At 70.8% G+C, this 115,343-nt stretch carries 83 protein-coding genes and 9 pseudogenes (1 of these 92 running past the window's edge); 40 read left to right on the top strand and 52 right to left on the bottom strand.

Annotated elements, in window-relative coordinates; genetic code table 11:
* From ACIRGB_RS31070 to ACIRGB_RS31050, 5 genes are all read left to right on the top strand, one after another.
* Positions 1-235, top strand: partial view of a sulfite oxidase-like oxidoreductase gene (locus tag ACIRGB_RS31070; RefSeq protein WP_403872000.1) — the 3' portion only. Its footprint begins 371 nt before the window's first position; the window shows 235 of its 606 coding nt (coding positions 372-606); the start codon falls outside the window, past its left edge; the stop codon is at positions 233-235.
* The gene (locus tag ACIRGB_RS31065) at positions 228-1,004 is read left to right on the top strand and encodes a ferredoxin reductase (protein WP_403871999.1); all 777 of its coding nucleotides are present in this window, start codon (positions 228-230) and stop codon (positions 1,002-1,004) included. The genes ACIRGB_RS31070 and ACIRGB_RS31065 overlap by 8 nt, the downstream gene beginning before the upstream one ends.
* 150 nt (positions 1,005-1,154) lie before the next feature.
* Entirely contained in the window at positions 1,155-1,739 is a 585-nt protein-coding gene (locus ACIRGB_RS31060) for a hypothetical protein (protein ID WP_403871997.1), read from the top strand.
* A gap of 118 nt (positions 1,740-1,857) precedes the next feature.
* Entirely contained in the window at positions 1,858-2,826 is a 969-nt protein-coding gene (locus ACIRGB_RS31055) for an acetylxylan esterase (protein WP_403871995.1), read from the top strand.
* A 125-nt stretch (positions 2,827-2,951) separates the two neighbouring features.
* On the top strand, positions 2,952-3,713 hold the full coding sequence (locus ACIRGB_RS31050; RefSeq protein WP_403871993.1) for a GntR family transcriptional regulator: 762 nt from the start codon (positions 2,952-2,954) through the stop codon (positions 3,711-3,713).
* Positions 3,714-3,722: 9 nt separating this feature from the next.
* Here ACIRGB_RS31050 and ACIRGB_RS31045 read toward each other — a convergent pair whose 3' ends face one another.
* Together ACIRGB_RS31045 and ACIRGB_RS31040 are read right to left on the bottom strand one after the other, a co-directional pair.
* Positions 3,723-4,448, bottom strand: coding sequence for a class I SAM-dependent methyltransferase (locus tag ACIRGB_RS31045; RefSeq protein WP_403871991.1), 726 nt, complete (start codon positions 4,446-4,448; stop codon positions 3,723-3,725).
* 4 nt (positions 4,449-4,452) lie between these two features.
* On the bottom strand, positions 4,453-5,040 hold the full coding sequence (locus ACIRGB_RS31040) for a PadR family transcriptional regulator (RefSeq protein ID WP_403871989.1): 588 nt from the start codon (positions 5,038-5,040) through the stop codon (positions 4,453-4,455).
* Positions 5,041-5,120: 80 nt separating this feature from the next.
* Here ACIRGB_RS31040 and ACIRGB_RS31035 point away from each other — a divergent pair, with 80 nt between their 5' ends.
* The 3 genes from ACIRGB_RS31035 (at position 5,121) to ACIRGB_RS31025 (ending at position 8,350) form a co-directional block, all read left to right on the top strand.
* Positions 5,121-5,531, top strand: coding sequence for a nuclear transport factor 2 family protein (locus ACIRGB_RS31035; RefSeq protein WP_403871987.1), 411 nt, complete (start codon positions 5,121-5,123; stop codon positions 5,529-5,531).
* A gap of 364 nt (positions 5,532-5,895) precedes the next feature.
* Positions 5,896-7,035, top strand: a complete 1,140-nt coding sequence (gene rho / locus ACIRGB_RS31030) for a transcription termination factor Rho (RefSeq protein ID WP_403871985.1) — start codon at positions 5,896-5,898, stop codon at positions 7,033-7,035.
* Positions 7,036-7,174: 139 nt separating this feature from the next.
* Complete coding sequence (locus ACIRGB_RS31025; protein WP_403871983.1) at positions 7,175-8,350, top strand: D-alanyl-D-alanine carboxypeptidase family protein; 1,176 nt, start codon at positions 7,175-7,177, stop codon at positions 8,348-8,350.
* A 12-nt stretch (positions 8,351-8,362) separates the two neighbouring features.
* On the opposite strand, the gene ACIRGB_RS31020 is transcribed toward ACIRGB_RS31025, so the two are convergent.
* Positions 8,363-9,295, bottom strand: coding sequence for a glutaminase (locus ACIRGB_RS31020; RefSeq protein WP_403871981.1), 933 nt, complete (start codon positions 9,293-9,295; stop codon positions 8,363-8,365).
* Between the two features lie 135 nt (positions 9,296-9,430).
* On the opposite strand from ACIRGB_RS31020, the gene ACIRGB_RS31015 reads away from it, so the two are divergent.
* Positions 9,431-10,489: a fatty acid desaturase family protein gene (locus ACIRGB_RS31015; RefSeq protein WP_403871980.1), complete on the top strand. Its 1,059-nt coding sequence runs from the start codon at positions 9,431-9,433 to the stop codon at positions 10,487-10,489.
* A gap of 18 nt (positions 10,490-10,507) precedes the next feature.
* Here the strand turns inward: ACIRGB_RS31015 and ACIRGB_RS31010 are convergent, their stop codons facing one another.
* The 5 genes from ACIRGB_RS31010 to ACIRGB_RS30990 all read right to left on the bottom strand — a co-directional run bounded on the left by ACIRGB_RS31010 (position 10,508) and on the right by ACIRGB_RS30990 (position 13,086).
* A complete protein-coding gene (locus ACIRGB_RS31010; RefSeq protein WP_403871978.1) occupies positions 10,508-11,344 on the bottom strand; it encodes an undecaprenyl-diphosphate phosphatase in 837 nt (278 codons plus the stop codon).
* 39 nt (positions 11,345-11,383) lie between these two features.
* Entirely contained in the window at positions 11,384-11,758 is a 375-nt protein-coding gene (crcB, locus tag ACIRGB_RS31005) for a fluoride efflux transporter CrcB (RefSeq protein WP_403871976.1), read from the bottom strand.
* Positions 11,755-12,099: a DUF190 domain-containing protein gene (locus tag ACIRGB_RS31000; RefSeq protein WP_403871974.1), complete on the bottom strand. Its 345-nt coding sequence runs from the start codon at positions 12,097-12,099 to the stop codon at positions 11,755-11,757. Before ACIRGB_RS31000 ends, crcB (ACIRGB_RS31005) begins: the two co-directional genes overlap by 4 nt.
* Positions 12,096-12,560 (bottom strand): fluoride efflux transporter CrcB, encoded by a 465-nt coding sequence (gene crcB, locus ACIRGB_RS30995; protein WP_403871972.1) that lies wholly within the window; start codon positions 12,558-12,560, stop codon positions 12,096-12,098. Before crcB (ACIRGB_RS30995) ends, ACIRGB_RS31000 begins: the two co-directional genes overlap by 4 nt.
* A 238-nt stretch (positions 12,561-12,798) precedes the next feature.
* A complete protein-coding gene (locus ACIRGB_RS30990; protein ID WP_403871970.1) occupies positions 12,799-13,086 on the bottom strand; it encodes an ArsR family transcriptional regulator in 288 nt (95 codons plus the stop codon).
* Between the two features lie 129 nt (positions 13,087-13,215).
* On the opposite strand from ACIRGB_RS30990, the gene ACIRGB_RS30985 reads away from it, so the two are divergent.
* On the top strand, positions 13,216-13,623 hold the full coding sequence (locus tag ACIRGB_RS30985) for a MarR family winged helix-turn-helix transcriptional regulator (RefSeq protein WP_403871968.1): 408 nt from the start codon (positions 13,216-13,218) through the stop codon (positions 13,621-13,623).
* A gap of 34 nt (positions 13,624-13,657) precedes the next feature.
* On the opposite strand, the gene ACIRGB_RS30980 is transcribed toward ACIRGB_RS30985, so the two are convergent.
* Positions 13,658-14,068, bottom strand: coding sequence for an SseB family protein (locus ACIRGB_RS30980; RefSeq protein WP_076973082.1), 411 nt, complete (start codon positions 14,066-14,068; stop codon positions 13,658-13,660).
* 214 nt (positions 14,069-14,282) lie between these two features.
* Between ACIRGB_RS30980 and ACIRGB_RS30975 the strand changes: the two genes are divergently transcribed.
* The 8 genes and pseudogenes from ACIRGB_RS30975 (at position 14,283) to ACIRGB_RS30940 (ending at position 26,360) form a co-directional block, all read left to right on the top strand.
* Positions 14,283-15,737: a glyceraldehyde-3-phosphate dehydrogenase gene (locus tag ACIRGB_RS30975; protein WP_403871966.1), complete on the top strand. Its 1,455-nt coding sequence runs from the start codon at positions 14,283-14,285 to the stop codon at positions 15,735-15,737.
* A gap of 115 nt (positions 15,738-15,852) precedes the next feature.
* A complete protein-coding gene (locus ACIRGB_RS30970) occupies positions 15,853-16,605 on the top strand; it encodes a TnsA-like heteromeric transposase endonuclease subunit (protein ID WP_403871965.1) in 753 nt (250 codons plus the stop codon).
* A complete protein-coding gene (locus tag ACIRGB_RS30965) occupies positions 16,602-18,779 on the top strand; it encodes a helix-turn-helix domain-containing protein (protein ID WP_403871963.1) in 2,178 nt (725 codons plus the stop codon). The genes ACIRGB_RS30970 and ACIRGB_RS30965 overlap by 4 nt, the downstream gene beginning before the upstream one ends.
* Positions 18,776-19,912 carry an ATP-binding protein gene (locus ACIRGB_RS30960; protein WP_403871961.1) on the top strand — a complete coding sequence of 379 codons (1,137 nt, stop codon included), beginning with the start codon at positions 18,776-18,778 and terminating at the stop codon, positions 19,910-19,912. Before ACIRGB_RS30965 ends, ACIRGB_RS30960 begins: the two co-directional genes overlap by 4 nt.
* Positions 19,909-20,328: pseudogene (locus tag ACIRGB_RS30955) on the top strand (TniQ family protein); the annotation flags it as partial. The gene ACIRGB_RS30960 and the pseudogene ACIRGB_RS30955, both read left to right, overlap by 4 nt.
* 180 nt (positions 20,329-20,508) lie before the next feature.
* Positions 20,509-22,470 (top strand): hypothetical protein, encoded by a 1,962-nt coding sequence (locus ACIRGB_RS30950; protein ID WP_403872263.1) that lies wholly within the window; start codon positions 20,509-20,511, stop codon positions 22,468-22,470.
* Between the two features lie 225 nt (positions 22,471-22,695).
* The gene (locus ACIRGB_RS30945; RefSeq protein ID WP_403871959.1) at positions 22,696-23,775 is read left to right on the top strand and encodes a DUF4037 domain-containing protein; all 1,080 of its coding nucleotides are present in this window, start codon (positions 22,696-22,698) and stop codon (positions 23,773-23,775) included.
* Between the two features lie 302 nt (positions 23,776-24,077).
* Positions 24,078-26,360 carry a hypothetical protein gene (locus ACIRGB_RS30940; protein ID WP_403871957.1) on the top strand — a complete coding sequence of 761 codons (2,283 nt, stop codon included), beginning with the start codon at positions 24,078-24,080 and terminating at the stop codon, positions 26,358-26,360.
* Positions 26,361-26,379: 19 nt separating this feature from the next.
* On the opposite strand, the gene ACIRGB_RS30935 is transcribed toward ACIRGB_RS30940, so the two are convergent.
* From ACIRGB_RS30935 to ACIRGB_RS30920, 4 genes are all read right to left on the bottom strand, one after another.
* The gene (locus ACIRGB_RS30935) at positions 26,380-29,775 is read right to left on the bottom strand and encodes a CARDB domain-containing protein (RefSeq protein ID WP_403871955.1); all 3,396 of its coding nucleotides are present in this window, start codon (positions 29,773-29,775) and stop codon (positions 26,380-26,382) included.
* 392 nt (positions 29,776-30,167) lie between these two features.
* The gene (gene argG / locus ACIRGB_RS30930) at positions 30,168-31,613 is read right to left on the bottom strand and encodes an argininosuccinate synthase (RefSeq protein WP_403871953.1); all 1,446 of its coding nucleotides are present in this window, start codon (positions 31,611-31,613) and stop codon (positions 30,168-30,170) included.
* A 58-nt stretch (positions 31,614-31,671) separates the two neighbouring features.
* Complete coding sequence (locus ACIRGB_RS30925; protein ID WP_403871951.1) at positions 31,672-33,111, bottom strand: NAD-dependent succinate-semialdehyde dehydrogenase; 1,440 nt, start codon at positions 33,109-33,111, stop codon at positions 31,672-31,674.
* Positions 33,112-33,217: 106 nt separating this feature from the next.
* Positions 33,218-34,483, bottom strand: coding sequence for an aspartate aminotransferase family protein (locus ACIRGB_RS30920; RefSeq protein WP_403871949.1), 1,266 nt, complete (start codon positions 34,481-34,483; stop codon positions 33,218-33,220).
* Positions 34,484-34,634: 151 nt separating this feature from the next.
* Here ACIRGB_RS30920 and ACIRGB_RS30915 point away from each other — a divergent pair, with 151 nt between their 5' ends.
* Both ACIRGB_RS30915 and ACIRGB_RS30910 read left to right on the top strand, forming a co-directional pair.
* Entirely contained in the window at positions 34,635-36,311 is a 1,677-nt protein-coding gene (locus ACIRGB_RS30915) for a PucR family transcriptional regulator (RefSeq protein WP_403871948.1), read from the top strand.
* Positions 36,312-36,350: 39 nt separating this feature from the next.
* Positions 36,351-36,923, top strand: a complete 573-nt coding sequence (locus tag ACIRGB_RS30910) for a dihydrofolate reductase family protein (protein WP_403871946.1) — start codon at positions 36,351-36,353, stop codon at positions 36,921-36,923.
* A 64-nt stretch (positions 36,924-36,987) separates the two neighbouring features.
* Here ACIRGB_RS30910 and ACIRGB_RS30905 read toward each other — a convergent pair whose 3' ends face one another.
* From ACIRGB_RS30905 to ACIRGB_RS30890, 4 genes are read right to left on the bottom strand one after another with little or no spacing between them, the layout of a single operon-like run.
* Positions 36,988-39,369: a beta-glucosidase gene (locus ACIRGB_RS30905; RefSeq protein ID WP_403871944.1), complete on the bottom strand. Its 2,382-nt coding sequence runs from the start codon at positions 39,367-39,369 to the stop codon at positions 36,988-36,990.
* Positions 39,366-40,184, bottom strand: coding sequence for a carbohydrate ABC transporter permease (locus tag ACIRGB_RS30900; protein WP_403871942.1), 819 nt, complete (start codon positions 40,182-40,184; stop codon positions 39,366-39,368). Before ACIRGB_RS30900 ends, ACIRGB_RS30905 begins: the two co-directional genes overlap by 4 nt.
* Positions 40,181-41,137 (bottom strand): carbohydrate ABC transporter permease, encoded by a 957-nt coding sequence (locus ACIRGB_RS30895; RefSeq protein WP_403871940.1) that lies wholly within the window; start codon positions 41,135-41,137, stop codon positions 40,181-40,183. The genes ACIRGB_RS30900 and ACIRGB_RS30895 overlap by 4 nt, the downstream gene beginning before the upstream one ends.
* A 10-nt stretch (positions 41,138-41,147) precedes the next feature.
* Positions 41,148-42,452 (bottom strand): ABC transporter substrate-binding protein, encoded by a 1,305-nt coding sequence (locus ACIRGB_RS30890; protein ID WP_403871938.1) that lies wholly within the window; start codon positions 42,450-42,452, stop codon positions 41,148-41,150.
* Positions 42,453-42,591: 139 nt separating this feature from the next.
* Between ACIRGB_RS30890 and ACIRGB_RS30885 the strand changes: the two genes are divergently transcribed.
* Positions 42,592-43,641, top strand: a complete 1,050-nt coding sequence (locus ACIRGB_RS30885) for a LacI family DNA-binding transcriptional regulator (protein WP_403871936.1) — start codon at positions 42,592-42,594, stop codon at positions 43,639-43,641.
* A gap of 20 nt (positions 43,642-43,661) precedes the next feature.
* Here ACIRGB_RS30885 and ACIRGB_RS30880 read toward each other — a convergent pair whose 3' ends face one another.
* Complete coding sequence (locus ACIRGB_RS30880) at positions 43,662-44,096, bottom strand: tautomerase family protein (protein ID WP_403871934.1); 435 nt, start codon at positions 44,094-44,096, stop codon at positions 43,662-43,664.
* Positions 44,097-44,167: 71 nt separating this feature from the next.
* Here ACIRGB_RS30880 and ACIRGB_RS30875 point away from each other — a divergent pair, with 71 nt between their 5' ends.
* Positions 44,168-45,139: a LysR family transcriptional regulator gene (locus ACIRGB_RS30875; RefSeq protein WP_403871933.1), complete on the top strand. Its 972-nt coding sequence runs from the start codon at positions 44,168-44,170 to the stop codon at positions 45,137-45,139.
* Here ACIRGB_RS30875 and ACIRGB_RS30870 read toward each other — a convergent pair.
* Complete coding sequence (locus ACIRGB_RS30870) at positions 45,112-45,711, bottom strand: CGNR zinc finger domain-containing protein (RefSeq protein ID WP_403871931.1); 600 nt, start codon at positions 45,709-45,711, stop codon at positions 45,112-45,114. The two genes, ACIRGB_RS30875 and ACIRGB_RS30870, sit on opposite strands and share 28 nt — an antisense overlap.
* 90 nt (positions 45,712-45,801) lie before the next feature.
* Between ACIRGB_RS30870 and ACIRGB_RS30865 the strand changes: the two genes are divergently transcribed.
* Entirely contained in the window at positions 45,802-47,232 is a 1,431-nt protein-coding gene (locus ACIRGB_RS30865) for an MFS transporter (protein ID WP_403871929.1), read from the top strand.
* A 34-nt stretch (positions 47,233-47,266) separates the two neighbouring features.
* Positions 47,267-48,388 carry an epoxide hydrolase family protein gene (locus ACIRGB_RS30860; RefSeq protein WP_403871927.1) on the top strand — a complete coding sequence of 374 codons (1,122 nt, stop codon included), beginning with the start codon at positions 47,267-47,269 and terminating at the stop codon, positions 48,386-48,388.
* A 299-nt stretch (positions 48,389-48,687) separates the two neighbouring features.
* On the opposite strand, the gene ACIRGB_RS30855 is transcribed toward ACIRGB_RS30860, so the two are convergent.
* Together ACIRGB_RS30855 and ACIRGB_RS30850 are read right to left on the bottom strand one after the other, a co-directional pair.
* The gene (locus ACIRGB_RS30855; RefSeq protein ID WP_403871925.1) at positions 48,688-51,345 is read right to left on the bottom strand and encodes an NACHT domain-containing protein; all 2,658 of its coding nucleotides are present in this window, start codon (positions 51,343-51,345) and stop codon (positions 48,688-48,690) included.
* A 266-nt stretch (positions 51,346-51,611) separates the two neighbouring features.
* Positions 51,612-52,118, bottom strand: coding sequence for a hypothetical protein (locus ACIRGB_RS30850; protein WP_403871923.1), 507 nt, complete (start codon positions 52,116-52,118; stop codon positions 51,612-51,614).
* A gap of 184 nt (positions 52,119-52,302) precedes the next feature.
* On the opposite strand from ACIRGB_RS30850, the pseudogene ACIRGB_RS30845 reads away from it, so the two are divergent.
* A pseudogene (locus ACIRGB_RS30845) lies at positions 52,303-52,410 on the top strand (IS5/IS1182 family transposase); the annotation flags it as partial.
* A gap of 11 nt (positions 52,411-52,421) precedes the next feature.
* Here ACIRGB_RS30845 and ACIRGB_RS30840 read toward each other — a convergent pair.
* A pseudogene (locus ACIRGB_RS30840) lies at positions 52,422-52,895 on the bottom strand (DUF5994 family protein); the annotation flags it as partial.
* 143 nt (positions 52,896-53,038) lie between these two features.
* Entirely contained in the window at positions 53,039-53,911 is an 873-nt protein-coding gene (locus tag ACIRGB_RS30835; protein ID WP_403871921.1) for a helix-turn-helix domain-containing protein, read from the bottom strand.
* 148 nt (positions 53,912-54,059) lie between these two features.
* On the opposite strand from ACIRGB_RS30835, the gene ACIRGB_RS30830 reads away from it, so the two are divergent.
* Entirely contained in the window at positions 54,060-54,947 is an 888-nt protein-coding gene (locus ACIRGB_RS30830; protein WP_403871919.1) for an alpha/beta hydrolase, read from the top strand.
* A gap of 80 nt (positions 54,948-55,027) precedes the next feature.
* Here the strand turns inward: ACIRGB_RS30830 and ACIRGB_RS30825 are convergent, their stop codons facing one another.
* Positions 55,028-55,285 (bottom strand): hypothetical protein, encoded by a 258-nt coding sequence (locus ACIRGB_RS30825; RefSeq protein WP_403871917.1) that lies wholly within the window; start codon positions 55,283-55,285, stop codon positions 55,028-55,030.
* Between the two features lie 151 nt (positions 55,286-55,436).
* Here ACIRGB_RS30825 and ACIRGB_RS30820 point away from each other — a divergent pair, with 151 nt between their 5' ends.
* Positions 55,437-55,922, top strand: a complete 486-nt coding sequence (locus tag ACIRGB_RS30820) for a DUF5994 family protein (RefSeq protein ID WP_403871915.1) — start codon at positions 55,437-55,439, stop codon at positions 55,920-55,922.
* Positions 55,923-55,934: 12 nt separating this feature from the next.
* On the opposite strand, the gene ACIRGB_RS30815 is transcribed toward ACIRGB_RS30820, so the two are convergent.
* Together ACIRGB_RS30815 and ACIRGB_RS30810 are read right to left on the bottom strand one after the other, a co-directional pair.
* Positions 55,935-57,113: a N(5)-(carboxyethyl)ornithine synthase gene (locus ACIRGB_RS30815; RefSeq protein ID WP_403871913.1), complete on the bottom strand. Its 1,179-nt coding sequence runs from the start codon at positions 57,111-57,113 to the stop codon at positions 55,935-55,937.
* Positions 57,114-57,234: 121 nt separating this feature from the next.
* Positions 57,235-57,861 carry a TetR family transcriptional regulator gene (locus ACIRGB_RS30810; RefSeq protein ID WP_403871911.1) on the bottom strand — a complete coding sequence of 209 codons (627 nt, stop codon included), beginning with the start codon at positions 57,859-57,861 and terminating at the stop codon, positions 57,235-57,237.
* A gap of 125 nt (positions 57,862-57,986) precedes the next feature.
* Here ACIRGB_RS30810 and ACIRGB_RS30805 point away from each other — a divergent pair, with 125 nt between their 5' ends.
* Together ACIRGB_RS30805 and ACIRGB_RS30800 are read left to right on the top strand one after the other, a co-directional pair.
* The gene (locus ACIRGB_RS30805) at positions 57,987-58,979 is read left to right on the top strand and encodes an aldo/keto reductase (RefSeq protein ID WP_403871909.1); all 993 of its coding nucleotides are present in this window, start codon (positions 57,987-57,989) and stop codon (positions 58,977-58,979) included.
* 39 nt (positions 58,980-59,018) lie between these two features.
* Positions 59,019-59,120 (top strand): annotated as a pseudogene (locus tag ACIRGB_RS30800) (transposase); the annotation flags it as partial.
* On the opposite strand, the gene ACIRGB_RS30795 reads toward ACIRGB_RS30800, so the two are convergent.
* The 4 genes and pseudogenes from ACIRGB_RS30795 to ACIRGB_RS30780 form a co-directional block, all read right to left on the bottom strand.
* A complete protein-coding gene (locus tag ACIRGB_RS30795; protein WP_403872245.1) occupies positions 59,085-59,870 on the bottom strand; it encodes a class I SAM-dependent methyltransferase in 786 nt (261 codons plus the stop codon). The pseudogene ACIRGB_RS30800 and the gene ACIRGB_RS30795 sit on opposite strands and share 36 nt — an antisense overlap.
* Positions 59,871-60,076: 206 nt before the next feature.
* A complete protein-coding gene (locus ACIRGB_RS30790; RefSeq protein ID WP_403871907.1) occupies positions 60,077-60,598 on the bottom strand; it encodes a hypothetical protein in 522 nt (173 codons plus the stop codon).
* Positions 60,599-60,809: 211 nt separating this feature from the next.
* Positions 60,810-61,031 (bottom strand): annotated as a pseudogene (locus ACIRGB_RS30785) (IS5/IS1182 family transposase); the annotation flags it as partial.
* Positions 61,032-61,645: 614 nt separating this feature from the next.
* On the bottom strand, positions 61,646-62,614 hold the full coding sequence (locus ACIRGB_RS30780) for a LysR family transcriptional regulator (RefSeq protein WP_403871905.1): 969 nt from the start codon (positions 62,612-62,614) through the stop codon (positions 61,646-61,648).
* A 92-nt stretch (positions 62,615-62,706) separates the two neighbouring features.
* Between ACIRGB_RS30780 and ACIRGB_RS30775 the strand changes: the two genes are divergently transcribed.
* Positions 62,707-63,552, top strand: a complete 846-nt coding sequence (locus ACIRGB_RS30775) for an alpha/beta fold hydrolase (RefSeq protein WP_403871903.1) — start codon at positions 62,707-62,709, stop codon at positions 63,550-63,552.
* The gene (locus ACIRGB_RS30770; protein WP_403871901.1) at positions 63,549-64,946 is read left to right on the top strand and encodes an MFS transporter; all 1,398 of its coding nucleotides are present in this window, start codon (positions 63,549-63,551) and stop codon (positions 64,944-64,946) included. The genes ACIRGB_RS30775 and ACIRGB_RS30770 overlap by 4 nt, the downstream gene beginning before the upstream one ends.
* 458 nt (positions 64,947-65,404) lie before the next feature.
* On the opposite strand, the gene ACIRGB_RS30765 is transcribed toward ACIRGB_RS30770, so the two are convergent.
* Positions 65,405-66,325 carry a LysR family transcriptional regulator gene (locus tag ACIRGB_RS30765; RefSeq protein ID WP_403871899.1) on the bottom strand — a complete coding sequence of 307 codons (921 nt, stop codon included), beginning with the start codon at positions 66,323-66,325 and terminating at the stop codon, positions 65,405-65,407.
* A 125-nt stretch (positions 66,326-66,450) separates the two neighbouring features.
* On the opposite strand from ACIRGB_RS30765, the gene ACIRGB_RS30760 reads away from it, so the two are divergent.
* The 3 genes from ACIRGB_RS30760 (at position 66,451) to ACIRGB_RS30750 (ending at position 68,919) form a co-directional block, all read left to right on the top strand.
* Positions 66,451-67,260 (top strand): inositol monophosphatase family protein, encoded by an 810-nt coding sequence (locus tag ACIRGB_RS30760; RefSeq protein WP_403871897.1) that lies wholly within the window; start codon positions 66,451-66,453, stop codon positions 67,258-67,260.
* A gap of 49 nt (positions 67,261-67,309) precedes the next feature.
* On the top strand, positions 67,310-67,954 hold the full coding sequence (locus ACIRGB_RS30755; protein ID WP_403871895.1) for an NADPH-dependent F420 reductase: 645 nt from the start codon (positions 67,310-67,312) through the stop codon (positions 67,952-67,954).
* A 125-nt stretch (positions 67,955-68,079) separates the two neighbouring features.
* The gene (locus ACIRGB_RS30750; RefSeq protein WP_403871893.1) at positions 68,080-68,919 is read left to right on the top strand and encodes a GNAT family N-acetyltransferase; all 840 of its coding nucleotides are present in this window, start codon (positions 68,080-68,082) and stop codon (positions 68,917-68,919) included.
* 69 nt (positions 68,920-68,988) lie between these two features.
* On the opposite strand, the gene ACIRGB_RS30745 is transcribed toward ACIRGB_RS30750, so the two are convergent.
* A complete protein-coding gene (locus tag ACIRGB_RS30745) occupies positions 68,989-69,861 on the bottom strand; it encodes an aldo/keto reductase family oxidoreductase (RefSeq protein ID WP_403871891.1) in 873 nt (290 codons plus the stop codon).
* Positions 69,862-69,995: 134 nt separating this feature from the next.
* Between ACIRGB_RS30745 and ACIRGB_RS30740 the strand changes: the two genes are divergently transcribed.
* Positions 69,996-70,442, top strand: coding sequence for a winged helix-turn-helix transcriptional regulator (locus ACIRGB_RS30740; protein ID WP_403871889.1), 447 nt, complete (start codon positions 69,996-69,998; stop codon positions 70,440-70,442).
* Between the two features lie 475 nt (positions 70,443-70,917).
* Here ACIRGB_RS30740 and ACIRGB_RS30735 read toward each other — a convergent pair.
* A pseudogene (locus tag ACIRGB_RS30735) lies at positions 70,918-71,829 on the bottom strand (IS5 family transposase).
* A gap of 36 nt (positions 71,830-71,865) precedes the next feature.
* Here ACIRGB_RS30735 and ACIRGB_RS30730 point away from each other — a divergent pair.
* Complete coding sequence (locus ACIRGB_RS30730; RefSeq protein ID WP_403871887.1) at positions 71,866-72,495, top strand: class I SAM-dependent methyltransferase; 630 nt, start codon at positions 71,866-71,868, stop codon at positions 72,493-72,495.
* A 41-nt stretch (positions 72,496-72,536) separates the two neighbouring features.
* On the top strand, positions 72,537-73,505 hold the full coding sequence (locus tag ACIRGB_RS30725; protein WP_403871885.1) for a PIN domain-containing protein: 969 nt from the start codon (positions 72,537-72,539) through the stop codon (positions 73,503-73,505).
* A gap of 572 nt (positions 73,506-74,077) precedes the next feature.
* On the opposite strand, the pseudogene ACIRGB_RS30720 reads toward ACIRGB_RS30725, so the two are convergent.
* From ACIRGB_RS30720 to ACIRGB_RS30705, 4 genes and pseudogenes are all read right to left on the bottom strand, one after another.
* A pseudogene (locus ACIRGB_RS30720) lies at positions 74,078-74,317 on the bottom strand (anti-sigma factor family protein); the annotation flags it as partial.
* Positions 74,314-74,634 carry a PadR family transcriptional regulator gene (locus ACIRGB_RS30715; protein WP_246534307.1) on the bottom strand — a complete coding sequence of 107 codons (321 nt, stop codon included), beginning with the start codon at positions 74,632-74,634 and terminating at the stop codon, positions 74,314-74,316. The gene ACIRGB_RS30715 and the pseudogene ACIRGB_RS30720, both read right to left, overlap by 4 nt.
* Before the next feature lie 70 nt (positions 74,635-74,704).
* The gene (locus ACIRGB_RS30710) at positions 74,705-75,028 is read right to left on the bottom strand and encodes a hypothetical protein (RefSeq protein ID WP_403871882.1); all 324 of its coding nucleotides are present in this window, start codon (positions 75,026-75,028) and stop codon (positions 74,705-74,707) included.
* Positions 74,913-75,185 (bottom strand): DUF6083 domain-containing protein, encoded by a 273-nt coding sequence (locus tag ACIRGB_RS30705; protein WP_403872243.1) that lies wholly within the window; start codon positions 75,183-75,185, stop codon positions 74,913-74,915. The genes ACIRGB_RS30710 and ACIRGB_RS30705 overlap by 116 nt, the downstream gene beginning before the upstream one ends.
* A gap of 364 nt (positions 75,186-75,549) precedes the next feature.
* Here ACIRGB_RS30705 and ACIRGB_RS30700 point away from each other — a divergent pair, with 364 nt between their 5' ends.
* The 3 genes and pseudogenes from ACIRGB_RS30700 to ACIRGB_RS30690 form a co-directional block, all read left to right on the top strand.
* Positions 75,550-76,398, top strand: a complete 849-nt coding sequence (locus ACIRGB_RS30700; RefSeq protein ID WP_403871880.1) for an endo alpha-1,4 polygalactosaminidase — start codon at positions 75,550-75,552, stop codon at positions 76,396-76,398.
* A 550-nt stretch (positions 76,399-76,948) separates the two neighbouring features.
* A pseudogene (locus tag ACIRGB_RS30695) lies at positions 76,949-77,368 on the top strand (ISAzo13 family transposase); the annotation flags it as partial.
* 42 nt (positions 77,369-77,410) lie between these two features.
* Positions 77,411-77,752 (top strand): annotated as a pseudogene (locus ACIRGB_RS30690) (hypothetical protein); the annotation flags it as partial.
* A 58-nt stretch (positions 77,753-77,810) separates the two neighbouring features.
* Here ACIRGB_RS30690 and ACIRGB_RS30685 read toward each other — a convergent pair.
* From ACIRGB_RS30685 to ACIRGB_RS30615, 15 genes are all read right to left on the bottom strand, one after another.
* Complete coding sequence (locus tag ACIRGB_RS30685; protein ID WP_403871878.1) at positions 77,811-80,588, bottom strand: AAA family ATPase; 2,778 nt, start codon at positions 80,586-80,588, stop codon at positions 77,811-77,813.
* 763 nt (positions 80,589-81,351) lie between these two features.
* A complete protein-coding gene (gene ccrA / locus ACIRGB_RS30680; RefSeq protein ID WP_403872241.1) occupies positions 81,352-82,692 on the bottom strand; it encodes a crotonyl-CoA carboxylase/reductase in 1,341 nt (446 codons plus the stop codon).
* A gap of 50 nt (positions 82,693-82,742) precedes the next feature.
* Positions 82,743-83,294: a hypothetical protein gene (locus tag ACIRGB_RS30675; RefSeq protein WP_403871876.1), complete on the bottom strand. Its 552-nt coding sequence runs from the start codon at positions 83,292-83,294 to the stop codon at positions 82,743-82,745.
* Between the two features lie 247 nt (positions 83,295-83,541).
* Complete coding sequence (locus tag ACIRGB_RS30670; protein ID WP_403871874.1) at positions 83,542-84,375, bottom strand: SDR family NAD(P)-dependent oxidoreductase; 834 nt, start codon at positions 84,373-84,375, stop codon at positions 83,542-83,544.
* A 238-nt stretch (positions 84,376-84,613) separates the two neighbouring features.
* Positions 84,614-85,795, bottom strand: a complete 1,182-nt coding sequence (locus ACIRGB_RS30665) for an LLM class flavin-dependent oxidoreductase (RefSeq protein ID WP_403871872.1) — start codon at positions 85,793-85,795, stop codon at positions 84,614-84,616.
* A 650-nt stretch (positions 85,796-86,445) separates the two neighbouring features.
* Positions 86,446-87,642: a cytochrome P450 gene (locus tag ACIRGB_RS30660; RefSeq protein ID WP_362024177.1), complete on the bottom strand. Its 1,197-nt coding sequence runs from the start codon at positions 87,640-87,642 to the stop codon at positions 86,446-86,448.
* A gap of 26 nt (positions 87,643-87,668) precedes the next feature.
* Positions 87,669-87,860, bottom strand: coding sequence for a hypothetical protein (locus ACIRGB_RS30655; protein WP_333748777.1), 192 nt, complete (start codon positions 87,858-87,860; stop codon positions 87,669-87,671).
* Positions 87,844-88,665 (bottom strand): thioesterase II family protein, encoded by an 822-nt coding sequence (locus ACIRGB_RS30650; protein ID WP_403871870.1) that lies wholly within the window; start codon positions 88,663-88,665, stop codon positions 87,844-87,846. Before ACIRGB_RS30650 ends, ACIRGB_RS30655 begins: the two co-directional genes overlap by 17 nt.
* Before the next feature lie 59 nt (positions 88,666-88,724).
* Positions 88,725-89,198: a nuclear transport factor 2 family protein gene (locus ACIRGB_RS30645; protein WP_403871868.1), complete on the bottom strand. Its 474-nt coding sequence runs from the start codon at positions 89,196-89,198 to the stop codon at positions 88,725-88,727.
* A gap of 92 nt (positions 89,199-89,290) precedes the next feature.
* The gene (locus tag ACIRGB_RS30640) at positions 89,291-90,133 is read right to left on the bottom strand and encodes a mycofactocin-coupled SDR family oxidoreductase (RefSeq protein ID WP_403871866.1); all 843 of its coding nucleotides are present in this window, start codon (positions 90,131-90,133) and stop codon (positions 89,291-89,293) included.
* 104 nt (positions 90,134-90,237) lie between these two features.
* Positions 90,238-90,660, bottom strand: coding sequence for an allene oxide cyclase barrel-like domain-containing protein (locus ACIRGB_RS30635; RefSeq protein ID WP_358747072.1), 423 nt, complete (start codon positions 90,658-90,660; stop codon positions 90,238-90,240).
* 28 nt (positions 90,661-90,688) lie between these two features.
* Positions 90,689-91,048 carry a nuclear transport factor 2 family protein gene (locus ACIRGB_RS30630; RefSeq protein ID WP_403871864.1) on the bottom strand — a complete coding sequence of 120 codons (360 nt, stop codon included), beginning with the start codon at positions 91,046-91,048 and terminating at the stop codon, positions 90,689-90,691.
* A gap of 38 nt (positions 91,049-91,086) precedes the next feature.
* Positions 91,087-92,337 carry a cytochrome P450 gene (locus ACIRGB_RS30625; protein ID WP_403871862.1) on the bottom strand — a complete coding sequence of 417 codons (1,251 nt, stop codon included), beginning with the start codon at positions 92,335-92,337 and terminating at the stop codon, positions 91,087-91,089.
* Between the two features lie 67 nt (positions 92,338-92,404).
* A complete protein-coding gene (locus ACIRGB_RS30620; RefSeq protein WP_403871860.1) occupies positions 92,405-110,782 on the bottom strand; it encodes a type I polyketide synthase in 18,378 nt (6,125 codons plus the stop codon).
* Positions 110,779-115,343 (bottom strand): type I polyketide synthase (locus tag ACIRGB_RS30615; protein WP_403871858.1); only part of this gene is annotated, 4,565 nt, incomplete at its 5' end. The genes ACIRGB_RS30620 and ACIRGB_RS30615, both read right to left, overlap by 4 nt.

Below are 115,343 nucleotides of genomic sequence, written 5' to 3'. Positions count from 1 at the left end.
CGCCGACCTCACCGGCGGCCGGGCCTGGATCGTGTGGGAGTACGACGGAGAGCCGCTCGCCCCCGAGCACGGCGGCCCGGCCCGGCTGGTGGTGCCGCACCTGTACTTCTGGAAGAGCGTGAAGTGGATCGCGGGGCTCGAACTCCTCGACCACGACGAGCCGGGTTTCTGGGAGGAGAACGGCTACCACGCGCGGGGCAATCCCTGGGAGGAGCAGCGGTACTCCGGTGACTGAGACAGCGACGCACACGGCAGGGGCCTTCACTCCCCCGGCGCGGTTCGCCGTGCCCGGGCGCATCGAGGTGAACGGCCGGGTGGCCGGGACGTGGCAGACGGCCACACTCACCGAGATCCGCCGCGAGACGCCCCGCGCGTCGACCTTCCGCCTCGCCGTGCCCGGCTGGGCGGGCCACCTGCCCGGCCAGCACCTGATGCTGCGGCTCACCGCCGAGGACGGCTACCGGGCCCAGCGGCACTACTCGCTGGCGTCCGCCCCGGACGAGTCCGGGCACATCGAGCTGACGCTCGACCGGGTGCCGGACGGGGAGGTGTCCGGCTGGTTCCACACGGTGGCGAGGCCCGGCGACCGGATCGAGGTGCGCGGCCCGCTCAGCGGCTTCTTCGCCTGGCCGGGCGACCGGCCCGCCCTGCTGCTCGGCGCCGGTTCCGGCGTCGTACCGCTGATGTCGATGGTGCGGTACCACCGGGCACGCGGCCTGACGGTGCCGCTGCGCCTCCTCGTGTCGGCGCGCGGCCCCGAGGAGCTGATCTACGCCCGTGAGTTCGGCGCGGAGACGACGCCCGTGTTCACCCGCACCGCGCCGGCCGGGACGCCCGTGGGCCGGCTGACCTCCGCGCACCTGGCGCCGCTCCTGTCCGAGCCGCCCGCCGGCGGCTGGGAGGCCTATGTGTGCGGGTCCAACGCGTTCGCGGAGCACGCCGCACGGCTGCTGGTGGCGGGCGGACAGCCGGTGGACAGAATTCGGATCGAACGCTTCGGCTGATCCCGCCCGGTTCGTGAGCGAGGCCCGCAGGACTGGGTACCAGACCAGTGCGGGCACTCGCACAGGTGGCGCGACACGAAGGCGCGGCGGCCCCCGCACGCGACGGCCGCCGCCCGCCCCTCCGGTCGCGGTGATCGCGGGGAGGTCGACATGCGAACCCGGGTACGCGGCTGGCGCTGGCGGCGCAATCCGCTGCGGCGCCGGTCGGACGTCGTCGAGGCGTGGACCACGGTGGTCGTCGCCCTCCTGCTGTTCGTGGCCGCGCCGCTGCTCGGTGCCGCCACCGCGTGGTGGGGCTACGGACAGGCCCGGGCGATCGTCGCCGAGCAGCGGGCCGAGCGGCACCACGTGCGGGCCACGGTGGAGGACCGGAACCCCGGCGCCCTGTCGACGGGACAGCTCGGCGGGCAGTACACCTACCGGGCGACCGTCCACTGGAAGGCGGCGGACGGGGCGGAGAAGAGCACCACGGCCCGGGTGCCGGCCGGCACCCGGCACGGTGACACCGTCGACGTGTGGCTGGACTCCCACGGGCAGAGCGTGCCCCCGCCGTCGGACGGTGCCGAGATCTGGCAGCACAGCGCCACCATCGGCTCGTTCACCACCATCGGGACGGCGCTCACGGTGCTGCTCGCGCACCGCGCCGTACGCGCGGTGGCGCTGCGCCGCCGCATGGCGGAGTGGGACCGCGACTGGGCCCTCACCGAGCCGCAGTGGACCCACCGCCGGGCCTGACCGCACCTCCGCCCGCGCGGTTCCCGGGCACGTCCGGACCTGGCGTTTCCCCGAACCGCTCACGTACCGTGTGATCATCCGTACGGTCTGACGCGCTTCCCCGCAAAGGCGGTTCCCGATGGCCCTGTTCGACCTTCCGCTCGACGAACTCCACGCCTACCGCAGCGCGTCGGCCGAGCCCGAGGACTTCGACGCGTTCTGGACGAAGACGCTCGCCGAGGCCCGTGAGCACGACCTGGACGCCCGCTTCGAGCCGGTCGACACGGGACTGTCCACGGTGCGGGTGTACGACGTGACGTTCGCCGGGTTCGGCGGCCACCCGGTGAAGGCCTGGCTGACCGTGCCGGCCGCGGCCTCCGAGCCGTTGCCGCTGGTCGTGGAGTTCCTCGGGTACGGCGGCGGGCGCGGGCTGCCGCACGAGCACCTGCTGTGGGCGTCCACCGGCCGGGCGCACTTCGTGATGGACACCCGCGGCCAGGGCAGCGCCTGGGGCGGCGGTGGTGGGACCCCCGACCCCGTCGGCGGCACGCCCGCGTACCCGGGCTTCATGACCCGCGGCCTGGACGCTCCGGAGAACTACTACTACCGCCGGGTCTTCACCGACGCCGTGCGCGCCGTCGAGGCGGCCCGCTCCCATCCGCTGACCGACCCGTCCCGCACGGTCGCGCTGGGCGCGAGCCAGGGCGGCGGCATATCGATCGCGGTGGGCGGACTCGTGCCGGACCTGGTCGCCGTCGCGCCGGACGTGCCGTTCCTGTGCGACTTCCCGCGCGCGACCACGCTCACCGACCGGCACCCCTACCGCGAGGTCGGCCTGTACCTGAAGACGCACCGCGGCCGGACCGGGGACGCGCTGCGGACACTGTCCTATTTCGACGGGGTGCACTTCGCGGCGCGGGGCCGGGCTCCGGCGCTGTTCTCGGCCGCCCTGGAGGACCAGACCTGCCCGCCGTCGACCGTTTTCGCCGCGTTCAACGCCTGGACGCACGAGGACAAGACGATCGAGGTGTACGACTTCAACGATCACGAGGGCGGCGGGCCGTACCAGGAGGCGGCCAGGCTGCGCTGGCTGAGCCGCTACGCCTGAGGGTCGGTGGGTGGTGTTTCGGCCGAACCGGCGGACCGCTCTTCCCTGCTGGTTTAGACCAATGGTAATCCTGGTGGCGCACCGAGCCCGCGCGGCTACCGTACGTCATCAACAGGAGGCGCGGCATGGCCCGCACCACCCCGCACGAACCGTCCCCCGCCGACCCGCCGACCGCCGACGCCCGGCCGCCCCTGTACCGGCGGGTGGCGGACCAACTGCTGGGCGAGTTGCGCGACGGCACCGTCCCACCGGGTGAACGGCTGCCCGGCGAGCGACGGCTGGCGGAGCACTTCGGAGTCAGCCGGGAGACCGTACGGCAGGCGCTGGACGTGCTGCGCAGGGACGGTCTGCTCACCACCGACCGGCGGGGCAGCCACGTCGCCCTGCCGGGGCCGCCCGCCGGGAGTCCGGCGCCCCTGGTCTTCCCGGTCGGCGCCCGGGCGGCGGAGCCGCGCACCGGGGACCGTGCCACGGTCGTCTGGGGGACGCCGCCGCCGGAACACGCCGCGGCGCTGGGGCTGGTGCCGGGCCGGCCGACCCTGATGCACCACTACACGTCGGCGGCGGCAGGAGGCAGCGGCAGGCGGACGGCCGTGACATCGTTTTCCGCGGTGGCGCTGGCCGAGGTCGAAGAACTGGCCCGCTACCGCGACCGGGCCGACGGGGTCGCCTGCGCGCAGCTGCGGCGGGCCTACGACTGGATGCGCCGGGCCGGTCTGACGCTGCATCACCGGGACACCATCACGCTCAAGCCCGACACCGCGTCGGTCCGGGTCGTGCGGCGGGTGCACGACCAGTACGCGCGACCGCTGGAGATCACCGACCTCCTGGTGGACACCCACCAGGACGCCCTGGTCTACGAGTTCACCCTGCCGGCGGCCGGCTGACCCGGCGCGCTACGGGAGCCGCCGGGCCACGACCAGCCGGACCCGCGGGCTGCCGTCGGGGCGGCGTCCGAACTCCGGCAGGGCGTGCAGGTCCGTCCGGAAGCCGGCCCGCGACAGCTCGCGGCCCACGTCCCCGAGCCGGAACGTCCGGTAGTACATGACGAACGGCGGCCGCCACAGCGCGTTGCGCACCCGCATCGCGGCGTCGAAGCCGAGCAGCGTCCAGTACCCCGGTGAGCCGGGGCGGGGCGGGGCGACGACGGGGAAGGCGAAGCAGCCGTCCGGCCGCAGCACGGAGCGCACCTGGCGGAACAGGCCCGGCAGTTCGCGGGGCAGGAAGTGCCCGAACGCCCCGAAGCTCACGACGAGGTCGAAGGCGGGGCCGAACGGCAGGGCGCGGGCGTCCGCGCGCACCCAGGAGACCGCCGGGCCCGGCGGCAGGGTGCGCCCGCGCGCGACGTCGAGCATCCCCGCGCTGAAGTCCACCCCGGTCACGCGCTGTCGGCACACCCGGGCCAGCACGTCCAGGCCCGCGCCGGTGCCGCAGCACAGGTCGAGTCCGGCGGCGAAGGGTCCCAGCGGCTCCAGCGCGCGGGCCACGGCGTGCAGCACCCGGTCGGGCGTCCGGTACGGGGTGTGGTCGAACTTCGGGGCGAGCAGGTCGTAGCCGCGCTCGACCGACGACAGTGCCTGGACGGCGAGTTCGCGCAGGGTGGGGCCCTCGGGGCTGAACATCCGGTCAGCCCACGTGCTGTCCGGCGGGCCCCGCGGGAGCGCGGCGCCCGTCGAGCACGGTGAGCGCGTACGCGCACCAGCGGGCGTTCTCCCGCTCGAACGCGATCCCGGCGGCCAGGGTGAGGTAGGGCCCGACGCGGTCGGCCTCCCGGAGGTGCTCCTCCTCGGTGCGGCCGTCCAGGAGGCGTTCCCGCACCCGCTCGTAGCGGGCGAGCTTGCCCAGCGCCCAGGCCCTGCGCTCCTCGACCAGCGCGCGGACCGCCGCCGGGTCGACGCCGTCCATGGCCTGCATCTTGATCAGGAACTCGTCGCGGATGGCGGTGGGCCGCCGGGTCGGCTCGGCCGCGAAGACGCCCAGCTGCTCCCGGCCCGCTTCGGTGAGCGAGAACAGCCGCTTGGTGGGCCTGCGTTCCTGCGGCACGGTCCGGGCCTCGATGAGTCCGTCGCCCGCGAGGCGCTCCAGTTCCCGGTAGAGCTGCTGCGGCGTGGCGGGCCAGAAGTTGGCGAGCGACACGTCGAACACCTTGGACAGCTCGTAGCCCGAGGCCTCGCCCTCCAGCAGGGCGGCCAGGACGGCGTACTTGAGAGACATGTCGACACGCTAGCAAGCGCGGGCCACGACGACTACTCTACTCCACACCTATTCAAATAGTTCAGTATGAAGGAGTGGCGATGCGGGCATTCCGCGCGGCGGTCGAGGCACACGACATCGACGCCGTCGAAGCACTGCTGGCCGACGACGTGGTGTTCTCCAGCCCCGTCGTGTTCAAGCCCTACCGCGGCAAGGCGATCACGGCGGCGATCCTGCGCGCGGTCGCGCGCGTCTTCGAGGACTTTCGCTACGAACGCGTCATCGGTGAGGCGGACGGCCGCGACCACGCGCTGCTCTTCGCGGCGCGGGTGGGCGACCGGGAGATCAGCGGCTGCGACTTCCTGCACCTCGACGCGTCCGGCCGCATCGACGAACTGACGGTGATGGTGCGTCCGCTCTCGGGCGCGCAGGCCCTTCAGACGGCCATGGCCGCGCAGTTCGAGCGGATCGCGCAGGAGGCTCAGGAGGCTCAGGCGAGTCCGGCCGGCTGAGCCGGGCGCGGCACATCGCGGAAGACGGAACAGCGGCCGAACCGGCCGCGTTGAGGGGGGTGGGACCTCACCCGTCCCGCCCCCACCCCACGACGCACCGTCCCGTGGTACGGTGCAGTCAGCACTTGTGTACGCCCCGTCGATCGGGGCGCCGGTGCCAGTTTCCCTTCGGTTCGCGGATCCGCCCGTCCTGGTGCGACCGGCGCGTCCGCTTCTCAGCACAACCTCGTGAGCAGGGGCTTCACCCCCACCGTGGCCGAGGTGCTGTTCCCGCCGTCCGGAGGCGTGTCATCCGACCCCTCGCGCGGCTTCCCCCCTTCCTTCCGCATGTCCCATGCCCGTGTCCTCGAAAGGACCGACCACCATGACCACCACACTCGAACACCCCCCTGTCCAGCAGTCCCCGACCGAGATCGCGAGCGGTGTCCTCGACATCGAAGCGGGCGGGAAGGGGCGCCTACGGGGAAAGAGCCTGCATCCCGAGCCCTCCGACCTCACCCTCCCGCCCGCGCTGATCCGCCGGCACGGGCTGCGCAAGGGCGACCTCGTCGAAGGGGTGTGCGGCGACCGGCGCACCCTGACCGACGTCGTCCGCGTCAACGGCCGTACGCCCGACCGGCGGGGCGCGCGGCGGCACTTCGCCGACCTGACCCCGCTGCACCCGCACGAGCGGCTGCGGCTCGAACACCCGGCGGCCGGCCTCGCCGGACGCGTCACCGATCTGATCGCCCCGGTCGGCAAGGGCCAGCGCGGCCTGATCGTGGCTCCGCCGAAGACCGGCAAGACCGTCCTCCTCCAGCAGATCGCCGCCGCGGTCGCGGGCAACCATCCCGAGGCCCGGCTGATGGTGGTGCTGCTCGACGAACGCCCCGAGGAGGTCACCGACATGCGGCGCTCGGTGCGCGGCGAGGTGTACTCCTCGACCTTCGACCAGGGCGCCAAGCAGCACATCGCGCTCGCCGATCTGGTGATCGAGCGGGCCAAGCGGCTCGTCGAGGCCGGGGAGGACGTCGTCATCCTCCTCGACTCCCTCACCCGGCTGTGCAGGGCGCACAACAACGCCGCCTCCTCCGGTGGCCGCACGCTCAGCGGCGGCGTCGACGCTGGGGCGCTGCTCGGCCCCAAGCGCTTCTTCGGCGCGGCCCGCAAGGCGGAGGAGGGCGGCTCGCTCACCATCCTCGCCACCGCCCTGGTGGAGACCGGCTCGCGTGCCGACGACTTCTACTTCGAGGAGCTCAAGGGCACCGGCAACATGGAGCTGCGGCTGAGCCGGGAGCCGGCCTCCCGCCGGGTCTTCCCGGCCGTCGAACTGGTCGGCTCGGGCACCCGGCGCGAGGAGCTGCTGCTCTCCACCGGCGAGGCGACCGCCGTGCGCGGGCTGCGGCGTGCCCTGGGCACCCGGGACGGGCAGTCCGGCCTGGAGACCCTGCTGGAGCGGCTGCGCCGGACGCCGGACAACGCCACGTTCCTGCGGCAGGTGCAGCCGACGCTGCCCGCCGACTGACGCCCTGCGCCCACTGCCACGGCGCGGTCGGCACCGACGGGCACCGCGCGCCGGGCCCGGCTACGGCATCCGGGTGTTTGCGGAGCGGACCCGGCCCGGTCAGCGTGGCGGTGCGGGGGGCCGTTCCTACGTTTGCGGTATGACTATCGGATTCTCATCCCGGGCGGCTCGATCCAGCTGCATGCTCTGCGTGGCAGGGCTGCTGACGCTCGTGCCGGCCGCCGCGGCCGCCCCTGCGGAGCGGCCGGACCCGGGCCCGCCCGGCGGCGTCGCGGCGGCCAGTGCGTCGCTGCTGTACCGCTCCGGCACGCAGGTCCGGCCGCACCCCGGAGCGCCCCGGGTTCCCGATGTCTCCGCCCTGTCCTGGGTCGTGGCCGACGCCGGTACGGGCGAGGTGCTGGCGGCGGACGACGCGCACCGCAGGCTGCCGCCGGCCAGCACCCTCAAGACGCTGTTCGCCCTCACGGTGCTGCCCGCCCTGCCGGGCGGCATCCGGCACCGGGTCAGCACCGAGGACCTGTCCGGCATCGGTCCGGGCAGCAGCCTGGTCGGGGTCGTCGAGGGCCAGACGTACCGCGTCTCCGACCTGTGGAACGGCGTCTTCCTCAACTCCGGGAACGACGCCGTGCACGTCCTCGCCTCCCTCACCGGCGGCTGGAGCGCCACCGCCGCCCGGATGCAGGCCGAGGCCCGCGCGCTGGGCGCCCTCGACACCCACGTCCGCTCGCCCGACGGGTACGACGCCCCGGGCCAGGTCTCGTCGGCGTACGATCTGGCCGTCTTCGGCCGGGAGGGGCTGCGGCGTCCCGACTTCGCGCGGTACTGCGCCCAGGTCGACGCGCTGTTCCCCGGCCGCGACGGCGGCTCGTACGGGATCATGAACACCAACCGGCTGCTCACCGGGGCCGACGGCGTGGAGCCGTACCCGGGGCTGATCGGCGTCAAGAACGGCTACACCAGCAACGCCGGCAACACCCTCATCGCCGCCGCCCGCCGCGACGGACGCACCCTGGTCGTCACGGTGATGAACCCTCAGGAGGGCGGCGGCCACGCGGTGTACGAGGAGGCCCGCGCGCTGCTCGACTGGGGGTTCGAGGCGGCCGGCGAGGTCGACCCGGTGGGCTCGCTGGCCCACGAGGGCGTCCGGCCCCGGCCGGGACAGCAGGCCGTCCCCGTGGCGGCGACCGCGGCGAAGCCGGCCGAGGACGGTCCCGGCTGGCCGGAGACCGGCGCGATCCTGGGCGTCGCGGGGCTCGGTGCGGGTGTCATGGCGCTCGCCCTGCGGCTCAGGCTCGTACGGGACGACGGCAGTTGACGCGCGTCGGGTTCAGAACACCGAGAGTCCCGTGAGCGTCGTGAAGCGGTCCAGGGCCGCCACCCCGGCCACCGAGTTGCCCCGCTCGTCCAGGCCGGGGCTCCACACGCACAGCGTGCAGCGCCCCGGCACGACCGCGATGATGCCGCCGCCGACCCCGCTCTTGCCCGGCAGTCCCACCCGGTGGGCGAAGTCGCCGGCCGCGTCGTAGGTCCCGCAGGTCAGCATCACCGCGTTGACCTGCTTGGCCCGGCTGCGGCTGAGCAGCCGGGAGCCGTCGGCGCGGATGCCGTGCCGGGCCAGGAAACGGGTCGCCAGGGCGAGGTCGGCGCAGGAGGCGGTGACGGAGCACTGCCGGAAGTACTGTTCGAGGAGCACCGGCACGGGGTTGTCGATGTTGCCGTAGGACGCCATGAAGTGCGCCAGCGCGGCGTTCCGGTCGCCGTGCGCGGCCTCGGAGGCGGCGACCTCCTCGTCGTGGGTGAGGTCCGGGTTGCCGCTCTCCGCGCGCAGGAAGGCGAGCAGTTCGCCGGCCGCGTCGCCGGTGCGGGTGTGCAGCCGGTCGGTGACGACGAGGGCGCCCGCGTTGATGAACGGGTTGCGCGGGATGCCGCTCTCGTACTCCAGCTGCACCAGGGAGTTGAACGGGTTGCCGGACGGCTCGCGGCCCACGTGTTCCCACAAGGCGTCGCCCTCCCTGGCCAGGTCGAGGGCGAGGGTGAAGACCTTGGTGAGGGACTGCGCGGAGAACGGCTCCCGCCAGTCCCCCACCCCGTACACCGTGCCGTCCAGCTCGGCGACGGCCATGCCGAAGCGGCGCGGGTCGCGGGCGGCGAGGGCGGGGATGTAGTCGGCGGGCCGGCCGCTGCCCGGGGTCCGCTCGATCTCCTCGGCGATGCGCTCCAGGACCGGCCGGAAGGTCGTCGGTGTGCTCATGATCGCCATTCTCCCTCCGGGCCGGTCCGGGCGGCGGGAGGCCGACGGTGGGTGGACCCCCGTGCCGGGGTGGTGCTGGCCTCACCCCCGTTTCGGGGGCGGACGCCATTCTGCGCAAGGGAAGCCGTTCACATACTCAAGTACATGGTCGAATCAACGGTGCTCGTCGAGAGCCTGCCCACGCCCGCACGGGAAAAGGGACGCGAGAAGGGGAGCGATTTCTCCGAACTCTCCCGGCGCATAGCCGACGCGGATCTGCTCCGGCGCCGCCCGCTGTACTACACGGTCCGTTTCGGTGCCGTCGCCCTCGCGCTCGCCGGCGGTGTCGCCGCGTTCGTCTCCCTGGGGGACAGCTGGAGCCAGCTGTTCGTCGCGGTCGCGCTCGCCGTCGTCTTCGGCCAGCTCGGACTCGCGGCCCACGACCTCGCCCACCGGCAGGTCTTCACGCGTCGGCGCCCCAGCGAGGCGGGCGGCCTGCTGGTGGCCAACCTGCTGCTCGGCATGAGCTACGGCTGGTGGATGAACAAGCACACCCGCCACCACGCGAACCCCAACCACGAGGAGAAGGACCCGGACGTCTCCCCCGACATCCTGGTCTGGTCGCGGGGGCAGGCGAGCCGGGCGACCGGGCTTCCGCGGTTCGTCGGCAGGCACCAGGCCGCCCTGTTCTTCCCGCTGCTGACGCTGGAGGGCCTCAATCTGAGCTTCAACAGCTTCAAGGCGCTGGGCAGCCGGGCGGTGAAGCGGCCGGTCCTGGAGGGCACTCTGCTCGTCGCCCACTTCGCGCTGTACTTCGGCGGCCTGTTCACGGTCCTCTCGCCGGTCAAGGCGCTGGTCTTCCTCGCCGTGCACCAGGGGCTGTTCGGGATCTACCTGGGCTCGGTCTTCGCGCCCAACCACAAGGGCATGCCGATGATCGAGGAGGGCATGCGGCTGGACTTCCTGCGCCGCCAGGTCCTGACCTCCCGCAACGTGCGGGGCGGCGTGCTCGTCGACGCCTTCATGGGCGGCCTGAACTACCAGATCGAGCACCACCTCTTCCCCAGCATGCCGACCCCCGCGCTCGGCCGGGCCCAGGCCATCACCGAGGCGTACTGCGCCGAGCTGGGCGTGCCGTACCACCAGACGGGGCTGCTGGCCTCGCACCGCGAGGCCCTGCGGCACATGAAGGACGTCGGGGAGCCGCTGCGCGCGGCCCGCTGAACGGGCGGCGTCCGGCGGTCAGCTGTGCAGCACGCCCGCGCCGAGCAGCCCGAACAGCAGGACGCCGACCGCGATCCGGTAGCCGACGAAGGCGTTGAAGGAGTGCCCGGCGACGAACTTCAGCAGCCAGGCGATGGAGGCGTAGGCCACCACGAAGGAGACGAGGGTGCCGACCGCCAGGGGCGCGGCACCCGCTCCGGTGCCCAGGGCGTCCTTCAGCTCGTACAGGCCCGCTCCGGTCAGGGCCGGGATGCCGAGGAAGAAGGACAGCCGGGTGGCGGCGACCCGGTCGAGGTCGAGCAGCAGGGCGGTGGACATGGTGGCGCCGGAGCGGGAGAAGCCGGGGAAGAGCAGGGCGAGGATCTGGGAGCCGCCGACCAGCATCGCGTCCTTGAAGGACGTGTCGTCCTCGCCTCGCTTGTGCCGGCCGGTGCGGTCGGCCCACCACATCACGCCGCTGCCGACGATCAGCGAGCCCGCGACCACCCACAGCGAGGCGAGGGGGCCCTTGATCAGGGGCTTGGCGGCCAGGCCGACGAGGACGACGGGGACGGTGGCGAAGATGACCCACCAGGCGAACTTGTAGTCGTGGTGGTACCGCTCCTCGCGGTCGCGCAGCCCGCGCGCCCAGGCGGAGACGATCCGCGCGATGTCCTTGGAGAAGTAGACGAGCACGGCGGCGATCGCGCCGACCTGGATGACCGCGGAGAAGCCGATGACGGCGTCGTCGTCGACCGGGATGCCCATCAGCCCCTCGACGATCTTGAGGTGTCCGGTGGAGGAGACGGGCAGGAATTCGGTCACCCCCTCGACGGCTCCGAGGACGATGGCCTGACCGATGCTGATGGCGCTCATGGCATCCAGTTCCTACTACACCAGGCTGTGTGCCCGGCGTCAGGTCCAGAGCGCGTCGGCCAGAGTCACCCCCGCGAACGCCGCCGCGAGGCCGGCCGCCACGCTCCCCGCCACGTTCACGGCGGCCTGGAGGCGCGCGCCGGTCTCGGTCAGCCGGAGCGTCTCGTAGGAGAAGGTCGAGTAGGTGGTGAGGGCGCCGCACAGCCCGGTCCCCAGCAGCAGCCGCAGCTGCGAGCCGGCCGCTCCGGCCAGGGCGGCGCCGGTCAGCAGGCCGAGGACCAGGCTGCCGATCACGTTCACCGTGAAGGTGCCCCAGGGGAAGACGGAGTCGTGCCGGGACTGCACGGCGCGGTCGGTGAGGTAGCGCAGCGGGGCGCCGACCATGCCGCCCGCGACGACCAGCAGCCAGTTCACGACGGCCTCCTGCCCTCGTACCTGACGACCTCGCACGGGTCGAGGGTGACCAGGCCCTCGGTGACGAGTTCGTCGAGCAGCGGCAGGAAGTCCCGGACCCGCTCCTCGGTGTCGACGATGACGACGGCCACCGGGAGGTCCTCGCTCAGGGACAGCAGCCTGGTGGTGTGGATCAGCGAGGAGGCGCCGAAGCCCTCGACGCCGCGGAAGACGCTGGCGCCCGCGAGGCCGGCCGCGTGGGCGCGGTGGACGATCTCCGAGTACAGGGGGCGGTGGTGCCAGGTGTCGTTCTCGCCGACGTAGACGGTCAGGCGCAGGGCGCTGCCGGTCAGCCTCGTCATGACTGCCTCCACTTCAGGACCCGGCGAGCCGCCCATGCGGCGAGCCACACCGCCGTGAGTGCCGCGAGGGGGGTCGCGGCGAGGTAGGCCAGGCCGGTGGGGACCCGGCCGTCGGCGAACAGGGACCGGGTGTCGACGGCGTAGGTGGAGAACGTGGTGAAGCCGCCGAGCACGCCGGTGCCGAAGAAGGGCCGGACCAGGCGGTGCGCGGTCCACACCTCGGTGATGACCACCATGAACACGCCGATCACGGCGCAGCCCGCGACATTGACCGCGAAGGTCGTCCAGGGGAAGTCCCCGCTCCGCGTCGGCCACCACAGGGAGGCCGCGTAGCGGGCGGCGGCGCCGGTGCCGCCACCGAGGGCCACGGCCGCGACGACCGGTGCCTGGGCGCGCCACCGGGACCGTCCGGGGGCGGCGGCCCGGATGCCGCCGGGACGCCCGGTCTTCGGGACTGTCATGGTCGTACGTCTCCTACTCGCCGGGCAGGGGGACGCCCCCGTGCGCAAGTCAAGTAGGGACCGTTGGCGGCGCCTGAGCCGCGGTTCGGGTACGGCGGGCCCCACCGCCGCGCCGCGCCCCTGCGGGCCGCGGCTGACGCTCAGCGTAACGCCGGGGCCGCGCCCGGGTCACTCCGGGAGGGGTGTCCAGGCCGCTCCGGGAGGAGGGTCCAGGCCGCTCCGGTGGGGGTGCCCGCGTCTACCAGCCCTTCTCGAACATCCGCGCCACCTCGGCGATCCGCACCTCGTCGCGCCGGTAGTACGTGCGGCGGCGGATCCTCCTGGCGCGGAGCAGGCCGAGACCGGCGAGGAGGCCCAGGTGGGTCTCGGCCACCCGGCGGGGCACCCCGAGCTTCGCGGCGACGGGGCCCGCGTGGACACCGTGCTCGGCCGGGTCGACGCGGCGCTGCGACGGGAAGTGGGCGGCCGGGTCCTTCAGCCACTCCAGGATGTCGAGACGGGTGCCGTGCACGGGGGTCCTGAGCATCTCGTCCTCCCTCCGCGCGAGCCCGCCCCTGCCGTGTCCCCCCACCTTCCCGCAGCCGGGGCCCCGTTGTCCGGCAACCGGGCCATTTGCACATTCAACCAATATCGGTTCCGGTGCTACCGTTCACCCATGGGAGCCAGGACGGCCGGTGCGCGGCTCGAGGAACGGTGGCGGGACATCCTGTCGCTGCACGCGCGCACGATGTGCGAGATCGACCGGGCACTGCATCCGCACGGCCTGGGCGCGAGCGACTTCGAGGTGCTCGACCTCCTGGTGACCGAGGGCCCCGGGGCCGGCGACCGGTGCCGGGTGCAGAACCTGGTCGGCCGGGTCCACCTGAGCCAGAGCGCGCTGTCCCGGCTGATCGCCCGGCTGGAGAAGGACGGGCTGGTGCAGCGCTCCATGTGCGCGGAGGACCGGCGCGGGGTGTACGTCGCGCTGACCCCCAGGGGCCGGGACCTGCACGCCGAGATTCTGCCGCTTCAGCGGGCCGCGCTGGCCCGCACGCTCGGCGACGACGAGGGCCCCCGCCCCTGAGGGGAGCGGAGGCCCTCGCCGGCGGCCCGCGTTGCTAGGGACGGGCCAGCAGGGTGCGCACGCCGTCCGACGTGAGGGTGAGACGGTGCTCCGAGCCGGCGTCGATGGACAGCGACAGGTCGTCGGCCGGCCACTGCGCGGCGAGGGCGCCCAGCGGCACCATGCGGTAGCGGGAGACGTACGGCAGCAGGTCCGCCATCTCCAGCTCCGAGGTGAACACGGGCACCACCTGGCGGCCGCCCTGCTGTTCCAGTACCGGCAGCGCCAGCATGCCGGGGTCGGCGGCATCCTGATCGTTCGCGTCGTCGGGCACCGGCACGAGGACGTCGCTGCTCGCGAGCGTGTCGAGCGCCGCGGTGTTGTCAGCGGCCTCGGGGGTCTCGGCGAGTGTGTCCAGTGCCCGCTGGGCGGGCGTCACGGGGTGGTCGTTCGCGGGTGTCTCCATGGCAGATTCCCTGGTAGCGGCGGTGTTGCGGCCCACGCGGGTGATCGGCGCGGACACGGTCCAGCCTCGCGTACCCGGTACGTCCGCGGCGCAATCCTGTTCGAGACGGACACACCCGCCTCCGTACTCATCTGATCGGCCGGGGGCCCACTTGATCGATCATCAATACGATGGGGTTAGCATATGAGCGCCGCCTAGCTCGAAAGATTGAGACGTGACTGTCAACGACGACTCGTTCACCAACTGGAAGCACCGCGAAGAGACCGCGGAATCGATGATCCCGATGATCGGGAAGCTGCACCGGGAGCAGGACGTCACGATCCTGCTGCACAGCCGTTCCCTGGTGAACAAGTCGGTGGTCAGCATCCTCAAGACCCACCGCTTCGCCCGCCAGATCGCCGGGGCGGAGCTGTCGGTCACCGAGACGATGCCCTTCCTCCGGGCGCTCACCACGCTCGACCTCGGGCCCTCGCAGATCGACATCGGCATGCTCGCCGCGACCTACCGGACCGACGACCGGGGTCTGTCGGTCGAGGAGTTCACGGCCGAGGCCGTCGCCGGGGCCACCGGCGCCAACAAGATCGACCGGCGCGAGGGCCGCGACGTCGTCCTGTACGGCTTCGGCCGCATCGGCCGCCTCGTCGCCCGCCTGCTCATCGAGAAGGCGGGCTCGGGCAACGGGCTGCGGCTGCGCGCCATCGTCGTCCGGGGCGGCGGCGAGCGGGCCGCCGAAGACATCGTCAAGCGCGCCTCGCTGCTGCGCCGCGACTCCGTGCACGGCCAGTTCCAGGGCACGATCACCGTCGACGAGGAGAACAGCACGATCCTCGCCAACGGCAACGCCATCAAGGTGATCTACGCGGACGACCCGACCCAGGTCGACTACACGGCGTACGGCATCAAGGACGCCATCCTCATCGACAACACCGGCAAGTGGCGCGACCGCGAGGGCCTGTCGAAGCACCTGCGTCCGGGCGTCGACAAGGTCGTGCTGACCGCGCCGGGCAAGGGCGACGTCCCGAACATCGTCCATGGCGTCAACCACGACACCATCAAGCCGGACGAGCGGATCCTGTCCTGCGCGTCCTGCACCACCAACGCGATCGTCCCGCCGCTGAAGGCGATGGAGGACGAGTACGGGGTGCTGCGCGGTCACGTGGAGACGGTGCACTCCTTCACCAACGACCAGAACCTGCTGGACAATTACCACAAGTCGGACCGTCGCGGCCGCAGCGCGCCGCTGAACATGGTCATCACGGAGACCGGCGCCGCCTCCGCCGTCGCCAAGGCACTGCCCGAGCTGAAGGCGCGGATCACCGGCAGCTCCATCCGGGTGCCCGTGCCGGACGTCTCGATCGCGATCCTCAACCTCCAGCTGGCCCGGGAGGCCAGCCGCGAAGAGGTGGTGGACCACCTGCGTGAGGTGTCGCTGACCTCGCCGCTCAAGCGCCAGATCGACTTCATCAGCGCGCCCGACGCCGTCTCCAGCGACTTCATCGGCTCGCGCCACGCCTCGATCGTGGACGCCGGCGCGCTGAAGGTCGAGGGCGACAACGCGATCCTCTACCTCTGGTACGACAACGAGTTCGGCTACTCCTGCCAGGTCGTCCGCGTCGTGCAGCACGTCTCCGGGGTGGAGTACCCCACGTACCCGGCTCCGGCGGTCTGATCCGCGGTTGTAGGTTCCGCGATTCGGTGCGCACTGTACCCGTGAGATGCGCACCGAATGCGCAATTCCAAGGATCTGTGCGCACTGACTCCGCAGGGTAACTAGCTTCCGGCCCATGGCCATTCTGAGTCCAGCCCGGGTACGTGGGAAGTACGCACAGCCGATGGCGTCAGTCCGCTACGACGACGCGTCGGTACGGAAGGTCCCGTTCAAGGATCTGCGGTTGGCGGATTTCACGTGGTCGGTTCCATGGCGGAAGTTTCGCTCCGTCCACGGCCAGGCGCACTACTCAGGGCGGTACTCGTCGGCGACGATGGCCGGGCCCGTCGTCTATGAGAGCCGTTTGGAGCTGGCGCGGCTTCTCCTGGCCGACATGGATCCTGCCGTGCGTGGGATCTATGCCCAGCCGTGCCATCTGACCGCCCGTGTAGGTGATCGGGTGCGTCGGCATGTGCCGGACTTCCTGCTGGTCATGGCGTCGGGAGTGGTGCGGGTGGTGAACGTCAAGCCTGCGGATCGGCTCACCGATCCGAAGATCGCGGAGGCGTTGGCCTGGCCGGGTGAACTGGTCGAACGGCACGGTTGGGAGTACGAGATCTGGTCCGGAGCGGACCGGGTAGTCCTGGAGAACGTTCGGTTCCTCGCGGCCTACCGTCGCCCGGGTGTGGTCCCAGAGGCCGAGATCGAACGTGCTTGGGAAAGCGTGCAGGACGGTGACCGACTCGGTGTCGCCGAGCGACGGCTGGCGGCTGGGCGTCCCGACCACGAGGCGCGGCCACCACTCTTGGCGCTGGTGTGGTCTGGCCGGCTGACCACTGATTTGTCCCGTCCGCTGAGTGGCAACTGGGTTCTGCGGAGGTCAGTGTGAACGCCTGGACAACGACTCTTCGGACAGGTCTGCCGCTCACCTATGACGGCGAGCAGTTCACGATCGCGGAGATCGAGGGCCGCCGCATCCTCCTTCAGCAGATGTCGGCAGAGGGCCGCCCTACGTGGCGGCAGGTCGATTTGTCGGTGCTGCTGGCACACCCCTCTACCGAGTTCCTGGTGGAGACCTCGCCTGCGGAACCGGCAGCCGCAGCGTTGCTGGGCGGTCTCAGTAGTGCGGAGGACGATGCGCTCACCCTTCGGTTCCGGCATGTGCAGGAAGTTCGCTTCGGCTATCAACTGGGTTCTTCTGAGCTGGCTTTGGAGGGTGAGCCACGGCCGGACTATGCGCCAGGGATGCCTTTGATGCACCGATACCGGGCAAAGGCCGCCGAGCTCGGAGTCGACCCAGCGACGGTCCGCCGATGGGTGTCCAAGGTCGAGAGGGGCGGGCCAGCCGGGCTGGTGAGCAAGCGCCAGCCCAAAAGCGTGCTGGATCGGGTGGATCCGCGCTGGTTGGAGATGGCACGCACGGTGATCGGGGGCCTGGAGAAGTCCAGCCGCCCGGTCCGTGGCCTGGTGCTGATGGAGATCGAAGAACGAGTGGCCAAGAAGTACGGCCGCGATGTGGTGAGCGTTCCAAAGCAGACCACTGGCTACGAACTGCTGAAGGAACTCAGCCGAGGGACCAACGCGTTCGAGGGCAGCACGAAGGGGAAGCGGTCGATCGCGAACCGCCCGCAGGGGGTCTTCGGCAAGCTGCGGGCGACGCGGCCGGGTGAGTACATCGTGCTGGACACCAACAGCCTGGATGTCTTCGCGATGGAGCCGGTGACCTGTCGGTGGGTGCAGTGCGAACTCACCGTCGCCATGGACCTCTACAGCAAGGTGATCACTGGGTTGCGCCTGACGCCGGTATCGACGAAGTCGACCGACGTGGCCGGTGTCCTGTTCGAGACGATCCGACCGCGGGAGGTGTCATCTGCCGGAACGGGCGAACCGCTTCCGTACTGCGGGGTTCCTTCCACGGTGGTATTCGACGCGGAGAAGCTGGTGGACGCGCACGGCCAGCCGCTGCTGCCCGCGGTCGCGGTGGAGACGATCATCTACGACCACGGCAAGATCTACGTCTCGAACCACATCGCGAGCGTCAGCGCAAAGCTCGACATCTCCCTGCAGCCGGCTCGCCCTTACACGCCGACCGACAAGCCGGTGGAACGGTGGTTCAAGACGTTGAACCAGGGGCTGCTGGCGGCTCTGCCGGGCTACAAGGGGCCGGACGTGCACAGCCGGGGAGAGAAGGTGGAGGACGAGGCGTACTTCTTCCTGGACGAGCTTGAAATGATCATCCGCGAGTGGATCACCTTGATCTATCACAGGCGGCACCACCGGGGGCTGACAGTCCCGGAGGTCCCCGGACTGAAGCTGAGCCCGCTGGAGATGTTCGAGCACGGCGTGAACCGGGCGGGCCCCTTGCGCATCCCGTCCAGGCCGGGCCTCGCGTTCGAGTTCCTGGAAGAGGAGTGGTGCCCCATCCACCACTACGGGGTGGAGATCAACGGGCTTCGCTACAACGGGGACGGGCTCGACGACTACCGCAATCAGATCAGCCCGCACCGCGGCGAACCCGCCGGCAAGTGGCCGGTCGCGGTGGACCGAGCCGACATCAGGAAGATCTACTTCCAGGATCCGAAGCAGCCACACCTATGGCACACCCTGGACTGGGAACATGCCCCGGCTCTGAACGGGCCGACCAGCCTGGAAGCGTTGAAGTACGCACGCCGAATCGCGGCCAAGACGCATCGTTTCCCGGACACCAAGCGCGCCCTGATCGACTTGCTGGAACGGTGGGGCGCCGGGCTGACCGAGGACCGGACGGAGCGGCGCATGGCGGTGCGCTTGTCGCAGGACCGTCTGCGGCTGGTCGGCGAAAGCGACCCTGAAGTCAGCGAGATCGCCGAGCTTCCCTCCGTGCGCAGTCTGGCAGCGCTCAGTTCGCCGGACGCAGGAACGGGCCATGAGACAGCACCGGATTTGCAGGTGGTCACGCCTGATGAGGACCTGGGCGGGGACGATGACGAGGACGAGGAGTGCAAGGCTGTCCCGGCAGACGAGGAAACCGACGTCCTGCTCGACGAGGATGACTACTACGCCGACGTCTGGGACAGCCGTTGAACGCGCAGGATGACGTCGAGCCGTTTGAGGGCGATGACCGCCAGTACAGCCCCACCCGCTTGTCGGGCTGGCTGCAAGAGGTCAACGGGCCGGACCGGATCCGACCCGAACAGCACACCAGAGCCCAGCTGGCTGACCTGTCGCCGCGCGCGCTCCTGATATACAACGACAACCGGGCAGTCTGGCATGCCAACATCGGCCCGATCGATACACCCCAACTCCTCGACCTCCATACGGAGTTACACGAGATCGTCGAGTCAAACCGACAGGACGGGGACAAGACGAAGCCGGCAGCGCTGCTGGACGCCTATCCCGGACTCGGAAAGAGCACCGCGGTCCGCGCCTACGGCCGGAAGCTGTTCCGCGAAAAGATCACCTTGCGCGGAGAAACCACCCCAAGCGGAGACCGCAGGGTCCCCGTCATCTACATCGCGCTGAGCGGGAACACACAGATCCGGGGTCTGAACGCCGCGATCTGCCGCTTTTACGGACTACCGATCACCGGTGACGCCGATACTCTGGCCGAGCGGGCGGTGGATGCGGTGCTGTCCATGCGAACCGCCGTGTTCATCATTGACGACATTCACTTCCTGGCCGGAGCGAACACCAATTCAATTCGCATGTCCAACCAGTTGAAGTACCTGGCCAATGTCTTCCCCGTCACCTTGGTCTATGTCGGCGTCGGAGTCCAGCAACGCGGCATCCTCAGCGAGGGCTTCTCTGGAAAAAAGAACGAACTCGCCCAGTTCGGGCGCCGCACCACTCCACTGACTTTGCTCCCCTTCCAGATCGATGATGAAGAGGGACGCCAGCAGTGGCAAGTCTTGTTGAAGACGATTGAGAAGAAGCTCATCCTGGCGGAGAAGTACCCTGGAATGCTCGCCCGGGACCTGTCCGACTATCTCTACGCCCGCTCCACAGGCCACTTCGCTTCCCTCATGGCCCTGATCAACCGCGGCTGTCTGCGCGCAATCCGCAGTGGCAACGAGCGCCTCGATAAGGACCTTATGGACCAGGTGAAGAATGACGTGGCCGCGGAGGAGAGCCGCAAAGAACTCGAAGCCGCGATGAAGGCCGGCTTGCTGACCAGCCGTCCGGGACAGCTTCCGAAACCCGGTAGGAAGACGGCATGACGGAATGGCCCGACGAGCGAATCCCACTCTGGGTCCCCCCGGTTGAGGGCGAAGCCCTCGACAGCTGGCTAGCGGCGTACTCCCGCCGCCTACGGACGGACGTCTCACAGTTCCTCAGTTTCGTCGGCCTGCACGGAGCTCGCCCCAACCACATGATTCGCTGTTTGACCGAGCGCGAACGGCAGGTGCTGGCCGAACGCACAGGGCTCGCCCCGGAGGGACTCATGGCGATGACGCTTGAGCCTTGGGACGGAGTGGCCGTGACCATCGACCGTCCGACGCGCCGTCTCATCCGCCCGCCGAACTGGCGGCACACCGGCAACACCACCCGCTGCTGTCCTGGTTGCGTCAACGAATCTGGAGGACGCTGGCAGATCTCATGGCGGCTGCCCTGGTCGTTCGCCTGCACCCGGCATCGAACGCTCTTGCTCGACCACTGCCCCAGGTGCGGGCAGCCACCCATGGTCCATGGGCGTCGGAGCCTGCGGGATACACCCCCGGGAGCCTGCCTCTACGGCACAGGCAGCGCTCATGCCGTTCGCTGCGGCTTCTTCCTCCCGCACGCTGCCACCCCCCTACTCCCCAAGGGCTCCCTGGTGATGAAGACCCAGGAGGAGATCAACTCGGAGATCCTGCGGGCCGGGGTCCACCGCGAAGTGGCCGCGCAGCGCGGCCGTGAGCTGGCGATGCTTGCCCACTCAGCCCTGCTCAGTCTGCGCAGCTCGTTGGACTCGGCTCCAGCCGTAGTCCACGCAGTACTCGCAGAGTGCGGAGGCGGCTTGCCTGAAGCGCAGTATCACCACGGCGGAAGCGATTCCCACAACGCCGCCGTCGGCACGGCCATCGCCAGCATCGCGCTGCACCGAGAACGGGACGACAGCGACGCTGTCCTTTCCTGGCTGATGAGGACTGACCGATTGCGGCGCCACGGTGCGCATCCGACGCCCTGGCTCGCCAACTGGGCACCAGCCGGACCCGAGGTGACCTCTCGCGCCTTGGCTGTGGTGGCCGATGAGCTGACCTGGATTGCACGGCTACGCTACGGCGCTGCCACGGCCGCACCGGCCTGGCCAACCCTCACCGACGAAGACGTACAGCGTCGCGCGTCCAGGTTCCCGGCGATGCTGTGGCCGGCCTGGACCATGCGGATGCTGCCCCGGCTACCCAAACCCGTCATCCGGCTCGCGGGGCTTCGCCGGGCATGCGCGACCCTGCTCTTGGTGCCCGGGACATTCTGGGAATACCACCAAGCCGCCGAACTATTGGGCAACCCTCGTGCATACGCAAACAGGGAAGCACTCGACACCTCACTCGACAAGCAACGGCCCAATGAACTTGCTGCCTTCCTCGTATTGTTGGCCCGCGCCCTGGACACCCATCCGGCTCTCATCGATTACCATCGACGGCGGGCTACCTTCTCCGAAGATAGCGTAAGACTTGACCTGGACGCCCTTCAGGAATACTGCCGAAGCCGCGGGCTGCGCAGTGGCCCAGTACACACCAAGAGACTGCGATGGCGCCTGCTTAGAATCTTGCTCGGAGCCGACCCCGGCACCTCATCCCGCACACCAGCCTGGAACGCAGACCTTTCACAACAATTCTCCGGCGAGTTCCGTGATTTTCTGTTTCAGCAGGCGACCGCGAATCTGAAGACCCACGACATCGACGAACCCGTGCTCTGGCAGCCACCGCTTACGTGGCTCGACAATGTTGCCTCGCCTGGAGTGGATCCCGACGCAATTGACACTGCGAAGCTCACCGCGTTGCTAGTCCCAGGCCATCCACTGGCACAGACCGCGGACACTATGGGAATCAGCGAAGATCACATTCAGTTGCACATCGAGTCGATTGGCATCAGCGGTTCGCTGCGGCCTGTTTCACGTTCACCCGCCCAAGGACGCAACATCCCTCGCCAAGGCCTTCTTTCCTCTGAAGAGCTGCGAAGGCTATACCTAGAACAAGGCCTCTCTTATCGAAAGGTCGCACAAATCGTGGGGTGCAGCGAAACTACCGTCCGCCGGGCTCTCGCCGAGGCCAAAATCTCGACTCGATCAACTCGTGGAATTCCTCCCCTCCTGTCGACCAGGATTTCCCGCGAGTGGCTGGAAATGGAATATTCACTCAAGGGTCGCAGCGTCCCCGACATTGCAAAGGAGGTTGGAGTCCACAAAGACAGCGTGTCCGATCAGCTCCAACGGTGGGGCATCCCGCGACGCCCCGAAGGCCCCTATTCGAATCCCTTCGCCTCGCTGGACTTCACTCTCTCGCCAGCAATGCACCGTCTGAGCAGAACTCGAAATTGTCTGACACGGCTACGCAACCTCCTGCACATACCCGGGCACCCCAGCATCGCGGCTGCCGCGAAATCGCTCGACATCCCTCCAACCACCCTCCGCCGACAGCTTCGAGGCATCGAAGCTGTCCTGGGCGCCACCGTGATCGCACACACCAACCCGCTGTCCATCGGTCCGTCGGGAGCTACCTTTTTCGGTGAGGCACGTCGGCTCATTGCCCTTCTCGACAACGGAGCGAAACCGACGCCGGCCAGGCTCGGTTAGCGAGGCTGGAGATCGCCAAACCTTTTTTACAGGTCACTCTGTGTTATCGATCAGGGACGCAATGTGTGTGCAATTCCACGATTCGATGCGCATTGGGTGCAGACAGTAACTCCTGTCCTCGGTGTGACCGTTCAGAACCAACGAACGAACCGCGCCTGCGGACAGCAACCGGAACGCTCGGTATTGGTTGGCGGCCGGCCTCTCGGTTCTGCCAGGGTGGCGGCCATGACACGTGTCTTCCTGCCAGGTCTCGAGCTGGCGCGACTGTTCCACACCGAGGCCGTCGCCCCTATCCTGAACACAGCGTTGGACGGGGTGCCGTATTCGGCAGCACTGATCGGCTGGGGCTCCGAAGTGCAGGGTTTCGACACCGCACGCTCAACCGACCACGCCTGGGGCCCGCGGATGCAGGTGTTCCTCAGCAGCGACGGCTTCCGGGCACACGGGGACGAGCTTGGTGCACTGCTCGACCGCGAGTTGCCGGAGACGTTCCGCGGCTACCCGGTCCGCTTTCCGTTTCCCGACGATGCACCGGCCCGGCACTGGGTTGACGTCAAGGACCTTCAGGGTTTCTTCATAGAGCACCTCGGCGAGGACCCGGCCGCGGGCCTGTCAGTGTCCGGCTGGCTGACGACCCCGACACAGGTGCTGCGCGAGCTGACCGGCGGCGCGGTCTTCCACGACGGGCTCGACCTGCTCGATTCCTACCGCAACGACCTGACCTGGTATCCGGACGACGTCTGGCGCTACGTCCTGGCCTGCCAGTGGATGCGCCTGTCCCAGGAAGAACCGTTCGTCGGACGTTGCGGTGAAGTCGGTGACGACCTGGGTTCCGCGGTAGTGGCCGCCCGACAGGTGCGCGACCTGATGAAACTGTGTCTGCTGATGAACCGGGTCTATCCGCCCTACAGCAAATGGCTGGGCACCGCGTTCGCGGAGCTCCCGTGCGCCGAGACGCTCACGCCACTTCTGTCCGCGGCGCTGGCGGCGCGAAGCTGGCAGGAGCGGGAGCGGCATCTTTCCCCGGCCTACGAGCTTGCCGCAGGCATGCACAACGACCTGGGGCTGACCGAACCGCTGGAGACAAAGGCCCGCTACTTCCACACCCGGCCGTTCCTTGTCATGGACGGCTACCGCTTCACCGACACCCTCATGGCCACGATCAACGACCCGCAGGTCAGGTCGCTGCCGCCTGTCGGGGCGATCGACCAGTTCGTCGACAGCACCGACGTGACTCAATTCGCCAACCGGCGCAAGCGCTACATCACAGGACCCGTACTGGCGACGCTGCACCTCGACAAGTAGGCAGGTGACGACCCGCAGGACGCCGTCGCTGACTGTGACAGGCGGCCTGCTCAGCAGGGCGCCGATTGCGCACGGAGGACCGACACTTGCAGTGCTCACTTCACGCGGAATCCCGTATTTCCCCTGGGGTCAGTGCGCACAAGAAGGTGGAACCTACAGCGGTACGGCACGCGCGAGGGGCGGCGGGAGACGGTTCCCGCCGCCCCTCGCGCGTGCCGCGCACGATGCCGGGGCATGCGTGGGATGCACACCTCGCCCGGGCGCCGTGCGGCACGGCGGCCGGCTGATACGAGAATGGTTCCATGAACGCACTGGTCCGGCGCCCGCCCTGGGTCGAGGTGCTGGTCTGGTGCGTGGCGGTGCTGAGCGTGACCGTCCTGGCCGCGGCGGCCGTCGTCCGCAGCACGGTGCTGGACCCCGGTTTCTACGGCAAGGCCCTGGAGGACGAGCACGCCTACCAGCGCTTCTACGACGAGGTGCTGGTCGACCCGGGCAGTACGCCGTTCACCAGCGACCTGCTGGACCGGCTGCCCGTGCCGCAGTCGACCATCACCTCCAACCTCAAGGTGGTGATCCCGCCGGAGACGCTGCGGACCATGGGCGACGGGCAGATCGCGGAGATGGTCCACTACCTGGAGGGCGACCGCGACCGGCTGCGGGTCACGGTCGACCTGGAGCCCGTCGTCGAGAACGTCGAGCGGCTCAGCCAGGCGTACTTCGGCGACGCCGTCGCCGCGCTGCAAAAGCGGTCCGAACCCGACTTCCAGGCCTTCGTGCAACGCGTGTCGGACCTGGTGGCGCGGGTGGTGGCCGGTGAGGCGCCGCTGGACGAGCTGCCGACGCTGCCGCTCTCGCACGGCCAGGCGGCCGCGGCCACGGACGCGCTGATGCGCCTGGTGCCGGACGGCACGGCGCACGACGGGGTCAGATCCACCGTGATGACGGCCCTGGACCGCGGCGACGTGGCCTCGGCGCTGGCCGCGATCGCCCCGGTCGCCCTGACCGACCAGGTCCGGGACGCCGCCGAGGAGTTGTTGCGGGAGGCGAGGCGGGGCACCTGGGTCGTCACCGTCGACGTCGAGCCCGGAAGCGAGGCGCTGGCCCCGCTGGACCGCGCCCGCAACGTGACCCGGCTCTTCCAGGACGTGGTGGAACCGGCGGCGGCCGTGCTGTGCGCCGCCGCGCTCACCCTGCTGTGGTTCCTGACGCCGTCGCCCGCCAAGCGCCGGCTGATTCCGCTGGGCTGGGTGCCGGCGGCGGCCGCCGCCCTCCTGGCGCTCACCGTGCTCGTGCTGCGGCTCACGCTGGGCGACACGCTGTTCGGCACGCCGACGTCGTGGCCGCCCGCCGCCTCGGGGCTGCTCGCCGACGTCCAGGCCGCCGCGCTGGACCGGCTGCTGACCACCGCCGTCGTCGTCGCGGTGATCCTGCTCGCCGCGGGCGCCCTGCTGATCACCGTCGGCTGGGTCTGGCAGACCCGGCCGAGCGTGCCGGTCCTCACCGACCCGCGGCACGTTCCGGCACTGACCTTCACCGTCACCGCCGTCGCCCTCGTCGGGACGATGCTGGCGCCGGTGGCGATCACCGGTTCCTCCCCGCGCATCTGCCAGGGCAGCGCCGAGCTGTGCGACGCCCGCTACGACGAGATCGCCCAGCTCGCGTCGCACAACGCGATGGCGACGACGGCCGACCGGTTCATCGGCCCCCTCCAGGACCCGGACATCGTCGGCCAGCTGGGTGCCGGATCGCGGGTCCTGCTGCTGGACACCCACCGCTGGGAGCGGCCCGAGGAGGTCGCGGACCGGTTGAACACCTCGGACTTCTCCCCCGCCGAGCGCCGCCGGCTGACCACGATCCTGAAGCGGGTGAACCCGCCCCACCCGGGTTTGTGGCTGTGCCACTCGGTGTGCGGTGCCGGGGCCCTCGAACTGGAGCCGACGCTGCGGCAGATCGGTGAGTGGCTGCGGGACAATCCCACGGAGATCGTCACGCTGATCCTCCAGGACGGCGTGGACGCGGTGGCGACCCAGGACGCCTTCGTGCGGGCCGGGCTGTCGGACCTGCTCTACGAGCCGGACCCGGACCCGGACCGTCCGTGGCCGAAGCTCGGCGACATGATCGACAGCGGCCGGCGGCTGGTCGTCTTCGCGGAGCAGGCGGACGGGCCCGCGCCCTGGTACCGGAACCTCTACCGGTACGGCATGGAGACGCCGTTCGCCTTCCGCAGCCCGGACGAGATGTCCTGCCTGCCCCACCGGGGCGGCTCGGACAAGCGGCTGTTCCTGCTGAACCACTTCGTCACGGCGGGCGGCGGGCTGCGGCTCGACGCCGGGGTCGTCAACTCCCGGCAGCGGGTGCTGGAGCGGGCGCACACCTGCGAACGGCGGCGCGGCAGGCCGGTCAACTTCATCGCGGTGGACTACGCGACGATCGGCGACGCGATCGGCGCGGTGGACGAACTCAACGCCGAGCGCCTGAAGGACGACACCCGCGTCCCCGTCGAGCGCACACCCGGCCGGCTCCCGGGAGCGGCCCAGGCCCGGCGGCGCGGTGGTGCTCCGCGCCGCCGGGCCCGCTACCGCTGACCGGTTCTCCCTGGTCGGCCTACTGGTTGATCTTGAACTGGGAGCCGGGTTCGATCCGTATGTCTCCCTTCGCCGAGTTGGTGATCGTGACGTCGGTCAGGGTCGCGCTGCCGCGGGCGCCGCTCATCGCGAGGATGCCGGCGCCGTTGTTCGACTTGTCGATGCGGACGTTCTGGATCTTCACGTCCGGCATGGCGCCGCCTCCCGTCTTGAACTGGATGCCGTCGTAGGTCGAGTCGAGGATCTCGGTGTCCCGGATGGTCACGCCCGGGATGTCCTGGCCCTGGGCGAAGAGGGTGATGGCGCCGAACTCCTGCGCCTCGCCCCAGAACGCGCCGCCGGTGCGGTGCAGGGCGTTGCCCGCGATGAGGGTCTGCCCGGAGAAGGGCAGCGGGTCGTGGTCGGTGGCGAGCATGATGCCGGGGTAGTTCATGGTGTCGGAGACGACGTTGTTCTCGACGGTGTTGCCGTAACCGCCGTACACCGCGATGCCGTTGGCCCGCCACGGCAGCTGGATCGTGTTGTTGCGGAAGTGGTTGTCGTGGCCGATGTCCACGGACGTGTCCTTCACGTACTTGTTGGCCCAGACCGCGAGCGAGTCGTCACCGGTGGTGCGGAAGGATGAGTCGTAGACGGTGGAGTTGCGGGTGCCGTTGGAGAAGTTGATGCCGTCGGCGTAGGTGTCCCGGATGCGCATGCCCGTGAACTCCAGGCCGTCGCCGGGGCCCCACAGCTCGGGGATGTTCGAGTAGTCGCGGCCGACCCAGACACCGACGTTGGCGTGCTCGATCCACACGTTGCTGATCTTGGTGTCCTTGCCGAAGCGGCCGTTGAGCCCGACGCCGCCCTCCGCGTTGCCGTCGCCGCCGCGGATGGTGCCGGAGCCGAAGATGGCGAGGTCGGAGATCCGGGTGTTGCCGTCGATGTCGAAGCCGAAGTTGCCCTCGTGCGGGTGGTTGATGCCGCCGGCCTCGTGCGGCGGGGTCAGGGTGGAGAGCTGGGAGTGCCACATGCCGGCGCCGCGGATGGTGACGTTGCTGATGCCGACCTGGTTGTACTGGCCGCGGTTGAGCGGGTCGTCGGTGAGGATCTTCTGTTCCTGGCGCCACTGCCCGGCGGGGATCCACACGCAGTCGATCCTGCCGTTCTGGTCGTCGGTGACGGCGCGCTGGATGGCGTCGGTGTCGTCGAGTCCGTCGCCGGGGACGGCTCCGTACTCGGTGATGGAGGTGCACTCGGCGGGCTTGGCCTTGGCGGGCGCGACCTGTTCCAGGTCGATCAGGTCGATGACGTAGAAGGCGGCCGAGTCGCCCGCGTCGCGCTGGAGGCGGAACTCGGTGCCCTGCGGGAAGGTCCGGTCCAGGAGCGCGTGGGACTCGTCGAAGAGGCGCCGGGCGTCGCCGCCGGGCCGGTTGGTGAGGCCCTCGGGGTCGTCGGTGCTGCCGTAGAGCCAGCTGTGCCTGGACGACAGGGTGAGCTTCTGCACGAACCGGCCGTCGGCGTAGAGGCTGAGGGTGGCCTCGGTTCCGCCGCCGCCGGGGGCGTCGGGGATGGAGTTGCGCACCACGACGGAGTTGGTGGGTGTGGTGGAGGTGAACTCGACGTACTCGCCGGTCGAGTCGAGCCGGACGGACGCGCGGCCCGAGGACTCGGTGTCGAAGTCGGTGTGGCCGAAGGTCCGCTTGGCGTCGGTGGTGAGCAGGGTGCCGTCGTACCGGCCGTCCTCCGCCTCGTACTCGGTGTACGGCAGGGCGGCGCCGCGTCCGACGACGAGGGACTTGGCGAGCACGTTGTTGTTCTCGTTGGTCTCGGCGACCCGGGCGGTGGCGTCGGCCGTGGCGGTGAGCGTGACGCCGCCGCCGGTCGCCTTCCAGGTGCCGCTGACCGGGACGTTCACCGTGGCGCCCGCCGCGACCTGCCCGGTGGTGCCGTCCAGGGTGGTGGAGCCGGCCTGGACCCGGGTCACGGTGCCCGCCTCGGCGGCGCTGGTGCCGCGGTTGTGCACGGCGACGGTGAAGGAGACCTCGGCGCCCACCGCCGGGTTGGCCGGGTTGGTGGTGAGGGAGCGCACCTCGAGGTCGGGTCCGGGCGCCCGGTCGACGACGAGGCGGTCGGCGGCGGAGCGGCTGTTGTTGGTGTCGTCCAGTTCGGCGACGGTGTCACGCGGGTCGGCCACGGCGGCGACCGCGTAACTGCCGGCCGCGTGAGTGCCGGTGGCGACGGCCACCTCCGCGGACTCGCCGGGGTCGAGCGCGGGGACCGCGGCGCTGCCGGCCGCCCGGCCTTCGACGGTGACCTCGGTGGTGGTCGCGGCCGAGGCCGCGGTGCCGGCGTTGCGGACCGTGGCGTTCACGGTGACCTCGTCGCGCTCGTTGGGCGCGGCGGGCGACCAGTCGAGGCCGGTGACCGTGAGGTCGGGCGCGGGTGCGGCGCTGCCGAGGACCTGGAACTCGGCGACCTGGCCGCCGGGGGCGCCGGTGTTGGCGAAGAACCGGAGCCGTACGTCGGAGACCCGGCCGCCGACCGGGATGGTCACCGCGTTGCCCTGCGCCGGGCTGAAGGCGTAGTCGGCGCGGTCGCGCAGCGAGGTGAAGTCGCTCTTGCCCTCGGCCCGTCCGAGCACCTGGATGCTCTGGGTGCGGGCGGACCACACCGGGTCCGGATTGAGCTTGACCACGACACCGCTGACGTCGGCGTCCGCGCCGAGCTTGACGGTGAGGTCGGCCGGGTGGCCGGCGGCCTCCCAGTACGTGGCGGTGGAGTCGTCGGTGGCGTGGGCGGCGACGTAGTTCTGGGTCGTGGAGGTGGCCTCGGCCGGTTTGTTGCGGGCGAGGTTGGTGCCGGTGGGCGGCGGGCCGGTGTCGACGTCGTCGCCGTACACCTCGACCTCGGCCAGTTGCGCGGCGTTCCAGCCGGTGTTGCCGGTGATGTCGACGCGGACGTAGCGGGCCGCGGAGGGTGAGTCGAGGTCGATGGCGACGGTGCCCGCCTGGGCCGGGCCGAACGCCCGTGTGTCCGAGGCGTCGAGGCTGTGGAAGGTGGAGCCGTCGGTGCTGCCCCGCAGGGAGAGCGTCTGGGTCCGGCTCTCCCAGGCGGCGGGCAGTTTGAGCACCACCCGGTCCACCTCGCGGGCGGTGCCGAGGTCGACCTGCAACCACTGCGGGAAGGAACCGGCCGGTCCCTCCCAGTAGGTGGCCTGCTGTCCGTCGGTGGCGTTGCCGGCCGGGTAGGCGCCGTGCGAGCCGCCCGCCCTGGCGGGGCGCCCGAGGGCCAGATTGACGTCGGCGGCGGCCGTCACCGGCGCCGACGCCGCCTGCGCGGGGGCGGCGAGGGGAAGTGGCAGCAGCCCGACCGTCATCAGCCCGGCGACGGCGGCGCCCGTGAGCGTCCGCCGGCCGAGAGATCTCCGTCTCATGGGGTCCTCTGTTCCGTGGGGAGTCGGGGAGGGCGCGACGGTCCGGCGGTTGGGGGAAGCACCGACTCTGCGCGCCAATTGAGCAGGACAGTCGATTCTTTGCGGAAAGTGCGTCATCAGATTTCTAGCGCGTCACCTGTTTGTCAACGGTCGCGGTAGAGGCGGGAATTGACACGTAAACGGCTTGCGTTGCTTGCGACGCTCTTGCGCGGCGCGTGAACTGGCAACAGAGGACCGGCGAAGGGCGGACGGGCTGCTGGAAGCTCGCAAGGAGCGCAAGTCATGCACGAGGTGCAGCAATTGGCGTGACACAACGCGAGGGCCGGCCCGGCGCCCTCAGGCGTCGAGCCGGCCCTCGCCGGTGCGTGGTCCCCGCCGCGGGGACGCAGAGGTCAGTCCGTGCCGGACTCCATCGCGGCGCGGTCCAGCAGCTCGTCCTCGGCGGAGACCTCGCCGCGGGAGGCGATGGCCTGCGCGCCGCCCTCCGGCATGGCGCCGATCAGCCCGGTCGCCGCGGCCTGGGCCGCCCCGATGGCCGGGTTGGCGGTGCCGATGAGGCCGAGCCCGGCGTACTGCTCCAGCTTGGCGCGGGAGTCGGCGATGTCCAGGTTGCGCATGGTCAGCTGGCCGATCCGGTCCACCGGGCCGAACGCGGAGTCCTCGGTGCGCTCCATGGACAGCTTGTCCGGGTGGTAGCTGAACGCCGGGCCCGTGGTGTCGAGGATCGAGTAGTCCTCGCCGCGCCGCAGCCTGAGGGTGACCTCGCCGGTGACCGCCGAGCCGACCCAGCGCTGGAGCGACTCGCGGATCATCAGCGACTGCGGGTCCAGCCAGCGGCCCTCGTACATCAGCCGGCCGAGCCGCCGGCCCTCGGTGTGGTACTGGGCGAGGGTGTCCTCGTTGTGGATGGCGTTGACCAGGCGCTCGTAGGCGGCGTGCAGCAGGGCCATGCCGGGCGCCTCGTAGATGCCGCGGCTCTTGGCCTCGATGATCCGGTTCTCGATCTGGTCGGACATGCCCAGGCCGTGCCGGCCGCCGATGGCGTTGGCCTCCATGACCAGGTCGACGGCGGAGGCGAACTCCTTGCCGTTGATCGTCACCGGGCGGCCCTGGTCGAAGCCGATGGTCACGTCCTCGGGCGCGATCTCGACCGACGGGTCCCAGAACCGCACGCCCATGATGGGCTCGACGGTCTCGACGCCGGTGTCGAGGTGCTCGAGGGTCTTGGCCTCGTGGGTGGCGCCCCAGATGTTGGCGTCGGTGGAGTACGCCTTCTCCGTGGAGTCCCGGTAGGGCAGGTCGTGGGCGACCAGCCACTCCGACATCTCCTTGCGGCCGCCCAGCTCGGTCACGAAGTCCGCGTCGAGCCACGGCTTGTAGATCCTGAGCTGCGGGTTGGCGAGCAGGCCGTACCGGTAGAACCGCTCGATGTCGTTGCCCTTGAACGTGGAGCCGTCGCCCCAGATCTGGACGTCGTCCTCGAGCATCGCCCGTACGAGGAGGGTGCCCGTGACGGCACGGCCCAGCGGCGTGGTGTTGAAGTAGGCACGCCCGCCCGAGCGGATGTGGAACGCCCCGCAGGTGAGCGCGGCCAGCCCCTCCTCGACCAGCGCCGCGCGGCAGTCGACCAGGCGCGCGACCTCGGCGCCGTACGTCTTCGCGCGGTCGGGCACCGAGGCGATGTCGGGCTCGTCGTACTGGCCGATGTCGGCGGTGTACGTGCAGGGGACGGCGCCCTTGTCACGCATCCACGCGACCGCGACCGAGGTGTCGAGGCCGCCCGAGAAGGCGATACCGACGCGCTCGCCGGTGGGGAGGGAGGTGAGGACCTTGGACATAGGAAGAGTATGCATGATTACGCATGACCATGCAAAGCCTCGTCCGGCGTCGTCTGCGTCACCCCGCCGGCAGCGCCACGTACTGGTACTCCAGGAACTCCTCGATCCCGACCCGGCCGCCCTCCCTGCCGAGGCCCGACTGCTTGACGCCGCCGAAGGGGGCGGCCGGGTTGGAGACCAGGCCGGTGTTGAGCCCGACCATGCCGACCTCCAGGCGCTCGCTGACCCGCAGGGCGCGGTCCAGGCCTTCGGTGAAGACGTAGCCGACGAGGCCCCACGGGGTGTCGTTGGCGCGGCGGACCACCTCGTCCTCCTCGTCGAAGGCGAGGATCGCCGCGACGGGGCCGAAGATCTCCGTGCCCATCAGGCGGCTGTCCGGCGCGACGTCGGTCAGCACCGTGGGCGGGTAGAAACAGCCGGGTCCCTCGGGCGTGCGGCCGCCGACCAGCACCCGGGCACCGCGCTCCACCGCGTCGGCGACCAGCTCCTCCACCTTGGCGCGCCCCGCGGCGTCGATGAGCGGGCCGACGTCCACGCCGTCGTCGGTCCCGGGGCCCACGACGAGCGCCCCCATCCGCCGGGCGAGCCGGTCGGCGAACTCCCGCGCCACCGAGCGGTGCACGAAGAAGCGGTTGGCCGCGGTGCAGGCCTCGCCCATGTTGCGCATCTTGGCGACCATCGCGCCGTCCACGGCGGCGTCCAGGTCCGCGTCGTCGAAGACCACGAACGGCGCGTTGCCGCCCAGCTCCATCGAGGTCCGCACCACGGTGTCCGCGCACTGGGCCAGGAGCAGCCGGCCGACGGCCGTCGAACCGGTGAAGGACAGCTTGCGGATGCGTCCACCGCGCAGCAGCGGCTCGCACACCTCCCCCGCCCTGGAGGTGGTGACGACGTTCAGCACCCCGTCCGGCAGTCCCGCCTCCTTGAGGATCGCGGCGAGCGCGAGGCCGGAGAGCGGGGTCTGCGGGGCCGGTTTGAGCACCATCGTGCAGCCGGCCGCGACCGCGGGGCCGATCTTGCGGGCGCCCATGGCGAGCGGGAAGTTCCACGGGGTGATCAGCAGGCAGGGGCCGACCGGGCGCCGGGAGAGCAGCATGCGGTGGCGTCCGTCGGGCAGGACCCCATGCCCGCCGTCGATCCGGACGGCCTCCTCGGAGAACCAGCGGAAGAACTCCGCGGCATAGGCGACTTCGCCCCGGGCCTCGGCCAGCGGCTTGCCCATCTCGGAGGTCATCAGGCGGGCCAGTTCGTCCGTGCGCTCCAGGACGATCTCGTGGGCGCGGCGCAGGATCTCGCTGCGCGCCCTCGGCGCCGTCCGGGCCCACTCCTGCTGCGCCCGGACCGCCGCCTCCTCGGCGAGCCGGGCGTCCTCCGGGCCCGCGTCGGCGACGTGGGCGAGGATCTCGCCGGTCGCGGGGTCGTCTACGGGCATGACGGCGCCGTCCGCGGCGTCCACCCAGGCACCGCCGAGGAACAGCTGCGTGGGGGTGTCGGTCATGGGGTCCCTCCTGGTCACCAGTGCGTCGCGCGTACGGGGCGGGTCGGGCATGCGGGGCGGGTCGCGCGCTGGGGGCGGCTCGTGCGGTGGTGCGCGGTGGCCGTCGTCATCGCGCCTCTCCCGACGTCCCGGCCTGGACGGCGGCGGCCCACGCACGGAGCCCCTCGTCCACGGCGGTCTCGTCGATCACCAGGGCCGGGATCATCCGGACCACCTGGTTCCAGGCCCCGCACAGCAGCAGGAGCAGTCCTTCGTCGACGGCGGCCCGCTGCACCCGGGCGGCGGTCTCGGGGTCCGGCTCGCCGTCCTCGGTGACGAATTCGCTGGCCAGCATCAGTCCCATGCCCCGTACGTCGCCGATGGCCGGGGTCCGGGAGGCCACCGCCTCCAGGCCGTGGCGGAGCCGGGCGCCCATCGCCCCGGCGTTCTCCACGAGCTTCTCGTCGCGGACGACGTCCAGCGTGGCGCAGGCCGCGGCGCAGGCGACCGCGTTGGCGCCGTACGTCCCGCCCTGCGAGCCGGCCCATGCCTTGCGCATCAGCTCCTCGGGGGCGGCGATGCCTGACAGCGGGAAGCCGCTGGCCAGTCCCTTGGCGGTGACGAGGATGTCGGGGGTGACGCCGAAGTGCTCGTGGCCCCAGAACCGGCCGGTGCGGCCCACGCCGGTCTGCACCTCGTCGAGGATCAGCAGGAAGCCGTGCCGGTCGGCGCGCTCGCGCAGGCCCTGGACGAAGGCGCGGTTCGCGGGGACGTACCCGCCCTCGCCGAGGACCGGTTCGACGATCACGGCGGCGGTGTCGGCGGGCGAGGAGATCGTCTGGAGGGTGTAGTCCAGCTCCTTGAGGGCGAAGCGGGTGGCCGTCTCCTCGTCCCAGCCGTAGCGGAAGGCCGTCGGGAACGGGGTGACGACCACGCCGCTCATCAGCGGCGAGAACCCGGCCCGGAAGCGGGTGCCGGAGGTGGTCATGGAGGCGGCGGCCACCGTGCGGCCGTGGAAGCCGCCGTGGCAGACCAGCACGTTGGGCCGTCCGGTGGCCTGGCGGGCCAGGCGCAGCGCCGCCTCGACCGCCTCGCTGCCCGAGTTGGTGAAGAACAGACTGTCCAGGGCCGGGGGCAGCACCTCGCCGAGCTTGTCGACCAGGCGCCGCAGCGGCGGGTGCATGACGGTCGTGTACTGGCCGTGGACCAGGGTGGCGACCTGCTCCTGGGCGGCGGCCACGACCCTGGGGTGGCAGTGGCCGGTGCTGGTGACGCCGATGCCGGCGGTGAAGTCCAGATAGCGGCGGCCGTCCTCGCCCTCGAGGTGGACGCCCTCGCCCCGGACCGCCACCACGGGGGTGGCCTGGCGAAGGTGCGGCGACAGTGCGGTCATGCTCGTCTCCCGGCCTGTTCGTCGGTCTTCTGCGGTCCCGGGAGCCTTCCCGCCCCGCCGGGCACGGCAACGCGTGATCTGTCCGGCCGGGGCAGCGTGTCCGGACGATGTGTCAGGCGTTCGGCGTAATCTGGGTGCACAGGGAGGCACCGTGAGGGAGAACCGGCAGCCGGGCCCGGCGGGCCGGTCGCCCACCGTGGCCGATGTGCTGGCCCTGCCGGTGCTGGCCCGCGGTGATCCGCGGGTGGTGACCGGTGCGGAGCACCTCGACCGTCCGGTCCGCTGGGTCCATGTCACCGAACTGACGGACCCCGCCTCCTTCCTGAAGGGCGGCGAACTCGTCCTCACCACCGGCATGCCCCTGCCCGACGACCCCGCCGGGGTCCGCCGCTACGTGGACGAACTCGCCGCCGTCGGTGCCGCCGCCCTCGTCATCGAGCTGGTACGCCGCTATCACCGGCCGCCCGACGCCCTGGTCCGGGCCTGCCGGGCGCACGGGCTGCCGCTCGTCACGCTCGCCAGGGACGTCAACTTCCTGGAGGTCACCCAGGTCGTCCACACCCTGATCGTCGGCCACCAGGCGGACGCGATCCACCGGACCCAGCGCGTCCACGAGGCGTTCACCGCGCTGACCCTGCGCGGCGCCGGCCCCGAGGAGGTGCTGCGCGCCGCGGCGGAGATGAGCGGCCGTACGGTCGTGCTGGAGAACCTGGTCCACCTGGCGCTGGTCTGCGAGCCCTCCGGAACTACGGCCCGGGCCGCGCTCGCGGACTGGGAACGGCGCTCACGCACCACGCCGGCCACGGACCGCGCGGGGGTGTCCGGTCCCGAGGGCTGGCTGGCGGCCCCGGTGGAGTACCGGGGCGAGCGGTGGGGCCGGGTGGTCATGCTCCCCGCCGCGCCCCCCGGCCGGTCCTTCGGGCCCGAGGACGTCACGGTGCTGGAGCGGACCGCGATGGCGCTCACCATCGCCCGGCTCACCCACCCCACGCCCTGGGAGCGCACCGCCCACCGCAACGCCCTGCGCGACCTGGTCGAGCGGCGGCACCGCTCCGTCGCGGACGCGCGGGCCCGCGTGGCGGCCCTGGGACTGCCCGCGCAGGACGCGCTGTTCGTCGCCGTCCTCGCGGACCTGCCGTCCGAGCGGGACGGCGGGGCGGCCGAGACCCGGCTCTGCGAGGAGCTGACCGCGACGGGGGCGCGGGCCCTCGTCGGGCTCCTGTACCCCACCCGGCTGGGCGTCCTGCTGGCGCTGCGCCCGTCCCGGCCGTGGCGCGAGGCCGTCGAGCGGCTGAGCCGCATCGTCCTGGACGCGGTCCCGGGCGCGACGGTGAGCGCGGGCGCGCCCGCAGAGGACCTCGCCGACGTGGCGCGCTCGTTCCGCGAGGCGGCCCGGGTGGCCGAGGCCACCGAACCCGGCCGGGCCCTCCCGTCCGGCCGTTCCTTCCACGAGCGGTCCGACATCGGGCTGCGTCGCCTGCTGTACGCGCTGCGCGACGACCCGCGCGTCCAGGAGTACGCGGAACGGCGGCTGGGCCCGCTGCTCGACCACGACGCCCGGCACGGCACCGACCTCGTGGCGGCCCTGCGCGGCTATCTGGACGCCGCGGGCAACAAGACGGTGGCCGCCCGCTGCGCGGGTCTGTCCCGGGAGACCGTCTACCAACGGCTGCGCACCATCGAGCGGCTGCTCGGGCACGACCTGGAGTCCGGCGAGCAGCGCACCGAGCTGCACGTGGCCCTGCACGCCGTCGACGCGCTGCGGGCCCGCCCGGTCACCCGCCCAGGACCGGCGACCGATGAGTTTCTCCCCCGCCCCGGGTCGTAGGGGTGCACGGACCGGACCCGAAACGTTGAGGAACCCCGCATGCGTACTCTGATCAGCACCGCCTTCGTCTCGCTCGACGGTGTCATGGAGGCCCCGGGCGGCGAGCCCGGCTACCGGAACTCCGGGTGGACCTTCAAGCTCGTGGACTTCCTCCCCGAGGCGTACGAGATCAAGGGCCGGGAGCAGGGCGAGGCCACGGCGCTACTCCTCGGCCGGGCCAGCTACGAGGCGTTCAGCCCGGTGTGGCCCGACATGGCGGAGTTCCCCGAGTACCGGACGATGCCGAAGTACGTCGTCTCCACCACCCTCACCGAGGACGACCTGGTGACCAACTGGGGCGAGACGACGATCCTGCGCTCGCTCGACGAGGTCGCCGCGCTGAAGGAGACCGAGGGCGGCCCGATCATCGTCCACGGCAGCGCCGCCCTGAACCGGAGCCTGTCGGACGCCGGCCTGATCGACCGCTACCACCTGCTGGTCTTCCCGCTGCTCCTCGGTGCGGGCAAGCGGCTGTTCAGCGACACCGACAAGGACGCCCAGAGGCTGCGGCTTGTCGAGCACGAGGTCTACGCCAACGGCATCCAGAAGAACGTCTTCGACATCGTGCGCTGAGCCGCGCGGCGAGCGGTGGTGCCGGGGCCGGGCCCGGGACCACCGCTCGTCCGGTGCCGGCGGCTCAGGCGCCGCCGACGGCCTCCTGTGTGAACACCGCGTGCAGCCGCCGCGTGTGGTCGACCCGCCGCTCCGGTCCGGTGAGCGTCACCGTCGCCGTCAGCCGCGGCTCGGTGCTGGACGCGGCGAACCGCAGCTCCAGGTCGCCCGGTTCGACGAGGCGGTGGCCGGCGCGGCCGGTGAAGGAGGCGAGGTCGGCCGGGACCTCGACGCGCACCCTGCGCGCCTCGCCGGGGGCCAGCGGCACCCGCGTGTAGCCGACGAGGCGCTGCACCGGCTGGACGACGGAGGCGACCGGGTCGTGCAGGTAGAGCTGCACCACCTCGGTGCCGTGCCGCTCGCCGGTGTTGCGGACGGTCAGTTCCAGCGAGAACGCCCCGTCGGTCGGTGCTTCCCCGGTGTGCGCCACGAGGTCGCTCCAGGCGAACGTGGTGTACGTGAGGCCGTGCCCGAAGCCGAAGGCCGGTGTCGGGTCGATGTTGGACACCTCGCTGGCGTGGGCGAGCCGCGCCCCCAGGTAGGTGGTGGGCTGGGCACCCGCTCCGGCGGGCACGCTGACCGGCAGCCTCCCCGAGGGGCTGGTGCGCCCGCTCAGCACACCGGCGATCGCCGCGGTGCCCTCCTCGCCGGGGAAGAACGACTGCACGATCGCGGCGGACTCCGCGACGGCGCGGCCCAGCGCGTAGGGCCGTCCGGCGAGCAGGACCGTGACCACCGGGGTGCCGGCGTCGAGCAGCGCGTCGAGGAGCTGCTGCTGGGCGCCGGGCAGCGTGAGGGACTCGGCGTCGCAGCCCTCGCCGCTGGTGCCGCGGCCGAACAGGCCCGCGCGGTCGCCGAGGACGGCGACGACGACGTCCGCCGCGCGGGCCGCGTCCGCCGCCGCGCCGATGCCGGACAGGTCGCCGTCGTCGACGCCGGTGCCGCGGACGACGGTGATGTCCGCGTCGGGGAACTCGGCGGTCAGCGTGTCGTGCAGGGTGGGCAGGTCGATGCCGACCGGCACCTGGGGGTGCTGCACTCCGACGTGCCGCGGGAAGGAGTAGCAGCCGAGCACGGCGGTCGCCTCGGTGGCGTTGGGGCCGACCAGGGCGATGCGGCGGGGCCGGGCCAGCGGCAGGGTGCCGTCGTTGGTGAGCAGCACGACCGCCTTCTCGGCGATCTCGCGGGCCAGTTCCCGGTTCTCGGGCCGGTCCAGGTCGATGCTGCCGCGCAGCGCCTCCGGGTCCGCGAGGTCCACCCCGTCGAGCGCGGGCGGGACCGGGCTCCAGTCCGGGTCGAGCAGCCCCAGCTCCGCCTTCTGGCCGAGGACGCGGCGCAGCGCCCGGTCGATGAGCGCCTCGGGGACCCGGCCCTCGGTGACCGCCGTGACGAGCGGGGCGCCGAACGTCTTGACGGTGGGCAGTTCGACGTCGACGCCCGCCCCCAGCGCGGCGCCCGCGGCGTCGGCCCAGTCGGCGGCGACGCCGTGCAGGGTCTTGAGGAAGGCGATGCCGAAGTAGTCGGCGACGACGGTCCCTTCGAAGCCCCAGGTGTCGCGCAGCAGTCCGGTCAGCAGCGTCTCGTCGGCCGCGGCCGGCACGCCGTCGATGTCGGTGTAGGCGTGCATGACGGAGCGGGTGCCGCCCTCGCGGACGGCCATCTCGAACGGCGGCAGCAGCACGTCGGCCCGTTCGCGGGGGCCCACCGAGGAGGGGGCGAGGTTGCGGCCGGCGCGGGAGGCGGAGTAGCCGACGAAGTGCTTGAGGGTGGCGACGATCCCGGCCGACTCCAGGCCCCGCACGTACGCGGTGCCGATGGTGCCGACGAGGTAGGGGTCCTCTCCGATGGTCTCCTCCACCCGGCCCCAGCGGGCGTCGCGGACCACGTCGAGGACGGGGGCGAGGCCCTGGTGGATGCCGACGGAGCGCAGGTCGCGGCCGATGGCGGCGGCCATCCGGCGCACCGCGTCCGGGTCGAAGGTGGCACCCCAGGACAGCGGGACGGGGTAGGCCGTGGCGCCCCAGGCGGCGAAGCCGGCCAGGCACTCCTCGTGCGCCACGGCGGGCAGGCCGAAGCGGTTGGCCGAGGTGATGCGGGCCTGGGTGCGCATGAGGGAGAGCGCGCCGAGCGCGGGGTCGACGGGGACGGTGCCGAAGGGGCGGGTCAGCTGGCCGAGGCCGGCGGGCACGAGCGCGTCGAGGTCGACGGGCTCCTCCATGTCGTGCTGGTGCGGGGCGACTTCGCCGCCCTGGTCGGAGGCGCCGACCCACACGCCGTACAGCTGGGCGATCTTCTCCTCGAGGGTCATCGCGGCGACGAGCGCGTCGACTCTGGCGGTGACGGGGTGGGTGGGGTCGTTCCAGAGGGGGATTTCGGGGGTGGTCTCTACGGCCACGTCGGCAGTCACTTTCCTCCGACACCCATCAGCCCCTGGACCAGGGCACGACGGGCGAACAGGTAGACGAGCAGGATGGGCACCATGGACAGCACCACGGCTCCCAGCAGACCGGGGATGTCGATGCCGTGCGCGGTCTGGAAGTTGTACAGCCCCAGGGTGACCACCTTGGTGGACTCGGACTGGGTCAGCACGAGCGGGAACAGGAAGCCGTTCCACGCCTGGAGCGCGGAGAACACCACGATCGTGGACAGTCCCCCGCGGGACAGCGGCACGACGAGCTGGAAGAACATGCGCCGCGGGCTGGCGCCGTCCATCGCCATGGCCTCGTACAGCTCCGGGGAGATGTCACGCATCGCGCCGCTGAGGATGAGCGCGGACATCGGCAGGCAGAACGCGGCCGTGGGCAGGATGACGCCCAGCAGGTTGTCGTACAGCCCGGCCTCGCTGATCAGGTAGAACATCGGCACGATCACGGCCTGGGCCGGGATGGCGAGGCCGAGCAGGAACAGCCGGAAGATCGCCGAGGTGGCCCGGCCGCGGCTGCGGACGATGGCGTAGGACAGCGGCGGGACCAGCAGCAGCACGATGCCGATCACGCAGGCGGTGACGACGAGCGTGTTGAGGAAGTACTGGCCGAAGCCCGAGTCGAAGGCGCCGGTGAAGTTGTCCAGCGTGAAGCTGTCCGGGAGCGAGACCGGGCCGTTCTCGGCGTAGTCCTGGCGGGTGCGCAGGGTCGCGGCGAGCATCACGTACAGCGGGAGTCCGACCAGGACGAGCCAGACGAGCGAGCCGACGCCGGCCACGTAGTTGGGTCGGCGCCTCATGACACACCCTCCATGGAGCTGCGCATCTTGTCGTAGCCGGAGACCCGGACGACGATCAGCGAGATGATCGTGGCCGCCACGACCAGGGCCAGGGCGATCGCGGAGCCGATGCCGTAGTCGAAGCTCTTGAACGCCTTGTCGTACATGTAGTAGGCGCTGATGGTGGTGTCGGTGCCGGGGCCGCCCTGGGTCAGGATCAGGACCGTCTCGAACGTGGTCAGACCGCCGACGATCATCAGGATCATCGAGGTGATCATGGAGGTGCGCAGCTGCGGCAGGGTGATGTGGAAGAACTGCCGGTAGCGGCCCGCCCCGTCGATCTCCGCCGCCTGGTAGAGCACCGGCGGGATGGCGCGGGCGGCGCCCTGGTAGATCAGCGTGTGGAACGGGGTGAACTGCCAGGTGCTGACGAAGGCCAGCACCCCGATGGCGGTGGACTGCTCACCGAACAGGTTGCCGTCGCCGAAGAGCCAGGTCGCCTCGGCCGGGATGCCGAAGTTCGGGTCGAGCAGCGCCCGCCACAGCACGGACACGGCCGTCGCGGACAGCAGCAGCGGGATGAAGTAGATGACGGACAGGACGGCGCGGTTGCGCTGGTGTCCTGCGGCCCAGACGCCGAGCAGGATGCTCAGCGGGGTCTGGAGGACCACGCCGAGCGCGGTCAGCAGCAGGGTCAGCCAGATGCTCTTGAGCATGACCGGGTCGTCGATGAGGCGCGACCAGTTGTCCGTGCCGACGAACTCGGGCGAGCTGATGCCGTCCCAGGTCATGAAGGACAGCACCGCCACCATGATCAGCGGGACGATCGCGAAGAGGAAGAAGAACAGTGCGGCGGGCACCGCCCAGCCGAAGCCGGGGCGGCCCACCGTCGTCGCGGACGGGGCGGGCGGCCGCCGCCGGGACTCCTTGCGGACTCCGGCGGCGGGCCGAGCGCTCGTGAGGTGTGTGGTCATCAGCCGTTCGTCACTCGGTCGGGAGGGCCTGCATGGCCTTGATGAAGCCGTCCGTGTCGAGCTGTCCGTTGAAGAACTGCTGGATGGCCTTGTGCAGGTCCGAGCTGGCCTTCTGCGGGTACGCCTGGTCCCAGGACAGCTGGAAGGACGGGGCCTTGGACACGAGGTCGTACTGGAAGCGCGAGTACTCGGGGGTGCCCGAGCTGTCGATGAACTTGTCGGTGTTGGTCGTGGTCGGCAGGTTGCCGATGTCCAGCTGCGCCTTGACGAACTCGTCGGAGTACATGAGCTTCAGGAACTCGGCGACCGCCTCGGGGTGCTTGGTCTTCTTCATCACCGAGTAGTAGTTGTTGGTGTTGCCGGCCACGTCGGCCGGGTCGCCCTTGCCGCCCTCGACGCTCGGGAAGGCGGAGTAGCCGAGATCCTTCTCGGCGAACTCCTTGTGGTCCGTGAGCTGCTGGGAGTAGTACCAGGAGCCCATCAGCTCGAAGCCGGCCTTGCCGGAGGCCACGAGCTGGACCGAACCGCCGTTGGTGTACTTGACGGAGTCGTAGTTCTTGCCGAAGGCGCCGGTGTCGACCAGCTCCTTGATCATGTCCAGCGCCTTCTTGCTGTCCGCGCTCTCCCAGGCGCTCTTGTCGCCGCCGACGGCCTTGGCGAACAGCTCCGGACCGGCTATGCGGTCGTAGAGGTACTGGAACCACATCTGGGTGGGCCAGATGTCGCCGCCGCCGAGCGCGATCGGGGTGACGCCCGCGTCCTTGAGCTTGTCCACCGCGGCGAGCAGCTCGTCCCAGGTCTTCGGCGGCTGGACGCCCGCGTCGTCGAGGACCTTCTTGTTGTGGAACAGCAGGACCGGCTGGGTGCCGCGCATCGGGACGCCGTACGGCTTGCCGTCGACGACGGCGCTGTCGAAGACGGACGGCAGGAACTTCTTCTCCAGGTCCGGGTTGTTCTTGATGAAGTCGTCGAGCGGCAGCAGCAGGTCCGCCTTGACGAACGGCTTGATGCTGCCGCCGCCCCAGTTGAAGAAGACGTCCGGGGCCTGCGGGGTGTTGATGATCGTCTGGAGCTTCGTCTGGTAGTCGGCACCGGGGATGGTGTCGAGCACCGCCTTGACGTCGGACGTCTTGTTGAAGGTGTCGACGATTCTCTGTTCGACCTTGTTGCTGGCGTCCCCGTAGACCAGGACATGGATCTTGCCGTCGTCCGACGACGCCCCGCCGTCCCCGTCACCGCAGGCCGACAGGCTCAGCGCCAGGGCGAGCGTCGCACCGGTGGCGACCAGTCTGGGCAAGCGCGCACGTGTCTTCATCGTTCGCCTTTCGAAAGTTTCGGCACCATCACCGAAAGTCCATGCTGGGTCGGACAGTAAAGTGAGACCGGATTTCTGGTCAATGGCCGTGCGGCTGCCGTCTCAAAACGTTATCGACCGCATGGCCTATCCTTCCTGCATGCACGAGGACGTTGAGGTGAGCGCCAGGGTGACCCTGGCCGAGGTGGCGAAAGAGGCGGGGGTCTCGCCTCCGACAGTTTCGAAGGTCCTCAACGGTCGTTCGGATGTCTCCAGTGCCACCCGCGCTCGGGTGGAGCGGCTCCTCGAACTGCACGGCTACCGCCGCCGCACCGCCGGCCCACCGCGCTCACCGCTGGTCGAACTCGTCTTCCACGAGCTGGACAGCGTCTGGGCGATGGAGCTGGTCCGGGGCGTGGAGGACGTCGCCAAGGCCCATCGGACCGAGGTCGTGCTCACCCGCAGCGGCACCCGGCACGCGCCCGCGCCGGACTGGATCGACGGCGTGCTCGGGCGCAGGCCGCTGGGTGTCGTCCTGGTCTTCTCCTCGCTCCCCGCGGAGGTCAAGCACCGGCTCAGGTCCTGGGACATCCCCTTCGTCATCGTCGACCCGGCCGGCGACCCCGACCCGGACGTCCCGTCCGTCGGCTCCGCCAACTGGGCCGGAGGGCTCGCGGCGACCCGCCACCTCACCGACCACGGGCACGAACGCGTCGCGATCGTCACCGGGTTCGAGGACATGCTGTGCTCCCTGGCCCGGCTCGACGGCTACCGCTCGGCGATGACCATGGCGGGCCTGCCGGTCGACCCGGCCCTCGTCCGCTACGGCGACTACAGCATGGAGAGCGGCTTCGAGCACGGCATGGACCTGCTCGCCGGTCCCGGGCGGCCGACGGCGATCTTCGCGGGCAGCGACCTCCAGGCGCTCGGCGTGCTGGAGGCCGCCCGCGTCAGCGGTCTGAGGGTCCCTCAGGACCTCTCGGTCGTCGGTTACGACGACGTGCCGCTGGCCCAGTGGTCGAGCCCGCCGCTGACCACCGTCCACCAGCCGCTGCGGCACATGGCCGAGGAGGCCACCCGCATGCTGTTCCGCCCGGACGGTCCCGGCCGGGCCGGGCGGCGCATCGAGCTGGCGACCCATCTCGTCGTACGGCAGAGCACGGCGCCGCCGGGCGCAGTGGCGCAGGCGCCCGGCGGCGCACGTTCCTGACGACAACCCGACGCGGCGACCTACCGGCCCGGGTCGGCGGGCACGTCGGGCACGTCGGTCATGCGCTCGTCGTAGCCGGTGGCGGGATCGACGACGCGGCCGGCGGCCCACCAGTTCTCCCGTGCGGTCTCGAAGGCCACCAGCATGACGTCCTCCTCGGGGACGCCCGCGCGCAGCCGGAGGTTGTCGACGATCGTCCGGAAAAGTTCCGCCTTCTGTTCGGCGCTGCGCCGGTTGAAGGACAGCTGGATGAACAGGGTGCGCCGGCTGCGCGGTATGCCGAACACCACCGGCTGCATGACGAAGTTGTCGTCCGTGACCTCGTGGAAGACGTGGAACTGGTCGTCTTGCGGGATCTTCAGGACGTCGACCATGGACGCGTGGAGTGCTTCGGAGACGAGACGACGGTACTCGGTCGTGGTTCCCTTGCGCAGGGAGATGCTGATCAGAGGCATGACGTCGACGCTAGGAGGCCGCGGGCCATTCCGACAACGAATGTTCGGCATGCTGGGTATGCTGCGTCCTCATGGGTATGGCCGATGTGACGCTGGTCGGGCTGCGGATGCTGCGCGAGGTGGCGGAGCGGGGCACCTTCACGGCGGCCGCGCACAGCCTCGGGTACACGCAGTCGGCGGTCTCCCGGCAGGTGGCCGCGCTGGAACAGGCGGCGGGCGCCCGGCTCTTCGACCGTTTCCCCGGCGGCGTACGGCCGACCGGCCAGGGCCGCGCCCTGCTGCGCCACGCGGTGGCCGCCCTGGACGCGCTGGAGGCGGCCGACCGGGAACTGCGCGGCGTCCGGGACGCCACCAGCCGGGTCCGGCTGGGATACTTCCCCGCAGCGGGAGCGGTGATCGTGGCCGACGCGCTGACGGCGCTGCGCCGGGAAAACTCCCGGGTGCGGGTGACGACGCGGGAGGGCAGCACTCCCGCGCTGGTGCGGGCGCTGCGCAGCGGCACCCTCGACCTCGCGCTGCTGACCTCCCGACCCCCGCACCGCTCGCCCGACACGGACACCCCGCCCCTGCACGTCGAACCCCTGCTGGAAACCCGCCTGGCGCTGGCGGTCCCGGCGGACAGCCGCTTCGCCGACCGCGGCACCGCCGACGTCGAGGACATCGCCTCCGCATCCTGGATCGCCGGCCCCGGCGGGACGGGCGACCCGCTGCTCGGCGTCTGGCCGGGGCTGCCCGGCCGGCCCCGGATCGCCCACACCGCCCGCGACTGGCTGACCAAGCTCCACCTGGTGGCGGCGGGCGCGGGCATCACCACGGCCTCACCGGCGCTGCTGCCCGTCGTCCCGCGCGGCGTGGCCTTCGTCGACGTCACGGGCGTCGCCGAGGAGGTACGGCGCATCGACCTGGTGTCGCTGCCGGACCGGGCCACGGCACCGACCGCGTCACTGGTGCGCGCCCTGCGCCAGCGCGCCGCCGACCTGGCAGGGCCCGGCCCGGCGGGACCGGGTGCCGACGCTCAACGCGGGCTGCGCCGACTCCGGTAGGCCGCGACGCTGGCCCGGTGGGCGCAGGTCCGGGTGCAGTACTGCTTCGAGCCGTTGCGCGAGAGGTCCACGAACGTGGCCCGGCAGGTCGGCCCGGCACATACGCCGAGACGAGCGGGACCGAGCGTGGCGATCACGCAGGCCAGTGCGCTGAGCATGGTCGCGGCAAGGTGCGCCGAGCGGCGGTCGCTGTCCGAGGCCACCTCGGTCCACCAGCGGTCGCCCTCGTGGCGCAGTACCGGGAGGGCGCGGCTGCGACGCAGACCGTCGTTGATCAGAGCCGCGGCTCCGACCGCGTCCGCGTCCGCGTCCGCCCGTTCGAGCACCTCACGCACCGTCTCGCGCAACGCGCGGACTTCCGCCAGGTCGGCGCGGGTGAGCTGCCGCGGACCGGTCCCTTGCTGCCCGTGGGTCGCGGCCGACGCCGGAGGCTCAACCTCGGGGTGGCCGTCGAGGAAGTCCCGGAGCTGCTCCACGGTCTCCAGCGCGTCCTCTCCCTTGATCGGCCTCAAGGTGTTGGCCAGGTCGACGGCCGCCTGGACCACGGATGGGTCGTAACACGCATCCTGCATTTGACGTATCACCTCACCGCTCCGTAAGTTACACCCAAAGGGCATTTGACGTGTCACAGCATAGCCGACCGACAGGGGGCGACGCCGCAGATGATGCCGTCTGGAAGGACCCCGGCACCGGAGCGGACCGACACCTCGGACGGGCGTCGGCTGGGGCTGACGCTGGGGATGCTGGTGCTGCCGATGTACGTGGCACTGGGAGCGCCGTCGGTGGCCCTGCCGGCCATCGGCCGCGCACTCGGGGTGCCGTTCGGGGCCACCGCGTGGATCCTCGCCGCGTGGTCGCTGACCTCCGCGCTCGCGATGCCGGTCGCGGGCCGGCTGCTGGTCCGCTGGAGCCCCTTCCGGGTCCTCGTCGCCGGGGTCGTGGCACTCGCCGCGGGCTCCGCGCTCGCCGGCGCCGGGCCGACACTGTCCGTCGTGATCGTCGGCCGGCTGATCGGCGGCGCCGGGGCGGGCGCGACCGTGATCGCCGTCTTCGCCGCGGCCACCGCCCTTCCCCGGCGGCAACGGGTCCGCGCCCTGGGCATCGTCGCGGCCGCCAGCGCGACGGCGTCGGGGTGCGGGACCCTGTTGGGCGGGGCGGTGACCGCGTGGCTCGGGTGGCGTGCCGTGCTCGCGATCCCGGTCCTCGCCCTGCCGCTCCTGCTGGTCGCGTGGCCGAGCAGGCGCGCGCTGACCCGGAGCGGTGGCGGCGGGCGGAACGGCTCGACCGGGCGACTCGACGTCGTCGGCGCGGCCGTGCTGTCGGTACTCGCCGGCTCCTTGATCACGTTGCTGCAAGCGCACACGGTCGGCCTGCCCGCTCCGGTCACGCTCGCCGTGGCCGCCGCCGGGGCGCTCGCCGCCGTGGGACTGTGGTGGCGCGTGCGCGGCACGCCCGACGGGTTCGTGCCTCGGCGGGTGATCGCGTCCCGCGGCTTCCTGGCGGCCGGGCTCATCGGCGGGACGGTCTTCGCCGGCTACTACGGAGTGCTGTACCGCGCCCCGTCCCTGATCGAACGGGCCACGGGCGGCGGTCCCCTGCACGCCGGCGTGCTCCTGGTTCCGGCCGCCGCCTGCTCGGTGCCGGCCGGGCGGCTGGTCGGCAGCTTGACCGACCGGTTGACCGGCTGGCAGGTGTCGGCAGGGCTTGCGGCGCTCACCGTCGTCGGCGTGCTCGTGGTCGCGATCTCCACCGGGCCGCTCCTCGTCGTGGCCGGCACGGCATTGACCGTGTGCGGGTTCGCCGGCGCCCAAGCCGTACTGGTGGGCCTCGCGCCGGACCTGGTCGCCGCGGACGACCGCGACACCGCACAGGGGCTGCTCAACTTCATGAACGCCCTGGGGGGCGGGATCGGTCCGGCCACCGTCGCTGGTTTGTCCGGCATCGTGCCGGTGCCGGTGGCCCTCGCCGTGCTCGCGGCACTCCCCCTGGCCGGACTCCTCGTCGGCCTGACCCGGGGCCCTGCCGCCGCCGACCGCCACCCCGAACCCGACGCCACGCGGGGGAGCCCGCGACGAGGGTCCACCCGCGTCTGATCCGACCACGCCTTGACCAGTAAGGAGCCTTGCCATGTCCGCCGAGCCGTTCGAGGTCGGTATCACCGAAGCCGAGATCGCGGACCTGCGGGAACGACTGCGACGGACCCGGTGGCCCGAGCGCGAGCCGGTGGACGACTGGTCACAGGGTCTGCCGCTGGCGTATGCGCAGGAGCTCTGCCGCAGCTGGGCCGAGGACTACGACTTCGGGTTCGCCGAGCGGCTGAACGTGTTCCCGCAGTACCGGGACACGATCAACGGGCTGGGCATCCACTTCCTGCACGTCCGCTCGCCGGAGCCGGACGCGTTCCCGCTCGTCCTCACGCACGGGTGGCCGGGTTCGGTGCTCGAGTTCCTGGAGGTCCTCGGCCCCCTGACCGACCCGCGCGCGCACGGCGGTGACCCGGCGGACGCCTTCCACGTGGTCGCGCCGTCGCTGCCCGGGTACGGCTGGAGCGACAAGCCGTCGACGACCGGGTGGGGCGTCACGCGCACCGCGCGCGCCTGGGACACGTTGATGGTCTCGCTGGGGTACGAACGGTACGGCGCGCAGGGCGGTGACTGGGGTTCGGCGGTGTCCGCGGCGCTGGGCGAGGTGGCGCCCGAGCGGGTCGCCGGCGTGCACCTGAACCTGGGGTCGGTGGCGGCGGGCACGTTCGACGACCCGACACCCGCGGAGCTGGCCAACCTGGAGGCCGAGAAGGAGATGCGGCGCACCGGCCGGGGGTACTCGGCGATCCAGGCCACCCGGCCGCAGACGCTCGGCTACGGCCTCACCGACTCCCCCGCGGGGCAGGCCGCCTGGATCGCCGAGAAGTTCTGGGCGTGGACGGACAACGACGGCCATCCCGAGGACGCGTTGTCCCGGCAGACGATCCTCGACGAGATCTCGGTCTATTGGTTCACCGCGTCGGCCACGTCGTCGGCACGCCTGTACTGGGAGAGCTTCGCCAACTTCCGGGACCAGGTGACCGCGCCGTCCGGCCTGTCGGTCTACCCGCGCGACATCACCCGCCCGTCGAGGCGGGAGGCCGAGCTGCGGTTCACCGACCTGCGCTGGTTCGAGGAACTGCCGCGCGGTGGCCACTTCGCCGCGCTGGAGCAGCCGGAATCGCTGGTCGATCAGGTGCGCGGGTTCTTCCGCCTGTTCCGCTGACTGTCCCTCCCCCGGTCACCGGCACCTCACGTCGGGCAGGGGCGGCGCCATGGGCGAACGTCGTCCCGCTCGCCGGCGCACGCATGCGCTTCGAGGTCCCGGGCGGCGGCGGGGCCGCGTCGTCGCCCGCCACGCCCCACACGGGCACCCAGTGGGTCTTACTGATCGAAACGATCAGTTAGGGGACTGCACCCCGCGCGCCCACCATCGCTGATCGGCACCAGCGCGTCCCGGGCGGCGCCATGGTGGGGGGACGAGGGTGCCGCTGCGCCGTTCCTTGCCGATCAGCCGGACACATGTCATCGACGGATCCGCTGCAGGTCGAGAGTGGCCAGCGAGGTCGCGGCGTTGGTCCGATCCGCCTTGCCGGCCCGAGGGTCGTTGGCCAACGCGGCCAGGAGCCGCAAGCCCGTGGCGCGGTGGCCGTCCAGCATGGCCAGAGAGCGCGCAGCCATGGCTCTTGCGTCCCGGGGAGCCGTGGGATCAGCGGCGAAGGTCGAGAGGAGTTCGGCCGAGCGTTCTTCTCTGCGCTCGGCCAGTTCGGAGGCCGCGGTAATCCGGTCCCATACGGGGGCGCCGCCGTCCCGGGCGATGCCGAGGAGTACGCCGAACGCTTCCTCGCGGTGGCCGTCCAGCCGGGCCAGCTCCGCAGCGGCGTCCACGCGGTCGCTCTCCTCCGCAGTCGTGTCGGCCGCGATGCCTGCGAGCTGTCGAGCTGCCTCGCCCTGGTGGGTGGTGGAGCGGGCCAGGAGTCGGAGCGCGCGCAGCCGGTTGGACGGGTGGCTGCTGCGGCCGGTCACGACGGGAAGGATCAGTTCCGCGGCGGCTTCCGCGTCCAACTCGGCCAGCCTCTCGACGGCCGCCAGCTGAGAGTGGCTTCCGGGCAGCGTCTCCCGGGCCAGTTCGGTGAGCAGGCGGGCGGCGCGATCTTGGTAGCCGGCCCGGGCCAGTGCCTCGGCAGCCCGTGCCCGGTCATTCGGCTGCGTGGCGCTGTCCCCCGCGAACGCGGTGAGCAGGCCCACTCCGTCCTCCCGGTCCGGCTCGTCCATCTCGGAGAGGTACCCGGCAGCGGTGACCGAGCCGTACTGTGCGAGGTCGAGCAGCAGCGCGGCACCGGACTCGCGGTGCTCGTCCAGCTCGGTGAGGAAGTCGGCCGCCATGCAGCGGAGGTGGTCCTCGGTCCCTGGGTCCATGGCGCACTCGGTGAGCAACTGCACTCCGAGGGAGCCATGGCCCTCGATCCGGGCCAGCGCCCGGATGGCGATGAGAATGCTGTCGAGGGACGGTGCCGGATCGTCTATGAACTGGAGGAGCAGCGTGGCCCCGGCCGACTCGTAGCCCTCAAGCCCGGAGAGGATCTCGGCGGCCCAACTGCGTGGGTCCGGATCCAGCGCGCGGTCAGCGGCGAGACGGGCCAGCAACCGCGCACCGTCGTCGAGGTGGCCCTCCAGCTCAGCGAGGTCCCATGCGGCCTCCACCCGTCTCTGGTCGTCCACGGCGGGGCTGTTCCCGAACGCGGTCAGCCACTGTGCTGCCTTCGGCCGCGGGATGCTGCTGCCGAGCTGGAGTTGTGCCTTGAGCAGGTGGTATCCGATGATCTCGGCGGATCCGAACAGGCTCTCCATGGCCCGCAGCGTGGCCGTTGCCAGGTGCCCCTCCGAATTCAGCAGTGCGTCGAGAAGGAATCCCAGGTAGGACGGTTCGAGGTCCAGCGGATCCAGGGGCTCGATGCCTGACGTACGCCCAGTTGCCCGGCGCAGTCTGTCGCGCAGCCGCTGTCCGGGGAAGAGCCGATCGAAGAGCAGTGCGCGGGCCTCAGGGTCGCGGGTGGCGTGGCGTGCGGCGTGGTACTCCAGGAGCGTGCGGTGCAGGAACTCGACGTCGCCGCCCTGGCCGGCCAACAGGCCGCAGGAGCGCAGCAGCGAGGCCAACAGTGCGTCCCACAGCGGTGCTTTGACCTCGTCCGGTCGTCGGGCGTGCGGGTGCGCGGTGAGGATCTCGGTGGCCGGAGCCCGGTTCCCGCTGATCCTTTCGTGGGCCAAGTGATCGATGAGGACCGGCAGGTGTTCCCGGGCGCGCTCCGCGGCCTTCTCGACGGTGCGGCGGTCGGCCGGGATCTGATAGCGGCCGGCCAGGGTCTGGATAGCACGGTCGTGCAGGTCGCTGACGCCCTTGTGGACGTTCTCCTCATAGAGCAGTTCGACGAACGACCGGAAGACTCCGGCCCGGCCGTCGGGCAGGGGGCGATCGGTGTCGGCCTCGTACAGATGGCACAGCATGGCGGTCATCAGTGGGATGCGGGCCAGTTCCTCCAGCCGGGTCCGGCGGACACCGTTCAGGAAGGTCCGGACGTGGCGGTCGGCATCGGGCAGAGCATGCAGACGTTTGTGCGCGTAGGTGCGCACGTCGTCGTCCGTGAAGGGCTCCAGCGTGAAGTGGTCGGCGGCGCGGGGCAGCCGGTCGAGTTCGCCGCCGGGCAGGGGGCGGGTCGCGACGAGGAACCGGTAAGGGGTGTCCGTCTGCCCGGCTTCGCGGGTGAGGCGGTCGAGAAGGGACAGCCGGGCCGTCCGGTCGGGCACCTCGTCCAGGCCGTCGACCATCACCATCCAACGCGCGCCGAGACGCGGAGGGCGGCGGAAGAAGTCCTCGGTCAACGCCTCGCGCAGGCCGAAGGGACCGTACTCCTCGGTCACCGCGTGCGCCAGGGCGGGCGCCAGCAGGGGCGCACCGACCAGGTCGCCGGCTCGAATCAGCACTGGGACGGCGAGTGCTGAGGAGGCGGGGTCGGCCTCCGTCGTCAGCAGGTGCCGGGAGGTGGACAGCAGGTGCTGCCGCAGTAGCGTCGACTTGCCGTGGCCCGGCCCGGCCAGCAGGACCCGGATCGGGTCGTCGCCGGTGAAGACGTGTTCGGCGGCCGCGGGAACCCGCGTGGCCCGGGCCCTGGTGCGCCGCGGCACGTAGACATCGGCCAGTGAGGGGGCGTCGAGCTCCGGCGCCAGCCCGGGGTGCGGAAGTTGATCGGCTGCCGACCGGACGGCTCGCAGGTACGAGTCGAGCCGGTGATCGGGGCCGCCCGTTCGCGTGGCGCGGTGACCATCCCCAGACTCCGGCGCGGAGGCGTAGTACGTGATGTTGTCGGCGTGCCCGACCGCGAGACCGCCCGTGGTGGCCGAGATGACCGTGTCTGCCGTGACGTGGGGGGCCTGACCGCCTCCGAGCCCGCTCAGCCCTGCTGCGGACCCGGCTGCGGAGGGGTTCCGATGGTGACGTCACGCATCTGCACCGCTGCCGCGGAACCGTGATCGGCCCGGATGTCCACGTTGCCGTGGATCGTCGGGCCGTCGGCGGGCGCCTCCGCTCCGTTCGCCGGGGTGTGCGTCCGCAGCAGGGCACGCAGGATCTCGGCAGCCTCCTCGCGCTCAGAGTCGCTCAGGTTCTCCAGCGTCTGCTCGAAGCGGGCCTGCCAGGCGCCTTGCTGGCCGCTGCGCACGCCGACCCGTTCGTCGTCCTGGGCGGTTTCCAGCGCGACCGCACTACGGTCGAGCCGTTCCAGCTCGACGCGCTCACGCTCCCCGTCGCCCCGGGCGAACCACTGCGCGACCGACTGTTGCAAGCCTTGCCAGGCGCTGGTCCCGGCCGCCTGGACGATCGCCGCGCCTCCGGCCGCGGCCAGCGCGGCCAGCCCCTCCGCCAACATCCAACCGTCCCCGTTCGTCACCGTGTTCGACATCCGAGACCGTAGTGCACCGCGCGGCACGCCACCTCGCATTCCACAGATTTGACACCGGGCGCGCGGTCCGCGCCGCTGAGCGGCGTCAAGCCCGGCAAGAAGTAGATCTCCGTCGGCCGGGTCCACGACATCCCGCAGGTACTGATCTCCGCTGGCGCCGGCGGCGGCGAGTCGACCGTCCTGCGTCACCCGCGGTTCCGGATCGGGCAAGGTGCGCCGGGTGGTCGAGCGCGCCTTCGCCCTGCTGCACCGGTTCAAACGCCTCCGCACCCGCTACGGACATCATTCTGAAACGATCAGTTAGGTCGTGGCGACGCCGTGCCGGGCCCCGTCCGCGGCGATGAGCGCGCTCGCGGTCAGGGGCGGTCCGTCGTGGTGGGACGCGGCAGCCATCAGCCGGGCCGCCGACTCCGCTCCGGTTTCGGGCGGGATGATCAGCAGGTCCCAGCGGCCGGTGCGGTAGGAGAGCAGCAGTAGCTTGTGCGGGTCGATTTCCGGGGTGAACCAGCCGACCTTGACGATGTGGCCGTCCACGGGAACCTGGCGCGGGATGACCGGCCAGTACTTCGGGTTGACGGCGACGCGCGTGATGCGGCCCCACGAAGGCTCCAACACGTCGGTCAGCGCGGGCAGTTCACTCAGCAGATCCCGGGAGCGGGGCCACCAGGCGCCGTCCAGGAGGCCAGGGGAGGCGCCGTCGCTCTTCAGGGCGAGACGCGCGGCCGGGGTGGCGACGGGCTCGGGGGGCGGCAGGGTGGGGTGCAAGGTCGCCGACATGGTGCGGACCCGTCTCCGGGCCGTCTCTGCGACGGCCCGGGGTTCATCTCTCGCCGAGAACGACCCGGCGTGGAAGCCGGTGTGCGAAATGCCCTCGGTACTGTCGAGAGTACTCCGCTCTCGGCCTGTTCTCGCAGGGTTGCTCACGAAGGTCGCGGGCTCCGGGCCGTGCCGTGGGCCAGTTCGACCAGTCGTTCCGCGTCTGCGGTGCCGGGTTCGGCCGACCAGAGCACGAGTTGCTGCTCCGGTGCACCGGCGTAGCGGAAGGTGTCCCAGTCGAGGGTGAGTTCGCCGACGAGGGAGTGGGCAATGCGTTTGCTGCCGAAGTCCTGGTGCGCGACGCGGTGCTCGGCCCACCAGACCCGGAAATGCTGGTCGGCCACGGCCAGTTCGCCCACAAGAGCGGTAAGGGCCGGATCGGTCGGGTTCGTTCCGGCTTCCATCCGCAGCACTTCGACGCAGGTGCGGGCCACGTCTTCCCACTCCGGGTAGATGTCGCGCATCACCGGGTCGGTGAAGACCATGCGGACGTAGTTGCGCTCCGCCTCGGGCACAGCCGCGAAGTCGCACAGCAGCTCCGCTGCCAGCGGGTTCCACGCGAGGATGTCGAGGCGTGGGCCGAAAACGATGGCGGGTGTACTGGTGAGCTGGCCGAGCAGCCGGGTCAGGTGCGGGTGCACTCTGGGGCGGGGGGACCGACGCGATGTCTTGCGGTGTCCGGCCCGCGCGGCCTGGTCGACCAGCCCTTCCACGTACGTCCGCTGGTCGCCGTCCAGCCGCAGCTCCCGCGAGAGGGACTCGAGCACCGGCGGCGAGGGTGCCAGCCGGCCCTGCTCGATGCGTACGTAGTAGTCGGTACTGATCGCGGCGAGCTCAGCCACTTCCTCCCGGCGCAGCCCCCGCACACGGCGCTGGGTGTGCGTGCGCTCGGGAAGCCCGACCTGCGCCGGTGTGAGCTCCCCACGGCGATGCTTGAGGAACTCACCGAGTTCACGAAGGTGCGTGGAACCAGTCACTCCCCCAGCATGGCACCGGGGGAAAAGCTCTGCCTGGGACAGATCCTTCCTAGGAAGCAGCCCGACCTTCCCGAGCCTCGGCCGTCGGCCGGACAGTGGATCCAGGCCCGCAGATCGCCGGCCGGCAGTGATCGCCCAGGAGCAGAACATGAGGACTGACGTCCGCTTCCCGACCAACGGCCTGCAGCTCGCCGGCCACCTCTACCTTCCCGAGGGCAGCGACGGCCCGCTCGCCGCCCTTGTCGTCGGCCACCAGACGACCGGGGTCAAGGAGCAGTCATCGGCGGTGTACGCCGCCCGCCTGGTCGAGGAGGGCTTCGCCGTCCTGACCTTCGACGCCGCCTTCCAGGGCGAGTCCGAGGGCATGCCCCGCGGCCTGGAGGACCCCTTCCAGCGCGCCGAGGACTTCCGCGCGGCGGTCTCCTACCTCACCACGCGTCCCGAGATCGATCCGGAGCGCATCGGCGTGATGGGCGTGTGCGGCTCGGGCGCCTACGTGTCCTACGCCGCCCAGACGGACCACCGTATGAAGGCCGTGGCAGGCGTCTCCGGGACCGATGTGCCCAGCTTCTTCCGCGGCGCCGACCCCGAGGGCTGGCAGCAGATGGTGGCGAACTCCGGGAACCTGCGCAGCGCCGAGGCCGCCGGTGAGCCCGCGGCAACGTTTGCCGCGCTGCCGGAGAAGGCCGAGGCCGACACCCCCGCCCCGACGGCCGAGTTCATCGACTACTACAAGACGCCCCGCGGCAGGCACCCGCGCTCCACGGGCGACGTGGTCGTGCGCAGCGCGGACCTCCTCGACCAGTTCGACTCCTTCGCCGACGTCGCCAAGATCGCGCCTCGTCCGCTGCTCATGATTGCCGGCACCGAGGCGGTGACCCGCGGGTTCTCGGAGAAGGCCGTCGCCGACAGCCCCGGCAACGCCGAGCTGTTCCTCGTCGACGGCGCCACCCACGTCGACCTGTACGACCGCGACCAGTACGTGACTCCCGCCGTCGCCAAGCTGGTCGAGTTCTTCAGCAAGCACCTCGTCTGAGCCGGCACTCGACAGCATGGCGCTCGCGGTAGTCGGACGGATCGAAACGCAGCGGCCGCCGGCGCAGGTTGGCGCGATTCCTACCCCTCACTCCGGCGGCCGTCCCGGCCCGAGGAGCGGCTGGTCTCCAGCCAGGACCGCGCCGGTTCTGCCGCGCTGGTGGTGTCCACGGTGAGTTCGAGGCGGGTCCCTCCCTCGACGTCCACGGGATAGCTGCGCTGTTCCGTGGTGGCGAAGCAGTGACGGAGAACCTCCGCGACCCGACGGGCGACCTCGGGGGAAGCGGCGACGATGCGTACGTCGGCATGTCCGTCCGGGGGAGTTTCCTGGGGCTTCATGTCGACCGTTCCCTCGTGGGCGTGGATCCGCGGACTGGATCTTTCACCCTACTCCGGCCCGTGCGACCAGCGGGCTTTCCGACTGCTGAGGGCCGCGGAGTACCGTGAAACGAGGAAGCCACTCCGTACCTCTCGCAGAGAGGCGAGCGCCATGTCCGACTCCGGCCCCCCGCGCGTGACCAGGCTCCTGCCGGACGCCGCCCACCAGGCGGTGAAGCCGGGGACGGCTGTCGTACGGCTGCGGACCACGCAGGACCGCCGGGGTGTGCTCGACGGAGCGTGGTGGCCGTGCTCTCGTGATGTCGCGGCCGAGCTTCCGGCCCTGATCTCCGCACTGACCGAACACCTCGGGCCGCTCACCCGCGTCGGCCTGGACGCCGGGGCCTGGGACGCGCTGCCCACGCGGCTGATCGTCGACAACCGCGTCGTCCATATCGACTCCTTCCCGGTCGGCGACGACACCGTCCTCGTCACCAGGGGCGATCAGGACCACTTCTCCCTCCTCGTCATCCCGCCGCACGCGACGCCCGAGGCGGCACGCGCCGCGATGACGGAGGCCGTCCGCGCCGACAACTTCACGCAAGCCGAACAGATCCTCATCGACACCGGTACCGACCGGACGGCGCCGAAGACTTGAGAGGCCCGCCGGCTAGCGCCGCGAGGCCGTCCGGGTCTCCTCGTGGGCGTGCGGGTACGGGGCGCCGCGGTGCTGGAAGGCGAGCACCTTGGGGTTCTGGACGACGCCGCGGCGGATTTCGATGGCGTGCCGGATCGTGTCGTCGGTGTCCCAGCCGTCGGGGCCCTGGAGCACGACGTCCAGATAGGGCAGGAGGGCCTCGCTGTTCTCCCAGGTCGCGGAGTTCCACAGGTAGGAAGGGCTGTGGTCCACCGCGTAGTACCTGACGTGGTCGCCGACGGTGAACATCGGGTCGGTGAAGCTGGTGGGCCGGGCCCAGTCGAAGCCCATGCCCTCGTCGCAGGAGACGTCGATGACCAGGGTGCCGGGGGCCAGCTTGGGCAGGTCCTCGTCTATCAGGAACATCAGCGGCGCGTCGGTGTCCTGCAGCACGCAGTTGACGATGATGTCGTGCCCGGCGAGGAACTCGGCCAGCGGCAGCGGGCCGTCCTCGGTGAGGGCGACACTGCGCCGCGGGTCGAGGGTGTCGTCGGCCTTGTCGTGGTCGAAGTGGACGATCCGCGCGGAGTGGATGGGAGAGCCGACGGCCGTCACCCCACGCGCGGTGAGCACGTCGACGTCGTGCACGCCCAGGGCGCTGAGCGCGGTCACCGCGCCGCGGGCGGTCGCGCCGAAGCCGATGACGACCGCGCGCTGCCGCCGCCCGTAGTCGCCCGTCACGCCGGCCAGTTGCATGGCGTGCAGGACCGAGGAGTACCCGGCCAGCTCGTTGTTCTTGTGGAAGACGTGCAGGTTGAAGGCGCCGCTGCGGGTCCAGTGGTTCATCGCCTCGAAGGCGATCAAAGTCAGCCGCCGGTCGATGGCGGTCTGGGTGAGTCTCTCGTCCTGGACGCAGTGCGGCCAGCCCCACAAGACCTGGCCCTCGCGCAGTTCCGCCAGGTCTTCGTGGAGTGGTTTGGCCAGCAGGATGACATCGCAGTCGGCGATGAGCTCCTCGCGCGTGCGGAAGCCCGCGACGAGCGGGGCGAGCCGACTGTCCGGGACGCCGAAGTGTGCTCCGTAGTTTTCCTGGAGGTAGATGCGCTTGCGGAGACCGGCGTCGATGCGGTCGAAATGAGCGGGGTGAACGGGCAGGCGATGCTCGTTTTCCTTGCGGGTCTGCGACATGATTCCGAGCGTGAGCTGCTGCAAAGTGCCCCTTTGGTTACTCCCTGTCTAGCACACGGGGGCAAGTCGGCAGCCAATCGCGACGGGCGGGACGCTACGCCCCGACAACGTCGGCGCCCTCGACGTCCTGGCGTGTTCCGGGGCCTCAGCGCGCCCGCGGGAAAAGCCGCTCGACAGCAGTCACCACCGCCGCGCGGCGGGCGGCGATGGTGGGGTCCGCGGCGTGTGCGGCGGCGGCCTCGCCGAGTTCGGGCTGTGCCGCCCAGGTCGTGGCGATCTGATTGACCAGGGCGAGGACGTCGGCCGGGTCCCAGGCGGGGTCGAGCTGTCCCGCCTGCTGCACCTGGCGGAGCTGGTCGACCTTGCGGGCGATCACCGCCTGGGTGGGATCGTCGGCAACGGCTGCGGTGCCCGGCAGTTCGAGGCGGCCCCAGGTGATCAGGCGGTGGTGGTCCGGGCGGGCGACGAAGTAGTCGAACAGGCGGCCCGCGTAGCCAGGGAGGTCGGTCGGGTCCATCTGGGTGGCCTCGGCGATGACGACGTACTCCCGTGCGGCCACGTCGGCATAGAGCGCTTCTTTGCCGCGGAAGTAGGCGTAGACGCGTTCCTTGCTGGTCCTGGCGAGCTTGGCGATGCGGTCCACGCGGGCGCCGGCGATGCCGTGGCGGGCGAACTCCTCCATGGCAGCGGTGAGAATCCGCTCGCGCGTGGTGTCACCGCCGGCGGCGGCTGCGCGCGCTGCGGTCCGGCCGGAGTCGCGGGACTGGGGCATGGCCCCAGAATAGAGCACCGAACCGTTTGGTTTGGCATCGGGACGGTCGACCCGTAGAGTCAAACAGAACAGTTCGGTTTGGCTCCTTCGGGGCGGAACCGGCGAACCACTGAGGGAGTGAACTCATGCAGCACCGCACTCTGGGCTCTCAGGGTCTGCGCGTCTCGGCGCTCGGCCTGGGCATCATGGGCATGTCCATGGCCTACGGCGCCTCGAACAAGGACGAGAGCATCGCGACCGTCCGCCGCGCCCACGAAGTCGGGATCGACTTCTTCGACACCGCCGAGCTGTACGGCGCCGGTACCGGCAGCAACGAGATCCTCCTCGGCGAGGCGGTCAAGGACTTCCGCGACGAGGTGGTCCTCGCCACCAAGTTCGGCTTCGACATGACCGCCCAGCCGCTCGGCTCCGCCTTCGACAGCCGCCCGGAAAACATCCGCAAGGTCGCCGAGAACAGCCTGCGCCACCTGCGGAGCGACCACATCGACCTCTTCTACCAGCACATCTCCGACCCCACCGTTCCGGTCGAGGAGGTCGCCGGCGTGGTCGGCGACCTGATCACCGAGGGCAAGGTGAGGTACTTCGGCCTGAGCAACGTCGGGCCCCGGTACATCCGCCGCGCCCACGCCGTCACCCCGGTCTCCGCGCTCCAGTACGAGTACTCGGTCTTCGAGCGGGAGGTGGAGGAGAAGATCCTTCCCGTCCTGCGGGAACTCGGCATCGGCCTGGTGCCCTACTCCCCGCTCGGCCGCGGTTTCCTCACCGGTCAGGCCAAGCCGGCCGGCGAGTACCCCGCGGACGACATGCGCAGCTGGGACGAGCGCTGGCAGGGCGACAACTACACGTACAACCTGCACGCCACCGCACAGCTCAAGGATCTGGCCGACGCCAGGGGCATCACCATCGCCCAGCTCGCGCTGGCCTGGCTGCTCGCCCAGGGCGAGGACGTCGCCCCCATTCCCGGCACCCGCAGCACCAAGCGCCTCGAGGAGAACGCCCACGCCATCGACGTCCAGCTCTCCGCCGCCGATCTGGCCCGCATCACTGAGATCCTTCCCCACGGCTCGGCAGGCAGCCGCTACCCCGCTACGGCACTGCCCAGCTTCACCACAGACTGACCGCGCTCCCCCGCGCACATGAGGTCGAACTACGCGCCACGGGCCCGGGGCAGCCTGATCCGCCGCTACCTCATCTGGCGGAACAAGCACGCCCAGGACGAGCGCCTACGCGCGGTCGTGAACAGGGCGAACATCGCCTGAGGCGGCCGCACCACGACGGAACAACGCTGCCCACAGGAACGTCACGCCGAACAGTGCCGACTCAGGGGGCTCCTCCCGCATGCGGCGCAACTCCACCTCCACCAGGTCAGAGAAGATCCAGCGCAGCGATTCGGGAGTGTAGACGAGGCCGCCCTGCAAATTGCGCTCACGGTAAAGGTCCGCATCCGTGAGTTCCGACCCCATTCCCCCCTCGCCGGCAGCGAAGCTGGTGAGCGCGAGAAGGCCGCCAGGGGCGAGGACCCGGTCGAGGAGGGCCAGGTAGCTGACCCGGCGGTGCGGCGGCAGGTGATGGAAGCATCCCGAGTCGACGACCAGGTCATACGGGCCGCTCAACTCGTCAGCAGGGAGAGTGAAAGCGTCACCACACAGGAAACGGACGTCGACTCCAGCCTCGTGAGCCCGGTTCTCACCCCAGGCGACGGCCGCCGGGGAGAGGTCGACGGCGTCCACGTCGAAACCGCGCGAGGCGAGGTACACGGCGTTGCGGCCCGGCCCGCATCCCAGGTCCAGGGCCCGGCCGGGAGCGATCAGGCCCTGGTCGAGGTAGGCGGCCAGGTTCTCGTCCGGCTTCGACACGAAGAACGGAACCGGCTTTGACCGGTCGGCATAGAAGCGGTCCCAGAAGCCCTTACCGTCGCCCGTCGCCAAGCGGCCGGCCTCGGACTCAGATGCGAAGAGCCCGTCCAAGAGCGCGAGAACGTCCTCGACGGTGCGTACGGTCCGGTCCACCCGGCCCCCCTTTCGACCGATGTCGATCATAGGAGCGAGGATGACAAAAGGCCAGGTCAGAGGGTGCATGGCGACAGCCGGGATGGGGCTGCCGCGGGCCCGGGAGATTCGAAGAGATCTCCAGCGGCGCCACATGGCGAACCTTGTCTGATGCGGCACTAGGTTCTACTTTCTGCCGACTGGCGGTAGCCCTCAGGCGGCGGGCTCTAACCGGCCGGCTGCAGTTCCCAGTAGTGGGGCTCGATGGGGGCCTGCCGCACCACGAGCCGGGCGGTCACACCGGGATCGTCCACCAGCTTCCCGTACGAGCCGGACCGGTCGGCGGGCGTGTGCTCGATGTCGGCCCACACCACGCTGCCGGGCCCGGCGGAGCCGTAGGAGACGGTCCACTCGGCGTACTTGTCGTTGCAGTTGCTCACCGACACGGTGTGCTGCGACGTCACCATCAGACAGGTGCGCGGGTCCGAGCCCGGTGTGGAGACTTCCATGGTTCCGTTGGGGCGTTGCCGTACCTGCCAGTTCGCCGAGGTCGACGCGCCGTCCGTGCAGGCGCCCAGGGACACCACGCCGATGTTCGCGTGCGTCTTGGGCCACACCAGGCACTTTCCGTCCTGGAGCGCCGCGAAGCGGTAGACGCCGTCGACGAGCGGGGCGGCGTGGGCGGGTTGAGCGAGTGCCGCGGCGGCCGCGACGACGGCGGCCAGGACGGACAGGAAGCGTGAACGCATGGCGGTGACTCCTCGAACAGCCGTGGTCGAAAACCGATCGCACGGCACAGACGTGGTCGATGCACAATCCGCCGGAGACGACGGCGACTCCGATCCTCGAGGGCCGGTCCGCCCGGCAGCGGGCCATGACGGCCGCCGTCACTCGCCTGGTTGAGCCGCGTCACCCGATGGTGGTGTCAGGGCGTGGCCTCGCTAGGTCGTGTCCGCAACGTCAGGGCAGCCAGATTCGTAGGCAGGCGATGGTGACCAGGGCTTCGTAGTGGCGGGCGCGTTTGTCGTAACGGGTGGCCAGGGCTTTGTTGTGCTTGAGCTTGTGGCAGCAGCACTCGACGACGTTGCGGCGTCGGTAGGCGGCCCGGTCGAGCCGGCAGAGGCTCTCCCCCCCCCGGCGGATGCGGCCGTTGATCTGGTCGATCCTTTCGGGGATGACACCGACGCTGCCGCCGAGATCCGTCATCTCGGCGAGGCCCTGCACGTAACCGAGGATCGGATGCGGGCGGCCACCCCGCTCACGCCCGCGCCACGGGCCCTCTCCGCCCCCACTCGGGCACCGTCCCTTCCCCCGGCATCACCCACGAGCCTCCGCACTCGCTGCCCCCCTCCCGCCCAGCAGATCCTTGGAGTCCCCTATCCGCACCGCTCCCCGCCCCTTCCCACTGCTCACCGGAGCCCCCTGCCTCGCCCTGGCCTCACCCGGTGCGCCGGCAAAGACGGCCCCGCCCAGGCCCGCGACGTCATCACCCGCTCTTCCAGAACAACAACCAGGCCAACGCCCACCGGGACCGGCGCCTGCTCGACACCGTCGAGGACGGCCCGCTGTACGCGATGTCCGTCTCGGACTACACCGAGACCGAAGGGCTCCCCGCGGCGGCCCGCGAGCCGTACAAGCCGTGGTCGTACGACGTGGCGAGCGCCAAGTTGTACATTCCCCGCCTGACCGTGTTCGCCGAACAGCCCCCTCACGGGCGCCGGCAGCGGTGCGCACGCTTCGCACCTGGACCCGGCTCCTGGACATCGAGGACGAGTTCGTCGTCCGGCTGGGCGAAGTCAGGCAGGGGTCGAGTCGCGGTCGCTCTCTTTCTGAGGCCCGAGTGGGCCGAGCCGGTGGTCGAGCGCGGCGCCGACCTCGGGGCAGTTCTTTCGGATGACGTCGAGGAAGGCGTCCAGCGCCGGGGAACGGTCCCGGGCGCTGAAGGACAGGACCAGATCGGGCAGAGGCGTGCGCGGGGTCACCTCGCAGAACCACGTGCCCCGTCGTGGGGCCGTCAGCATGCGAGAGGGTCCCAGACCGACGCCCACCCCGCAGGCGGCGAGGCCGATGATGGTGTGGATGTCCCTCGCGATGGTCGCGCCGGAGAGCGCCGGGGAGTCCTTGCCCAGGAGGGTCCGCAGCCCGGTGGCGACGGCCGGCTCGTCCTCCCCCGGCGCAACGATCAGCGGCTGTCGCCGCAGTCGGTCCACGTCCACCGACGACTGACCCGCGTACGGGTGCGTGCTGCTCACGACCGCGACCAGGTGATCGTGTCCGATCGGGACCGATACCAGCTGCTCGGCCCCGACGCCCCCGGGCCGGCCGAGGCCGATCGCCACGTCCAGTTCGCCGGCGACGAGCGCGGCCGTGCTGCGCCTGGTCGCCATCTCGTGCAGTTCCAGCCGCACGTCGGGCCGTTCGCGGCCGAACCGGCCGAGGACGTCCGGCAGGGGTTCGAGCAGCGCCGAGGCAATGAACCCCAGGCGCAGCCGTCCCGTTTCGCCGCGTGCCGCCCTGGCTGCGTCGACCGAGGCCGCCGCGATCTCGTCCAGCGCCCTGCGCGCCCTGGAGAGGAAGGCCGCGCCCGCAGCCGTCGGAAACACCCCCTGGCGGGTGCGATCGAACAGGCGGGCGCCCACTTCCCGTTCCAGGTCGGCGATCTGCTTGGACAGCGGAGGCTGCGCGATGCCCAGCGCACCGGCCGCCCGGCCGAAGTGTGCGTGTTCCGCGAGGGTCAGTGCATACCGCAGGTGCCGCGCCTCCATGGCAGCCTCCCAGTCATATCTCGTATGTATCGTGGAACAGCCTGTCAGATCTTTCACTGGATGATCGGGGCCGGGTCGCGTGGAATGCGGTCATGACCGATTCTTCCTCCACGGACACCGTCTTCGTCTTCGTGCACGGCGCCTGGCACGGCTCCGGACAGTGGGCGGCGACGCAGCGCGCACTCGTCGCACTCGGTGCCGCGAGCGTGGCCATCGACCTGCCGGGGCACGGCTTCGACGCGCCACTGCCCACCGGGTACCTCCAGCCGGGCCAGCCGGGCCTGTTGACCGAGAAGTCCGCGCTCGCCACCGTGACGATGGACGACAGCGCCGAGGCCGTCCTTGACACGCTGCGCCGGGCCCGCCACCACCGTCGCGTCGTGCTTGTCGCGCACAGCGCGGGCGGCGGCCCCGCATCACTGGCCGTCGAGCGCGCCCCCGAACTCGTCAACGAGATCGTCTACCTTTCGGCCTTCGTGCCCGCCGGACGGCCCCGGTTCTTCGACTATCTCGGCTCGCCCGAGAACGCCACCGCGCGAGGCCAGGGTCTCGGTCTCGGTGACCCCGCAGAGCTGGGCGCCGTGCGGATCAACCCGCTCTCGCAGGATCCCGCCTACATCGAGGAACTGCGGCAGACTCACTACCACGACACCGCTCCGGACCGCTTCGACCGCTGGCGTTCGGCACTGAGCCCCGATCTGCCGCTGGCGATCCCGACCACCCCGGTCACCGTGACTCCACAACGCTGGGGGCGCGTCCCGCGGACCTTCCTGCGCTGCGCGGACGATCGGGCGCTGCCGACGGCCGTGCAGGATCTGATGATCGCGGAGGCCGATCGGGCCATGCCCGGCAACCCGTTCACCGTGCGCACCCTCCCGGGCAGCCACAGCCCGTTCGCCGCCCGGCCCCGTGAGCTCGCCGCGGCTCTGCTGCCGTGAGCGGCGGACGCCTCGTGCTGCCGGTGGTGCTCAGCGCCACTTTTGTGCAACTTCTCAACGTCACTGTCGCCCAGGTGGCCGCGCCGGCGATACAGACCGGCCTGGGCGCCGGTCCCGGCGCCGTGCAACTGGTCCTCGCCGGATACACCCTGACGTACGCGTGCCTGCTCATCCCCGCCGCACGGCTGGGCGACCGGTACGGCTACCGCCGGCTGTTCGTGGCGGGCACTGTGGTCTTCACCGCGGGTTCGCTGGCCGGCGCGTGTGCCCCCGACGCCGCATCGCTGATTATTGCCCGGCTGGTGCAGGGCGCGGGCAGCGGTCTGGTCGCCCCCCAGGTCCTGTCGCTCATCCAGGCCGCCACACCGGCAACACGCCGGCCGCGCGCCTTCGGCCTGTACGGCGCCACCATGGCCGTCGCGTCACTGGCCGGGCCGCTGGTCGGTGGACTCGTCCTCAGTGCCGATCTCTTCGGTTTCGGCTGGCGGCCGGTGATGCTCCTCACCGTGCCGGTGGCGCTGGCCTCGCTGGCAGGAGCGACCGCGCTGCCCCGCACCCGCGGAGCGGACGGACTCCGTGTGGACAAGCTGGGTGCGCTGCTGGTCACCATAGGAGCCGGTGCGTTGGTCCTGCCCTTGGCGCTGGGGCGGGAAGCAGGCTGGCCCTGGTGGACGTGGGCCGGTTTCGTCGTGGCTGTGGCCGCGCTCGGCCACTTCGTCCGGAGCCTCCCGCACCGGCCTGATCCGCTGATCCATCCCGCGGTGCTGCGTGACCGGTCGGCGCGGAGGGGCACCTTGCTGGTGTTCGTGTTCAACACGGGCGTGCCCTCCTTCACCTATCTGCTCTTCCTTCACCTTCAGTCCGCTGTCGGGTACTCGGCCCTGGCGGCCGCACTGGCGTCGGCACCGTTCGCCGCCGGCGCCGTCGTCGGCAGCAGAGCCGCGCCCGCTCTCACCCGCCGGCACGGGCCGACGGTGCTCACCGTCGCCTCCCTGATCCTCGCCGGGATGTGCCTGGCGCTGGCCCCCCTCGTCGGCTCGGCGGCGGGACGCCAGGCGGCACTGCCCGTGCTGGCCGTCGGCGGAGCCGCGTTCGGTGCCTTCACCGCGTCGGTGTTCACCCTGGTCCTGGCCCAGGTGCACGGCCCCGCCGCCGGTTCGGTCTCCGGCCTGCTGCCCACCGCACAGCAGCTCGGCGGATCCGTCGGAGTGACCGCAGCCGGACTCGCCTACTACGCCCCCGCCGCTGATGCGGACACCGCGTTCCGGCACGCCATGCTCTACCAGGTCGCCGCCTTCACGATCACCGCGCTGATCAGCCTGCGGCTCCGCGACCGTCCTGGCACCGAGCCCATTCACGGCCACAGCAGCCACAGCGGAAGGGCACGTAGGTAAAACGCCGGCCTCCAGCGGCCTTCGCCTCGCCTCCGCGACCGTGCCCACTCCGAATCACCGAGGGAACACAGACGACGATCGCCGGTTTCTGAAACGGGCGATCGTGGCGACACTCGTAGTTCTCCCACCCCAACTGCCGCTCGACCAATGCCCTTTCTGCGGGACGGCACAGCGCACAGCAGAACGCATCCGAGCGCAGCGCCACCCGCCCTCAATGGCCGTCAGCAGCCTGCCGTACTCAGAGCGACGGATGGGCGAGACCCTCTCGTGCGCTCTGCTCATGTCGGCTGTCGAAGGCGGCACTCGCGGGGCGCGGAAAGCTGGGCCGGGAGTCCGACATCGTCGCCATCGCCTCGGGCGAGCAGTACCCGTGGGCGCACACCACCCTCGCGGAGAGTGGCTTCCAGCGGGACGACGGCGTCTGGCACCGGCCCGCGAACGGCACCCAAAGGCGGACGCTACTGCTCTGGGGTGTCCGGCGAGGTGAACAGGGACTGGAGGGTCTGTGTCGCCAGGTTGCGCAGCCAGGTGTGGGCGGGGTCGTTGTCGTGGCGCTGGTGCCAGAGCAAGTGGAGGGGCACTTTGGGCAGTTCGAGCGGCAGCGGCAGGGTGGTCAGGCCCAGCTGGTGCCGGGAGGAGCGGGTGGCTGCGTCCGGGAGGGTGACCACGAGGTCGGTGTCGTGGGCGAGTTGGAGTGCGGTGGCCGTGGTGGGGGCTGAGGCGATGACGTGGCGTTCGTGGCCGAGGTCGGTCAGGGCGTCGTCGATCCGGTCGCGCAGGCGTCCGCGCCGGGAGACGGTGAGGTGGTCGGCCGCGGCGTACCTCGCGGTGGTCACGGGCTGTTCGGTGAGCGGGTGGCCGGGTCGGACAGTGAGGACGAGCTGGTCGCGGCCGATGAGGCGGTGGCGGATGTCGGGCAGGGACGGCGGGCCGGCGCTGGAGGCGAGGTCGACCTCGCCGCGGCGCAGTTCGGGGGTGTCGTCGCCGGGCTCGGCGGTGAGCCGCAGCTGTATCCCCGGGGCGTGGCGGTGGACTTCGGCGATCAGGGCGGTCCCGCACGTGGTGACGAGGGCGTCGTGCCAGCGGACGGTGAACACCCGCTCCAGTGTCGCCAGGTCGAGTTCCGTCTGAGCCGACAGCAGGCGGTGGGCCTGCTGTACCAGGGCGTGGACCTCGGTGCGCATGGCCAGCGCGCGGGTGGTGGGGGTCATGTGGCGTCCGGTGCGGACCAGGATCTGGTCGCCGGTGGCCTTGCGGATGCGGCCCAGCGAGCGGCTCATCGCGGGTGCGGTGACGTGCAGGCGGGCTGCGGCCCCGGTCACGCTGCCCTCTTCCAGTAGTGCGTCCAGGGCGGTGAGCAGGTTCAAATCCAGTTGCATGCCAGTAACTATAGGAGTGAAAAGCATGCACTTGTTGTTAATGCCCGGGGCTTCTACCTTCGAGGTGCGGGGCCAAGGGAAGCACTCCCCATCGCCCCGCTTCCACCGATTCGAGGGAGCCCGCCATGACCACAGCCATGCCTTTTGACCTCGACGCCACGCTTCTGTCCGCGGTGACCGCCGTGATGAAGGAAGTCGGAGTCACTCTGCGGGAGCGCTACACCACCCATGCCCGGGGCGTGAGCCTGGAGGAGGTCGTCGGCGAGATCCACGCCAATGACGACGCGGTCCTCGCCGTGATGCGTGAGCGGCTGCTCAAGCTCCGGCCGGGGTCGCGGTGGGTGGCGGACGAACTGGCGGGCGGGGCGCTGCCGCCGGGCGAGTGGTGGGTCTGCGATCCGGCCGAGGGCAACATCAACCACGTCCACGGCATGCCCGACTGGGCCGTCACCGCCACCCTGGTGCGCGACAACCAGCCGGTCCTCACTGTCGTCCACCTCCCGCTGACCGGCGACACCTACACCGCCACCGCCGGTGGCGGCGCCCACCTCAACGGCCGCCGTCTGACCGTGTCGGCCAAGGACGACCTGGGCGCCGCACTGATCGGCACCGGGCAGGCCCGGCCGGGCGAGAGCACCGACACCTTCCGCCGGATCGGCGCGTCGGTCACCGCCATGCTCACCGCGGGCCTCGTCGTGCGGGTCTCCGTCCCGGCCACCCTGCAGCTCATCCACGTCGCCGCCGGACGCATGGACGCCTTCTGGCAGTTCTCCGACGTCCGCTCCGGCCTGGCCGCCGGCGCCCTGCTGGTCACCGAGGCCGGAGGCACCGTCACCGACCTGGACGGCAAGCCCTGGAAGGCGGGCAGCCGCGACTTCCTGGCCGCCGCCCCCGGCATCCACACCACGGCGCTGAACGTCCTGTCCGCGATCTGACCGGCCCCACCCCCACCCCGAACCGCCCGCCTTCACAAGGAGCCCCCTCATGACCACCCTTGGCATCCTCGGCGCCGGCCGCGTCGGCACCAACCTCGCCCACGCCCTCGCCGCAGCGGGACACCAGGTCGTCCTCGGCCGACGCAGGAACGGCGACGAGACGAGCCGGCCGCCCGGAGGGACAACCGCCATCCGCTACGCAGACCACGCGACCACCGCCCGCACCGCTGACGTCGTGATCAACGCGACCCCCGGCGGCAGCACCCTGGAACGGCTCACCGCTCTACGGGCCGAACTCCGGGGCAAGATCCTCATCGATGTCTCCAACGCCACCCGCGAGGCCGCCGACGGCCTGCCCGGCGAGCTGTGCTACCCCGGCAGCAGCCTCGCCGAACAGCTCCAGACCGCCCTGCCCGACACGCACGTCGTCAAGACCCTCAACACTATGCTGTTCATGGTCATGACCGCCCCACGGATGCTGGCCACCCCGCCCACCGCCTACCTCTCCGGGAACAGCGAACAGGCCAAGAAGACCGTCACCGGCCTCCTCGGTGACCTGGGCTGGGAACCCGCGTGGATCGAGGACCTCGGCGACATCACCACCGCCCGCGCCACCGAAGCCATGATCCTCGTCGTCCCCCACATCCTGCGCCGCAACGGCTTCACCTCCTTCGCCGTCTCCCTCGCCCGCTGACCCTTCGCTGCCTCCCGCTGGGGATGGGCTCGCCTGGAAGGACCGGGCGACGGGGGCTTCGGCACCCCAGTCCGGCCTGCCCCCGTCGTTACCGGCACCGCCACACGAAAGAAGAAGGACCGCCCATGACAACCACCGTCCCCCCAGGCGTTGCCGAGCTGACCGAGATCATGGCCTACACCGACTTCGCGACCAGCGCACCCGCATCCGTGCAGGAGAGCCTGGGGCTCGCCACCCTCCACGCCGGCCCGATACGGGCACTGGCCATCCGCGAGGATCCGAGCCACTTCTTCAACCGAGCAGGCGGCCTCGGCACCGAGCATCCGGTCACCGTCGACGACCTGACCCAGGTAGGCGACTTCTACCGGGCGCAGGGAGTGACTCAGGGCTCGCTCATGATCGCACCGCACCTCCTGCCGCCGGACTGGACCACCACCGCCTCGAAGCTGGGTCTCACCGAGGGCAGCCGGTTCGTCAAGCTGGGCCGTGACCTCGAAGCGGCGCCCGCCATCCAGGGACACCCGGCGCTGGACCCCGGCTGGCGGGTCGGCGTCGTCGATGCCCAGCAGGGCCACGAGTGGGCCACCGTCATGCAGACCACCTTCGGGTTCACCGCCCCCAACATGATCGAGATGGCCGCGTCCTTCGTGGGCAGAGCGAACTGGCGACAGTACGCGATCTGGGAGGGCGAGCGGATCGTCGCGGTCGGCAGCGTGTTCCTCAACGGCGAATGCGCCCACATGTTCGCCGGGGCCACCGCCCCCGACTCACGCGGGCGCGGCGCTCAGTCCGCGCTCCTGGCCGTCCGGCTCGACGCGGCCGCAGCCGCAGGCTGCCGATGGATCGTCGCGGAGACCGGCGCGGAAGGCCCCGGCGAGCACAACCCGTCCCTGCAGAACATGCTGCGCGCCGGCTTCGAGCCGATGTACGAGCGCACCCACTGGCAGTGGCACGCGAAGTCGTAGCGAACCCGATTCGGCGTCACAGAACTCTCGGACGGCCAGCGGCTTGTGGGCCGTTCGGCTACGGGGCATTCAGCGGCCGATGTCATCCAGCTCGGTCAAGTCCTCATGCGTCAGGGAGAGTCCCGCGCCGGCGATGTTCTCGCGCAGGTGCGCTGTCGATGACGTGCCGGGGATGAGCAGGATGTTCGGTGATCGCTGCAGCAGCCAGGCAAGCGCGACGGACATCTGTGTCACCTCCCGTCGAGCGGCGACCGCCGAGAGAGCCGAGGACTGAAGCGGGGTAAAGCCCCCGAGGGGAAAGAAGGGCACGTATGCGATGCCTTCGCTGGCGAGCCGGTCGATGAGCTTGTCGTCGTGGCGGTGGGCGAGGTTGTACATGTTCTGCACGCACACGATCGACGCGATGCTCTGTGCCTCGGAGATCTGCTCCTCGGTGGCGTTGCTGACCCCGAGGTGACGGACGAGGCCCTGTTGCTGGAGATCCACGAGCGTGGCGAACGCGTCGGCGAGGGAGCCGGGCTGGGGACCTTCGGCGTTGCCGAGTCGGAGGTTGACCAGGTCGAGTGCGTCGAGCCGGAGGGACTTGAGGTTGTCGTGGACCTGGCGGCGTAGATCTTCGGGTCGCCGGGCCGTGGGCCAGCCACCCTGTTCGTCGCGGGTCGCGCCCACCTTGGTCACGATGTGCAGCGACTCGGGGTAGGGGTGCAGTGCCTCGCGGATCAACTCGTTGGTGACGCGCGGCCCGTAGGCGTCGCTGGTGTCGATGTGGGTGATACCGAGGTCAACCGCTTCACGCAGAACGGCCAGGGCACCCTCGCGATCGGTGGGCGGCCCCATGACCCCCGGGCCGGCCAGTTGCATGGCGCCGTAGCCGAACCGTGTGACGGTCAGGTCACCCAGAGTCCAGGTGCCGCCGGGAAGAGAGAAGGGGGGTGTGCTCATCCTGTTGCCTTTCGTCGTGCGAACTCGAGGGGTGGCGCCTGCTGCCTCCCTGCATCAGCATGGGAGAGGAACTTCCTGTCGGGAAGTAGGCACTTTGGAGTGCGTAACCCACCCATCGGTGAGAGGTGCGATCAGTGACGACGACGAAGGCGGCTCAGAAGAGGGCTGAGGCCAAGGAGCAGTACAACGCGTTCCTGGCAGGGTGCCCCAGTCGGCAGCTGCTCGACCGAATCTCGGACAAGTGGGTCGTCCTGGTCCTGTGTGCGCTGGGCGGCGACGACAACCCTGGCCAGCCCGGCGCAGCACACGCAGACACTCCGAAGGCGATGCGCTACTCCGAGATCTCTCGTCTTCTGGCCGGGGTCAGCCAGAAGATGCTGACCCAGACGCTACGGTCGCTGGAGCAGGATGGTCTGCTCACCCGTACCGTGACGCCAACCGTCCCTGTCACCGTCTCCTACGAGCTGACCGACCTCGGCCTCTCGCTCCATCACATGACGCGCGGGCTCAGGAACTGGGCGCAGACACACATGGCCGAGGTCCTCGCAAACCGCGAGAACTACGCCTCTCGCACCTCCTGACGACTCACCTCCAATCGTCCGACAGCTCTATGTTCTCGGCGCTGCACCCTCAACTGCGAAGAGCCGGGTTGACACTGCGCCAGCTCCCGGCACTCATGGGTGCCGGGCGTGGGTGGCAGGGGTGCGGGAGCGTTGAAGGACACGCTCCGCGGTCCTTCGAGCGTCCACCTCCCAACAGTGGACGTGGCTAGTCTTCGTGGGTGCCTGCCAGACGAACGGCTGGGGTGCGCTTTGCGGACGCATGGGGACTGCGCGCATAGCTCGCCTGCGAACTATGGTGTCCCACCACATACGCCTCTGACCTGCGCCTTCCTACGGTGTGGCGACACGCAACCGTCCCCGCAGATCCCCAGGAAGTGGTGCCGATGTCGTCGCCCGCAGCCGCTCCACCAGCCCCGAACAACCTCAAGCGCATCGTCGCCGCGTCCCTCATCGGCACCACCATCGAGTGGTACGACAACTCATTCGACCGGGGCTAGGGCCTGTCTGACAAATGATTACCCCGTGGACTCGCGGAGCCAGAGGATCAAGGAAGCCAGGACAACTCCGGCACGGTAGCGGTCGCCGAGCTTGTCGAACCGGGTCGCGATCGCGCGGACCTGCTTGAGGCGGGCGAAGCATCGTTCGACGACGTTGCGGTCGCGGTAGGTGACCTTGTCGAAGGTCGGCGGCCGGCCGCCGAGGGCTCCGCGTCGGTGGCGGTTCGCCGCCTGGTCGCGGCGCTCGGGGATCGTGGCAGCGATACCCCGGCGCCTCAGCAGATGGCGGATGGCCCTGCTGGAATACGCCTTGTCACCCAGCACACGGTCCGGTGTCGTGCGCGGGCGGCCCGTGCCGAGGCGCGGGGTGCGGATGCCGTCGAGGACCTGGCCGAACGCCGTCGCGTCGTTGACGTTGCCGGGCGTGAGCACAATCGACAGGGGCAGGCCCCGGCCATCGACGGCGAGATGGACTTTGGTGGTCAGTCCGCCTCGGCAGCGGCCGAGGGCCTGGCGCGCCTGCGAGCGGCCCGGATCTTCCAGTTCGTCCCCGTTCACATCCCCCTTTTGCGGGCGCCGACTGCGTGCTGGTGGGCTCGGTTGATGGTGGAGTCGACGGAGACGGTCCATTCCACCCGGCCCACCACGTCATCGCGGACCTGAACGTGCTCCAGCAACCGTGCCCAGGTGTCGTCCGCCTCCCAGCGGGCGAACCGCTCGTAGACGGTCTGCCACGGCCCGAACCGGTCGGGAAGATCCCGCCACGGAGCCCCGGTCCGCAGCCGCCACAGCACCCCGTTGACCACCTGCCGGTGATCACGCCACGGACGGCCCCGTCCGTCCACCTGAGGCAAAAGAGGCTCTATCCGCCTCCATGCCGCATCCGTCAACTCACCTCGACCTGCCACAAGATCAATTATCAGACCGGCTATAGAGTCCTGTCCGTGGCGAATCATCTGGACGAGACCAGGACGGCCTACGACGGTGTCGTCGAGCTGTACGCATCGCTGTTCGCAAACCGGCTGGAAACACAGCCTTTCTCCCGGGCCATGATCGGCACCTTCGCCGAACTGGTGCGCGCGACGGGCAACCTTCGGACAGCGGACGTCGGGTGCGGGCCCGGACATCTGACAGCCATGCTGCACGAACTCGGCCTGGACGCCTTCGGACTAGACCTTGCCCCCGGCATGGTCGACCACGCCCGGCAGGCCCATCCGGCGCTGCGCTTCCAAGAGGCGCGGATGGAATCCCTGCCGATCGAGGACGCCGCGCTCGGCGGCGTGCTGGCCCACTACTCAATGATTCACACCCCTCCGGGGGAACTACGGGAGCTGCTCGCCGAACAGGTACGCGTCCTGGCACCGACCGGTCTGCTCCTGGTCTCCTTCTTCGGGATCGACGGACAAGTACCGGTCCGGTTCGACCACAAGGTGGCGCCCGCCTACAGCTGGCCGGTGGATCGCCTCGCCGAACTGCTGGGCGATGCTGGGCTCGATCCCTTCGCCCGGCTGCTCCACGATCCATCCTCTGATCGGGGCTTCTTCGACACCCATCTACTAGCCCGCCGTTCGTAGCCACTGCCCAGTCCCCCCATGCCGATCGGCGCACCTCCGGATTGCCAGCTCAGCCGAATCTCGCTGATCAGACCGAAATTGCCTGTCAGACACCCCCTAGCGACGAGGCCCTACGGCAGGCGATCTACCGGGAGGCCAACCGGCTGCCGCCGTGCAAAGAGTCGAAGGGTCAGAAGACCGGTTCGCGGGATGCCGCAATCTGGCTGTCCGCCGTGGAGTACGCCGAGGAACACCCCGACGAGACCGTCTTCTTCGTCAGCGCGAACACGAAGGACTTCGGCGACGGCACCTCGTACCCGTACCCGATGAATAAGGACATCGCCGACGCCGGCGTGGCCGACCGGTTCATTCTCATGACCAGTCTGGACGAGGTGGCAAGCCACTTCACCGAGCCAGCAGAGGTCGACGAGGGCCTAGTCGCCGAGATCCTAGGCTCTGCGGCAGTTCTACAGGATATGGCTGAGACCGCCGAGGTAGTCTTTCCCGCCCCCTTCGATCCGACTTTCCAGTGCGCAATTCCAGTGTCGGACGGCAAGACGGTCATCGAACAGGCGAGGAACTGGCAGACGGTCGAAGCGGACCTCGGCTCAGCCGATGACATTCGCGCCTACCGCATCGGCAAGCAGGAATGGTGCACCGCCTCCGTCGAATGGCACATCACCGGCTTTGTGCAAAGCGAGTGGTTCGGGCTGACGTGGGGTGCCGTCACTTGGAAGACGGCCGTGCTGTTCAACCTCGACCTCCAGAACCCGAGCCTGACTGTCCTGCGTGAGGCGCCACCTCAGCCCTCGGGGGATGACGCTCTCCGCGCGCTGGGGATTCCCTGCCCTGATGCGACAACGGTCGAGCGAGCGCTGGCCTCACTACGGCAGGCAGCCAACGCTGCCGCTGACGCCACCCGGTCTTGGCCTAGCGGCGGCCTGAGCGGGTGGCCCCGTACCTACGAAGGTGCCATGGTCCGGCAGGCACGGGGCCAGCGCATGAGAATGGGTGAGACGTCCGCTGGATGAGACCCTGCCCGCCGCCGGGCCGCACTGAAGGACCCAGGGCGGGGAGCGCCTTCTCCACCAGCTGGCCGGCGACGCTGCTGCGCCTACTCGCTTTCGGGCGTAGCGCTGTCGGCCAGCTCGATCCCTCGGACTCGCTGAAGCCAACGGACAAGGGCGAACATGGCGATGCCGCAACCGCCGACCCAGCCCCATCCCTCCGTCAGGAGAGTGTGCAGCCCGTCGTGCTTCGCGATGTAGAGCACGAGCAGTGCCGGTGGCAGCCCGATGAACGTCTCCCGGCGGTTCCGTGTGCCGAGCACCCAGTCGACGGGACGCCACAGGCGCCCGAGGCTGTCCCTCAGAAAGAACCGGAGGGCGGCCACGAGGACCCCGAGCGCGTATCGCCGCTGCTGCCAGGGCGTGAGGGATACGCCGTCTTCAGGGCTGCCGTGGAGGTCGGCCAGCCACGCGGACCTCATGGCACGCCGATCGCCTGCGATCCTGGCCGCGAAGGATGCCCAGCGTTCCGCTCGCGGCTTCGGCGCGGGCCGCGCACGTTGGTCCAGTCCCACCTCAAGGGTGTTCGTCGCGATGACTGCTTCCAGCCGCGCGACGGTCGCCTGGCTGGGGGGCGGCGGAGCGGCCTCGGCGAAGATCGCTTTGAGGCGTCGCTGCGCGTCGGCTTCTGCCTTGCACTTGGGGCACGTCGCCAGGTGGGTGAGTACCCGCTCGCGGGCGTCCGTCCCGAGCTCTCCGTCCACGAGTGCGGCCAGACGATCTCCCAGGTGCCGCAGCGCATCCGGGAGGGCCTCTTCCGGGTTGGGCTCGCTCATGCTTCACCACCCGCAGGGCGCAGGCTGAAGCGGGCGCGACGCGCGTTTCGGGCTTCGAGTGCTGCCAGCGCCTGGGCGCGCCCGACGCCCGTGAACTCGTAGAACCGGCGGGCCGGTCGCCCCGGGTGGGCTCCCGTTTCCTCCCAGCTCCTGAGCCAGCCGCGTTCCAGCAGGCGATCGAGGATCGGATAGACGGTGCCCGGGCCCAGATCAGCGTCACGGCAGATGCTCAGGCCCCACGCAGGCGCGTCGGGCTTTGCGTCGAGGAGCACCCTCATGACCCCCATGGTCGGCTTGGTGAGCCTGATGTTCGGCATACGCCGAGTCAACCATGTATCGAGTACGGACTACAAGCGTATATCGAACACGATGCAGAATCGGTCACGGTCACCCAATTCGCCGGCCGTACGCGGACGCTGGCCCATTCACCGCACCACCGCGGCCGAGCTGCCCCGGCTGCGGGGCCTGCGGGAGCGGCGGGTGGACGATGGCGCCCTGGTTGGCTTCCGGGATCAGGCCGTAGATCTGCACGCACGAGGAGTCGATACGGCCGGGCGAGTCCGGGTCGGTGGGCTGCCACGTCGTCCACTCCCGCTCAAGGTCGGTGAACGCACCGCGCGTGCGGACCTTGTCCTGCACCATCTGCTGGGCGATCGGCTCCGCCCTGAGCAACTTCCCCTGCTTGGCGCGCACCCGCTGGATGGCGGGCATCAGCACACTCTCCGGGATCACCCCTTCCCGAGCAAGCGATCAGGTGCGGGACACGGCAGGCGGTGCCCGGTGCCGGTTCGTCCAGGGCTGGGTTCCAGGCGATGCCGTCGCTGTCCACCCGCCAGCGGTGCCCCGGGGGGACGAGGGGCGCGGGGATCAGGCCGTCGGGTTCGAGGAGGACGTGCCGACCGGTGTATGCGCGGCGGACGTCCGGTTTGCACTGTATCCGGCCATCGTTCGATTTGAGCCGTCCGCTCCGTTCGCATGCGCAGGCACTTCACAGACGAGTAGATGACCGTAACTCCCGAGCGGGCACACCCGGTTCCAGCCTGCAAATAGGCACCCGTCGGAGCGCCGTGGAGTACAGCCGCCAAACCGTTCGACACCTCCGCATCCAGCCCCTCGGCATGCCCGCGGCAGCGGGACTGTGAAACAAATCCGGTCATGTTGCGTAGAGCGCCTTGTTGGGTCCCTTGTCGACACTCATCCTGAAACGTTCGTCAGCAGCCGAGAGGAGAACGGTGAAGGATCCGCGACGCCACGCGAGTGACCCCGACGTGATCGGGCAAACAGCAGGCTTGGTCAACTTCCTGCGCGACATGGTCCACAGCAGCCATCAGCGACAGCGTGACGACCGCAGTCGTGAGCACCTCTGGCTGGCCAAGCTGCCGGCCCCCGTCAGCAGGCCAGCACCGCGTTCTGACGGCCTACTGCTGAAGCTCGACCACGTCCCGCAGTGTGCGCCGCCCGACCTGCCCGACTCGCTCGACGGATGGGTGGAGCCGGCCCGCTGCCTCGATCCCGACGGTGGTGATCCGCCCCTGGCGGAGGAGGGACCGGGGACCGAGTTGGTTCGCGCCGCGAGCGGGAACATCGTCTACGACGGCGAATGGAAGGAAGCCATCCTCGACACCCGTACAGCGGACAAGCGCCAGCGCATCGCCGCGAAGGTCGGTACATGGATCGACCAGTGCGGGGACAAGGGCTTCCAAGCCATCGAACCGGACAACTTCGACAGCTTCACCCGGTCAAAGAACCTGCTGGACGAGGCCGACGCCCAGGCCTACATCAAGCTGCTCTCGACCCGTGCGCACGCCGACGGTATGGCCATCGGCCAGAAGAACACCGTTGAGCTCTCCGGCAACCGCGTGGAGAACGGGCTCGACTTCGCGGTCGCCGAGGAATGTGGCGAATGGGAGGAATGCGGCGACTACACGGCCGATTTCGGGAACAACGTGATCGTCATCGAGTACACCGCCGAAGGCCTCCGCGACGCCTGCGCACAGTTCGCCGACACGCTGAGCATCGTGCAGCGGGACATGGACGTGTCACCGAAGGGAAGTAGCACGTACGTTCGCGAGACCTGCTGAGGCCCCCGAGCCGGAGTGGGGGGGGGGGGGGGGGGGGGGGGGGGGGGGGCGGGGGCGGGGGGGGGGGGGGGGGGGGGCCCGCCCCCCCCCCCCCCCCCCCGGGGGGGGGGGGGGGCCGCGGGGCCGCCCCCCCCCCCCCCCCCCCCCGCCCCCCCCCCCCCCCCCCCGCCCCCCCCCCCCCCCCCCCCCCCCCCCCCCCCCACCCCGGCTCGGGACGGCGTCACGCGATGAACTCGACGAGTCCCCACACGCTCGCGTCGAGGCAATCGATGGTGGGCCGCCCAAGGGTCTGACCGCCGCGTCATGGCCCGCAGCCTCGAAACGGATACTCGGCGGGGAGCGACTACCGTCGCACCGGGCCTGCATCCTGGACTGTCGCAGAAGAAGCGCCCCACCCTTACGTGGAGCAGCGACTTCGGCTCGGTCTGGCCGTCATCACGACCGGCATCCAAAACCCTGCTCCCTCCCCTATGGATAAGGGCTCGCAGAGAATCAACGTGTTGCTTTCGGTCTTGTGGCTCGTTGATGTGGTACTCGTATCTCCGAGTCGATCCGTGACCAACTTGCCCTGACGTTCGACGTGTTGTTCCCGCACCTGCCTAGGCCCGGATCCTGGGACACGGCGGGATCCGGGCCGTCGCGCGGGCGGCCGAGGTCAGCGAGACCACAGTCCGCAACGGCGTCGACGAGCTGGAAGGGGCGCGGAGCCACTGGGTCGGGTCTGCCGCCCCGGCAGCGGGCGAGAGGGCCGCCGAGGTGGGGCCGCGGCTGCGACCTGCACTGTTGACGCTGGTCGAGCCGGACACGCGCGGGGACGCGACGTCGCCGCTGCGCTGGACGACGAAGTCGACACGCGAACTCGCCGCCGAGCTCACCCGGCAGGGCCACCGTGTCTCGGCGGACGCCGTCGGCGACCTGCTGCGCGAGGAAGGCTTGCCTGCAGGCCAACGCCAAGACGATCGAGGGCAACTAGCACCTGGACCGCGACGCCCAACTCCGCTGTATCAACGGACAAGTGATCCAACGGCTCGGTCCACTGATCGCGCTCGAGCCGTCCCGGGCCACCACCGATGCCGCCGACGGGTTTTGGATCGTAGACGGCACCCTCGTCCCCGTCCGTGACCGCAAGGCCGACTCCTCGTCACGCAACTACCGCTTCTCGGCAAACGTGCAGGTCATCGTAGACGCCGACACCCGCCTGGTGATCGCCACCGCTAGGTCCGTGCAAGGGGGGAGCATGTGATCGGCCGGATGAAGAACTACAAGATCCTCCGCGACTGCCGGCACGCGGCGACGGCCTCCACCACGCCGTCCAGGCCGTGCCCACATGCACAACCTCACCCTCGCATCATGACCAGAGGACCGTCTCCACCCGTCCTGGCCTGCCCAAACACAGTCTTGTGCAACACCCTTCAGGCGGAGGCGTCCTGGAGAGCGGGGTGGGGGGAAGGAGGTTGGACCCCGAGGCGGGACTGGAGCTGCACTCGTGAACTGACCCCCAGTTTGCGGTAGATCCGGGTCAGGTGCTGCTCCACCGTGCTGGTCGTGAGGTGGAGCTTGCCGGCTATCTCCCGGTTGGTCAGGCCCCTTGCCGCGGCCTTGGCGACCCTCCGCTCCGCATCGCTGAGCGCGAGCATGTCGACTTCCGTCTCCTCCAGCACGTCCGGCGCGCCGACCCGCCGAGCGGGCTGCTCCGCGAAATACGCCTGCCTGATGCTGTTGGTCTTGCGGGCCACCGACCGCGCCCGGCCGGCGTCCCCGAGCTGGGTGTACGCATCGTGCAGCGCGGCGAGCGCACTCGCCAGCTCGAACATGTCCCCGCTCCGGTGCAGCACGTCCACGGCCTCGCGCAGCATCGGTGGCCGGCGGTGCAGTTCGCGGGTCGCCGCCAGCAGCCGCATGGTGCGCCCGCGCACCCGCAGGTGGCAGTCCGTGCCGATACGGCGCAGCTGCTCGCGGGCGTAGCGCGCGGCCGTCTCGTGGTTCCCGAGTTGCAGGTGGGCGGCGGCCATCTCCGTACGCCACGACAGTGTCTCGGTCCGGGCCATCCCCCACTGGTCGAGCAGGTCCGCGACGGCCTGGAAGTCGTCGAGTGCGACCTGGGCGAGACCGCGCTCGACATAGTGACGGCCGCGCGCCAGCAGGTAGGACAGCCCGAACGGCGTCTCGAACATCACGTCCGGCACCCGCAGGGCCAGCGTGCGTGCCGCTTCGTCGTGTTTGCCCTGTAGCGTCTGGGCCGTCAGCAGGGTACTCAGCGGTTCAGCGGCCAGTACGCCCCAGTCGGCGACCGGCAGGAGTTCGAGCGCGGCACTCGCCCGGGAGGCCGCAACGCCGAGCGAGCCCCGGCGTAGGGAGATGTCCGCCGCGATCGCGCAGAACAGCGCGCGCCAGGTGGGTGCCTGGAGATCGAGGCAGGCCTGCATCAGCTCCCGGCACCGCTGCTCGGCCTCCTCCAACCGCTCGGCATACACCATCGTGCGCAACGCGAGAATGAGCGGCAACAGGTTGATCTCGGTCAGCGGCTGCTGCCACAGCGCCTCGTCGGCCTGGCCCAGCCGCTCCGCGGTCGCCCCCTGATGGTGGGAGCTCTGGAAGTGTTCGAGCAACCGATAACCGATGGCGCCCGGAGGCGTGATCGGCGTGCCGTTCGTCCTGCTCTCGCAGGCCACGCGCCGGAAGATGCCGGGATACACGTCGGCCAGCCACATCCGTACCATCTCGAACTCCCACGAGGGCGGGGAGCCCGGCGGCACGTCTGCCGCCAGCCGGGAGAGCACCGAGCAGGCGTCCTCCACCCGGCCCTGGAGCAGCAGCATGATCACCGGGAGCGTCGTGTCCCGGCCCCGGAGCCGGCCGCTCAGCATCGCCTCGGTCAGCTCGGGCAGATGCCCGACCGAGGCTCGCAGGTCGTCCCGCCACCCCGCCCGCAGCAGCAGGGCCAGGATCTCCACCCGACGCCGGCCGCCGGTATCCACCTGGTACGCCAGGCGCAGCAGCTCCGTGGCCCGCCGCGCGTGGCCCTCCTTCAGCGCCTGCTTCGCCCCCTCCACCAGGTTCAGCACGGCCGACGGGTCGTCGAGACGGCCGGAGGCGACGAAGTGCTCCGCGATCGTCAGGGAGTCCGCACCGCACGCCTTGAGCAGATCCGCAGCGCGTCGGCTCAGCTCGGAGCGGTCCGCGGCCGAGAAGGTGTTGAGCACGACGCCGGCCATGACCGGGTGCCGCATCCGGCCGGCCTCCACCAGACCCGTGCGGGTCAGTACCTGCATGGCGACGGCGACCCGGTCCGACGGGACGCCGACCAGCCGGTCGAGGTAGGCGAACCGCGACGGCTCACCGACGACCGAGATCGCACCGGCGACCCGCAACGTCACCGGATCGCAGCGGGCCAGGACGACCTGGACCGCCCGCTCGAACTCGGGCCCGGTGTTCAGCTCGGCCAGCGGGCCGTCGCCACCGGTGGCGGCCCGGCTGTCCTCCAGTAACGCATGCAGCAGGAGCAGATTGCCACCGGTGAGTCGATGGGCCTGCGCGGCCAGCTCCGTCGAACCGGACTCGAGGAGTCTCCCGGCCATGATCCGCGCGACGCCGCTGGACGACAGTGGGGCCAGCAGCAACCGCCGCAGATAGGGCTGCTGGTAGAGCTCGGCGCACAGGAGGCGGGAGTTGTCCTCGGACGTCTCGACGTCGTCGTCGCGCCAGCCGAAGACGATCAGGATGCGGGCGTGCCCGGCACGGCGGAGCAGATAGATCAGCCAGTCCTGGGAGAACGCGTCGAGATACTGCGTGTCGTCGATGGCGATCACCACCGTGCTCTGCTCGGCCAACTCCAGAACCGCCGTCGCCAACCCGTCCAGCACCCGGGACCGGCTCACCCCGTCGCACGCCGCATCGGCGAGCAGTTGGTGGTCGAGCAGACCACGCACGGTCGCCGCCCTCTCTCGGTCGAAAACCTCACCGGCGAGCAACTGCCGCACCATGCCCAGCGACAGCGAGCTCTCGGTCGGCGCCCCACTCGCCCGCAGCAGCCGCGCCCCCGCCTCACGAACCCGGACCCCGAACTCCTCCAACAACGCCGTCTTACCGGTTCCGACAACCCCGTGAAGCACGACAACCCGCACGCCCCCGGCGGCGGACTCCGCAAAAGCTGCCGCCAACTCAGCGAGCTCGGACTCTCGCTCGATCATGCACGATCCCCTGACTCTCATGAAGCTGTACGTCGCGCGCACCGACATGCCACTCGGAACGAGGATTAGGAATACGGAAATCGATGGGTTGAGACCGGACGTCAATGCCACAAATTCAATGCGACCGACCACTCCTGCGGGCCGACATTTGCCACCACGACGGCCATACTCATATCTACCCCAGCCGATCACGCCGTTGAACCTATGGGCGGAATAAGGAACTGTCCTGGTTTCAACCTCAGTTGGTGCTGCGAGCTGGGGGTTCGTAGTCGCTCGGCAGCGGTTTCCGGTCGGCGCGACAGGCGAATGTGCCCTATCTCACCGCGCAGGCAACGGTGGTCGCGGGAGTCGACCCCATCCGGCGGTGGCGATCTCTTCGTGCGAACTCGACACCGGAGCCGAGGGGTATACCGAGAGCAGGACTTCCGTCACCCGGAGTCACAACAGGTTCTTACGCATTGAGGCCATACCTTCCAAGACCAAGGCCGGGCCCGCGAGGTTGACAGAGCCAGAATTTCTTTGTCTTGGATACTGCGTACATTAAAAGTCGAAACGTCCATGACAAACGTTCCGCCTCGTCTATGAACGGCGCCGTGACGGCCGCGAGAGAGTGACTTTCACCGCGACACCGGCCGCGTCGAGGTGCTCGGCGACGGGGGTGCTGATGCCGTGCGCTGCCCGCACAGCGCAGATCGGCTCCACACCGCCGAGGCGGTCCCCCATCCCGGCGGTGAACACTGCGAGCGCGGGTGTACGTCCGGCGTCACCGGACGGAATCCCGGTGCACCTGACGGAAGGCGTTGATGCTGCCGAGGTGCCGGGCACGTTTTTCTCTGTTCCGCACGCCGAGGCCCTCTTCCGGCGCGAGGCACAGCACGCCGACCTTGCCGTGGTGCACGTTGCGGTGCACGTCGAGCGTGGCCCGGCCGGTGTCCTCCAGCGCGTAGGACTTCGACAGCGTCGGGTGGATGAGCCCCTTGTCGATCAGCCGGTTGGCTTCCCACGACTCCCGGTAGTTCGCGAAGTGCGATCCGACGATCCGCTTGAGGTTCATCCACAGGTACCGGTTGTCGAACTGGTGCGTGAACCCCGAGGTGGACGCGCAGGTCACGATCGTGCCGCCCTTGCGGGCCGCGTAGACCGAAGCGCCGAACGTCTCCCGGCCCGGGTGCTCGAACACGATGTCCGCGTCGTCGCCGCCGGTCAGCTCCCTGATTCGGGCGCCGAACCGCTGCCACTCCTTCGGGTCCTGGGTGTGCTCGTCCCGCCAGAACCGGTACCCCTCGGCGCTGCGGTCGATGACCAGCTCCGCACCGAGGCGGTGGCAGATCTCCGCCTTCTCCGGACTGGACACGACGCACACCGGGATGCCGCCGCCGTTGAGCACGTACTGCGTGGCGTACGAGCCGAGCCCGCCGGAGGCGCCCCAGACCAGCACCACGTCGCCCTGCTTCATGTTCGCACCGTTGCGCGACACCAGCTGCCGGTACGCGGTCGAGTTGACCAGCCCGGGGCTCGCCGCCTCCTCCCACGTCAGGTGTGCGGGTTTGGGCATCAGCTGGTTCGCCTTCACCAGGGAGATCTCGGCGAGGCCACCGAAGTTGGTCTCGAAACCCCAGATCCGCTGCTCGGGGTCGAGCAGCGTGTCGTCGTGGCCCTCGGGGCCTTCCAGCTCGACGCTGAGGCAGTGCGCCACGACTTCGTCGCCGGGCTTCCAGCGGTGCACCCCGGGCCCGGTGCGCAGCACGACACCCGAGGCGTCCGAGCCGACCACGTGGTGGGGCAGGTCGTGCCGCTTCGACAGCGGGGACAGCTTCCCGTAGCGCCGGAGGAACTTGAAGGTGGGCAGGGGTTCGAAGATCGAGGTCCAGACCGTGTTGTAGTTGATCGCGCTCGCCATCACCGCGATCAGCGCCTCACCGGGCCCGAGTTCCGGTGTCGGGACCTCCTCCACGTGCAGCGACTTGCGCGGGTCCTTGTCCGCGCTGGCGATGCCCTCGAACATCTCGGTCTCGTCGGCGTGTACGGTCACACCGCGGTAGCTCTCCGGCACCCGCAGCCCGGCCAGCGCGCCCGGGTCCCCGGTCACGATGGCCTGCTGAATCTCCTTGAGCTCTGCGTTCGGCACGGCTTTCCTTCCTTGGCTGGTCCGGTTCACGACAGGAGGTCCGCGTCGGCCTCGTCGTCCTCGCCGGCGGCTCGCTCGTCCGGGTGCCACCAGTCGTTCCCGTTCTCCGGCGGCCGTCCGGCCGCGGAGTCGAGGAGGTTGTCACCGGGTCTGGTGAGCCACTCCCGCAGCGCTTCGGCCCACCAAGCCGTGTCGACGACCCAGTCGAGCGCCGGCTGGTCCGCCAGGTGCACCTGTCCCGCGCGGACGCGCGCCAGCTCTTCGGCCCAGCCGGCGACTGCGGGGCCGAAAGCGGCCTCCGGGTCGGCGATCCCGAGCGCCTCGCCGATGACCGGCCAGCCGATCCCCTCGGCCCGTGCGGCCACGACGGCCCTCCCCACATAGCGGGAGACCAGCTCGGTCAGTGCTCGTCCGGCGCGCAGCGCGGCGAGATCGGTTTCGTCCGGCCAGTGGTGTTCCGGCACGACCGTGTGCCGCGCGCAGCGAGCAACCGCCCACGCTGCCTGGGCGGCGGCGACTTTCGCATGCAGTGCTACGGGAAGTCCGTCGAGTCCGGCGTCCGCGCGTGCCTCGGCCACGGCCTTCACCGGTCCCCGGTCCGGATCATGCCGACCGGCAGCGGTACCGTCACCGCGACCGCATCTCGCGCGCTGATAACCAAAGTGTGCACACGCTCTCCCTTGCCACTACTCACAGGCCGGCGGGCCCGACTTCCGGATCACGGACTCGACCGAGTCCACCCCGCAGGCCTGGGCGGCACGGCCGGGGGACGTTCGTGCCGCGGGGCAGGGCCTGGGACCGCGGCGCGATGCGAAACGGTCGGACTCAGTCGCGGTGCGCGGTGTCCATCGCCTTGCCGCGCCACGGGGCGATGTGCTCGGCAACCAGCGCGTTCTTGGCCTCGAGACGCTCGTAGGCGTCGCTGCCCACGAGCAGGTGCGAGGGCAGCGTCTCGCCGTCGGTCACCTCGACGATCAGCGCCGCGCCCTTGACCGGGTCCCCGGGCTGGGCGTGGTTGGCCGCGCCGACCCCGTCGCGCACGAGGTGGGCGGGGGTGCCGTCGTAGGCTGCCAGCCGCGTCTCGGAGACCGCCAGGGAGCTGGGGTCGAAGAGGTCGGTGCGGAACGCCCCGGGCTCGACGACCATGCTCTGGATTCCCAACGGGCCCACCTCCGCGGCGAGGGCTTCGCTGATGCCGGCGACCGCGAACTTCGAGGCGCTGTACAGGCTCACCCCGGGCTCGCCCTCGAACCCCGCCCGGGAGCCGATGTGCACGATCTTGCCCTTGCCGGCAGCACGCATCGTCGGCAGGACCGCTCGCGTCACGTTGATCAGGCCGAAGACGTTGACGTCGAACAGCGATCTGGCCTCGGCATCGGTGACCTCCTCCAGCGCGCCCACCAGTACGCGGCCCGCGTTGTTGACCAGCACGTCGATCGTGGTGAACCGATCGACGACCTCCGCGACGGCACGGTCGATCTGGGCCTGGTCGGTGACGTCGAGGGTGACCGGATGGCATCGTTCGGCGGCGCGCAGGTCGTCGGGCAACGCGTCGAGTCGCCGGGCGCCGACGGCGACGTCGTGTCCCGCTTTGAGGGCATGCCGGGCTGTCTCGGCGCCCAGCCCCCGGGCGGCTCCGGTGATGAACCATGTCGCCATGACGGAAACGTCTCCTTCTGCAGGCATCGGTGCTCGCTGCCGGACCGCGGCCCGCGGCCCGGCGAAGTCTCTTCTTGGTCTGGCGGTGACGGTGTGGCGGCTCACCGCGCCGGTCGGGGCCCCGGCAGTGCCGCGGCCCGCAGGACCGTGTGGTGATGCGCCGATGTCACAGCCACGGACCACCTGACCCGCCTGGCTTTGCTCGTCGACCGCGGCCGGGCGGGTCACGACGGCACGGTCAGGACCCTCCGGCCACCTCGTCGGCGTACTTGCGGTTCATGTGCTCGAGCGCCGCGCCGGCCGCGACGGTCGCCTCCTCGCGCCGCGCGAGGATCCGGGCCCGGGCGTCGTGGGACGCCTGGGCGTGGCTGGTTCCCGCTCCCTGGAAGTGCGGGGCGACCTGACGAGCGACGAGTTCCCACGAGCGCCACTTCGCCGTCGGGGCGGCCCAGTCGTGCGCCAGCAGCAGTACGGTGCCGAACCCCCCGGACTGGTCGACCATGCGCTGGATCTGGCGGCGGACGTCGTCGGCCGTGCCGATCGCGCCCAGGCCCGATTCGTTGACGAAGTCGATCAGCTCCCGCGTACTGCCGTCGGGCAGCGCGAGCCCAGGCGTGGCAGCGTTGTCATTCAGATGCCTCAGCCAGTCCCGCAGCCCGAACTCAACGTCGTGATAGGCCTGTTCCCGGGTCTCGGCGACGTGCACGTTCGTGACCAGCCGCCAGGTCCTGCGGTCGGGCGCCGGCCGTCCCGCGTGGGCGGCGCGCTCGGTGGCGATCCCCCAGTGGTACGCCAGCGCGTCGAACCCGTCCTGGCTCATGGTCGCCCCGAGCGAGATCAGGCTCACACCGCGGCTGCCGGCCAGGCGCGCGCCGGTCGGCGACGCCGTCGCGGCCACCGCGATCTCGAAGCACGGTTCGGTGTACGGGCGCAGTTGCAGCATCGCGTCGACCAGCGTGTGGGTCCCGACCGTCGTGGTGACCGACTCGCCGGCCAGCAGCCGCTGAATGACGTCCAGATGGGTCTCGAGGAGCTCACGGCTCTCGGTGGGGGTCATGCCGATCATGGCGACGTCGGAGGGCAGGGAGCCGGGACCGACCCCGAGCATCACCCGGCCCTGCGTGAGGTGGTCGAGCATCACCATCCGGTCGGCCACCCACAGCGGATGGTGGTACGGGATCGAGGTCATGCCGGTCCCGAGGCGGATTCGGGTGGTGCGTTCCGCTGCCGCCGCGATGAAGATCTCGGGCGAGGCGATGAGGTCCCTACCGGTCGAGTGGTGCTCCCCGATCCAGGCCTCGTCGAAGCCCAGCCGGTCGAGGTGTGCCATGAAGTCCAGGTCGTGGCGGAGCCACCACGTCGGGCTCTCCCCCAGCGGGTGGATCGGGGGCAGGAACGCGCCGAAGCGCAGAGTAGTCACAAGTTCTCCACCAGGTCGGCGTCCACATCAGTCACTCGCGGCCGCAGCGCTTCCACACGACGGACGGTACGTGCGCCGGCGAAGAGCCGACGCGGACGGGTGTGCTCGGTCGGGTCGGTCGGCACCCGGCGCGCGTCCTCGTGGCGCGTGGCCGGCCGACCGGTCTTGTCGTAAGCGAGCCACCGGGTGACCGGCCGGTCCCGTCGCGGCTCGTCCGGCTCCGGCGGGGAATGGATGAGTGAGGGCGCGGGCGGAGAAGGGGTCAAGACAGGCGCTTGGTCGGCGTGAGCCATGCATCAACCTCCGGGAAGTTGCGTGCGCCCCACGATAGGTTCTGCGACTCGGCGAACCATCCCCCTAGTTTTCCCGGTGGCCCCTCCCCTAGTTGTCACCCGCCATCTCTGGGGTCTCCGGGTCACCCTCCCCGTGCCCGACCCGGCGGCGGGACTCGACATGCGGAGGTGGGCAGGCCCGCCGCCCGGTGAGCAGCTCGCTGGAGTCACCGCGCGCCCGCCGGTGTCGACGTCCGCAGCCGCGTGCCGCGGTTGGCAGCGCGGCCTCGCTCGACGAGCGGAGGCCGCACCTCATTACCGCTGGTGCGGGTGTCACAACGGGTTGGCCCCGGTCACGAGTTCACGTGCCCGGTTCAGTCATGCCGCGCTGATCTGGATCCCCCGAAGGCCCCGCAGTGTGAAGTCGGGGCCGAAGTCGACATCGCCCGCGATCTCGAAGTCCGGCAGCTTGTCCAGCAGGCGATTCAACCAGATGCGCATCTCCATCCGGGCCATGTGGATGCCAAGGCAGATGTGGGGACCGAAACCGAAGCCCAGATGCGCTTTACGGGTACGGGAGATGTCGAAGGAGTCCGGGTCGTCCCAGCGAGCGGGATCGCGGTTCGCGCAACCCAGAAGAGACACGACCGCGGATCCTTCGGGAATCGTGAATCCCCCGACCTTCGACTCGTCGCTGCAGGAGAAGCGCAGGACCGACTGCGTGAGAGTCGACCAGCGGTGGACCTCTTCGAGTGCGGCCGGAACAAGCGACCTGTCGGCGACCAGCGCGCGGCGTTGGTCAGGATGGCGTCCCAGCGCGTACAGCATCATCGCCATCACCTGCGCCGTACTCTCGTTCGCCGCGACCGTCAACATCGTCCCGTTTGCCAGTATCTCCCGGTCGGGCATGGACGGCGCGAAATCGTCGAACACCATCTGGGCCATGAGCGATCCGTCGCTCACCCCCCGGGCACGGTGCTTCTCGATGAGGCCGGCGATGTACGAGTTCAGAGCGATCGACGCCGCAGCGCCGTCCGCGACGATCTCCTGCCCCCTCGGGGTCGGGTCCAGTCGTGCGCCGAGAACCGCCGCCGTTGCGTCACTCCACTTGATGAAGTCCTCGTACACGTCCTCTTCGGCGCCCAGCAGTTGGGCGGTGACAACAGTGGGAATGATCCGCGTCATCTCCGCGAGCGCGTCGAGAGGTTCGCCGGAGCGAAGGCGTTCAACGAATTGATCCACATATACGTCCACCACTCGCTGTATCCGCGCCGCCCAGTCGACTTCGACAGTCCTGCGCTCGAAGTCCGGCTCCCAGATTCCGCGGACCGTCTGGTGTCGCACGCCATCGGTGCCGAGAAAGGTCGGTCCGCCGAACGCTTTCTCCATCTCGGGGAGCACGTTTGCGGAGTTGAAATGGCGGATGTCACCGAGTACTCGCGCACAGTTGCGATGCGACGTCACCATGTACTGGTCGTGGTGGGAGTTGTAGACAACCGGCCCCAGGGTCCGCCACGCGGCCATGGTCTCATAGGGGTCCTGCACGAAGTCGGAATCAAGCATGTTCACGTCCACGGTGGGACATTCCGCCGCCGCAGATTTCATTGCACATCCTCTCCCTGGCCGGGATCTGTGTCACCGGGCGTCATCGAGGCCAACACGTGTTCAGCGGGGACGTTGTAGCGGTGGGCGTCCATCGTGTGCAGCTGGGACAAGCGGATCAGCTCGTCCTTGTCTGCCGCCTCGATGAGACCTCCGCACATCGGGCAGCTCACTTCAAGGCCGACGTCCATGGCCGGCTCCCCCTTCCGGTCGCAGCGGTCGAGTGCGTTCGGAACCGAGGCCCAGGAGCACGCGCCTCACGCAGTCGGCTATCTCGGCGACGTGCTCATGTATGAAGAAGTGACCTCCGGTCAGAATCTTCAGTTCGAAGGGTCCCGCTGCATGCCCTCGCCAGGCACGAGCTTCCTCGAGCGACACGCTCGGATCGCGATCGCCGGTTATCGCCGTGATCGGCACGTTCAATCTGGTCTCGGTCGTTGGCGCGCGATATGTCTCGACGGCCCGGTAATCGGCACGGACAACGGGGAGGATCATACGCCTCATCTCGTCGTCGTCGAGAAGAGCCGGATCGGTTCCTCCCAGCGATCGAAGGTTGGCGATGATACTTTCGTCGTCGGCCGCGTGGAAATCCTCGGCGCGATGACACGACGGGGCGCGACGTCCGGACGCGAACAGCGCGAGCGGCATTCGGCGATTGTCCCGCTGAAGGCGACGCGCCACCTCGAAGGCCACGACCGATCCCATGCTGTGACCGAAGAACGCGAGCGGTTCCGTTCCCCACGGGATCAACTCCTCGCAGATCTCGTCGGCGAGCCGACCGATGTCCTCGATCAAGGGCTCGTGACGCCGGTCCTGCCGCCCTGGATACTGGACCCCGAGCACCGATACATCCGGTTCGAGTGAGTTCGCCAGCGAACGGAAGTATCCTGCGGAACCGCCCGCGAACGGGAAACAGACGAGGTGTACTTGACCGCCCCGAGCCGAGCTTCGCAGGGGCCTGATCCATGATCCGTCACTCGTGGTTGATGCGTGCACGTTCCTTCTTCCTCAGGCCCTGCGACCGGAATGCCGCTGATCGTCCCGTAACTTCCAGCCTACTGATCGAACGGGTTCTGCCCTGCGGGGAATTCGAAGGCACCGACCTCCGGCCTGGTCAACGGGATCACCTTGCGACTGGAAAACTTCCAGACCCCCGCCTCGCGCACGTATTCGTCCTGGTAGTACGCGGTGGCCCGGGAAAACCCACCGGCCCGTACATCGCCCTGGGCGAAGACATGGCAGTTGCCGGACGCCCGGTCGCCGCGGATCTCGTTGACGACGTGGTTGACCGTCATGTGACAGAGGTTCTCCATCTGTCCGTAGATGTCGACCTCGAAGTGGTGGCGGATCTCGTCCTTCCCCGTGAACTTGCCCAGCCCGAAGCCTTCTTCGTCGAAAACCGGGCTGTCATCGCTGAACAGCTCCATCAGAGAATCGAACTGGCGAGTGTCGAGTCGAAAGGCGTATTTGGCCGTCAACTCAATGATGTCGAGTCGATCGACCGTCAGAGGAAGTGCGCTTTCCGTCATCGTGAGTAGCCCTCCGGTAGCTTGTTTCGCGTGCGCCTGAGACGCTGACAGTTATGTGGTGGACCGATGAGCGATGTGCCGCGAGCCGGCGCCTATCGCATCTTGTTGGGTAGCATCATTCCGGCGTCCACCGGAAGCGTGATTCCGGTGATGTGACGCGCCTCTTCCGACGCCAGGTAGACCACGGCGTCGCTGACCCCTTGCGGGTCCAGCCAGCCGGTGGGCAACGCGCTCATTTCTTTCATCACTTCGTTCGCGTCCTCCGGTGTCGGATCGGAGACTTCGGGCAGGTAGATCTTTCGCATCTGAGCGTTGTTGACCATCGGCGTGTCGACGTTTCCAGGGTTCACCGAGTTCACCCGGATGTTGTGTGGTGCCAGCTCGACCGCCAAGGCCCGCATCAGCCCGACCACGCCGTGCTTGGATGCGGTGTAGTGCGCCATGGTCGGCACGCCGATCAAGCCCGCCGTCGAGCTGATGAAGACCAGCGATCCGCCTTCATTCCGTTCGATCATGTGGGGGATCACCGCCTTGACGGTCTTCCACGACCCCGTCAGATTGACGTCGATGATCTCTTGCCAGGCCTCGTCGGTAAGTTCCCACGAGAACCCGAAGCTGGACATTCCGGCATTCGCGCACACGACGTCGATGTGCCCGAACTCGGCTATCGCCTCGTCGACGACATCCTGCAGCTCGTCGGAGTTGCGCGTATCTGCCCGGCGCGCAAGGATCCGCCGCCCCAGCTGTTCGACCAGCTGCGTCGTCGAAGAGAGGTCCTGACCGTCCGCGCCCGGATACGGCGCGGTTTCGAGGTCTGCGCACAGGTCGACGGCAATGATGTCCGCCCCCTGTTGGGCGAGGCGCACCGCATGCGAGCGCCCCATTCCACGCGCAGCGCCAGTGACCAGTGCGACTTTCCCGGCGACCCGGCCCATTTCTCAACCTCCACGTCAGAGAACAAAGGTGTCCGATTCGCGGCGTGAAGCCACGAATACTGAGAGGTGAGTGTCCTCACCCCGTCACGGCGTCGCGGGGTCGTTCACTCGGCGGAGGCGAACATGATCAGTTTCACGTCGGCCCCTTCCACCTTGCCGAGGTCGTAAGGGCGCCAGGCCATGAACCCCGTCTGGCCGAGATAACGGCCACTGGTACCCATGCTCGGGTAGTAGGCCCAGTCCCCTGAGAGGAGGGAGCCGAGATCGATCCAGCCGGCGACCCTGATCGTTCCGGAGCCGTCCTCGAAGACGACTTCGTTGGTCAGATAGGCCATGAACTGCTGGTCGGACTCTCGCCGGTAGTGAATCTTGTAGCCACCCGAGGTGGTGGCCACCTTCTCACCGGACTTGGTGAACAGGGCGTGCTCGTAACTACCGCCCTGGCCGACCTGGATGTTCTCGAAGTCCTCGATGTCGGTGGTGGCGCTGATCGTTGTCTCGACCAGTTCCTCGTAGCTGTTGATCACGGCTTCGGCCCTTTCTTGAGTGAGTTTCTCAGGCCTTGCGGAAGACGTCTTTGAGTACGATCTTCCCGTCGCTCAGGATGAAGAGGTCGACACCACGGTTGACCACCTTTCCGTCGTCGGTCTCGACGGTCCACCGCACCAGCCCCATGTTCTCGTCGAACATGATCGGCGATTCGAACTTCCCGTCGACCCCCGAGGCGACCATCTTTTCGCGCATGGCGTTCATACTGGTGATCAGATCGCCGATCTGCTCCTTCGTGTGCACCGTCCCGATTCCGTCACCGTCGGGCGTTATCCACTTCCCCTCGTCGGCGAAACACGCGACGGCGGTCTCGATGTCGCCGGCACCCGAACTCTCGAAGAACCGGTCGATCACTTCTGCTGACATGGGTCCGCTCCGTTCCCGTCGTTGACGGTGTCGATGAGTCATGCGTGCAGCCTGACCGGCAGCCGCTCCAATCCACGGAACTGCAGGGTGTAACGCCAGGTCAGTCGTTCCAGTGGCTCGGCCGCCTCCCAGTGCGGGAACCTGTCCAACAGCCGGGCCAGCACGATCTCGCCCTCCAGTCGGGCCAGCGGCGCGCCGACGCAATGATGGATTCCGTGGCCGAAGGCCAGGTGTGTAGCGGTGTTCCGGCGAATGTCCAACCGGTCCGGCTCGGCGAACCGTTCCGGGTCCCGATTCGCCGAGGACAGCGCCAGGAACACCACCTCGCCGGCGGGGACAACAGTGTCGCCGACCTCCACCGGTTCGGTGGTGTAGCGCAGGGTGGAAAGGTTCAGCGGGCTCTCATAGCGCAGGAATTCCTCTACTGCGTTCGGTATGAGGGTGGCATCCCCGCGCAACAGCTCCAACTGTTCGGGGTGCTTCAGCAGAGCGTACACCGAACTGCTGATCAAGTTCGCGGTGGTCTCGTATCCCGCGTTCATCATCAGGAAGATGGTGGAAAGCAGCTCGGACTCTTCGAACTGCTCCTCGTTCTCCGGATCGATCATCGCGTTGATCAGGTCGTCCGCACCGTCATGAGTCTTCGACTTCTGGGCGACCAGGGTCCGGAAGTAGTCGAGCGACGCCATGTATGCCTGGTACTTCTCCGACGGCTCCGAGTCGACGCTGGTCAGCGCCCGGTTCCACCGACGGAGATCGTGGTGGGCGGCGCGGGGTACGCCGAGCAACTCGCCGATCACCGCGATGGGGAGGGCCATCGCCACCGACTCCACCAGGTCGATCTCGGCTCCCGCCGGGATCGCGTCAAGCAGTTCGTCGGTGAGTTCCTCGATGCGCGGCCGCAGGTCCAGTGTCCGGCGCATCGTGAACGCCCTGCTGAACATCCGCCGCAGTCGCGAGTGTTGCGGCGGATCGCTGAACAGCATGCTGTCCGATGTGATCGACGCGCCCGAGACGTCCTCCGTGCTGTGCCTGGCGATGATCGGTGCGGCGCCCGCGGCCGACTTCGAGAGCCTGGGGTCGGCCAGCAGCCGGCGCACATCGCTGTACTCGGTGACCAGCCACGAACGCAGACCTGTGCTCAATGTCTTGATGACGAGCCGCCGGGGCCCCGTCCCGGTGCGCATCTCCCGGTAGGTCAGATACGGGTCCTGGATGAAGTTCCAGTTCAACAGGTCTGACTCGGCTGTCTCGGTGCCGGAGGTGTCGGGCTTCGCGGAGTCGGTCATGGGGAGACTTCCCTTGTGCTCAAGTGGCGGAACGAGGAGGCCAACTGGTTCGGAGCTGTCCCGGTGTTCACTGGCCGGGACCGCCCAGCTCTCGATTGATGAAGTCGAACAGTTCGTTGTCGTCGGCGTTCGCGATGAGCCGGCCCTGCTCGGACTGGCCGCCTCGGTCGGCGAGCGCTGCGGCCATCTTCTGGACTCGTCGCAGCACCTCGTTCTTGGCGGCCTCGTCGATGCCGTCGTCCGCCGCAACGACCGAGAGCACCTCTTCCAGCCGGTCGAGCTCGGCCAGCGCGGACTCGGCCTGGTCGGCGTCCGCGCCGAACATCTCCGTCCGCAGGTGGTCACGGAGCGCCAGCAGGGTCGGGTGGTCATAGGTGAGCGTCGCCGGCAGCGTCAGCCCGGTCACCGAGACGAGCCGGTTGCGCAGCTCGACCGCGGCGAGGGAGTCGAAACCGAGGTCGACGAGCGCCTTGGTCGGCGAAAGGACCTCGGCCGAGCTGTGGCCGAGCGCCTCGGCCACCTGCTCCTGCACCAACTCCAGTAGTGCGGCGTCGCGTTCGTCGCCGTTCAGCGCGTCCAGGCGCGCCCGGGCCCGGGACCGGCCGTTTGGCTGGGCGAGCCGGTCCCCCGCGGCGGCCACCGGGAAGGCCGCCCGGTACTCGGGCAGGTCACTGATGACCGTGCACTTGACGGTGCCCGCGGTCGCCTTGATGAACCGGCTCCAGTCCACGTGCGTCATGGCGATGTAGGTCTCGTCGTGGTCCAGTGCTCGCCGCAGTCCGGCCAGCGACTGGCCGGGGTCCATCGGGTGCAGGCCCCGACGGCTCGCCCGGTCGGTCGCACCGGTGTCGTCGGCCATGCCTCCGCCCGCCAGCAGGCCCCAGCCGATCGTCGTGGCCGGCAGACCGCGCGCCCGCCGGTGGTGGGCCAGGGCGTTCAGGAAGGCGTTCCCTGCCGCGTAGTGCGACTGGCCGGGTGAGCCGATGAGGCCGGCGGCCGAGGAGAACAGCACGAAGGCCGAGAGGTCCAGGTCCTGGGTCAGCTCGTGGAGGTTCCACGCTCCCTCCACCTTGGGCCGCAGCACGTTGTTCAGCCTGTCGAGAGTCAGCTCGGTGACGACGCCGTCGTTGGCGACTCCCGCGCTGTGGAACACGGCGGTCAGCGGCAGGTCGTGGGGAAGGTTCGCGAGCAAGGCCTCCACCTCGCCCCGGTCGGCGACGTCGCAGGCGGCGATGGTCACCGCGGCCCCCAGGGCGGTGAGGTCGGCTTCCAGCTCGACGGCGCCCGGCGCTTCGCGGCCCCGGCGGGAAGTGAGCACGAGGTGCGCCGCGCCCTGTTCGGCCAGCCAGCGCGCGGTGCGGGCGCCCAGGCCGGTGAGGCCGCCGGTGACCAGCACGCTGCCCGACGGCCGCCAGCTCCGACGCGGCGGCTGGTCCGGGTCGGCGCGGACCAGTCGGCCACCCAGAACGGCGCCGTCCCGCAGTGCTGCCTGCTCCCCGGTACCGCCGTCGCCCAGCAGGCGGATCAGCCCGGCCGCCGAGGCGTCGTCGGGGGTGGCCGGCAGGTCGACCAGGCCGCCCCAGCGGTCGGGACGTTCCAGTGCGAGGGTCCGTCCGAAACCCCACAGCAGGGCTTGGTCGGGATGGTCGAGCCCGTCGCCGGGGACGACGTTCACCGCGCCCCGGGTGAGGCACCACAGGGGTGCGTCGATCTCGCGGTCCTCCAGTGCCTGGACCAGACTCACCGTGGCGGCCAGGCCGACCGGCACACCCGGGTGTCCCGGGACGCGGGACTGCTCCAGCGCCAGCAGCGAGACCACCCCGGCGAGCGGCGGCTCGCCGAGCCGGGCCGCCAGCGCGGCCCGATCCAGCTGGTGCTCGCCGACCGCCAGGACACGGACGCCGGCGCCGGCGGCTGTCATCGCCGCTTCGATCGGCGCGGCCCAGGCGTCGTCGCGGTGACCGGCGGGCACCACCAGCAACCAGGTGCCGGTGAGCGTGGCCTCGGTCCGGGTCGGCACGGGCCGCCAGCCCAGCCGGTACCGCCAGCTGTCCACCACCGTCTTCTCGCGCCGGGCGATGCGCCACCGGGTCAGTGCGGGGAGCACGGCGCCGAGGCCGTCCCGTTCCTCGGTGTCCAGCTCGGCGCTGAGCGCGTCGAGGTCACCCTGTTCCACCAAGTTCCAGAACCGGCTGTCCACGGCGTCCGGGCCGGCCGGCGTCGTGCCCGGTGTCTCCGGCGTGTCCGGCCAGTAGCGCGTGTGCTGGAACGCGTAGGTCGGCAGCGGGGTCCGTCCCGCGCCGGCCGCGGGGAAGAGGGCCGGCCAGTCGACCTGGACCCCGGCGGCGAACAGGGCGCCCAGTGCGGCGAGTACGGATTCGGTCTCGGGACGGCCTCGCCGGAGGCCGGGCACGGCGACGACATCCCCACCGGGCACGCATGCGCGGACCAGACCGGTCAGGGTCGCGTCCGGCCCCAGCTCCAGGAAGCGGGTCACCCCGTCGTCCCGGAGGCCGGAGACCGTGTCGGCGAACCGCACCGCGTTCCGGACGTGCTGGACCCAGTACTCGGGTGTGGCCACGTCGCTGCCGGTCATCGGTATCCGCGGCGGCTTGAATTCCAGACCGTCGAGCGCGGCCCGGAATTCCGCGAGCATGGGGTCCATGAGCGGGGAGTGGAACGCGTGGCTCACGGCCAGCTGCTTGGTGCGGTGTCCGGCGTCGCGGAGGCGTTGTCCGAGCTCGCCGACGGCCGGCTCGGTGCCGGAGACGACCACCGACTGGGGGGTGTTGACCGCGGCGATCGACACCTCGGCGCCTTGCGCGGCCACGAGCGGCGCCACCACGTCCTCGCCGGCGTCGACGGACATCATGGTCCCGCCCGGTGCGAGCCCCTGCATGAGGCGGGCCCGCGCGGTGACCAAGGCGCAGGCATCGGTCAGCGACAGTACGCCCGACACGTGGGCGGCGCTGATCTCGCCGACGGAGTGGCCGGTGACGAAGTCGGGCCGGACGCCCCAGGACTCGAACAGCCGGAAGAGGGCCACTTCGATCGCGAACAGCGCGGGCTGGGCGAACTCGGTGGTGTTCAGCCGGGCCTCGTCCTCGTCGAAGACCATGTCCCGCAGTGCCGGGTCCAGAGCCGCGCACACCTCGTCGAACGCCGCCGCGAAAACGGGGAAGTCCCGGTGGAGTTCACGGCCCATCCCACCTCGTTGCGACCCCTGGCCCGTGAAGACGACGGCCAGACCACCGCTGTCGGCCACGCCCGTGGCCTCCGCGCCAGGTGCGGCGGTGCCGTCGGCGAACGCCGCGAGTCGCTCGCGCAGTTGCTCGCGGTCGGCGGCGAGCAGCACCGCCCTGTGATCGTGCACCGCGCGGTCGGTCACCAGCGACCGCGCGACGTCGGCCGGCGTCAGTTCGGGCCGGTCGGTCAGGTGGGCGCGGAGGCGCGCCGCCTGGGCGTGCAGGGCGGCCGGCCCCCGGGCCGACAACACCACCGGCTGCATACGCCGGTTCACGGGGCCCTCGTCCGGGACCGGCGCCGTGGGCGGTGTGGGGAGGTCCTCGGGCGGTTCTTCCAGGATGATGTGCGCGTTGGTTCCACTGAGGCTGAAGGCGGACACGCCCGCCCGCCGGGGACGGCCCTGTTCGGCCCAGTCACGGGCCCGGTCCAGCAGCGCCACCCCTCCGGAGGACCAATCGACCTCGGGGGACGGGGTCTCGGCGTGGAGCGTCCGGGGCAGCAGGCCGTGCCGCATCGCCATGATCATCTTGATGGTTCCGGCGGCGCCGGCGGCGGCCTGGGAATGCCCGATGTTCGACTTGATCGAGCCCAGCCAGAGCGGGGTGTCGGACTCGCGTGCGCGTCCGTAGGTGGCCAACAGGGCCTGCGCCTCGATGGGATCGCCGAGCCGGGTCCCGGTGCCGTGTCCCTCCACCACGTCGACCTCGCTCGCCGACAGGCCGGCGTTGGCCAGCGCGGCCCGGATGACGCGCTGCTGCGACGGGCCGCTGGGCGCGGTGAGACCGTTCGAGGCGCCGTCCTGGTTGACCGCCGAGCCGGCCAGCACGGCCAGTACGCGATGGTCGTTGCGGCGGGCCTCGGAGAGTCGCTCCAGCACGAGCAGTCCCACGCCCTCGGCCCAGCCGGTGCCGTCCGCTCCGGCGCCGAAGGCCCGGCACCGGCCGTCCGGGGACAAGCCCCGCTGCCGCGCCATCTCCACGAACATGGTAGGGGTGGCCATCGTGGCGACCCCGCCGGCCAGCGCCAGCGAGCACTCGCCGGAGCGCAGCGCCTGGGCCGCCAGGTGCATGGCCACGAGCGAGGACGAGCACGCCGTGTCGATGGAGACGGACGGCCCCTCGAATCCGAACTCGTAGGACAACCGCCCGGAGATGATGCTGGCCGCGTTGCCGGTCAGCACCCGGCCGCCGAAGTCGCCGGAGTCGCGGGCCAGCAGTGCGGGGTAGTCGCTTCCGTTCGCACCCACGAACACCCCGACCGGGCCGCCGCGCAGGGCGGAGGGGACGATGCCGGCGTTCTCGAACGACTCCCAGGCCGTCTCCAGCAGCAAGCGCTGCTGCGGGTCGATGGCGATGGCCTCGCGCGGCGAGATGCCGAAGAAGTCGGAGTCGAACTCGGCCAGGCGGCCGAGGAATCCGCCCGCCCGGGCGTACGTCGTGCCGACCCGGTCGGGGTCAGGGTCGTAGAGGCCGGCCAGATCCCAGCCGCGGTCGACCGGGAAGCCGGTGATCCCCTCGCGGCCCTCGACCACCAGCCTCCACAGTTCGTCCGGCGAGTTCGCCTCGCCCGGATACCGGCAGGCCATGCCGACGATCACGATCGGGTCGTCACCGGCCGCGGTGGCGGGCCCGGCCGGAGTGACGTCGGCGGTGTCGGCCTCGTCACCCACCAGCTCGGACCTGACGAATGCCGCCAGTGCCTCAGGGGTGGGGTGGTCGAACACCAGCGTCGCCGGCAGGCGCAGTCCGGTGGCCGTGTTGAGCCGGTTGCGCAGTTCGACCGCGGTGAGCGAGTCGAACCCGACCTCGTGGAAGGCGCGGCTCATGTCGACCGACGCGCCGCTCGGGTGGCCGAGCACGGCGGCGATCTGCTCGCGCACCAGTTCACCGACGGCCTTCACCTGGTCGGCCACGGGGGAACCGGCCAGTCGCGCCGCCTCCAGCTGCGCCGCCGACGCTGCTGCCACGCGCCGGGCAGGCCGCCGCACCAGGCCGCGCAGCAGCGCGGGCACCGTGCCGGACGCCCGCACGGCGGCCAGGTCGAGGCGAGCGGCCATCACGTTCGGCCGGGCCAGGTCGGCCGCCGCGGCCAGCGACTCGAGGCCCTGGGCGGTCGCCATCGGCAGCATTCCGCCCCGCCCCATGCGCGCCACATCGGTCTCGCTGAGGTTGTCGGTCATACCGCTGCCCGCGCCCCACCAGCCCCAGCTGATCGAGACCGCGGGGAGGCCCTGCCGGTGTCGCTCGACGGCCAGCGCGTCGAGGAAGGCGTTGGCGGCGGCGTAGTTGGCCTGGCCGGGTGCTCCGAAGGCCGTGGCGGAGGAGGAGAACAGCACGAACGCGGAGAGGTCCAGCTGCCGGGTCAGTTGGTGCAGGTTCCAGGCACCGTCGACCTTGGGGGCCAGTACCGCGTCGACCCGGTCGGTGGTCAGGGAATCGAACACGCCGTCGTCCAGCACTCCGGCGCAGTGCAGCACCGCGGTGAGCGGGAACTCGGACTCCACCGAGCGCACCAGGGCCGCGACCTGCTCGCCGTCGGCGACGTCGCAGGCGGCGACGCGCACCGCGGCGCCGAGCTCCGCCAGTTCGGCGGCGAGCCGGACGGTCTGTGCCGAGTCCTCGCCCTGGCGGGAGGTCAGCAGCACATGCCGTACGCGGTGGTCGGTAACGAGGTAGCGGGCCACATGCCCCGCGAGCGCTCCCGAGGCACCGGTGATCAGTACGGTTCCGGCCGACCACGAGGTGGCCTGCGCGGTGTCGGCGGGTGTCAGGCGGGCCAGCCGCGGGGCCCGCAGCACACCGTCGCGCACCGACACCTCCGGCTCACCCGATTCCACGGCCGCGTGCAGCGCGGCGGTGGTGGTCGCGTCGGCGCCTCCCTCCACGAGGACGATGCGATCGGGGTTCTCCGACTGCGCCGAGCGCAGCAGGCCCCGCACGGTCGCGCCGGTCAGGCTGTCGTTCGTCACCACCACCAGCCGCGAGGGCTGCCAGGCGGGATCGGCCAGCCACGTCTGCACCGAGCGCAGCACGCTGTTCACCGCCGCGTGGACGTCGGCGGTGACGGCGGGCCCCTCCCCCGGTACCGACATCGCGACGAGGGCCGGGACCTCGGCCGCCTCGTCCCGGCCGGACACCAGCTCCGCGAGCTGGTGCGGGCCGTCGAGCACGGTGACCTCGGAGCGGGAGGCGATGTCGTCGACCCGGCCGCACTCGACCCGGCTGATCTCGAACAGGGAGTCGTCGCGGGACGCGGCCGCCCGGAGCTGGTCGGCGGAGACCGAGCGTGAGGACAGTGCCGCCACGCTGAAGACGGGAGCGCCTGTGTCGTCGAAGGCGTCCAGGGCGACCGTGTCGGTGGACACCGGCCGGACCCGGATGCGCAGCGCGGTGGCGCCCGAAGCGAACAGCCGCGCTCCGGCCCAGGAGAACGGCACCAGACCCCGGGGGGTGTCGGAGGTGAGGGCCCGGAGCACGCCGCCGTGCAGACCGGCATCCAGCAGCGCCGGGTGCACGCCGTAGCGCTCGGCGTCGGCCCCGCCCGGCGGCAGCGCCACCTCGGTGAAGAGTTCCGCGCCGCGCCGCCAGCAGGCCACCAGCCCCTGGAACGTCGGCCCGTAGTCGTGGCCCGCCTCGGCGAACAGGTCGTACGCGCCGGCGACGTCGACGACGTCGGCTCCCCGCGGCGGCCATTCGGTGAGCGGATCGGGTTCCGGCGTGCTACCCGTGCCGGACACGGTTCCAGTGGCGTGCCGTGTCCAGGCGGTGTCGTCGGCGTCGCCGTCGGGGCGTGCGGAGATCGTGATCTTCCGGCGGCCCTCCTCGTCGGCGCCTTCCACCAGGATCTGCAGCGCGATGGAGCCCGCCGCGGTGATCAGCAGGGGCGACTCGATCGTCAGCTCGTCGAGCACGGTGCGGCCGACCTGCTCGGCCGCCCGCAGGGCCACGTCCACGAAGGCGGTGCCGGGGAGCAGGGCCTGGTCGAACAGCACGTGCTCCGCCAGCCATGGCTGAGTCCGCGGTGCCAGCCGGCCGGTCAGCAGCACGGCCTCGCCGCCGGCGACCTCCACGCCGGCCAACAGCAGCGGATGGTCGAGCGGGTCGAGACCCACCGCGGCGAGATCGGCCGCCGGTTCGGGGAGGTCGAGCCAGTACCGCTGGTGCTGGAACGGGTACGTCGGAAGCGGGGTGTGCCGGGCTCCGGTGCCGTCGAACAGGGCCGGCCAGTCGACCTCCACGCCGGCGGCGAACAGGGTGCCGAGTGCGGTGAGCGCCGTGCGGGTTTCGTCGCGGTGCCGGCGCATGCTGGGGACCGCGACGACGTCCGGCTCGGCGAGGCACTCGCGGATCGCGCCGGTCAACGGCGCGTCGGGGCCGATCTCGAGGAACCGGGTGACGCCGGCGCCGTGCAGTTCGGACACCGTGTCGGCGAACCGCACCGTGTCCCGCACGTGCCGCACCCAGTACTCCGGGTCCGTCACCTCCTCGCCGCCCGCCATCGGGATGCGGGGCGGCTGGAATGCCAGGCCGTGGACCAGGGCGCGGAACTCGTCGAGCATCGGGGCCATGAGCGGCGAATGGAACGCGTGGCTGACGACGAGCTGTTTCGTACGGTGTCCGGACTCGGTCAGGCGCCGCACGATCTCGGTGACGGCCGGCTCGAGCCCCGAGAGCACCACCGAACCGGGGGTGTTGACCGCCGCGATCGACACCGATTCGGCGTACTGCGCGACCAGCGGGGCGACCACCTGCTCGCCGGCGGTCACCGAGACCATCACTCCGCCCGGGTCGAGCCGCGCCATCAGCCGGCCCCGCTCCGACACCAGCCGGCACGCGTCCGGCAGCGACAGCACGCCGGCGACGTGCGCAGCCGCGATCTCGCCCACCGAATGACCGGTGAGGAAGTCCGGCCGGACACCCCAGGACTCGAAGAGCCGGAACAGCGCGACCTCGACGGCGAAGAGCGCCGGCTGGGTGACCTCCGTGGCGTCGAGCCGGTTCTCCCCGTCGCCGAGGACGGCCTCCCGGACGGCGGGGTCCAGCTGATCGCACACCTGGTCGAAAGCAGCCGCGAAGACGGGGAACTGCCGGTGCAGTTCCGCACCCATGCCCGGGTGCTGGGCGCCCTGGCCGGTGAACACCATCGCCAGCGGGCCCCGCCGGGCCACATCGGCGACGGTTCCGGTTCCGTCGCCCCCGTGCGCGTACTCCGCCAGCCGCTCCAGGGCCTGCGCGCGGTCGGAGGCGAGCAGTACCGCTCGGTGATCGTGGCCGGCCCGTTCGGCCACGAGGGAGTAGGCGATGTCCGCCAACGCCGCGTCGGGCCGGTCGCGCAGGGAGGATTCCAGTCGCTCCGCCTGGTGCCGCAGTGCCTCGGGCCCGCGAGCCGTCAGCACGAGCGGCCACACCGGCAGGCCGGCCGCGGGAGACGGGGCCGGGGCGGTGAACTCGGCCGGAGCCTCTTCCAGGATGATGTGTGCGTTGGTCCCGCTGACGCCGAAGGAGGACACCCCCGCCCGGCGGGGGCGGCCACGGTCCGGCCACTCCCGTGCCCGGTCGAGCAGCGCGATCGCGCCCGACGACCAGTCGACCTGCGGCGACGGGGTGTCCGCGAAAAGGGTCTTGGGCATGATTCCGTGCCGCATCGCCATGATCATCTTGATCGTGCCGGCGATGCCCGCCGCCGCCTGCGTGTGGCCGATGTTCGACTTGATCGACCCCAGCCAGAGCGGCGCGTCCTCGGCGTGCTCGCGGCCGTAGGTGGCCAGCAACGCCTGTGCCTCGATCGGATCGCCCAGCCGGGTCCCCGTGCCGTGTCCCTCGACGACGTCCACGTCGGAGGCGGACAACCCGGCGCCGGCCAGGGCCTGGCGGATCACCCGTTGCTGGGAGGGACCGTTGGGGGCGGTCAGCCCGTTCGACGCGCCGTCCTGGTTCAGCGCCGAGCCGGCCAGCAGTGCCAGCACCTGGTGTCCGTTGCGCCGCGCGTCGGACAGCCGCTCCAGCACCACCAGGCCCGCGCCTTCGGACCAGCCGGTGCCGTCCGCGTCCGCGCCGTACGCCCGGCACCGGCCGTCCGCGGCGTTCGCGCGCAGCCGGCTGTACTCCACGAACAGGTCGGGCGTCGCCATCACCGTCACGCCGCCGGCCAGCGCGAGCGAGCACTCGCCCGACCGCAGCGTCTGCGCCGCCAGGTGCATGCTGACCAGCGATGACGAGCACGCCGTGTCCACGGTCACTGCCGGGCCCTCGAAGCCGAACTCGTAGGCGACCCGGCCCGACGCGATACTGCCGGCGCTTCCGTTGCCCAGGTAGCCCTCGAGTTCCTCGGGCTTGGTGTGCAGCCGCGAGCCGTAGTCGTGGTACATCAGCCCGACGAACACACCGGTCGGGCCGCCACGCAGCGAGGTGGGATCGATGCCCGCGTTCTCGAGGGACTCCCAGGCCGTTTCGAGCAGCAGCCGCTGCTGCGGGTCGATCGTGATCGCCTCGCGCGGCGAGATGCCGAAGAACTCGGGGTCGAACTGGTCGGCGTCGTGCAGGAAGCCACCCTCACGGGTGTAGGTGGTCCCGGGGTGGTCGGGGTCCGGGTGGTAGAGGTCGGCGAGGTTCCAGCCCCGGTCGGTGGGGAAGGCGCCGATGACGTCCCGCCCCTCGGCGACGAGGTCCCAGAGCTCGTCGGGCGAACCGACCCCGCCCGGGAAGCGGCAGGCCATGCCCACGATCGCGATCGGGTCGTCTCCGGACCCGGCCTCGGCCGTGCCGGCGACCGGCCGGGCCGGGGCGGCCGTCTCGCCGCCGATCTCGCCCCGCACGAACTCGATCAGGGCGGCCGGGGAGGGGTAGTCGAAGATCAGTGTGGCCGGCAACCGCAGCCCGGTGGCCGTGTTGAGCCGGTTGCGCAGTTCCACCGCGGTCAGTGAGTCGAACCCCAGAGCGGTGAAGGGCTGCCGGTCGTCGACGGCGGCGCTCGAGGAGTGCCCGAGCACGGCCGCGGCATGAGTGCGGACCAGCTCGGCGACGGCCTGGTCGCGCTCGGCCGGTTCCAGTGCCGCCAGGCCCTCGCGGCGTCCTGCCCCGTCCGCCGGGTGGGGTTCGGCGACCCGCCGCGCCGGACGGCGCACCAGCCCGCGCAGGAGTCCCGGAACCGTGGCCGCGCCGGACAGGCCGGCGAGGTCGAACGGGGCGGCGACGACCCGGCCCTGACGGCGGGAAGCCGCGTCGAAGAGGGTGAGGCCGAAGTTATTGTCGACCGGGCGGATGCCGGTGCGGGCCATCCGGGCCCGGTCCTGGCTTCCGAGGTGGCTGCCCATGCCACTGGCCTCGGCCCACCATCCCCAGGCGATCGACACCGCCGGCAGGCCGAGCCTCCGGCGGTGCTCGGCCAGCTCGTCGCAGAACCCGTTGGCCGCCGCGTAGTTCGCCTGGCCGGCGGTGCCGAACGCCGACGCGGCCGAGGAGAACAGCACGAACGCCGACAGCTCGGCGTCCTGGGTGGCCTCGTGCAGGTGCCAGGCACCGTCCACCTTGGGCCGCAGCACCGCGTCGACCCGGTCGGGGGTCAGTGAACCCACGGTCGCGTCGTCGAGCACACCCGCGCAGTGCACCACGGCGCTGAGCGGGAACTCCGGTGGCACCGAGCCGACGAGGTCCATCACCTCGTGGCGGACGGCGAGGTCGCACGCGACCATCCGCACCGAGGCACCCGCCTCGGTCAGCCGCTCGACCAGCTCGTCGGCACCGGGGGCGGCCGGGCCCCGCCGCGAGACCAGCAGCAGCCGTCGCACCCCGCACTCGGTCACGAGATGCTCGGCCACCAACCCGGCCAGCACGCCGGACGCCCCGGTGAGCAGCACGGTCCCCGTGCCCCACACCGAAGACGGCTCGTCCGGCACGTGCCCGGCGGGCTCCGGGAGTGCCTCCGCGGCGACCCTGTTCAGGCGGGGCGACCACAGCCGTCCGTCGCGAACCGACACCTCCGGCTCGCCCGAGGCGACCGCGGCGCGGGCGAGCGCCTCCACCGGCCGCACCCCGGCCGGCTCCGGACCGGCGAGCGCCTGCTCCACGAGAACCACCCGCTCCGGGTTCTCCGACTGCGCGGAGCGCACCAGGCCACCGACCGCGGCACCCACGAGTCCGCCGTCGGTCACCACGACCAGCCGCGACCGCTCCCACCGGCTGTCGGTGAACCAGTCCTGCAGCACCCGCAACGTGCCGTTCACCGCGGTGTGCACCGAGTCGACCGTCGACTCGGGTGCCGGGCCGCCGGGGACGCGCAGCACCACCAGGTCGGGCAGCGGCGCGCCACCGTCCACCGCCGAGCCGAGCGCGGCCAGGTCGGGGTGGCGCCACGCACCGACCGTGTGCTCGTCCTGCGTCGGCGCGGTCCGCGTCGGACCGGACGGCACCACCCAGCCGATCGGCCCTTCGGCGCCCGCCCCCGAACCGGCCTCGGCCGGTCCGCACGGCACCCACCCGAGCTCGAACAGCGCGTCGGCGTGTGCGGTGCCGACGTCGCGCAGCTGCTCGGCGGAAACCTCCTGGGCGACCAGCGAGTCCACCCTCAGCACCGGGCGACCGGTGGTGTCGAAGCCGTCCACCGACCACGAGGAAGGCCCCGTCGGGGAGAACACGAGCCGCAGTGCCGAGGCGCCCGAGGCGAGCAGTCGCACCCCGGACCACAGGAACGGCGCCTGCACGCCGGTGTTGTCCGGCTCGGCCCCCTGCGAGCCGAGCCGGTCGATGGCCAGGCTGTGCTGGCCCGTGTCCATCAGGGCCGGGTGCAGGCCGAAACGCACCGCGTCGGGCGCGAGTCCCTCGGGCAGCTCCGCCTCGGCGAAGACCTGGTCACCCGTCCGCCAGGCCCGGCGCAGCCCGGTGAAGGCGGAGCCGTAGTGGTAACCGAGCGCGGCGAGCCGCTCGTACGATCCGGCGACGTCCAGTTCGGTTGCCCCGGCCGGCGGCCAGGTCGCGTCGGCCGGCCACGGTGCCGGCTCCGGATGGTCGCCGGGCACCGCGCTGCCCCGCGCGTGCCGCGTCCACGTGGCGCCCACGGCCTCGCCGGGTTCCGCCGACTGGGAGAAGACCTCCACGGTGCGGCGGCCGTCACCGTCGGGGGCCCCGACGAGCACCTGGACCAGTACGTCGTGCCCGCTCGGAAGCATCAGCGGCGCCTCGATGGCCAGCTCCTCCAGCCCGCCGAGGCCCGCCTCGTCGGCTGCGCGGATCGCCAGCTCGAGGAACGCCGTACCGGGCAGCAGGGGCCGGTCGAAGAGCGCGTGGTCGACGAGCCACGGGTGGGCGTGCAGCGAGAGCCGGCTGGTGAACAGCAGGCCCGCGTCACCCGCCAGAGTCGTCTTCGCCCCGAGCAGCGGGTGATCGACCTGTTCGAGGCCGACGGCTGACAGGTCGCCGGGCGCGGACGCCGACGCGGTCGGCCAGTAGCGCTGCCGCTGGAAGGCGTAGGTCGGCAGGTCGACCCGCCGCGCCCCGGTACCGGCGAAGGTCGCGGACCAGTCCACGGTGAGCCCGGCCCGCCACGCGGCGGCCATCGACCGCAGGAACATGTCCGGGTCGCTCTCGCCGCGGCGGAGGGTCGCCAGCACGGTCGCCCCGACGCCGCGCTCGTCGGCGGTCTCCTCGATCGCGGGTCCCAGCAGCGGGTGCGGGGCCACCTCGAGCAGCACGCGGTACCCGTCGGCCAGCAGCACGGCGGCGGTGTCGTGGAACCGTACCGGCTGCACGAGGTTGGTGAACCAGTACCGGCCGTCGAGTTCGTCGCCCTGCACCCGGCGGGCGAACGTCGTGGAGTAGTACGGCACCGAGGCGGTGGCCGGGCGGATGCCGGTCAGGAGCGCGAGGAGTTCGTCCTCGACCACCGCCATGTCCGGGGAGTGCGTCGGGTAGTCCATCGGGACGGGGCGCGCGCGGACACCGGCGGCCTCGTACTCGGCGCGCAGCGCGGCGATGCGGTCGAGCGGGCCGGTCACGACGACCGATCGCGGACCGTTGATCGCGCTGACGTGTACGCCGTTCAGCTGTGCGACCCGGTCACACACCTGCTCGACCGGCAGCCCGACCCAGAGCGTGGCGTACCCGGTCACCCGGCCGGACACGCGCGCCCGCGCGGTCAGGACCCGGGCCGCGTCGGCGAGGGTGAGGATGCCGGCGATGTGCGCGGCCGCGACCTCTCCCACGGAGTGCGCGATGATCGCGGAGGGCACCACGCCCCGGGAGATCCACAACCGGGCGAGCGAGACCATGACCGCGAACAGCATCGGCTGGACCTGCTCGGCCTGGTCGAGGTCCGCGCCGTCCGCGCCGGCCAGGAGGTCGCGCAGGGTGCGGCCGTGCCAGTCCACGTACGGTGCGAGCGCCGCCTCGCACTCGGCCATGGAGGCGGCGAATTCCGGCGAGGTGTCCCACAGCCGCAGGGCCATCCCGGCGTACTGCCCGCCCTGCCCCGGGAACACGAACACCGGGTCGGTGTCGCCGGAGCCGACGGGTCCGGTGACCGGGGTGGTGCCGGCCACCAGGTCGTCCAGCCCGGACAGGAGTGCGGCGAGGTCGGCGCCGAGCACGACGGCCCGGTGGTCCAGCGAGGAGCGAGTGCCGGCCAGGGAGAACGCCACGTCGGCCAGCTCCGCCGGGCCGGTGGCGCCGGAGGCCAGGAGGTGCTCGCGCAGCCGCACCGCCTGATCGCGCAGCGCGGCTTCGCCGCGACCGCTGAGCAGCAGCGGCAGCACCTGCGGCGCGTGGGGCCGATCCGCCGGTCCGGCCTCGGGCTCGGTGTCCGGAGCCTGTTCCACGACGACGTGCGCGTTGGTCCCGCTCGCCCCGAACGACGACACCGCTGCCCGTCGGGGACGCCCGGTCGCCGGCCACGGCCTGGCGTCGCCTAGCAGCCGGACCGTTCCGCTCTGCCAGTCGACGTGCTCCGAGGGCCGGTCCACGTGCAGGGTCTTCGGCAGCACACCGTGCCGGATCGCCATGATCATCTTGATGACGCTGCCGACGCCGGCCGCTGCCTGGGAGTGGCCGATGTTGGACTTGAGCGAGCCCAGCCAGAGGGGCTCGCCCTCCCCTCGGTGCCGGCCGTACACGCCCTGCAGAGCCTTGATCTCGATCGGGTCGCCGAGCACCGTGCCGGTGCCGTGCCCGTCCACCGCGTCCACCTCGTCGGGGCGCACGCCGGCGTTGGCCAGTGCCTGGCGGACGACCCGCTGCTGGGCGAGGCCGTTGGGCGCGGTGAGGCCGTTGGACGCACCGTCCTGGTTGATCGCCGAGCCACGAAGGACGGCCAGCACGGAGTGGCCGTTGCGGCGGGCGTCGGAGAGCCGCTCCAGCACCAGCAGGCCTGCGCCCTCGGCGAAACCCGTCCCGTCGGCGTCCGCGCCGAACGCCTTGCAGCGGCCGTCGGCGGACAGTCCCTGCTTGTCGAACTCCTGCAGGTCGACCGGGGTCGCCATGACGGTGGCACCGCCGGCCAGGGCCAGCGCGCACTCCCCGGAACGCAGGGCCTGCGCGGCCAGGTGCATCGCCACCAGCGAGGAGGAGCAGGCCGTGTCGACCGTCAACGCCGGCCCCTCCAGGCCGAACTGGTAGGAGAGCCGCCCGGCGAGCACCGCGGCGGAGGTCCCGGTGAGCAGGTAACCGTCGGCCAGCTCGGCGCTGCCGCGGAGCAGGTCCGCGTAGTCCTGGTCGCTGGTGCCGGCGAACACACCGGTCTGGCTTCCCCGGACCGACTTCGGGTCGATCCCGGCCCGCTCCAACGCCTCCCAGGTCAGTTCGAGGAGCAGCCGCTGTTGCGGGTCCATCGAGGCCGCCTCGCGCGGCGAGATCCCGAAGAACCGCGCGTCGAACTGCGCCACGTCGTCGAGGAAGCCGCCGCCGCGCACGTGGGTGGCGCCCTGACGCGTCGCATCCGGATGCAGCAGGGTGTCGAGGTCCCAGCCCCGGTCGGTCGGCAGCCCTGAGACCGCGTCGCGCCCGCCGTCCACCAGCTCCCACAGCTGCTCCGGCGAGCCGACCCCACCCGGGTAGCGGCAGGCCATGCCCACCACGACGATCGGGTCGTCGGCGAGCGCTGCGCGAGGGACGGCCGTCCCGGGTTCCTCGTCGGCCGCGTCGGTCACCAGCCGGAGCAGATACGAGGCGAGGGCCGCGGGGGTGGGGTAGTCGAAGGCGACGGTGCCGGCCAGTTCGAGATCGAGCGCCGCGTTCAGCCGGTCCCGCAGTTCCACCGCCGCGAGCGAGCTGAAGCCCAGGTCCTGGAAGGTGCTTTCGAGGTCGACGTCGGCCGGCGAGTCGAGGCCCAGTACAACGGCGACCGAGGTCCGCAGCAGATCGTTCACGACGCGCCGCTGGTCCACGACGGCCAGCACGTCCGTGACCCGGGCGTCGGTGCCCGGTTCAGGCGTGGCGACCGACGGCGGGCCCGAGGGGGCCGGGGCTGCGGAGCCGTCGCGCGGCAGCCAGTGCCGGTGCCGCCGGAAGGCGTAGGTCGGCAGGTCGACCCGCCGGCCCTGGCCGGGGAACAGCGCCGCCCAGCCGACCTCGCCGCCGCCGGTGAAGAGGCGGCCGGCCGCGTCCAGCAGGGCGACGGCCTCGGGTCGGTCACGGCGGGAGGCGGCCACCGCCGTCACCCGCCGGTCGGCGGGCAGGCATTCCCGGACCATGGCCGAGAGCATCGCGTCCGGTCCCAGCTCCAGGAAGCGGGTGACGCCACGCTCGTGCAGGGTGGCCACGGCGTCGGCGAACCGCACCTGCTCGCGTGCCTGACGGACCCAGTACTCCGGCTCGCCGAGCGTGGCCGCGTCGGCGGGGGCACCGGTGAGGGTGGACACCACCGGGATGTCGGGCGCGCCGAAGGCGAGTTGGGCGACGACGGCCCGGAAGTCGTCGAGCACCGGGTCCATCAGCGGCGAGTGGAACGCGTGGCTGGTCGTCAGCCGGCGGGTCCGGTACCCGTCTGCGGCCAACTGGGCCACGACCTCCGCCACCGGTTCCCGCGCTCCGGACAGCACGACCGAGTCGGGGCTGTTCACCGCGGCCACGGACACCCCGTCGGCGGCGGCGACCAGCGGGGCCACCACATCCGGGGCGGCGTTCACCGCGACCATGGCACCGCCGTCGGGCAGCGCCTGCATCAAGCGGCCGCGCGCCACGACCATGCGACCGGCGTCGGCGAGGGACAGCACGCCGGCCACGTGGGCGGCGCTTATCTCGCCGATCGAGTGACCGGCCACGAAGTCGGGGCGGATGCCCCAGGATTGGACGAGACGGAACAGCGCGACCTCGAAGGCGAACAGCGCCGGCTGGGCGAATTCGGTGCGGTCCAGCAGCGGACCGTCCTCCCGCATCAGCTCGCGCAGCGATCGGCCCAGCAGTTCGTCGACCACTGCGCAGACCTCGTCAAGGGCCGCGTCGAACACCGGGTACCGCGTCGACAGTTCTCGTCCCATTCCGGCGCGCTGGGCTCCCTGGCCGGTGAAGACCATCGCCAGTCGGCCTTCCCTCGCCCGGTCGACGTGCACCGCGGGACTGTCCGTACCGGCGGCCAGCGCGGACAGGCCGGCCAGCAGGGCCGCCCGGTCCTCGGCGACCACCACGGCACGGTCGGCCAGCGCGGCGCGGGTGGTGACGAGGCTTCGTCCGACGTCGGACGGCTCCAGCTCGGGGTGGCGTTCGACGAAGGAGCGCAGTTCCTCGGCCTGGCCGCGCAGCGCGGCGGCGCCCCGGGCGGTCACCACGAACGGCCATGGACCGGTGCGGGCCCGTCCCGTCTGCTCGGGCGGGGCCTCGGCCGGGGCGTCGGGAGCCTGCTCCAGGACGACGTGCGCGTTGGTCCCGCTGATTCCGAACGACGACACCGCGACACGCCGGGGGCGGCCCCGGTCGGGCCACTGCCGCTGGTCGGTGAGCAGCCGGACCGTCCCCGCCGACCAGTCCACGTGTGAGGTCGGCCGCTGGGCGTGCAGCGTCCTGGGCAGCTCCCCGTGGCGCATGGCCATGACCATCTTGATCACGCCGCCGACGCCGGCCGCCGCCTGCGAGTGTCCGATGTTCGACTTCAGCGATCCGATCCACAACGGCGTGTCCGCCGTTCGCTCCCGGCCGTAGGTGTCCAGCAGGGCGCGGGCCTCGATCGGGTCGCCGAGCCTGGTGCCGGTGCCGTGCGCCTCGACGGCGTCGATGTCGGTCGAGGCCACACCGGCGTTGGCCAGCGCGGCCCGGATCACCTGCCGCTGGGCCGCGCCGTTCGGCGCGGTGAGGCCGTTGGAGGCGCCGTCCTGGTTGAGGGCGGAGCCGGTCACCAGGGCCAGCACCTGGTGCCCGTTGCGCCGGGCGTCGGACAGCCGCTCGACCACGAGCACGCCGACGCCTTCCGCCCAGCCCATGCCGTCGGCCTCGTCGCCGAAGGCCTTGCACCGGCCGTCCGGGGCGATTCCGCGCTGCCGGGCGAACTCGATCAGCGAAGCCGGGCCCGACATGATCGTCGCCCCGCCGACCAGGGCGAGCGAGCACTCCTGGGAGCGCAGCGCCTGGGCGGCCAGGTGCAGCGCGACGAGCGAGGAGGAGCACGCCGTGTCCACGGTGACCGCGGGCCCCTGCAGACCGAACGCGTAGGACAGCCGTCCGGAGACGACGCTGGCGATGTTGCCGGTCAGTACGTAGCCCTCGTACGCCGGCGGCACGGTGCGCAGCGAGATGTTGTCCTGGTAGCTGACGCCGACGTACACGCCGGTCTGGCTTCCCCGTACCGCGTCGGCGCTGATGCCGGCGCGTTCGAAGGCCTCCCACGAGGTTTCCAGGAGCAGCCGTTGATGCGGGTCCATCACGGTTGCCTCCCGAGGGGGGATGGCGAAGAACTCGTGGTCGAACTGGTCCGGCGAGCGCAGGAAGCCGCCGCCCCGGGAGTACGTCCGGCCCACCTTCTGGGGATCGGGGTCGTACAGCTCGCCCAGGTTCCAGCCACGGTCCGTCGGGTAGCCGGACACCGCGTCGGTGCCGTCGGCCACCAGCTGCCACAGGGCTTCGGGGCTGTCGGCGTCGCCGGGGTAGCGGCAGGCCATGCCGACGATGGCGATCGGCTCCCGGCTCTGCGCCTCGACGTCGCCGAGCCGTTGCCGGATGCGCTCGTTCTCCTTCAGTGCGTTGCGCAGCGCGTCAACGAGCTCGTTGGTGGACGGGGTGGTCATGAGGTCGGCCCCTCCGCTCGGTCGCTCGCGTCGGCTTGGCCGTATGCGGCGCGTATGAGATCAGCCATGTCCATCGAGTCGATCGCGCTCGTGGACCCGGTGCTGTCGGTCGTCGGCTCGCCCCGGGGAGCGGTGTCGGCCAGCCGGAGCAAGGCGTCCACCAGCCCGGCCTGCCTCAGCGAGGCGATCGGAATACGGTCGATGATCTTCTTCAGCCCTGCGTCGTCGACGCCCTCACCGGCCTCGTTCCCGGGGGGCCCGGTGTCCTCGCCGAACAGCTCGGCGTACACCAGCTCCGCGACCGAGGCGGGGGTCGGGTAGTCGAAGATCAGCGTGGCGGGCAGTTGCAAGCCGGTCGCCACGCCGAGGCGGTTCCGCAAACGCAACGCGGTGAGCGAGTCGAAACCGGCCTCCTGGAAACTGCGCCCCGACTCGACCGAGCTGCCGTCGGCATGTCCGAGCACGGCCGCCACCGTGGCCCGGACGAGGTCGGTGATCGCATACGTCCGCTCGGTGGCGGGCAGGCCGGCGAGCCGCTCGCGCACACCGGTGTCGGCCGCTCCGTCCGCCGGCCCGTCGGGGTCGTCCCCCCTCGCCCCGGTCAGCTCGGTGAGGAGCGGCATCGATCGGGTGCCGACGAGTTCGGTGGCGAACGAGGACCACTCGACGTCCACCACGACCACGGCCGTCTCGTCGCGGTCGACCACCTGGTCCATGGCCCGGACGGCGTCGCGGGGGTCCATCGCGCGCAGGCCGCGGGCCGCCAGCCGGTCCTCCACTCCGTCGTGGTCGGCGATCCCCGGGCCCTGCCAGAGTCCCCAGGCGATGGAGGTGCCGGTCAGGCCGAGAGCCCTGCGGTGCGCGGCCAGTGCGTCCAACGAGCTGTTCGCGGCGGCGTAGTTGGCCTGACCTGCCGGACCGACCGTGCCGACGAACGACGAGAACAGGATGAAGTCGACGAGGTCGCGGTCCTGCGTCAGCTCGTGCAAGTGCCATGCGGCGGCCACCTTCGGGCGGAACACCCGCTCGAAGCGTTCCGGGGTGAGCCGGTCGATGACGCCGTCGTCGAGCACGCCCGCGGTGTGCACGACGGTGGTCAGCGGATGTTCGGCCGGCCAGGTGGCCAGCAGGTCGGCGAGCTGCGCCCGATCGCCCACGTCGCAGGCGACCACCGACACCGTGGCACCCTGTTCGGTCAGCTCGGCGGCCAGCTCGGCGGCGCCGGGGGCGGCCGGGCCGCGACGGCCGGCAAGGACCAGGTGTCGCGCGCCGCGCCGGACGAGCCAACGCGCCGCCTCCGCTCCGAGTGCGCCGGTGCCGCCGGTGACCAGAGCGCTGCGTTCGAGCGGCTGCTTCGTCGGGAGCGCGGGTGCGGTGACCCTCGTCAGCCGGCGGCAGAACACCGCGCCGCCTCGCAGCGCCAGCTCACTCTCGCCGTCTGCGAGCGCGCCGGCCAGCGCCGCCAGGTCCGCTTGGCCGACCTCGCGCGGCAGGTCGACGACGCCGCCCCACGACAGGGGTTGCTCCAGCCCCGCATGCCTGGCGAAGCCCCACAGGGCGGCCTGCCGTGCCTGGGTGACGGCGTCTCCCGGCCGGACGGCGACCGCGTCCTGGGTCACGCACCAGATCGGGGCCGACAGGCCGAGCTCACTCACCGTCCGCACCAACGCGAGCGTGCCGCTCAGGCCGGCCGGCACGGATACGGCGTCGGTGTCCTCGGCCGTGTCCAGCGCCAGCAGCGACAGGATGCCCCCGGCCGGTTCGCCGCGCAGCGCCGTGACGAGCTCGTGGCGGAGCGCCTCGGGTTCCGCGGACCGGGGGACGTCGACCCGGCTGACCCGAGCCCCTCGGGCGCTCAGCGCCGCGACGGCCTGCGCGAGCCACGCCGGCTCGGCGACGTCCGCCGGCACCACGATCAGCCAGCGGTCGGTGAGCGGCCGGTCCGGTGCTTCGGTGGGGCGCCAGGTGACGCGGTACTGCCAGCCGGCCAGCGTCGCCTGCTGCCGGCTGCGCTCACGCCACGACGACAGGGCCGGGAGCACGGTGCCCAGCGAGGACCGGCCGGCGTCGTCGGAGAGGGCGAGCGCCGTGGTCAGTCCGTCGAGGTCACCCTGGTCGACCATGTTCCAGAACCGGGTGTCGACTTCACCGCCGCGGGACGGTCGGCCGGGCGGCGTCTCGATCCAGTAATGGGTGTGCTGGAAGGCGTACGTGGGCAGTTGCCCCGGCCGCCTGCCCGACGGGAACAGGCCGGACCACCGCACGTCGACTCCGCCGACGAACGCCTCGGCGGCGTTGCGCAGGAATTCCCGTGCGCCGCCGTGGCCGCGGCGGAGCGTTCCGACCGTCGTGACCGACGTCCCCCTGGCCTCGGCGAGCTCCTGTACCGAATTGACGAGGACCGGGTGCGCGCCCACTTCGTGGAACGCTCGATGCCCGTCGCCGAGCAGTTGGTCGACCACCTCCGCGAAACGCACCGTCTCGCGCAGGTTCCGGTACCAGTAGTCGGCGTCGAGGTTCCGGCCGTCGAGGACCGAGCCGGTCACCGTCGAGTAGAACGGCACCGTGCCGGACGAGCACTCGACCGTGCCCAGCGTGTCGGCCAGCTCGGCCCGGACGACCTCCACCTCCGCCGAGTGCGACCCGTAGTTGATCGGGACGCGCCGGACCCGCGCTCCCTCCGACTCCCAGATTGACAGCAGTCGGTCGAGTTCGGCGGTGGCCCCGGAGACGACCGTGGACATCGGACCGTTCACCGCGGCGACGCCGAGCGCGGGACAACCGGCCAGGCGTTCGCGCACCTCGTCCGCCGACCGGTTCACCCAGCCCATGCCGCCTCGCGTCGCCAGACGCCGGAGCACCCGGGAGCGCAGGGCCACGACGCGCGCGCCTTCGGTCAGCGACAACGCCTCCGCCGCCACGGCGGCGGCGAACTCTCCCTGGGAGTGCCCGACGACGGCCGAGGGGTGCACGCCGAGTGATGCCCACAGCCGGGACAACGAGACCCCGACCGCGAACAGTGCCGGCTGGACGACGTCGTCCCGGTCGAGGCTCGGCGCACCCGGCACCCCGACGAGCACGTCCCGCAGCGAGTACCCGTCCCAGTCGACCCAGGGCGCCAACGCCTCGTCGCAGGTCCGCATCAGCTCCGCGAACGTCGGACTGCTCTCGCACAGCTCGATGCCCATCCCGAGCCACTGGCCCCCCTGCCCGGGGAACACGAAGACCGGGCCGTCGTGGTCGGCGTCACCGGATCCCGCCACCACCAGGGCCGAGTTCTCCGACTGGCCCGCCGCGATCGCGTCCAGGCCGGCCAGGAGCTCCTGCCGGTTCTCCGCGATCACCACGGCTCGGTGGGAGTGCGTGGACCCGCCGTTGGTCAGTGCCGCGCCGAAATCGGCCACGCCGGTGTCCGGTGAGTCGGCCAGCGCGGCCCGCAACCGGGTCGCCTGGCCGGCCAACGCCGCCGGTCCCCGGCCCGACACCGGGAAGGCGGAGATTCCGAGCCGCGTCACGGCGTCCGCCTGCCCGGCCGCCGGCTGCTCCGGCGCCTGCTCGAGGACGACGTGCGCGTTCGTGCCACTGATGCCGAAGGAGGAGACGCCGGCGCGGCGGGGACGGCCGGTCCTGGGCCAGTCGCGGTTCCGGTCGAGCAGAGCGACGGATCCTTGGGACCAGTCGACGAACGGCGAGGGCTCCTCGGCGTGCAACGTCTGCGGCAGGATGCCGTGACGCATCGCCATGACCATCTTGATGACGCCGCCGACCCCGGCGGCTGCCTGGGTGTGCCCGATGTTGGACTTCAGCGATCCCAGCCACAGCGGGGCTTCGCGGTCCTGGCCGTAGGTGGCCAGGAGTGCCTGGGCCTCGATCGGGTCGCCGAGCTTCGTGCCGGTGCCGTGTCCTTCGACCACGTCGACGTCCGACGTGGACAGGCCGGCCGAGGCCAGCGCCTGGCGGATCACCCGCTGCTGCGAGGGACCGTTCGGGGCGGTCAGGCCGTTCGACGCGCCGTCGGAGTTCACCGAGGAGCCCTTGAGCACCGCGAGTACCTGGTGACCCTGCCGGCGTGCGTCCGACAACCGCTCGAGCACCACGAGGCCGACGCCTTCGGCCCAGCCGGTGCCGTCCGCGCCCGCGCCGAACGCGCGGCACCGCCCGTCCGGGGACAGGGCTCGCTGGTGACCCAGGTCGACGAACGTCATCGGGGTGGACATCACCGTGACCCCGCCGGCCAGTGCGAGCGAGCACTCGCCCGCCCGCAGTGCCTGGGCGGCCAGGTGGAGCGTCACCAGTGACGACGAGCACGCGGTGTCGACCGAGACGGCCGGCCCCTCCAGGCCGAACTGGTACGCCACCCGCCCCGAGAGCACGCTGCCCGCGCTGCCGGTCAGGACCGCTCCGCTGAGCTGGTCCGGAACCAGGTCCACGGCCGGCGCGTAGTCGTGGTACATGACACCGGAGAACACGCCGGTCCGGCTGCCGCGCAGGGAGTCCGCGTCGATGCCCGCGCGCTCGAATGCCTCCCAGGCGACCTCCAGCAACAACCGCTGCTGCGGAT

Source organism: Streptomyces sp. NPDC102490, assembly GCF_044765285.1.
In the GTDB taxonomy this organism is placed as follows: domain Bacteria; phylum Actinomycetota; class Actinomycetes; order Streptomycetales; family Streptomycetaceae; genus Streptomyces.
This window is presented reverse-complemented; position numbering and strand designations above follow the sequence as displayed.

Excerpts from the sequence above, each read along its gene's own strand:
- ACIRGB_RS31000 (WP_403871974.1), bottom strand. The coding sequence starts at position 12,099 with ATGACGAGGCTGACCGGCAGCGCCCTGCGCCTGACCGTCTACGTCGGC.
- ACIRGB_RS30980 (WP_076973082.1), bottom strand. The coding sequence starts at position 14,068 with ATGGAGACACCCGCGAACGACCACCCCGTGACGCCCGCCCAGCGGGCA.
- ACIRGB_RS30895 (WP_403871940.1), bottom strand. The coding sequence starts at position 41,137 with ATGACCACACACCTCACGAGCGCTCGGCCCGCCGCCGGAGTCCGCAAG.
- ACIRGB_RS31050 (WP_403871993.1), top strand. The coding sequence starts at position 2,952 with ATGGCCCGCACCACCCCGCACGAACCGTCCCCCGCCGACCCGCCGACC.
- rho (WP_403871985.1), top strand. The coding sequence starts at position 5,896 with ATGACCACCACACTCGAACACCCCCCTGTCCAGCAGTCCCCGACCGAG.
- ACIRGB_RS30715 (WP_246534307.1), bottom strand. The coding sequence starts at position 74,634 with ATGCCGAACATCAGGCTCACCAAGCCGACCATGGGGGTCATGAGGGTG.
- ACIRGB_RS30990 (WP_403871970.1), bottom strand. The coding sequence starts at position 13,086 with ATGCTCAGGACCCCCGTGCACGGCACCCGTCTCGACATCCTGGAGTGG.
- ACIRGB_RS30710 (WP_403871882.1), bottom strand. The coding sequence starts at position 75,028 with ATGCCCGCCATCCAGCGGGTGCGCGCCAAGCAGGGGAAGTTGCTCAGG.
- ACIRGB_RS31010 (WP_403871978.1), bottom strand. The coding sequence starts at position 11,344 with ATGAGCGCCATCAGCATCGGTCAGGCCATCGTCCTCGGAGCCGTCGAG.
- ACIRGB_RS30775 (WP_403871903.1), top strand. The coding sequence starts at position 62,707 with ATGACCGATTCTTCCTCCACGGACACCGTCTTCGTCTTCGTGCACGGC.
- ACIRGB_RS30885 (WP_403871936.1), top strand. The coding sequence starts at position 42,592 with ATGCACGAGGACGTTGAGGTGAGCGCCAGGGTGACCCTGGCCGAGGTG.
- ACIRGB_RS30940 (WP_403871957.1), top strand. The coding sequence starts at position 24,078 with ATGAACGCACTGGTCCGGCGCCCGCCCTGGGTCGAGGTGCTGGTCTGG.
- ACIRGB_RS31015 (WP_403871980.1), top strand. The coding sequence starts at position 9,431 with ATGGTCGAATCAACGGTGCTCGTCGAGAGCCTGCCCACGCCCGCACGG.
- ACIRGB_RS31025 (WP_403871983.1), top strand. The coding sequence starts at position 7,175 with ATGACTATCGGATTCTCATCCCGGGCGGCTCGATCCAGCTGCATGCTC.
- ACIRGB_RS30935 (WP_403871955.1), bottom strand. The coding sequence starts at position 29,775 with ATGAGACGGAGATCTCTCGGCCGGCGGACGCTCACGGGCGCCGCCGTC.
- ACIRGB_RS30645 (WP_403871868.1), bottom strand. The coding sequence starts at position 89,198 with ATGACGGAAAGCGCACTTCCTCTGACGGTCGATCGACTCGACATCATT.
- ACIRGB_RS30985 (WP_403871968.1), top strand. The coding sequence starts at position 13,216 with ATGGGAGCCAGGACGGCCGGTGCGCGGCTCGAGGAACGGTGGCGGGAC.
- ACIRGB_RS30640 (WP_403871866.1), bottom strand. The coding sequence starts at position 90,133 with ATGGGCCGGGTCGCCGGGAAAGTCGCACTGGTCACTGGCGCTGCGCGT.
- ACIRGB_RS30620 (WP_403871860.1), bottom strand. The coding sequence starts at position 110,782 with ATGACCACCCCGTCCACCAACGAGCTCGTTGACGCGCTGCGCAACGCA.
- ACIRGB_RS30865 (WP_403871929.1), top strand. The coding sequence starts at position 45,802 with ATGATGCCGTCTGGAAGGACCCCGGCACCGGAGCGGACCGACACCTCG.
- argG (WP_403871953.1), bottom strand. The coding sequence starts at position 31,613 with ATGTCCAAGGTCCTCACCTCCCTCCCCACCGGCGAGCGCGTCGGTATC.
- ACIRGB_RS30850 (WP_403871923.1), bottom strand. The coding sequence starts at position 52,118 with ATGTCGAACACGGTGACGAACGGGGACGGTTGGATGTTGGCGGAGGGG.
- ACIRGB_RS30630 (WP_403871864.1), bottom strand. The coding sequence starts at position 91,048 with ATGTCAGCAGAAGTGATCGACCGGTTCTTCGAGAGTTCGGGTGCCGGC.
- ACIRGB_RS30875 (WP_403871933.1), top strand. The coding sequence starts at position 44,168 with ATGGGTATGGCCGATGTGACGCTGGTCGGGCTGCGGATGCTGCGCGAG.
- ACIRGB_RS30830 (WP_403871919.1), top strand. The coding sequence starts at position 54,060 with ATGAGGACTGACGTCCGCTTCCCGACCAACGGCCTGCAGCTCGCCGGC.
- ACIRGB_RS30945 (WP_403871959.1), top strand. The coding sequence starts at position 22,696 with ATGACACGTGTCTTCCTGCCAGGTCTCGAGCTGGCGCGACTGTTCCAC.
- ACIRGB_RS30900 (WP_403871942.1), bottom strand. The coding sequence starts at position 40,184 with ATGAGGCGCCGACCCAACTACGTGGCCGGCGTCGGCTCGCTCGTCTGG.
- ACIRGB_RS31060 (WP_403871997.1), top strand. The coding sequence starts at position 1,155 with ATGCGAACCCGGGTACGCGGCTGGCGCTGGCGGCGCAATCCGCTGCGG.
- ACIRGB_RS30925 (WP_403871951.1), bottom strand. The coding sequence starts at position 33,111 with ATGACCGACACCCCCACGCAGCTGTTCCTCGGCGGTGCCTGGGTGGAC.
- ACIRGB_RS30920 (WP_403871949.1), bottom strand. The coding sequence starts at position 34,483 with ATGACCGCACTGTCGCCGCACCTTCGCCAGGCCACCCCCGTGGTGGCG.
- ACIRGB_RS30685 (WP_403871878.1), bottom strand. The coding sequence starts at position 80,588 with ATGATCGAGCGAGAGTCCGAGCTCGCTGAGTTGGCGGCAGCTTTTGCG.
- ACIRGB_RS30780 (WP_403871905.1), bottom strand. The coding sequence starts at position 62,614 with ATGGAGGCGCGGCACCTGCGGTATGCACTGACCCTCGCGGAACACGCA.
- ACIRGB_RS30970 (WP_403871965.1), top strand. The coding sequence starts at position 15,853 with ATGGCCATTCTGAGTCCAGCCCGGGTACGTGGGAAGTACGCACAGCCG.
- ACIRGB_RS31040 (WP_403871989.1), bottom strand. The coding sequence starts at position 5,040 with ATGTCTCTCAAGTACGCCGTCCTGGCCGCCCTGCTGGAGGGCGAGGCC.
- ACIRGB_RS30765 (WP_403871899.1), bottom strand. The coding sequence starts at position 66,325 with ATGCAACTGGATTTGAACCTGCTCACCGCCCTGGACGCACTACTGGAA.
- ACIRGB_RS31055 (WP_403871995.1), top strand. The coding sequence starts at position 1,858 with ATGGCCCTGTTCGACCTTCCGCTCGACGAACTCCACGCCTACCGCAGC.
- crcB (WP_403871972.1), bottom strand. The coding sequence starts at position 12,560 with ATGACAGTCCCGAAGACCGGGCGTCCCGGCGGCATCCGGGCCGCCGCC.
- ACIRGB_RS30790 (WP_403871907.1), bottom strand. The coding sequence starts at position 60,598 with ATGCGTTCACGCTTCCTGTCCGTCCTGGCCGCCGTCGTCGCGGCCGCC.
- ACIRGB_RS30825 (WP_403871917.1), bottom strand. The coding sequence starts at position 55,285 with ATGAAGCCCCAGGAAACTCCCCCGGACGGACATGCCGACGTACGCATC.
- ACIRGB_RS31035 (WP_403871987.1), top strand. The coding sequence starts at position 5,121 with ATGCGGGCATTCCGCGCGGCGGTCGAGGCACACGACATCGACGCCGTC.
- ACIRGB_RS30670 (WP_403871874.1), bottom strand. The coding sequence starts at position 84,375 with ATGGCGACATGGTTCATCACCGGAGCCGCCCGGGGGCTGGGCGCCGAG.
- ACIRGB_RS30820 (WP_403871915.1), top strand. The coding sequence starts at position 55,437 with ATGTCCGACTCCGGCCCCCCGCGCGTGACCAGGCTCCTGCCGGACGCC.
- ACIRGB_RS30745 (WP_403871891.1), bottom strand. The coding sequence starts at position 69,861 with ATGAGCACACCCCCCTTCTCTCTTCCCGGCGGCACCTGGACTCTGGGT.
- ACIRGB_RS30810 (WP_403871911.1), bottom strand. The coding sequence starts at position 57,861 with ATGCCCCAGTCCCGCGACTCCGGCCGGACCGCAGCGCGCGCAGCCGCC.
- ACIRGB_RS30880 (WP_403871934.1), bottom strand. The coding sequence starts at position 44,096 with ATGCCTCTGATCAGCATCTCCCTGCGCAAGGGAACCACGACCGAGTAC.
- ACIRGB_RS30750 (WP_403871893.1), top strand. The coding sequence starts at position 68,080 with ATGACAACCACCGTCCCCCCAGGCGTTGCCGAGCTGACCGAGATCATG.
- ACIRGB_RS30805 (WP_403871909.1), top strand. The coding sequence starts at position 57,987 with ATGCAGCACCGCACTCTGGGCTCTCAGGGTCTGCGCGTCTCGGCGCTC.
- ACIRGB_RS30890 (WP_403871938.1), bottom strand. The coding sequence starts at position 42,452 with ATGAAGACACGTGCGCGCTTGCCCAGACTGGTCGCCACCGGTGCGACG.
- ACIRGB_RS30910 (WP_403871946.1), top strand. The coding sequence starts at position 36,351 with ATGCGTACTCTGATCAGCACCGCCTTCGTCTCGCTCGACGGTGTCATG.
- ACIRGB_RS31020 (WP_403871981.1), bottom strand. The coding sequence starts at position 9,295 with ATGGCGATCATGAGCACACCGACGACCTTCCGGCCGGTCCTGGAGCGC.
- ACIRGB_RS30755 (WP_403871895.1), top strand. The coding sequence starts at position 67,310 with ATGACCACCCTTGGCATCCTCGGCGCCGGCCGCGTCGGCACCAACCTC.
- ACIRGB_RS30870 (WP_403871931.1), bottom strand. The coding sequence starts at position 45,711 with ATGCAGGATGCGTGTTACGACCCATCCGTGGTCCAGGCGGCCGTCGAC.
- ACIRGB_RS30860 (WP_403871927.1), top strand. The coding sequence starts at position 47,267 with ATGTCCGCCGAGCCGTTCGAGGTCGGTATCACCGAAGCCGAGATCGCG.
- ACIRGB_RS30760 (WP_403871897.1), top strand. The coding sequence starts at position 66,451 with ATGACCACAGCCATGCCTTTTGACCTCGACGCCACGCTTCTGTCCGCG.
- ACIRGB_RS30625 (WP_403871862.1), bottom strand. The coding sequence starts at position 92,337 with ATGACCGACTCCGCGAAGCCCGACACCTCCGGCACCGAGACAGCCGAG.
- ACIRGB_RS31045 (WP_403871991.1), bottom strand. The coding sequence starts at position 4,448 with ATGTTCAGCCCCGAGGGCCCCACCCTGCGCGAACTCGCCGTCCAGGCA.
- ACIRGB_RS30655 (WP_333748777.1), bottom strand. The coding sequence starts at position 87,860 with ATGGACGTCGGCCTTGAAGTGAGCTGCCCGATGTGCGGAGGTCTCATC.